This window comes from Halomonas sp. E19, from assembly GCF_052439355.1.
In the GTDB taxonomy this organism is placed as follows: domain Bacteria; phylum Pseudomonadota; class Gammaproteobacteria; order Pseudomonadales; family Halomonadaceae; genus Halomonas.
In genome coordinates this window covers 1,425,153-1,539,907 of sequence record NZ_JBNFWU010000001.1, presented here as the reverse complement: position 1 = coordinate 1,539,907, position 114,755 = coordinate 1,425,153, and the positions used below count along the sequence as shown (strand labels likewise).

Genomic DNA, 114,755 nt, shown 5'->3' with positions numbered 1-114,755 from the left:
GCTGTATGCCTACTGGATCACCGTGAACTACCGCGAGTCGTATGGCATGTACGCCTGCAACGGAATTTTGTTCAATCATGAGTCGCCGCGTCGGGGCGAGACCTTCGTCACCCGCAAGATCACTCGTGGTCTGACCAATATCGCTCAAGGCCTTGAGCAGTGCCTCTACATGGGCAACATGGATGCGCTGCGCGACTGGGGCCATGCCAAGGATTACGTCCGCATGCAGTGGATGATGCTTCAGCAGGAAGAAGCTGAGGATTACGTAATTGCGACCGGAAAACAAATATCGGTGCGTGATTTCATTCGTATGAGTGCCTTGGAACTTGGAATTACATTGCGTTTTGAAGGGCAAGGTATCGATGAGGTGGCAATTATTGAAGCGATTCAGGGGGAGCAGGCACCAGCTCTGAAAGTGGGTAATATTATCGTACGTGTCGATCCTCGCTATTTCCGGCCCGCGGAGGTAGAAACGCTGCTTGGCGACCCCAGCAAGGCCAAGAGCAAGCTAGGGTGGGAGCCTGAAATCACTGTTGAGGAGATGTGCGCTGAGATGGTAGCTGAAGATCTCAAGGTGGCCAAGCGGCATGCCTTGCTCAAGCAGCACGGCTACGAGATCCGGTTGCGGTGGAGGGCTGACCATGCCAGATAAGCTTGACCAGAGGATATTCGTCGCGGGACATCGTGGCATGGTCGGTTCGGCTATAGTGCGTCGTTTGCTGGCGTTGGGCTATTCCAGCATCCACTCTGCTACCCGCGATGAACTTGATTTAACCGATCAGGCCCAAGTGCAAGCCTTCTTTGCACGCAACCAGATCGATCAGGTTTATCTGGCAGCGGCCAAGGTGGGGGGCATCCATGCCAATAACACCTATCCCGCCGAGTTCCTCTATCAGAACCTTATGATCGAGGCCAACGTTATCCACGCTGCCCACCAGGCGGACGTCTACCGGCTGCTGTTCCTAGGTTCATCGTGCATCTATCCCAAGCATGCCGAGCAGCCGATGCGCGAGGATTCGCTGCTTAATGGTACCTTGGAACCTACCAACGAGCCCTATGCCATCGCCAAGATAGCCGGCATCAAGCTCTGCGAGAGCTATAATCGCCAGTATGGTCGTGACTATCGCAGCGTAATGCCTACAAACCTCTATGGCCCCAACGACAACTTTCACCCAGAGAACTCCCATGTGATTCCTGCGCTGCTGCGCCGCTTTCACGAGGCGAAGCTCAACGGTGACAATGAAGTCGTGGTGTGGGGTAGCGGCACTCCAATGCGCGAGTTTCTCCACGTGGATGACATGGCTGCAGCAAGTGTTCACGTGATGGAATTGGATGCGGACACCTATGCGGCCCATACAAAGCCAATGCTTTCGCACATCAATGTGGGAACTGGAGTGGATTGCACCATTCGTGAGTTGGCCGAAACCGTCAAGCGGGTCACGGGCTTTACAGGTGGGTTGCGCTTTGATGCCACTAAGCCCGATGGCACACCGCGCAAGTTGCTGGATGTTTCGAGGCTAAACGCGTTGGGCTGGCAAGCTAATATCACGCTAGAGGATGGCCTAAAAGATGCCTACCAGTGGTTTCTGGAGAATCAGGATCGTTTCCGCGGCTGAAACTGATGAATGAATTACAGACCACAGAAAAGGGATGGTTAAGTGACGACGCCTTTGGTCAGGTTGTGGCTAATACACCATTGGTGTCGTTGGACTTTGTGGTGACCAATCCCTTAGGAGAATGGCTGCTTGGGCAACGGCAGAATCGACCAGCCCAAGGCTACTGGTTCGTACCGGGCGGGCGAGTACGTAAGAATGAGACTCTGACAGCCGCGGCTTGGCGTCTCACCGCTAATGAACTCGGCCGCCCTCAGTCTCTAGCGAACATGAGTTTTCTAGGCGTATATGAACATTTTTATGCAGATAGTATGTTTGCCTCCGACCTTACGACTCACTATGTGGTACTGGCCTACCAGTTTGGTTTATCGCTAGAGCTTGATTCTCTACCTCGCCATCAACACAACCGCTATCGCTGGTGGGCGCCCCAGATTAATTGTGAGCATGCTTCCGTCCACCCCAACACGCGAGCGTATCTCCCAGCCGTTTCAGCACTAACATCCACCTCACTTGTTTAGCTAAAACACCATGATTAAGGAGATCCCCCATGTTGACGCCCGTAATCATGGCCGGGGAAGCGGTTCGCGCTTGTGGCCTCTTTCCCGCCAGCTGCACCCGAAACAGTTTCTTTCACTGATTGGTGAAGCAACTATGTTGCAGGAGACTTTGCAGCGGTTGGCGGCGCTTGAGCACTCCGCTCCGCTATTGATTGGGAATGAAGAGCATCGTTTCCTGATTGCCGAGCAGCTTCGCCAGGAAGGTATTCGAGACGCTCGTATCCTCCTCGAACCGGAAGGGCGTAATACTGCCCCAGCGATAGCCCTTGCGGCGTTACAGGCCATGGCACAAGACCCTGATGCGTTGCTACTGGTACTTTCAGCCGACCACATGATTCGGGATGTAAACGCATTTCATCGTAGTGTGTGGTGCGCCCAGGCGCTGGCGGAGCAGGGCCAACTGGTGACCTTTGGCGTGGTCCCCACTCACGCGGAAACTGGCTACGGCTATATACAGCGTGGGGAAAAGCAGGGCGATATGGGTTATAGAGTGCGCCGTTTTGTCGAGAAACCCGACAGGGCAACCGCCGAGAATTATCTCGTTAACGGAGACTATTACTGGAACAGTGGTATGTTTTTGTTTCAGGCCAAGCGCTATCTTGTAGAGCTTGAGCGTTTTCAGCCAGCTATGGTCGAAGCATGCCGCGCAGCCTTGGCGGGGGCTAGCGAAGATCTCGACTTCATTCGACTCGATGCGGAAGCCTTCATGGCATGTCCGTCAGATTCTATCGACTATGCGGTATTGGAACACACTGAACATGCCAGCGTTGTCCCATTAGACGCAGGTTGGAACGATATAGGCTCTTGGTCTGCTCTATGGGAGGTTAGTTCACGAGACGAACAGGGCAATGCTTGCCATGGTGATGTACTCTTGGAAGATAGCCATGATTTGCTTGTGCACGCTGAGCATCGCCTGGTCGCCACGCTTGGTGTCGAGAACCTCGTAGTAGTGGAAACCAAGGATGCGGTGTTGGTCGCTCATAAAAATAACGTTCAAGACGTCAAGCGGATCGTCGAGCGCCTAAAGGCTGAGGGACGGAGCGAGCATCATAATCAACGAGAAGTCTATCGCCCTTGGGGTGTCTACGACAGTGTCGACCAGGGCCATCGTTATCAAGTCAAGCGTATTACGGTAAAACCCGGTGCAAAGCTATCCGTGCAGATGCACCACCACCGCGCTGAGCATTGGGTAGTAGTGTCGGGCACGGCTAAGGTCACTAATGGTGATAAAAGCTATCTGGTCAAAGAGGACGAATCGACATACATTCCGCTTGGGCAAGTACATGCTTTGGAAAATCCTGGAAAAATTCCGCTTGAATTAATTGAGGTTCAATCGGGATCCTATTTGGGTGAAGACGATATCGTACGCTTCAATGACCGCTATGGACGCTGCTAATGGCTAAGCCTTTGACGATTTCTGTGATAACTGCTTGTTTCAACAGTCAAGCGACTATCGGAGAAGCTATCGCAACGCTAAAAGAGCAAACTTGGCCTAGTGTTGAACATGTAGTCATCGACGGTGGATCAAAGGACGCAACGGTTGCCATTGCTCGCGAGACGTTGGAGGAGGGCGATGTACTCGTCACCGAACCTGACCAAGGTATCTATGATGCCCTGAACAAGGGCATTGCCCACGCCAGCGGCGAGGTTGTCGGCTTTTTGCACTCCGACGACCTCTACGCAAACAGCGAAGTGCTGAGTCGGATAGCTGAATGCTTTACTGATCCCGCTGTAGGCGCAGTTTATGGTGACCTTCAATATGTGCAGGCAGACAATCCCGAACGGGTAATTCGGCATTGGAAGTCAGGTCAGTACAATCCCAATAAACTAAAACGTGGCTGGATGCCACCACACCCTACTTTTTTCATGCGCCGTGAGCTTTATAGAGAACTGGGTGGTTTCGACCTAGCATATAGAATATCAGGTGACTATGATGCCATGCTTCGTTATTTGAGTAGCGAGAAAGTCAGAGTCATATATTTACCTGAAGTTCTAGTGAAAATGCGTGTGGGTGGGGCCAGCAATGGCAGTCTCAAACAAATACTGAATAAATCGCGGGAAGATATAGCGGTGATGCGTAACAATGGGATTAATCCTATAGTCGCGTTGCCTTGTAAGAATTTGTCAAAGCTACCGCAGTTTATCAAGGCTCGTATGAGCTAACCCCGCATATGCCGAGACTGGTGAGCTGCTCTGCGGTGGCTGACTTATTGCTTAAAATTTTAAAGAGACATAAGAAAGATGTCCGAAGGGATAACAGGGATGACAAATCGGTTTCGGTATGAGCGCCGACACTCTCGCTGGTACGAGGCGCTGCTACTGGGGTGGCCATTTCAGCTTATTGTGGGTGCACTGGTAGTGGTGGGCTTGCCCGCTTGGGAACGGTGGGAATGGGGTTTTTGGGAATACTTTCCCCCAGTACGCAGTAACACGATTATCGCTTGTCTTCTGGCCTTCGTGGGCATTCTCTGGACACTCAGGCGGATGCACCGTTTTCCTGGCGCGCGTGTATCGGCGCTTATTGCGCCTACCATCTCGGTGGCCTATCTCCTTGTGGTGGCAGTCCTCTTCTTTAGCCGGGAGGAGTACACGCGGCAAGTACTATTCACTAGCTATTTGATGAGCTTGGGCTGGTTCTACATGGCCTTCTTCCTGGGCAGGCGTTACCGCCGTATGAAGCTGGGGGTTGTGCCGGTGGGGCGTGTGGGCGAGTTGCAACCCACACCTGATATTGAGCTGCGCGGTCTGGAAGAGCCCGACTTGGCCGGTGTCCGTTATGATGGTGTGGTTGCCGACTTGCATACTGATGAGCTCAGCCCAGAATGGGAGAGGTTTCTGGCACGCTGCACGCTTCATCACATTCCCGTCTACCATGTCAGGCAAATTCAGGAATCGATGTCTGGACGTGTGCGCATCGAGCACTTGACTGAAAACGAATATGGCAGCTTGCTGCCATCGCTCAGATATCAAAGTTTCAAGCGCTTTATCGATTTGGTAGCGGCGTTACTGCTAGTGCCGCTTCTTTTACCGGTCATGCTGGCCACGGCTCTGGCCATTCGCCTGGATAGCCCCGGGCCCGCCCTATTTATTCAGCAGCGAATGGGCTTTAGGGGCGTGCCTTTCAAAGTCTATAAGTTTCGCAGCATGTATGTTGACCATGAAGGATGTGGCTTCACCGAGGGGGAGGAAGATCCGCGTATCACCCGGGTAGGGCGTTTTATCCGCAAGTATCGCCTGGATGAGCTGCCCCAATTGCTGAACGTGATTAAAGGTGAAATGAGCTTCATTGGACCACGACCCGAGTCCATGGAGCTTTCTGAGTGGTACGAACGGGATGTAGCCTTCTTCAGCTACCGCCACGTGGTGCGACCCGGCATTTCCGGTTGGGCCCAGGTGGAGCAGGGCTATGCCGCCGAAGTTGATGGTATGACTACCAAGCTGCAGTACGACTTCTACTACATCAAGCACTTTTCGCTGTGGCTGGATATCCTGATCGTCTTCAAAACATTGAAGACGATCGCGACGGGCTTTGGCGCCCGGTAACCTTATCCCTCAAGCGAGTAAAAGTCTCCGGCGTTATCCTCGAAGGCATCGGCCAAGCGGATGTAGCTCCTGAAGGTGCGTTGATCACGATGTGCGCTGATGCGCTTGATCTGCAGGTCGTTCTTGCCTCGCAGATGCGCCTCGGTAATGAAGCCAGCGCGAAAACTGTGTGGTGAATAGCCCTGAGCGGTCAACCCGGCCTGCTCCAGGGCTTTTTCATTCTGGCATAGAGGTTTTGTGCGGTCATGCGGCTTGGTCTTCCTTCAGAAACCGGTCCACCGTAAATGTAGTTTTCCGCTACGTTTCGCCTGATAGCAGGAGATCTCGCGATGAAGTGTAACCGACATACCGAACAGCTGATCATCACCATCTTCAAGGCAACGTGCCGAGCTGGCCCGGCAGAACGGCGTGACCGACCAGATTCTCTACCGCTGGTAGGCCAAGTACAGTGGCATAAAAGTCTCTGAGGCCAAGCGCCTGCGTGAGTAGGAGGCCTAGAATACCCGGCAAGAAGCTGCTGGCGGAGCGCGCCCTCAATACTGCCGTGCTCAAGGAGATCGTCTAGGAAAAGTGGTGACGCCCCAAAGCGAAGCGGTGTGCGGTGAAGTATCTGGTGACAGGCGGCTGGCTCAGCCAGCCGCCTGTCGGTTGCTGGGACGGACCCGTTGGCCTCTGGGCGGCACTTTCGTGTGCTGAACATCTTGGACGATTTCAGCCGCGAGTGTGTCGGCCAGTTGGTGGACCCCTCTATCTCGGAATGTCGTTTGGCCCAGTTCCTCGACGAGATCGCGAACCAATTCCCACTGCTGGCCTCGATTGTCTGCGATAACAGACCGGAGCTGACCAGCAAGGCGATGTTCTTCTGGGCACGTGAGCGAACGGTGACGCTGGCCTTCATCCGATCAGGGATGTCGACGCAGAATGCGTTCATCGAAAGCTTCAACGGCAAGTACCGGGACAGCTGCCTCAACCAGCGCTGGTTCCTGCGCCTGCCGGATGCACGGCACGAGATTACTCAATGAAGAACCCACTGCAACCATGTCAGACCGCACAGCTCGCTGGGCCATTTACCACCCGTGGCTATGCCAATGTGCCTTAAGGAGTGGATCCTCACATTGAGGACGGACCTAAACCAGGGGCAAGGTTGCTAGGACGATTCAGGTACTAGCTGCCTCATTCAGGTCATTCGGATGGTATACTGCTGCGGGCGCTCATCATGAGCGCCCGCGGTGTATGAGGAGCTGCCGCTCACCTTAGCTTTGCTCCTGCTGATGCTTCAGGATGATTATGAATCGTTTGTTCACAACTCCGATAGCCGTGCGGCTCAACCTTGTTGCTCTTTTTTGATCTTAGCGGTGTTAATCGCCACACCCATCCGTAGTCAAATTTTCTCTGCTTTATTAATGATTTATGGCATCGGATACTTGATTTCCCATCGTAGTACGTTGGTCGTAACACGCATTGATTGGATAGTGCTCGGGTTGCTCAGCTTGTACGTTGTCTCGAAAGTTCCGCTATTTGTACTGAGTGGCTACAATTCACGCTACTTATCGCCAGGATTGCATATGCTGGCGATGGCGCCGATTTATCTTATGCTTCGCCATTTGGTAGTAAGGCTCGAGCTGGCCCGCTTTCGTTTCTCTCTCGAATGGGGGGTGATTGTTGGGAGTCTAGGGGCTTTTTTCTTGGCACTCTATCAGTGGTTTACTTTGCCCCGAGTGGATGGTTTCTTATTTAGTATAAATTTCAGCTATCTGACATGCGCTATGGGCTTTCTCGCGTTAGCTTTGGTACGTGGCTCCAGGCGCAAGGGTTGGCTCATCACGGCGGGAGTTGCGGTTCTGGCGGCTTGCGTAATGACGCTGTCGCGAGGCGGCATTCTTGCAATACCCTTCCTTTTACTTCTTCTGCTCGGTCTGAACATGGATCGACTCGGGTGGAAAAAGCCACTCTTGGTGCTGGGAGGATTGGCATTCCTTTCGCTAGCGGCTTACACGTTGGTGCCTGCAGTTGAACAGCGTGTGCAATACACCATCAGTGAGATAAGCAATATCGCGAGTGGAAATGTGTCAGATGCGGTGTCTACCGGTGGACGTTTGCAGCTCTGGACAGCAGCTTCTCTTGCATTTGCTGAACGCCCCTTAATTGGACTGACATATACTGAGCGTGAAGCTCAAATAGCAGAGCTGATTGAGCAAGAAATCCTTACTGAATGGGTTGCAACGGTAAGTCGAGGTCATGCCCATAGTCAGTACTTTGAAATGGCGGCCTCCGGGGGATTGATAGGTCTGTTTGCGTTAGTTGGTTTTTTGTTGGTTCCGGCTGTGTATCATTTGAAGTTGTTGTGGCGTGATCGCAACAATATTTATGCGTTGACAGCGTTTATTTTTACAAGCGGGTTTTCTTTTTATAGCTTGACGGAAGTCGCCATTAATCATGAGCTGATGGTAACCTTCTATAGTTATATGCAAGTATTATTGCTCGTGTTAGCGTTTGAACATTACACTAGGAGAGTGTCGTCATGTCCTGGGCAATAATCCACCGTATTCGTGTTTGGCGAGACAGCGCACGCCGTGGGTTGGTGTCCCGCTTGTACGACAGAAAAAAGGAGAATATTCAGAAGGTTGATAATATTCGCCGTATAGTTTTCGTACGCTGGGATGCTAAATGGGGCGACTCGGTGGTATTTTCTTTTGTCCCGCGTGAACTGCATCGAGACCCCGAGATTTCTGTGGAAGCCATCACAACTGCTGATATGGCCCCGATGTTTCGTGATATTTTTGGTGTCGATAAGGTCTATGAAGCACGTAAGCGAGCCGGTTATGGCGAAATACGCCGCTTGGCTCGCCGTATCGGGCAGGTAGATCTATTGGTATTTTTTAGCCATCAGGCCAATCATCGTGCGATTTACTTGTTAAGTCAGATACAAGCAAAGCACATAGCCAGCCTGGATGATACGATTGGGTTGGTGGACCTGAAGTTGGGTGAGCTGACTCAAGGTCAGCATTTTGCCGAAAAATATGTAACCCTTTTGAATAAGTGTGGCGTCAACGAGGTGGATGTCAGCTATATCGTACCTCGTGATGCGCAAAGTGAAGCGCGGGTAGCTGAATTTTTACCAGGGCATCGGCCTTTCGTGTGTGTCAACGCCTATAGCAAGGGTAGTGCTCGCAGCTTGAACTCTGCCACCACCGAGCGCCTGATCGAACTGCTGCTGGTCAACCTTCCTTTGCATGATGTGTGTGTACTGTCTGCACCAGGCAAACAGCAGGAGGTCGAGCGAATCTGCCACCGTGTGGGAGCAGGAAGGCTTTTCTGTCTACCTGATACATGTAGTATTTTCGATAATATTGCGCTGATTTCTCGTGCGGATGCGATGATATCGGGTATCACATCGACTGTGCATATTGCCGATGGGCTGGGTATACCTTCCTTCGTACTCTTTCCCTATGACCCAATAGACCGAGATGACTGGCATAGCCGCCATCCTGCATCAATCAATTTCTTGGCGGAGCCCAGTAATCCTCTCGATGTCAATCGTCTAAACTGGCCCCGTCTCGAAATCGAGATGCGTTCTTTTACTCGTTCACTTGAGCTTATGCGTCTCGATTTTTCGGATACTGGGCGTGAGCCGGCTTCAGGTGGTGGGTAACATCACAGCACATAGCATGACTCATGTGAATTTCTTCCCTCGAAGCGGCTGAGCTGAAGCGATTCAAGTTTGCTATAAAGGAGGTTAGAGTGAGAAATTTCGTTGTTTTGGCTTTTGCCAGGCTGGTTAAACTATTGGCCAATATTTTTAAAGTGGCCTCCTACGGCTTTCACTTCCTCTTACCTAACAAGCGCTTCACTATTCCCGAGCGGGCCGCGCCGTGGTGGCCATCGAAGCGTGCGGCTGAGGCGACGGTACCGCGCCTCTTGTGGCAGACCAACTTCACCGACAAGGCGACGCTGCCGGTCTACCTGAACTACCTGTTCAACCGCCTGATGGCGCCGAGCTTCGAGTATCGCTTCATGATCACCGAGGCCCGGGCAGCCTTTATCCAGGAAAATTTCTCGCCCGACATTTTCGAAGCTTACGCTCGTCTTCAGGTAGGCGCGGCCCAGGCCGATTTCTGGCGTGTGCTGGTGCTGCAGAAGCACGGCGGGGTTTACCTGGATATCGACGCCCATGCCGTATGGCCGCTGGCACGGATCGTCAAGCCCGAGATGGAAGAGCTGTTCGTTACCACCAAGCGGGGCGATATCAGCAACTACTTCATCGCCAGCAAACGGAACAATCCGCATCTCGCTTTGATCGTTCAGACCATACGCAACAATATCGAAGACGAGGCCGACAAGAATATCTTCGAGCTGACCGGCCCCGGGGTGTACAACAAGGTGCTGCCCCGGGCAGAGGTGCGCACCCGTTCCTACCGCTATACCTGCAACCAAGGCAACTTTACCAACGAGTATTTTCAGTACATTGACAAGCCCCAAGGTAAGTGGACCAAGGAGCAGCACCAAGTGGAAGTGGTACGTAAGCGAGAGACAGTTGAATAAAATTCAATATTTCCTGCCTTCTCGATGAGTTTTTGAGAAGGTTTGGCTTCGTATGCCGAAGTGTGACGATCCCCTGTTTTCTGCACACTGGCATTTGCGGCTTAGGAGGTGCAGAAGCTAGAGGGGCATGATGCTGCAAGGGCGACATCATTCATTGGTCGCAGCCCTGCAGTCCATCTTCGCAGTGAGTGGCCATGAACCGGCGCCGTATGACTGAGGCCCAAGTAACGGTGTCACGCTGTGGGCTGATAACTTTTTGAAAGTACTGGTTGTTTGTTGGGTTGTCTTCGCTCCTTGCCGAGCGAGTGGGGTATGCCTTCCAACCTGCTAGGTATTGGCCGCGCCGGTAAGACAGCGTTCAGACTTGCCTGTCTCGTCATGCGACTCAGGTGAAGAACATGTCACAAAACACCGGGACGGTCGGGCAGGCACCTTACGCGGAAGCTACGGCCTTCAAGCCCATATCCTTGGTCCTCGGCCTCACCATTGGCCTTGGGGTATTTTTCCTGCTGCCCGATTCACTTGCACTAAATGCGCGCATCGTGGCGGGCATTGCCATGCTGATGGCCACTTGGTGGATGACGGAGGCAATACCCATTCCCGCCACGTCGCTGCTACCACTTGTGCTGTTTCCTTTCTTCGATATCGCCTCTGTAGGGGCCACGGCTTCGCCTTACGCGCACAGTATCGTCTTTCTGGTATTGGGCGGGGTACTGCTCGGATTGGCAACGCAGCGTTGGAACCTGCATCGCCGCTTTGCACTGCTGACCGTGCTTACCGTGGGTACCAAGCCGGCACAGATCGTCTTCGGCCTTATGTTCGCCAGCTGGTTCATCACCATGTGGGTCAGCAACACTGCCACCGCCGTGATCATGATGCCGATTGGTGGCTCCATCATCGCCTTGGTAGCGTCTTTGGGTAACGGCGACGATACGCCTAAGTTCTCGGCTGCGGTACTGCTCGGCATCGCTTACGCCATTACTATCGGTTCCATGGCGACACTGATCGGTCAGCCGCCTATGGCGCTGATGCGCGCCTATATGGAAGATACCCATGGACTCACCATCGGCTTCGGCCATTGGATGCTGATGGGCGTGCCGTTCTCCTTTACCATGTTGATGTTAGCCTGGGTCGTGCTCAACAAGCTGGTGTTCCGCTCAGAAGTCGACGACATCCATGGCGGGCGACACATGATCGAGACAGAACTCAAGGCGATGGGGCGGCTCACTGTGGAAGAGCGCCGCGTGCTCATGGTGTTTGCCGGTGCGGTGTTCTGCTGGGTATTCCTGCCGCTTATTGCCAGGATCACGGCCGTTCAGGAGGCGATGCCCTGGCTGTCGAATATCAATGACACCAGCGTGGCGATTCTCGCCGCCATCCTGATGTTCGTGATTCCTGCATCGAAGGGTAGGGGCGCGCTGCTCGAGTGGACGGCCACCCGCGACGTTCCCTGGGGCGTGCTCATCCTCTTCGGTGGTGGCTTGACCCTCTCGGCCCAGTTCACCGCGACCGGTCTGAGCGCTTGGATCGGTGAGAGCGTCTCGGGATTGGCTGGGATGCCGCCTTTGCTAGTGCTGTCCGTCACGGCCATGGTCATCATTCTGCTCACCGAGCTGACCAGCAACACCGCGACGGCAGCGGCCTTCTTCCCGATCATGGGCGCCATTGCGGTCGGTCTGGGCATTGAGCCCTTTTTGATGACCATTGTGGTAACCTTCGCCGTCAGCTGTGCCTTCATGCTGCCGGTTGCCACGCCCTCCAACGCGGTGGCCTTTGCTACCGGCGATCTGCCGATCAAGCACATGATCCGTGCTGGCATCTGGCTCAATCTAATCGGTCTGCTGGTAATCATCGTGGCGCTCTACACCATTGTGCCGCTGGTGTTCGGCGTTGCGTTCTAAGCGATAACCGGCAGTCCTGGACGGCGCCCGCGTGGCGCCGTCTCCGTTTTTGTGACAGGTCAGGGCAAATCGCCGCTGCGGACCACGGCCTTGCGTTCTTCATTGAGCCGATGATCGGCTTTCGGCACCAGCAAGTTAGCCAACCTCAGACTTCTTTGCAGAACTCTGGCTTGGCAGCAGCATATCTCCAGCAGGAAAGCCCTCCAGACGGGCGCTACACTCGTCGAAATACGCGAAGCGCCCCCAGGCCACTCGATCCCCCACCATATAAAGCCGACGCTTCGCACGACTCACGGCGACATTGACCAGATTCGGTGTCTCGGAGGCCCAGGCTTTGGCGCCGTTACGCGCCGGATCACCTCCCAGTACCAGGATGACCACGTTGGCCTCCCGTCCCTGTACGGTATGGATGGTGCCCGCGCGCAGCCCGGGATACTCCTTGGCGACGGTCTGCAAGTTCGCCACCACGCTACGGAATGGGGAAATCAAGAAGATCTCCTCGGCGGCGACGTTTGCCTGCTGCAACTGCTGGATTAGCGCCCGAACCGCGTCACCCTCCGCCGGTATCCAGTGGCCGCGTGCGTCCCTGGCCGGAATGTTGATCCAGGCACTGGGAGGAAGGTCGAGCGGCTCATTGGACTTACCGTGCACCATGGCATTGGCATAAGCGACGGCATTGGAAATCTCGAACATCGGACTGTCACAGCGGCGATGCACCAGGAGGGGCATGCCGACCCAGGTATCGCCAATCCGACTACCGTGTGAGCTTGCCTGATCGGCGAGAGCCTGCACGGAAGTGAACCCGGGTAGCCAATCTGTGCTGACGTCATGGCTGGTCGCCAGCACGCCTTGGAGTCGATCCGGCACCGTGACGACCGGCTGAAGCTGGAGCGGATCGCCAACGACCAAGGCTCGCCGGGCGCGCCATAGGGCACCCGCGGCGGCCTGTGGCGTCGCTTGCCCAGCCTCATCAATCATCAGCCACCCAATGCTCTCACGGCCGAGATGCTGAAACTGCCGATGGAAGGAGGCAAACGTCGTGGAGACCACCGGCACCAGCAGGAACAGTGAAGCCCACAGGGATTGCGCCACTGGCGCCTCGAGGTCTGCCGGCGCCTCGCCTCGCAATAACTTCACCATCCCGCGCAGGTTGTGCTGCAGAGGCTTGCCCGCGCCAAAGACAAAGGCGTCATGCAGATCCAGGGCGGCGATAAAGACCCTCATGCGCGCAGCATCCCATTCGGGATCGGCCCAGGGCGACAGTACCTCCTTCACCTGCGGTGGCTCACGCATATGCTTGAGCGTGACACAGTGGGCCTCGCCGAAGGTCGCCCGGTATTGCGCGACTACCTGGGTATAGCCCTGGTAAGCGGACTCGAGATTGGCCATCGACGAGACGCACTCATCAATCGCTTTCTTCTGTCGGATGTGCCTCTTCTCGGCACTAACAAGCTGCTGCTTCGTTTCCCGGACACGAGCCAACTGATCGGGGATCGCAGCCGCCAGCGCCTCCTCACATAAGGACTCGCACGCCGCCAGGAGTTTCTCTTGTGCAGCAAACCAGGCTTGCTCACATTGTTTCAATGTCTGGTGAGCCTTGGCATATTCCGCCTCGTGCTGGTCACGCAATGCCTCCCAGGCAACGACGCGCCTCGAGGTAAAAAGGCGATGCCACAGCTGGAGAGTTCGGGACGGGCGATGGTCGTTATGGTGGTTCCTGTTCCTCTCGGCGCGCTGTGCCTGCTTCTCGGCTTCCGCCCGCTGACGCTCGCGGACCTCAATGCGCATCGTCGCCTCGACTTGCTGGCGCTCACGCGCCTGGCGGACCTCCGCAAGCGCCTGCGCTTGTGCTTGCTGGGCCAGGGCGTAGGTATGGCGGCAACGTTCCAGCTCTGCCGCGATGGCGTCGTGTTCACCCTGTAAACGGCGAATCTGCTTGCGCAGCGCGTCGATCGACTTGGCTTCACGCTCCATCAAGGTTGCACAGTTGAATACGCGCTGGCGCTCGTGACGCAATCGCGCCTCCTCGGCCAGGGCGGCCTGGAAGGCGTGAACGGCTTCATTCCAAGGCAGAATGCCGCTTGGACGCTCGCCCTTGAGCGTGATATGGGCACGCCGATGCCCAGGTTCCTTAGGTGATTCGTTCCCCCAAAAGGCATCCGCGAAGGTGCGGCGATTCGCACTGCGGCCCAGGCAAGCCGCCAACAGTGACCACGCCTCCTGTCCCTCGGGCAGCAAGGTCGAGGCAATCTCGGTAAAGGGGCTCTCTCGCTGGGCCAGCGGCGCATCCACGTCCTCGAGGCGAGGGAATTCCAGCGTGATGTTCTCCACCGCGCCATTGTTACTCGAAGCGACAACGATCCCGAAGTCACTCAGCGAGGCGTCAAGGCGGCTGTATTTTTGCTTCCAGCCTGCGGTCGCCCAGGCGTCCACCAGCGGGGCGAATGCCGCGGCCGGCGTCGAAAACCTCGCCAACACCTCGGCGCGCTGAACAATGACCCCCGCCACGATATCTTTGAGCAGGGTGGTCTTGCCGGTACCGGGGGGCCATTCACAGCCACCATCCCGCCTGCGCTCCCGCCCAGGGTGCGAAACGCATGATTGACCGCGAGCTGCTGACTGAAGACAAGGGGAAAGCGGCCTTTGCCAGGCCAGCGACCCTTGGGGTAGCGGGCAGGTTCCAACAGCTGCCAGGCCTGCCCGACGTCTTCGCGTAGATCGATCTGCTGCAGCGGACGTTGGCCCAGGTATTGCGCCAATGCCGACCCTATTTCCCCGCGTGATACCGCGGCCTGCACCTGCGCTAGATCGGTCAGGAAAAGACTGTTCAGCATTCCCAGCTCCGAACTCGCCAAAGCACTCACCGTTGCCGGTGGGGAAGGCTTGGGTTCGCGCGTGTCGGCCTCTTTGGGCGGCTCGACGATATCCTCAGGCAATGAGGAGGCAGCGCTGGGCGCCGGATTGTCTCTCGCGCTGCGTTGGCGCCGGCAATTCACACGACACCGGAGCGTGTTGAGCGCCTCAGTCGGCAAGTGGAGCCGATGAAAAAGCCAACCCAGGAAGTGATCCAGCAGCTCAGAGGTCAGCGGCTCCCCAGCAAGCTCTGCAGCGAAGCGCTCGCGGATCTCTGCATCCACTTCATTGAAGGCTTCTACCGTCAATGCCTCGCGGGGAAGGGTGGTCTTCCCGCTGGCTTGCAAGCGACGCAGCACGCCGTATGCCCAGGCAAAGGTCGGGATGACGAGGGAATCCGCAATGGCATAGCCCGCACTTGACACCTGGAATCCCAGCGAGGCCGTGCCCTGCGGTTCGCGTTCGTCACGTACCACGGTGGGTACCTCGTCGCCCAGCCAATCCTCGATTTCGGCGCGTGCCGCGTTGACCAAGAGGGGACCGGCGTAAACCGCGTAGACCCACTCTTCGGCCGGCTCGCCCCGAGTGGCGTAACGGCGCGCACGGGTACCGTCTTTCACACGCAGGTCAACTGCATCGCACCGGTAAGCGCGATGGGGATGGCCGAGCTCCCAGGGCAGGGGATCGCTCGCGCGGATGTTGTACACCGGCTCCCTCACATCGCGCCCAGGATCTGCCTTGGGCACTGATGCCGGCGTCAGCCATTCCACTACTCGCCAAAATTGAAGGATATCGTGAGGTGCGTCCATTGAGTGCCAGCCGATCAGCTTTCTGGATGATCTGACAGCGTATCAGATCGCCCTTATATCTGTTCGAGATAGCACCACTATGCCCGCAGGCACCGATTGAACCGTACCGGGATTGCCGAGGCTCCAACCTTGAGCGGATGGTTCTTTGATCAGGTCATCGCCATGACGACTCTGGACCGGCTGCTGCATCACTCGACCAGGTGGCACATCAAAGGCGAGAGCTACCGACTGAAGGACACGTCGAGCCGGATGGGTGCCTACTGAAATCTGGACAACCTTCAGTGCCGTTGTCCACCAATGGGGTTGAGCATCGCCCGCTTCTCGTTCCCTGCGCACCTTGTGGTGGCAAAAAAACGCGTGGAACCAGGGATGGTGGCATTTCTCACCCCAGGAACCCCGCCGTTGGTGAGTTCCTGACTTTTTCATCAGGAATTTGCGCTAGCTCAGGCAAACTACTCGAAGCGTGAGTGGAAGTGATGAAATGTAAAATTCTTTGCGGCATGATGAATCTCGTATGACAAACAGGAGAAACGCCATGCTTACTACGCAAGACCTTGAAATGGGCTGTGAAGTGCTGAGCCACTGGATCTCCCAGGCACTTGCCCAGCAGGCCGCAATCGACGCGCTGGCAAACTACATTTGCTGACGCTAGGCCCAAGGACCACGGAGGGTCCCGTTACCTTTCGGTTTCTGTGCTGCTGTATTGACTAGCTCTGACCCCGCCCTTCACCTTACCTGCCGTTGCTCCCGACCTCCACACGTGTTCAGATTTTGTCGAAGTGCTTGTCATTTCGTCCTCCTGCGCTGATTTCTCCTTGCCATTACCCTTTTTCTCCTTCGTGCGGCTGAGTTGTATACTGTAAGCTTGCACATTGCGGCTGCTGGGCTTCAGATGCGGGTTGACGGATGGCTGCCCATCGGCAGTGCCGGTACCCTATTGGAAGGTTGATAAAGATCAAGTCACCTGGCGATGGGTTTGGTGGCTTGTTGGCTTGCATTGCGTTACGCTTCTCACCTTCAAGCAATCTGTACAGCTTTTGTAGAAATGTGGCGTGGGCAGCGCAGCCAATGCGCACGCTGCCAGAAGGACTTACGGCATGACAAACAAAGAACGGGTGGATGAGGGCGAGTTGTCGCCGCTTTGGCAGGCCATCGCCACAGAGCGTCCCGTCAAGATCCTGAGCCAAGAGCTCAAGCATTTCTATACGGCGGTAGAGCAGAGTCCACTCGCCACGGGTATCACTGACCCCAGTGGTCGCTTGTTGTACGTGAACCAGCGCTTTGTCGAGGTGACGGGGTATTCCCGCGAGGAGCTGCTGGGCCGCACCTCGGCACTCATCAAGTCCGGCAAGACCCCCGAACAAACCTACCAGTCGATGTGGCTATCCTTGCGTGCCGGCCAGGCGTGGCGCGGCGAGCTGCTTAACCGCCGCAAGAATGGTGAAGAGTACTGGGAGTACGAATTGATCACCCCCATTTTGGACGCGCAGGGAAAGATCACCAGCTTTGTCACCGTCAAGCAGGACATCACCGAGCGCAAGCGGCAGGAAGATCAGCTTCGCCTGATGGCCACGGCCTTTGAGACGGGGCAGGCGACGCTGATCACGGACGCCCAGATGCGTATCGAGCAGGTCAATCGTGCCTTTACGCTGATCACCGGATATCGAGCGGAAGAGGTGATGGGCCAGACGCCGCGCATGTTCAAGTCGGGTCAGCATGACAAGGCGTTCTACGACAAGCTTTGGCAGTCGCTGGAAGCGCAAGGGCACTGGCAGGGTGAGATCTGGAACCGCAACAAGAAAGGCAACATCTACCCGGTATGGCAGTCGATTACTGCGGTACGGGGTGATGACGGGGCAGTGCGCCATTATGTGTCTGTCTTCCATGACATCGCCGAGCGCAAGAGCGTTGAGCAGACCCTGGCGCACGAGGCGACGCGCGATCATTTGACCGGGGCTGCCAATCGGCGTGCCTTTGATCGGGCGCTGATCACGGCGGTACGCAGCGCCAACGAAGAGGGAGGTGATTTTGCCCTGCTGTTGCTTGATATCGACCATTTCAAGGCGGTCAATGACAATTACGGGCACGATGTTGGCGATAGCATTCTGCATGCCTTGACCCTGCTGGTGCAGCAGAGCCTGCGTAAGAGCGACCTTCTGGCTCGCTGGGGGGAGAAGAGTTCACCCTTCTGCTGCCGGGAACGCCGTTGGAGGGTGCCTGTCAGCTGGCGGAGCGGCTGCGCTGCGATATTGCCCAGGCCACCATGCCGGGTCCCAAGGTGACGGTTAGCATCGGCCTGACCGCCTATCGCCAGGGTGACAGTGCGCGCGACCTGCTGGCCCGCGCCGATGCCGCCCTTTACGACGCCAAACACAAGGGCCGCAATCGTGTTGAGGTTCGCTCAGATAGCACGGGCAGTGCCAAGCACCAGGCAGCAATAATTGCCAACTTACTCAATCGACCTCGCTTCATTGACGAATATTCCGGCGTGGCCCAGCGAGTACAGCTGACCCGCCTGCTGGAAGAGGCGCTGACGCTGGCCACCCAGCGCAAGAGTTCACTGACGGTCTGTACGCTGGACATCGACCACTTCAAGAATGTCAATGAGCGCCTCGGCCAGGCACGGGCAGACCGTTTGATCCTTTCGCTGGCGCAGCGAATCAATCGCCATCTCGGTCGAGAAGATACCATCGTGCGCACGGGTGGGGACGAGTTCGTGCTGCTGCTGCACGACATTGCCGACGACTCCCTGCTGGAAGAGCTTTTGCGTGTCATTCGCGAACCTTTCGTGATTGGCGAGCGTTCGATCGCCGTGACGGCTAGCCTGGGCGTCGCCAGCTTTCCTACCGACAACGTCGAAGCGGAAGGGCTTCTGCGTCATGCGCAGCTGGCCATGTACCGGGCCAAGCAGGGAGGGCGCAACGCCATCCATCGCTTCGACCCCGGCCTTGACCAGCAGATGCAGCAGTGCCAGGCCAGGCGGCGGCGTTTCGAGCAGGCCATCGCGCGCAACGAACTCTGCCTGCACTACCAGCCGCAGGTGGATATGCAAACCGCCGAGGTGGTGGGCTTCGAAGCCCTGGTGCGCTGGCAGCATCCCGAGCAGGGCCTGCTGCCGCCGGCTGACTTCCTGCCGCTCCTGGAAGGAACCTGGCTGGAGCAGGCCTTGGGAGAGTGGGTACTGCAGGCGGTGATGAAGCAGTTGGCGATGTGGCAGGGCGAGGGAGCCAGCTGCCGGTGAGCGTCAATATCAGCCCTTCGCACCTGCTGTCGCCGCAATTTATTTCGCACCTTACCGGCCTTCTGGCCAGCATGCCTGCGGTTTCGCCAGCTCGCTTGAAGCTTGAGGTGGTGGAAACGGCAGCCATGCACGATATAGCGGCTGCGCTGGAGGTGATTTCGCAGTGCCAGGCCATGGGGGTGCAAGTGGCCATCGATGATTTCGGCACGGGCTTCTCTTCGCTGACCTACCTTCGCCAGCTGCCGGTTGACCTGATCAAGGTCGACAAGAGTTTTGTCAGGGATATGCTCAGCGATACCAGCGACCGGGCCATTGTCGAGAGCGTCATCTTCATGGCCAAACGATTCGATCGGGACCTGCTCGCGGAAGGGGTGGAAAGCCTGGAGCATGCCACGGAGCTGTTGAGCCTGGGGTGTCGCCTGGCGCAGGGCTATGGTATTGCCAAGCCCATGCCCGCCAGTGCGCTGCAGGGATGGTTGAGCGAATGGCCAACGCGGCATGAATGGCAAGGATTGGCGGTTTGCTAATCGGTAGGCCGCTTACCTTGGCTGCGCGAACACCTGTGTCCAGAAAGGGGAGTAAGGCGATTCGGGTGCTTCGTAAGCGGCCGAGCCCATCTCGGTAAAGTCTTGGTTCATGATGTTTGCGCAGTGCCCGGAGCTATCCAGCCAGCCCTCCATAACCGAATCCACATCGCGCTGCCCGGCGGCAATGTTCTCTCCCACCGCCATCCACTCATACCCGGCATCGCTCACGCGGGATGCCACACCCTGCTCGTCCATGCCGGCGTGGCCGAAAAACTCCTCCTCGGCCATCTCCCGGGAATGGCTGAGAGCCGCTTCAGCCAGCTGGCAGCTCCACTCGAGCGGCGCCGCTGCCTCATGGGTATCTTCACCACACTGACGAGCTTCGCTGCGCGCTTCGTTCACGCGGTCGAGCATCTCTTGCTGGCTGGGCGTCAACTCGCACGCTAAAGCGTGAAGTGGCAGCAGCACCGTTAATATACCCAGCAGAAGTATTGCTGGTTTACCAGTAGACAGAGCTCGTTTCATGGCCTTTTCTCCAGTGATAACTCGCGAAAATAGCTTAGTGCATAAGTTGTTTTTTTACAAAGCCATGAGATGTATGTAGTTATATTATGCCCGACTTGTTGAGTCGGGCTTGTTTTTAAATAGCTATTTGTCTACGTTTTTTTATGGTTTTTGCAAAACCAGAAATTACTACCATAAATATCCCAATCATAAATCCGGCAACAACCGCCAAAACCAGCATCAAGCTTTTCTTGGGTGAATCTGGTTTAGTAGGCTGATACGCCCAGCGGACAACCTCGGCAACCTGGATTTCATCCGCTGAAACACTATTGCTTCTTAAAAGTAGGTTCTCTTCTTTTAATCTGTTGTATGTGTCTATAAAGGGAGACTCTTCTTCTCTGGCTAAGATCGCCTCGATTTCCCTGTTATTCTGGAGGCTTGAAATTTCTTTTTCAATTTCACGGATTTCAGCCGTTTTTACTTCTTCGTAAAGATTCTGTTCAATGACCTGCCTTTCGGTTCTCAGGGCTTCGGTGCCCATGAAATACAAAGGTAATCCATTTTGAGAATTAATTTCAGCATAAATAACGTCTCGTTCGCCCTGCTGTCGGCCAAGTTCTCTAGGCGTTGTCGGTTGTAAAATTCCTAACTGTTCAGCAATCTGCTCCGCTTGGCTAAGCAAACGAATTCTTTCCTCTCGTTTTGCGATTAAAGCGTTTTTTCTGCTTCTAGCCTGTCGTAAAGTTGCAGTAGCCGTACTTGATCTGCCTCATTTTGCCGCAGCACAAATGAGCGAGTCGATTCCTGGTATGCCTCAATCATCGCCCGCATCTGACGCTCATTTTGAGTAATAGTGCTTGTGATAGCTCGCTCGGCGCGATTCTCGAGAATGATTCTATACTCTCGCTGACTCCAATGGTAGTAAGAGTTTAAAAATTCAGCACCATAGTAAGGGTTTATATGTTTGAAGCGTAAAGCACCTATTTGATCTTTTTCTGTAGGCTGAGAGAAAAATAATTTCTCCCCAAATATAGAGCGTGCTGAACTTTCAAATTCTTCTTCGTTGATATTTGTGGCTAGCAGTAAAATGTTTTTGGCATTTTCATCTTCTTGAATGTAACGCAAAAAATTTTCATAAGCGGATAGCCGCTGAGACAGTTCCGACGTAACGCTATCTTCTGAGTAATGTATTCCTGGTACGGTGTTTAGTGAGCGCAAGCCGTCTCTAGCATAAGTGTATTCCAGCTCTGTTGTAAAAGAAGGTGTTGTTATCATTAGAAAAATAAAAGCACTCGCAACAGATAATAAAGTAGAGGCTGCGATGATTTTCCAGTTATCGATAAAAGTAATGATGAGATCTCGAAGGTCGATCTCGTCATCATTGTAGCTAGGGGTATAAGTGCTCACTGATTTTTCCCTTTAATAGCTAGAATTGCTGAAATAGTCATTAAATGTAAGCAAGCTGCAATGACAATGTAGGAGTTACTAATTAAAATAACTTTTTCATTCGTTGACAAATACAATAGTAAAAAAATTGTAGCTAGAGTTAAGATCGCGGTTGTCCACATTCTGTAATACACCAGTGCGACGCCAGGTATAATTAGAAATAGTGGAAAGCAAACAGTTGCTGCAACTACGGGGCGTTGAATTAGAGTTCTCATTCCTGCGTACCTGTTACGTAATGCTTTTTTTGATGCAGGCATGTTAGCAAATTGGTTTCGACTAGGAAAGTTCTCCGCCTGGTGCGCAGGATGAAGAGCCTCACTGCATTGACGCCTATCAAGAATGAAACGTGCTGGTTTTGCAATCCATGAAATAATGACTTTGTCAATAGAAAAAATCTTACATGAGCGGGCTGTTGGCTTACAACGTGTTGTTGTTAACCCAAATAGCTGAGTGAAGTGTGTACAAACAGTCAGGAGGCTCTCAGGCAATCGAGCGACCGTTTGGTTTGATGACTTTCTCCTGACTGGTTAAAAAATCTTTACAGGGAGATAGGGGCATGCCTTTCCAGTGCCCGCTTGAGCAACACGCGTTGCCGCGGCACCAGGCCTACCTTCAAGCCCAGCGGGCGAAACACCCGATTCAAAGCGGCAAGCGAGATGTTGGCGCGGTCGCGCTCCAGGTCGGACAGGGTGCGTCGACTGATTCCCACCAGGCTAGCGTATGCCTCTTGCGAAAGCCCTAGCACGTCTCTGCGCAGCAGGCGCAGCGCCTGGCCTTCGCTGATCTCTTCTGAAATTAGTTGGCGCGCCACTTCCAGCAGCTTCTCTTCTCGCTCATCTGGGTTCAATTCACGCTTCTTCATCTCGTGCTCCTCGTCATAGTAGACGCCAGCGCTTCAGCCTTTCATCCAGGTTGCCTAGGCCAACGGCGGGCATTTCCAGAATGCGCTCGGGAACGCCGCGCACACGCAGGCGTTGCTGAAGGCCTCGCAATTTCTTAGCCATGGACTTGAGCTCTTCGAGCAGATTCGACGGGGAGACTAGGTCGCCAAGCGCCTCGGCAATGGCAGGCCAGTCGAACTCGCCGCCTTCTTCAAAGGGCGAGCCCCAGCGTATGGTGCGGGTGACTCCTTCCGGGTCGGCTTTCATGGGGGCGAAATCATACACAGGGGCGTGCCAGATGCCTTCCGGGCGTTTCAACAGTGCCGCATTCCTGCCGTGATTGTCCGAATTACCAAAGGCAACATTGAGCAGGTCGCGTTTGACCCATTCGATGACAAAGCTAGCTCGATCGAAGCGCTCACCTTGTTCAGCTACGCGATATTGGCGCTCCAGTAGGCCCACGAGACGCTTCAGCACGTCGATGTGCTGGAGATGTGCCCCGGGAGCGGCACCCAGCAGGGCATAAACTGATTCCAGCCCATACCGAGTCAGGCCTTCTTTGTTCAGCTCGACGTCGAAGCGTGGCAGCCACAGTGAAGGGGAGCGCTCGCCCTCGATCAGGCGCATGTTACCCGTGTTGATGGTGTCGATCCCCATCGCCTGTAGTTCCTGGTAATAATGGTATTCGGCACGCAGGATGTCGCAGTCGTCCTCGCTTCGCTGTCCTCGGGGAAACTTCACCAGATAATGAAGATCGGCGTTGGCAGGATCATCCTGCCAGGTGTCGATCCAGATTCGATCGTTCCGGTCGCAGCGAATCAGCAGCTTGGGTGCTTCGCCCCCGCCCCGGTGGCGCCGCCGCTGGCGGCTCCCATCTGCTGGGCATATTCAAGAAAGTCGGTATGGCGTTCGACGACCTCCTGGAGACCAAAGCGCCGTTGCGGCAGGCGAGAGCCGGGTGTTCGCTGCGGCAGCGCTTCCTTGATCCGCAGGTTTCCTACGGGGGCGATCGTGCCATGCCGGAGAAGCGCGCTGTCCTGTTGCCCGACCGGCATGTCGTGAAGGCCGAGATGATCGACCCAATAGCGTCGGCTGGCACCGGCGGGCATGATGTCTTCGAGGAAGCCGAACCATCTGGGCGACTGGTGCTTCAGCATCAGTTCCACCGGCAGCGTCAGGCTACAGGCGTGTTCATCGTCGCGAAACATCCATTCCAGCGCATATTCCTGCCTATAGGCCAGGAAGGTGGCTCCGCGCACGCCTAGCGTGGGGTCGGGAAGCTCCAATAAGGCGGCATCGTGCCAGTGTCGGTCGTGATAGATCTGGATAGTGAGCTGCATATGCGGCACCGCTGTGCAACATGATGCTCAATTATAGTCGTGAGATAGAATTTTGAGCAGTATTTAACTCATATAAAAGTTTTTTTCTGCTAAGTGAGCACTCTTTCGCTCAATTTGGAAGCAGGCCGATTGTTTATGCTTTTCCCATTTTAAGCCAGCCAAAACGAAAAACCGCCGCTCGGCATGATCCGTAAGCGGCGGTTTTTACTGTGTTTAATGGTCGGAGCGACAGGATTCGAACCTGCGACCTCTGCAACCCCATTGCAGCGCGCTACCAAGCTGCGCCACGCTCCGACTTTGTTGGCATCGCATCATGACAGGGTGCGGCTTGTCATGCTGTTGCGCTGCGATGCGTGTTCCGGTGGCTAGGAGGTGAACCCCTGGAGCCCCGCGAACGAGGCGTATACTAGCGTGTTGGCCGGCAAATGAAAAGCCCCTTTTATGCTTTTCTTTCAACTGCTTGACAACTTGGGGCCGGTTGGGGTTGCGAGTGCTGCGATGAAGTGCCCTGCTGCGTCCCGTCTCATGTGGCGGGCAGTTACAAGCTACATGAGTAAGGGAAGCGGGGGAGAAGGTCGGTATGCCGCCGTGCTAGGTCGCCAAATACAGGCTTGCGATGCGGGCCTGCATTTGGCGCTTATGTTGATAGGAAGCGGGTCGGCACTGCTACAGCTCTTCCCAGATTCGCTTGCGGATGTCATGCGACAAGGTGGCTACCTGCTTGAGTCGCTCCATCTGCTGGTCGGCGACCTCATTGGCAATCTCCTGATAACAGGCGTTCAGCTTGCTCGGATCCCTTTGTGGGTTTCATAGCACTGGCTGAGCTGACGGCTGGATTCCGCGAGGGCAGAGAGAAACTTTGCCTCCTGCTGCATTAGCTGTGCCAGGTTTTCAATCCAGGCCAGCTGCAGGCGTGACATGGGCGTGGCGCTGTGCATCCACTGTTGCGCCCACCATTCCAGCATGGGGTTGGAAACGTCAAAGGCCTGACTGAAGCCCGTTGGCGTTGTTTGGTTGGTAGCCATGGCTAAGCTCCGAGCCCTCTAGAGGGCGGTCAATGAAAAAGCTCCTGACTCCAGTGTAGCCCAGCCTGAGCGGGGCTTCGCGCGTATCTGCTGCGCTGCAGTATGAAATTGGCTGGTCCTTTCGGAGCGCCGTTGAGCTGGCTGGGTGCGGCTGTGCCATGCTGGGTGGGACAGGCTAAGGGGGTGGACAATGTGGGGAGTGATCAAGTCGGTGCTGGCAGCGTTTCTCGGCGTCCAGAGAGATGAGCAGCGACGCAGTGATTTCGAGACAGGCAATCCGCTGGCCTTCATCCTGGTGGGCATCGTGCTCGCGTTGGTGCTGGTCGGCGTGATTGCCTGGGTGGCCATCACGGTGGCCGGATAGCGCATTTTGCAGCAGTGTTGCGTTGACGGGCGCGTTAGCCAAAAGGCGGGTGGCTCGGCAGTGTATTTCCTGAACCTGCTTCTATACTTCCTGCAGTAGCGGCTAATGTTCCTGAATACGGGATCCGCCCCTGACAGACGGGATGCCGCTGACGACGACAACTACAAAAGATGGGGAGGCGTCGATGCGCACTCTGCTCGCATGGTTGGCAGGGGTGTTGGCCCTTGTCGGCTCGGGCCAGGTGGCTCTGGCTAGCGGCTGGAACATGCCGGTTGGGGTTACCGACCTCAGTAGAGAGATCTACAACCTTCACATGGCCATATTCTGGATCTGTGTCGTAATCGGCGTGATCGTCTTTGGGGTCATGTTCTATTCGCTGTTCCGCTATCGCCACTCCAAGGGGGCAAAAGCCGCCAATTTCCACGAAAACACTACCGTCGAGGTGTTCTGGACGGCCATTCCGCTGCTGATTCTGATCGGCATGGCAGTACCTGCCACCGCAACGCTGAAGAAGATTTACGACCCTTCCGATGCCGAGCTCGATGTGATGGTGACCGGCCAGCAGTGGCGCTGGCGCTATGAGTATCTCGGTGAGGATGTTGCTTTCAACTCCAACCTGGCGACACCGCGCGCTCAGATCCGTGGCGACGAGGCCCGCAGCGAGCACTATCTGCTGGAAGTCGATGAGCCTCTCGTCCTGCCGATCAATCGTAAGGTCCGCTTTCTCTTCACTTCCGATGACGTGATCCATGCCTGGTGGGTGCCGGCACTGGCGGTCAAGCAGGATACCGTGCCTGGCTTCATCACCGAAAACTGGGTAAGGATCAACGAACCCGGAATCTACCGCGGTCAGTGCGCCGAGCTGTGTGGCGTGGACCACGGCTTTATGCCGGTTGTCGTCCACGCGGTGGAGGAGGATGAGTTCGACGCCTGGCTGGCTGAGCGCAAGGAGATGGCGACCCAGGAGGCCATGGGGGTCGATCGCGAGTGGGAGCTGGCCGAACTGATGGAGCGGGGCGAAGCCGTGTACGGCAGCATCTGCGCGTCCTGTCACCAGCCCGAAGGCCAAGGGCGCCGCCGGCCTTTCCTGCCCTGGCCGGCAACGAGCGTATGGTCGCGGACATCGAATGGCACAAGGATGTCGTGATCAACGGCGTCTCGGGTACGGCGATGCCTTCCTTCCGCACTACGCTCAACCCTGTGGAGCTTGCGGCGGTCATCACCTATACGCGGAATGCCTGGGGCAACGATGCCGGGGATTCTGTACAGCCCGCTGAAATCGCCGAACGCCTGCAACGCTGAAAGAGGCCACGGCGCCATGCGTCGTGGCCACCCTGACAAGCAGCGCCATAACAAGATAATGAAAGGAGTAGTCCGATGGCCCCCAAGGTACCTCCTCAACCTACCTTTGAGCAGAGCAGCACCGCTGCGGAAGCCGGGCATGGACACGCCCACGAGGCTCCGCCCCGAGGCATCCTGCGATGGCTGCTGACCACCAACCACAAGGAAATTGGTACTCTTTATCTAATTTTCTCGCTGGTCATGTTCTTCATCGGTGGGATCTTTGCCCTGGTGGTGCGTCTGGAGCTGTTCCAGCCGGGCTTGCAGTTCGTCAACCCGGAATTCTTCAATCAGATGACCACCATGCATGGCCTGATCATGGTCTTCGCCGCGGTCATGCCGGCGTTCACGGGGCTGGCGAATTGGATGATTCCGCTGCAGATCGGGGCGCCTGACATGGCCTTGCCGCGGCTCAATAACTTCAGCTTCTGGCTACTACCCATCGCCTTCGGATTGCTTCTTTCCACGCTGTTCATGCCGGGCGGTGGGCCCAACTTCGGCTGGACGTTCTACGCGCCACTTTCCACCACCTATGCACCGCCTTCCACTACCTTCTTCATTCTTGCGCTGCACCTTGCCGGGATCAGTTCGATCCTGGGTGCCATCAATATCATCGCCACCATCCTCAACATGCGTGCTCCCGGCATGCGCATGATGGACATGCCGCTGTTCGTGTGGACCTGGCTGATCACCTCCTTCCTGCTGATCGCGGTGATGCCGGTGCTGGCCGGCGTGATCACCATGATGCTGATGGACATCAATTTCGGTACCAGCTTCTTCAATGCCGCAGGCGGCGGGGACCCGGTGCTGTTCCAGCATCTGTTCTGGTTCTTCGGCCACCCCGAGGTCTATATCATGATCCTGCCGGCCTTCGGAATCGTGTCGGCGATCATTCCGGCTTTCGCCCGCAAGCGCCTGTTCGGTTATGCCTCCATGGTCTATGCCACGGCAGCCATTGCGGTGCTGTCGTTCCTGGTCTGGGGGCACCATATGTTCGTGGTCGGCATGCCGCTGGCCGGGCAGCTGTTCTTCATGTACGCCACCATGCTGATCGCGGTGCCTACCGGGGTGAAGGTGTTCAACTGGGTCACCACGCTGTTTCGCGGATCGATCAGCTTCGAACCGCCCATGCTGTTTGCCCTGGCCTTCGTTGTGCTGTTCACCATTGGCGGCTTTTCGGGGCTGATGCTGGCCATCGCCCCGGCCGATTTTCAGTATCACGATACCTATTTCGTGGTGGCGCACTTCCACTATGTGCTAGTGCCTGGAGCCATCTTCTCCATCATGGCCGGGGTCTATTACTGGCTGCCTAAATGGACCGGTCACTATCCTAACGTCCGCCTGGCCCAATGGCATTTTTGGCTGTCGGTGATCGGGGTCAATCTAACCTTCTTCCCCATGCACTTCGCGGGGCTGGCTGGCATGCCACGGCGTATTCCCGACTACGCGCTGCAGTTCGCTGACTTCAACCTGGTCTCCTCCCTTGGCGCCTTCATGTTCGGCTTTTCCCAACTGCTCTTCGTTGCGGTGATCATCCTGTGTGTTCGGGGGAGCAGAAGGCGCCGGCCCAGGCCTGGGGGAGTTTGCCGATGACCTTGAGTGGAGCGTGCCGAGCCCGGCGCCGCTGCATACCTTCGAGACCCCACCGAACTTTCAGCGCCCGGCGCATTGAGCTGAAGCGTACAGTGCCGGCCTGAAGGAAGGAGGAAGGTGATGCGTGACAACGAGACAGCAGAGCAGCAGCAGGGAGTGCGCCGTACGGTGTGGCGCAGTGTGGCCGCCTTGGTGGGCATGTTTGCCTTCGCGTTTGCCTTGGTGCCGCTCTACGATGTGTTCTGTCGGGTGACCGGCATCAACGGCAAGGTAGACACGCGGGCCCAGGCGCTGCTGCACCAGGAGGTAGACGAATCGCGCCTGGTCACCGTGCAGTTCATCACGCGCAACGGCTCCGGCTTGCCCTGGCGGCTCGAGGTGGAAACGCGCCAGGTGAGATTGCATCCAGGGCAGACCTCCGAGGTCGCGTTTACCTTCAGCAACCAGAGCAATGGTGAGAGCTGGGGGCGTGCAGTACCCAGCGTATCGCCCTCTACCGCCACCCGCCACGTGCGCAAGTCGTCCTGCTTCTGTTTCGAAGAGCAGCGCCTGGAAGCGGGTGAGCGCCTTGAACTGCCGCTGGTGTTCCAGCTGGCTCGCGACCTCCCGCCCGAGGTCAATACCGTGACGCTGGTCTACACCCTGTATCCCATCGAGGGCGCGAAGGCGCCGCTGCAGGCCGGTGCCAAGCGCGATGAAGGAGGTGAGGCATGAGTGGTGGCAGCTATTATGTTCCTGCAACGAGCAAATGGCCGGTGCTGGGCTCGCTGGCCCTGGGGGTAATGATGATCGGCACCGGTATGGTGCTGGTCCATGATCGAGGCACTCCTGTCATGATGCTGGGCCTGGCGGGGGTCATCACCGTCATGGCGCTGTGGTTTCGCGATGTGGTTAACGAGTCGCGCGAGGGGCTTTACGATGCCCAGATGGACCGCTCCTTCCGCTGGGGCATGGGCTGGTTCATCTTTTCCGAGGTGATGTTCTTCGCCGCCTTCTTCGGGGCGCTGTTCTATGTACGAACCTTCGCCGTTCCCTGGCTGGCCGGAGAAGGCACCAAGGGTGCCACGGCGTTGCTGTGGCCAGAATTTATCGCTCACTGGCCGCTGCTCAGCCCGCCCGATGCTTCCATTGCCGGGCCAGCTCAGGTCTTCAGCCCCTGGCACTTGCCGCTGGTCAATACCCTGATCCTGGTGTCTTCCAGCATCACCCTGACGGTGGCCCATGAAGCGCTGAAGGAGGGGCATCGCCGGGTTTGCCGCAACTGGTTGGCAGGCACAGTGCTGCTGGGGCTCTGCTTTATCGTGATCCAAGGGGTTGAATACTACGAGGCGTACGCACACTACGGCATCACCTTGCAGGCGGGTATCTACGGCGCCACGTTTTTTATTCTCACCGGCTTCCACGGGGTGCATGTCATCGTTGGCACGCTGATCCTGATCGTGATGCTGGTCAGGGTGATGCGCCACCATTTCACGCCGCAGGAGCACTTCGGCTTCGAGGCGTCCTGCTGGTATTGGCATTTCGTCGATGTGGTATGGGTCGGCCTGTTCCTGTTCGTCTATGTCTTCTAGGCTGAAGCGGCGAAGCTGCGCTGGGGCCTCAGGTGGGCCCCAGTTGCCCGGAAACAAAACCGAAGAAAAGTAGCGCAAGCAGCAAGGCAGCGAGTGCCACGCGGATCTTGAGCGATACCAGCAGGCGGCGTGACTGAGGATCGTCACGCAGAAGGAAACCAGCACCGGCAGCCAGGCTGACCAGCATGGCCACGAACACGGTCGCAATCAGGATCTTCAACAGCATGCGTCACTCCATCAAGGGGCAGGGGTAGGGCACACGCCACCGGCGACACGCTTGCCGAGCTGGCGCCTGGGCCTCTGGTATCTGTTTTGGCTGCTGCTCGTCGCCTTGGGCCTGGCTCTTGGACTATGGCAGTGGGAGCGTGCCGACGACAAGCGTGACTACCTCACGCAGCTGGACGAGGCGCCCACGCTGGAAGCGCCTGCCGAGTTCCCTCCCGAAGGTGCGCGCCTGACGCTGCGAGGAGAGTATCTTCCCGAGCACACCCTCTTTCTCGATAACCGCACCCATGATGGCCGCTTGGGCGTGGCGGCCTTGACCCCGCTGCGCACCGAGGATGGGCGCGTCTGGCTGGTGCAGCGTGGCTTCATGGCAACCGGGCCGAGCCGTGCCATGCCGCGGGTCGACACCCCGGAGGGCGTGGTGACGCTCTACGGCCGCTGGCAGAGGGCAGGCAGCCTGGCACCGCTCTTCGGTCCCAACCAGGAGGAGGCGGTTGCAGCGCATCGAACTCGAGGCTTGGCCGGAGCTCGAATTTGCCCACTCGGGCTGGCTTCATCTCGAGGTGGGGCCGGGTTTTCTCGAGAGCTGGTGGGAGCCCAGCGTGGTTCCGCCTAGCCGCCATTTGGGCTATGCGGTCCAGTGGTGGGGGCTGGCGCTGGCCGCCCTTGTGGTCATGCTGCTTGGTGGTAGACGGCTGCGAGCCGATGTCGAGCATTCCGTTTTGTAATGACGAGGAGGGGCCATGCACGCCACGACACCCATGCGCCACCAGCGATTGAAGCTGCTGGCCTTGCTTGCCATTTTTGCCCTGCCCATGATCAGCGCCTGGGTCATGGTGCAGTGGCGCATCGGCATTCCCGACCAACGTACCGCCCATGGCGAGCTGGGCCCGGATGCGCCGCAGCTGGAACACTGGCCCTTGGCCGGCACGCCGGTTCGGATCGAGGAGGGCGACTGGATCCTGGCGTTCGATTGCAGCCAGGAGTGTGGTGCCATGGCCGACCGGTGGTGGCGCCTGCATCGCGCGTTGGGGCGCGAGGCGCCGAGGCTAAGCCGGCTGCGCATCGGTGGCGATGCGGCGGCATTGCCGGGTGAAGCGGTAGCCCAGTGGAGGTCGCTGCCTGCCTGGCACGCGCCGGGCCAGATCTGGGTGCTGGACCCTCAAGGCCGTGCGGTACTGACCTATGGTGCGGAGGTGGAGCCGCGAGCGGTGCTAGACGACATCAACCATTTGCTACGCAGGAATCCGGATACGCGTATCACGCCTCTGCGTGAGATCAGCCAGCGCTGAAAGCGTGCGTTCGCAACTCACGCACGGTACATCCATGATGGAGGTGCAAGTCCCGGTGACAAAGGAAGGATCCCTACCAATGAATGCGACTGAGCATGAGCCAAGGGTGCGATTGCTGCTGATGCTGAGCCTGGCAGGCGTGGTCTTCACCACGCTGGTGATACTGGTCGGCGTGTGGACGCGCCTGGTGGACGCCGGCCTTGGTTGCCCGGACTGGCCGGGCTGCTACGGCAGATTGGTGGTTCCCGATGCCGAGCGCGCCCTGGCTCACTCGCCGGATGCCCCGCTGGAAAGCTTCAAGGCGTGGGTCGAAATGATTCATCGTTATGTGGCGTCGGCGCTTGGGCTGCTGGTGATTGCGCTGCTGCTCTTGGGCATGCCGCTGAGGCGCCAGGCCGGCTATCCGTGGCGGCTGAGCCTGGCGCTGCTGGGCGTGATTCTGCTGCAGGGTGCCTTCGGTGCCTTCACGGTGACCCTCAAGCTGTGGCCTCAGGTCGTGACGCTCCACCTCCTCGGCGGCCTATCCGTGCTGCTGCTGTTTCTTTGGCTGCACCTGGCGCTGCGGCGGTTTTCGACCGGGGCGGCGAAGTCCATTCGGGGGCGTCGACGCCTGTCCCCGCTATGGGGGCTCGCCATCGGCATGCTGCTGCTGCAGGTGGCGCTGGGCGGCTGGGTGTCGAGCAACTATGCCGGTATCGCCTGTCAGGGCTTCCCTACCTGTAACGGCCAGTGGTGGCCGGAGATGGACTGGAGCGAAGGCTTCCACCTGACCCAGACGGTAGGACCCAACTACCTGCACGGCCAGCTGCACGCCGATGCACGGACCGCCATTCACCAAGGGCATCGGATCGGGGCGCTGCTGCTGGGCCTTGCATTGGTTATGTTGGCGATGCGGTATTGGCAGGAGGCGCACATGCGGCCCTGGTTAGGCGGGCTGGTTATCGCTTACGGTATCCAGCTCGGCCTGGGCATCGCCAACGTGCTGTTGTGGCTGCCGCTATGGCTGGCCCTGCTGCATACCGCCGGTGCAGTAGCGCTGGTGCTGCTGTTGGCCCTGGCCGTTTGGCACTGGCGCGAAACGCTGCCTCAGGCAATTGGTTCCAAACGATGTGACAAGGAGTGGGCACATGTCTAATGCGGTCTTGAAGCGCGCGCAGGAAAGCGCAGCGTGCTGGCACTATGGGACCGTCAGGCCGGCGACTGGACCTGGCAGGATCTGCTGACGCTATGCAAGCCTCGTGTGGTGGTTGTGATGCTGGCCTGTGCCCTGGTGGGCATGGCGCTGGCGACCCCGCACTGCCCGACCCGGCAACGGTGGTGTTCGGCCTGGCGGGCATCGGCATGGCAGCCGGGGTGCGGCGGCGTTCAATCACGTGGTCGACCGACGCCTCGATGCGCTGATGCTGCGAACCTCGCAGCGCCCGCTGGCCACGCAGCGCATGCCCACCGCGCTGGCACTTGGCTGGGCCACGCTGCTGTCGGTGCTGGGTATTGCGCTGCTGATGTGGCAGGTCAACCTGCTCACGGCCTGGCTAACCCTGGGCTCGCTGATCGGCTATGCGCTGATCTACACCGCCTTTCTCAAGCGGGCCACGCCGCAGAACATCGTGATAGGCGGAGTGGCTGGGGCGGCACCGCCGCTGCTTGGTTGGACTGCCGTCACAGGCCATCTGGGCCCAGAGCCGCTGCTACTGCTGTTGATCGTCTTTGCTTGGACGCCGCCGCACTTCTGGGCGCTGGCCATTCATAAGCGCGATGAATATGCCCGTGCCGGTGTGCCGATGCTGCCCGTAACGCATGGGGAAGCCTTCACCCGCCTGCAGATTTGGCTGTATGGCTGGCTTACCGTAGCCATCACCCTGATGCCCTTCGTCATTGGCATGAGCGGGGCGGTCTACCTGCTGGGAGTCCTGGCGCTCAACGCCCGCTTCATGTACTGGAACTGGAAAGTATGGCGTGGCGTCGATCCCCAGGCGCCGTTGGCGGCCTTCTGGTTTTCGATCCGCTATATCTTGGGTGTCTTTGGCGTGCTGCTGCTCGATCACTACGCTGCGCTGTGGGTCGTTTAGCCAGATGGGTCGTTTAGCAGGTAGGTCGTTTAGGCCGGAAGATCGTCTTGCGAGGTTAGTCGTCTTGCTGGGTAGGTGTGCGCACCCCGGGCACCTGGCCTTCGCCAGGTGCCCGAAGGCGTGCTACCAGAGCAGAAGGATCAGGTAGTAGGCCATCACGGTAACGACGGCCGTGCTGATCAGGTTAAGGGCGAAGCCTGCGCGCATCATGGCTTGGATCGTCATGTGCCCGGTGCCGAAGACGATGGCGTTGGGCGGGGTGGCGACCGGCATCATGAAGGCGCAGCTGGCGGCGATGGCGGCAGGCACCGTGATCAGCAGCGGCGACACGCCCTGCGACATGGCCAGTGCTCCCAGCAGCGGAAGGAAGGCTGCTGCCGTGGCGGTATTGGAGGTGATCTCGGTAAGGAAGATGATCACCAGCACCACGATGGCGACCATTGCCAACAGTGGGAATACGCCAAACACACCAAGCTGCTCGGCGATCCATTCGGCCAGGCCGGAGCGACTGATCGAGCCGGCCAGGGCCAGGCCGCCGCCAAACAGCAGCAGGATTCCCCACGGAAGCTTCTGGGCTTCTTGCCATACCATCAGTCGCTCGCCCTGGCCGCGCCCGCTGGGCACCAGAAACAGGGCGATGCCGGCGGCAATGGCGATGCTTGTGTCAGACAGCCAGCCTAACCCCAGGTCATTGAGCAGGGGGCGTATCACCCAGGCGATGGCCGCTGCGAGGAAGATCACCCCCACCCGCAGCTCCGGGGAGCTCATCTTGCCAAGCTTGGTCAGTTCATCCCGCACCAGGTTGCCCCCGCCGCTCTCACCGCCGCTTTGCACATTGAAGCCGCGGCGTGTCAGCCACCACCAGGCGCCCACCATCATGACGGTGCTGATGGGCAGGCCGATCAGCATCCATTGGGCAAAGCCGATATCGATGCCGCGCTCTTCGGCCAGGTAGCCTGCCAGCAGGGCATTGGGCGGCGTGCCGATCAGCGTTGCCACGCCGCCGATGCTCGCCGAGTAGGCAATGGCCAGCAGCAGGGCGGTGGCATAGCGCTTCAGCTCGCTTGGGTCGCTGTCGCCGAGCAGGTTGATCACGGACATGCCGATGGGCAACATCATGATGGCCGTGGCGGTGTTGGACACCCACATGCTGAGAAAGCCGGTGGCGATCATGAAGCCGGCGATCTGCCGGCGGGGCTGGTGGCCCACCACGCGGAGCACATGCAGTGCGATGCGTTTATGCAGGTTCCAGTACTGCATGGCGATACCGAGCAGGAACCCGCCGAGGAACAGGTAGATGATCGGGTTGGCATAGCTCGATGCGGCCTGATCCATGGTGCCGATGCCCAAGGCAGGGACCATCACCAGCGGCAGCAGGGAGGTGACCGGAATGGGCATGGCTTCGGTCGACCACCAGGTGGCCATCAGCAGCGCCATGCCGACACAGGCCCAGGCGGGGTCTGACATGCCGCTGGGTGCGGGCAGGACAAGGGTCATCACCACCCAGAGTGGACCAAGCCACAGCCCGATCTGGGCGGCTCGCGAAGGACCGGGTGTCCGTTCCGGTGTGTCGCGTTGCGTTTCCATGAGTTCTCCAGGGTCGCATAGGGGAAATGTGCCGGGAGCACGGCGCGCGATTCTACTTAAGTTGGCGTTATACTTCAGTAGTAATAAGTGTAACCCCTTGAAGGAGAGGCTGAATGCCGCTCAACCTGACGTTCATCGAAGCGTTGCGATCGCTGTGCGAGACTGCAGGCCGTGAGATTCTGGCGGTACGCCGCCGTGACTCGGGCTGGCTGGCAAAGGACGACGGCAGTCCTGTGACGCAGGCCGACCTGGCGGCGCAGCGCTGCCTCGTCGAGGGGCTGCCGGCATTGCTCGATCTGCCGTTGCTCAGCGAGGAGGCGAGACTGCCCGCCTGGGCGCTACGGCAACAGTGGCAGCGCTATTGGCTGGTGGACCCGCTCGATGGCACGCGGGAGTTCATCGAAGGGTATGAGGATTTCACTGTCAACGTGGCGCTGATCGAGGAGGGGCGCGTGGTGCTGGGTCTGGTGCATGCACCGGCCTTGGGGAGTACCTGGGGCGGTGGCGTGGGGCTGGGTGCCTGGTGCTGGCGCGACAACCGACGGCGTGAGATATGCGTCAGCCCGGGGTGGCCCCTACGTATTCTTGCCAGTCGTGCGCACCTTGATGCGCAGACCCAGGAGTGGATTGCAGGCTATCCGGACGCCCTGCTCGAGCGCTGCGGCAGTTCGGTGAAATTTTGTCGCATTGCCGAGGGCGAGGCCGATCTTTACCCCCGCTTCGGGCCGACCTGCGAATGGGACACCGCGGCGGGCCAGGGAGTGCTGGAAGGGGCCGGCGGGGTGGTGCTGGATATCGCCACCCAGCAGCCCGTGCGCTACAACCGCGGCGAGAGCCTGGTCAATGGCCCGTTCCTGGCCTGCAGCGCCGGTAGTCTGAGCGTGCCGCCAGGTTCGGCATGCCCTTGAACCACGCCACGTCACGCCACGTGGTGCCCCGCCTGGCTTGCGTTACAATGCAGGCCACAGCCAAGAGTAAGGGAGCTCCATGACGACCACCACAGCACTGATTCTGCTAGCGGTAGGCTTGGCCATCATTGCCGGCCTGAGCGCATACGCCTATACGCTCTGGCGAGAGGTGAAGCGACGCGAGGCCTTCCGCGAGGCCGAGCTGCGCCGCGCGCATGAGAACTGTTTGTCCAACCTTGAAATCGTCGCGTCGTCGCTGTTGCAGGAGCAGGTTGAGGTGACTGAGGGCTCGTGGCGCTGCAAGATGCTGCTTGAAATCCTCGACCCCAGCTTACTGGATAGGCCGGCATTCCAGCCCTTTGGTGAAGTCTATGCCCGTACTCGCCACCTGCACACCCACTCGGCGCGCAAGTCACTGACGCCGCGAGAACGCATGCGCGAAGACCGCGAACGCCTGCAGGTGGAGGACGAGTGGCGCGAGGCCGTGCTGAAGGCGGCGGAGCAGGTGATGATCTTCCGCAAGAACTGGCCGAAAAGCCTCCATTGAGGGCGGGGTTGCTTGCAGGCTTTTTGGTCGGTTTGCCATTGTACGAAATTCGTACAATGCGAGGTGATTGCAGCACAAAACGAATTCCGGCAAGCTAAACAGCGGCTTGCCGAGTCATGTTGGGCATGGCTGTATGGCTGACGGTGGCACACGGAAACTGCGGCCAGGTTTTCTCCCTGGCCAAATCCGGCCTACACTGTGAGCCGTTGGGTCAATGAGTGTCCTGACCTTCGGTGCCCACGATGGCGTCCGAAAACGAAAAAGAAGGAGTCTTTAAAATGAAAAGATCGACGACTGGCTTACTCTTGGGATCTGCGTTGGTCATCGGCCTGTCCGGCTGTGCGACCAACTTCCAGCAAGGTGGTGAACGTGCCGGTGGTGGTGCCACGGCCGGTGCCGGCGCCGGCGGCAATGCCTGGTACCAGCAGCCGGTAGTCTGCGGTATCGCCGGCGGCCTGATCGGCGGCAGCATTGGCTATGCCGTCAGCGGCAGCTCCGATGAGGATCAGGGTATCGCCGTCGGCGGTGCCACCGGTGCCTCCATTGGCGCTCTGCTGTGTGCCGACCGTACACCGGCCCCGGCCCCGGTCGTGCAGCAGGAGCCAGAGCCGATGCCCGAGCCCACTCCGCCGCCGCCCCCGCCGCAGTTCGAGCCGGTAGTGCTCAGCAGCGAAGTCACATTCGCCTTCGATTCCGCGGAGATTCGACCGGGCGCCCACCAGACGCTGAACCAGGTGGCCAATACCCTGCGCGAAAACTCCGACCTGCGTGTACGCATCGAAGGGCACACCGACTCCGTGGGCTCGCCGCAATACAACGTTGGCTTGTCCCAGCGTCGCGCTGACTCCGTCAAGTCGTATCTGGTATCTCAGGGCATCGCCGAGCAGCGCATGACCACTCGCGGCTTCGGTGAAGAGCGCCCGGTAGCGACCAACGACACTGACGAGGGCCGTGCCCAGAACCGCCGTGTCGAGATTGTCAACTGGGATTGATCTTCGCTGCAGGTAGCGAGGATAGGCTGTCCCGGTTCGTTCTAGCAACGAGCTGGTGATAAGCAGAAGGGCGCCTTCGGGCGCCCTTGTTGCGTTCATGCGCCAGGGCCGCGACGGCAGGCTGGCCGCCTCGGATCGTGAAGGTGCCAGGAATATTGGGACTCGACATTAGCCTTGGTCGTGTGCCTTCTGCTACGCTACGCGGCTGCCGTGACGCACGGCGGGGCGCGATGTGCGCACCCGTATCGCCCAGAGTAGTGGGTGGGCCGTGAGGGTCCGGTTTTCCTAGCCTTTATCATCGCTATCAATCGCGACACGTGATCCCTGGTATGGATCACCACTGCGCAAAGGACGCTTCAATGCCCATCGTGACCCTGCCTGACGGCAGTCAGAGAACCTTCGACAAACCGCTTTCCGTGATGCAGCTCGCTGAGTCCATCGGCCCCGGCCTGGCCAAGGCCTGCGTGGCGGGCAAGATCGACGGCGTGCTGGTGGATGCTGCCGATGTCATCGATCATGATGCCAGCGTAGCCATCATCACCGCTCGTGACCCGGAAGGCCTCGAGATCATTCGCCACTCCTGTGCCCATTTGATCGGGCATGCCGTCAAGCAGCTCTATCCCGATGCCAAGATGGCCATCGGGCCTGTCATCGACGACGGCTTCTATTATGACATCGACTTCGGTCGCTCCATCACGCCGGACGATCTCGCCGCCATCGAAGCACGCATGCAGGCGCTGATCGAGACGGAATACGACGTGGTGCGTGAATACGTCGAGCGCGACCGGGCGCTGCAGGCTTTCGTGGAGCGCGACGAGCCCTACAAGCAGGAAATCGTCAGCGCCATCCCGGAAGGGGAAACGATTCGCCTGTATTACCACAAGGAATACACCGACATGTGCCGCGGGCCGCATGTGCCCAATACCCGGCACCTGAAGGCCTTCAAACTGACCAAGCTGGCCGGTGCCTACTGGCGCGGCGATGCCAGCAAGCCGATGCTGACGCGGATCTACGGCACCGCCTGGGGCGACAAGAAGCAGCTCAAGGCGCACCTACAGCGCCTTGAGGAAGCCGAAAAGCGCGACCATCGCAAGCTGGCCAAGCGCATGAATCTCTTTCATCTCCAGGAAGAGGCGCCCGGCATGGTGTTCTGGCATCCCAACGGCTGGACCATGTACCAGGCATTGGAGCAGTACATGCGCCGGGTTCAGTACGCGCACGGCTACCAGGAGATCCGTACGCCGCAGGTCGTTGACCTGTCGCTGTGGAAGAAGTCGGGGCACTGGGGGCACTACAGTGACCTGATGTTCACCACCGAATCGGAGAAGCGCGAGTATGCGGTCAAGCCGATGAACTGCCCCTGCCATGTGCAGGTGTTCAACCAGGGGCTCAAAAGCTACCGTGATCTGCCGCTGCGTCTGGCCGAGTTCGGCAGCTGCCACCGCAACGAGCCGTCCGGCTCCCTGCATGGCCTCATGCGCGTACGCGGCTTCACCCAGGATGATGCGCACATCTTCTGTACCGAGAAGCAGATCCAGAGCGAAGCCGAGGCCTTCATTGCTCTGACGCTCAAGGTCTACAAGGAGCTGGGCTTCGACAATGTGGAGCTCAAGCTCTCGACTCGCCCCGAAGACTTCATGGGCGAGGCAGCGCTTTGGGATCGCGCTGAAGAGGGGCTCGAGGCCGCGCTTGATGCCACCGGCCTCGAGTGGGAGCTGCAGCCGGGTGAAGGGGCGTTCTATGGACCCAAGATCGAGTTCGCCCTGCGCGACTGCCTCAACCGCGTATGGCAGTGCGGTACCCTGCAGCTCGACTTCAACCTGCCGGGCCGGCTCGGCGCACAGTACGTCGACGAAGATGGCGAGCGCAAGACGCCGGTCATGCTGCATCGGGCCATTCTCGGCTCCTTTGAGCGTTTCCTTGGCATACTGATCGAGCACTATGCCGGCGCCATGCCGCTGTGGCTGGCGCCTGAGCAGGCGGTGATACTGAATATCACCGATGCACAGCGCGATTATGCGCTCGATCTGGAGCAGCGCCTGCAGAAAATCGGCCTTCGCGTCAAGGCGGACTTGAGGAACGAGAAGATCGGCTTTAAAATCCGCGAACATACGTTGCAGAAGATTCCCTATCTCCTGGTTGTCGGAGATAAGGAAGTCGAAGCCGACTCGGTTGCCGTGCGCACGCGCACCGGCGAAAACCTGGGTACCATGACCGTTGATGCCTTCATTGAGCGGGTGCGGTCCGAGGGTTGGTAGCCGCAGGTTGGTAAAGACAGGTTGGTAACGACATCGTCAATTACCGGAACGGAGACGGAACGATCAAGCGAAGCAGCCAGCGCGCACGTCCGCAGGACAAGCGCCCCCAATGAACGAGCGGATAACCGAGGATCAGGTTCGCCTGATCGACAGCGACGGCGAGCAGCTGGGTGTCGTACCCACCAGCGAAGCGCTCGAGCGTGCCGAAGCGGCCGGTCTAGACCTCGTCCAGATTTCCAATGCCGATCCGATCGTCTGCAAGATCATGGATTACGGCAAGTTCGTCTTCGAGCAGAAGAAGCAGAAGGCAGCTCAGAAGAAGAAGACGAAGCAGATTCAGGTCAAGGAAGTCAAATTCCGGCCTGGCACCGACGAGGGCGACTATCAGGTCAAGCTGAAGAACCTGATCCGCTTCCTCGAAGGTGGCGACAAGGGCAAGGTCACGCTGCGGTTCCGCGGACGTGAAATGGCGCACCAGGACATCGGCCGCAAGCTGATGGAGCGGATCGCTGCGGATCTCGAGGAGATCGGGACCGTGGAGGCCTTCCCCAAGATGGAAGGGCGTCAGATGATCATGATCATCGCCCCCAAGAAGAAGTGATCCGAAGGCCAGCCAAACGGGTGGTCGGTGCAAGCCGGCCATCGGCCCCGGATTTTCTGAAAAATCTCGAGCGGAGTTAGACTCATGCCGAAAATCAAGAGCAACAGCGGCGCTGCCAAGCGCTTCAAGAAGACGGCTAACGGCTTCAAGCACAAGCAGTCGTTCCGTAGCCACATCCTGACCAAGAAGTCGACCAAGCGGAAGCGTCACCTGCGTGGTACGAAGCTTATCCATGACGCCGACAAGGCCCTGATTCAGCGCATGCTGCCGAATCTGTAAGCCTTAGACCTCAGGTCGCCCATTTCAACGTCAGGAGAAAGCCATGACTCGTGTCAAGCGTGGTGTCGTCGCACGTCGTCGTCACAAGAAGATTCTTAAGCTGGCCAAGGGCTACTATGGTGCCCGTTCGCGCGTTTTCCGCGTCGCCAAGCAGGCCGTCATCAAGGCGGGTCAGTATGCCTACCGCGACCGTCGTCAGCGCAAGCGTCAGTTCCGCGCGCTGTGGATCCAGCGGATCAATGCCGCGGCTCGTCAGCACGGTCTGTCCTACAGCCGTTTTGTCGGTGGGCTGAAGAAGGCAGGCATCGAGATCGACCGCAAGGTGCTGGCCGACCTGGCCGTGCACGAAAAGGCCGCCTTTGCTGTCATCGCCGAGAAGGCCAAGGCTGCCCAGTAAGTGACATCGACCGATGGCGAGGCGCCGGCAGCTGCCGACGCGCAATGATGCCAGACCGTCGCAGGGGAAGAGCAGCCGCTCTTCCCCTGTTTTTTATGCGACTAGCCCCTACTATCTAGCGATTATTCAGCCAAGATCAACGACTTCGGAGCTCAACGGATGGACCATCTACCCACACTGGTCGCCGAGGCCCGCACTGCCATGCAAGCCGCAGACAGCATTGCGGCACTCGATGAGCTGCGCGTGCGCTACCTCGGCAAGAAGGGGGAGATTACTGCCCTGCTCAAGGGGTTGGGCAAGCTACCGGCGAGCGAACGGCCGGCGGCGGGTGAGCGGATTAACGAGGCCAAGCAGACGCTCGCCACCGAGCTCGACGAGCGGCGCCAGGCGCTGTCTAGCGCAGCCCTCGAGGCTAAGCTGGCCGCCGAGCGCATCGACGTCACGCTGCCCGGGCGGGGCAGGCCAACGGTGGGCTCCACCCGGTGATGCGCACCCTTGAGCGCATCGAAGGGCTCTTTACCCGGATCGGCTATCAGGTGGCAGTTGGCCCAGAAATCGAAGACGACTACCACAACTTCGAGGCGCTCAATATTCCCGCGCACCATCCGGCGCGGGGCATGGCTGATACCTTTTACTTCGATGCCACACGCCTGCTGCGTACTCATACCTCCCCGGTGCAGGTGCGCACGATGAAGGAGCAGGAGCCGCCCATTCGCATTGTCTGTCCCGGCCGGGTGTATCGTAGCGACTCCGACCTGACCCATACGCCGATGTTCCACCAGGTCGAGGGACTGTTGGTCGACGAAGACGTCAGCTTCGCCGACCTCAAGGGCACCATCGAAGACTTCCTGCACGCCTTCTTCGAGCGTGACGATCTCTCGGTGCGTTTCCGCCCCTCCTATTTCCCGTTTACCGAACCCTCTGCCGAGGTCGATATCCAGTGTGTGATGTGCTCGGGCGAGGGTTGCCGGGTCTGTTCTCACAGCGGCTGGCTGGAGGTCATGGGCTGCGGCATGGTGCACCCGGACGTGTTCCGCCATTCGGGCATCGACGCCGAACGCTACAAGGGCTTCGCCTTCGGCATGGGCGCTGAACGCCTGGCGATGCTGCGCTATGGGGTGAATGACCTGCGCATGTTCTTCGATAACGACCTGCGCTTCCTGCGGCAGTTCGCGTGAACGTGCGGCGCTATATCAACTTCGGCAGAACACAGGATGAGTCATGAAATTTTCCGAACAGTGGCTGCGTGAGTGGGTTTCGCCGCAGCTAGGCGCCCAGGGCCTCGCCGATCAGATCACCATGGCGGGTCTGGAGGTTGACGCCGTGCAGCCGGTGGCTGCTGCGTTCAGCGGAGTGGTGGTGGCCGAGGTGGTGAGCAAGCAGCAGCACCCCGATGCCGACAAGCTCAACGTGTGCCAGGTCAACGATGGTGGTGCCGAGTTGGTTCAGGTGGTGTGCGGTGCGCCTAACGTGGCGGTGGGGCAGAAAGTGCCTTTCGCCCGCGTCGGTGCCGTGCTGCCTGGCGACGTTAAGACTACTGATTTCAAGATCAAGAAGGCCAAGCTGCGGGGGGTCGAATCGCGAGGCATGATCTGTTCTGCCTCCGAACTGGGTCTTGCCGAAGAGACCTCGGAAGGCATTCTCGTGCTGCCGGGCGAGGCGCCCGCAGGCGAGGATTTTCGTCACTGGATGGGACTGGACGATCACACCATCGAGGTAGACTTGACGCCCAACCGCGGCGACTGCCTCAGCCTGAAGGGCCTGGCTCGTGAAGTCGGTGTGCTCAATCGCCTGCCGGTGGCAGGGCCGTCTATTTCGCCGGTGACTGCGACTCACGACGAGACCTTCCCGGTGCGTGTCGAGGACGGCGAGCGCTGCCCGCGCTATATCGGCCGGCTGATCAAAAGCGTGAATGTCGCGGCACAGACCCCGCTGTGGATGGTGGAACGACTGCGCCGCAGCGGGCTTCGCGCCATTGATCCGGTGGTCGACATCACCAACTACGTGATGCTCGAGCTGGGTCAGCCGCTGCACGCCTTCGATCGGGCGAACCTGCACGGTGCCGTGATCGTGCGCCTGGCCCGCGAAGGCGAGCGCCTGGTGCTGCTCGACGGCCAGGAAATTACCCTCAACGGCTCCACCTTGGTGATCGCCGACGAGCGTGGTCCGCTTGCCATCGCCGGTGTGATGGGCGGTGAGCACTCGGGTGTCAATGAAGCCACGCGCGATATCTTCCTCGAATCGGCGTTCTTCTCTCCGCTGGCCGTGGCGGGCCAGGCGCGCTCCTACGGCCTGCATACCGACGCCTCGCATCGCTTCGAGCGGGGCGTGGACCCGAATCTGGCACCGCAAGCGGTGGAGCGGGCCACGGCGCTGCTGCTCGAGATCACCGGCGGCGAGCCGGGCCCCTGGTCGAGGTGACAAGCGATGCGCACCTGCCGGCCGATCGCCAGGTGACACTACGCGAACGGCGCCTGGAGCAGGCGCTCAGCAAGTCGCTGCCCGGCGAGGAGGTGCAGGAGATCCTCGAGCGGCTGGGCATGACGGTAAAGGCCGATGCCAGCGGCTGGCACGTGCAGGTTCCCAGCTGGCGCTTCGATATCACTATCGAAGAGGACCTGATCGAGGAGGTGGCCCGGATACACGGCTACAACCGATTGCCGGTGCGACGTCCGGCGGCGCGCCTGGCACTGCGCCCAGATCATGAGGCGCGTACGCCGCTGGGCAGGCTGCGTCGACAGATGGCCTCGCGGGGGTATCAGGAAGCCGTCACCTACAGCTTCGTGGCACCGGAATTGCAGCAGGCGCTGCTGCCCGATGCCATATCGCCGCGGCTGGCCAATCCCATTTCCAGCGATCTTTCCGTCATGCGCGCCAGCCTGTTTCCGGGCCTGGTGAGAGCGCTTGAGTACAACCTCAACCGCCAGCAGAACCGGGTTCGCCTGTTCGAGACGGGCCTGGTGTTCCGGGGTGACCTGGATGATCTGCAGCAGATCCCGATGTTTGGTGCCCTGGCGTGTGGTTCACGACAGCCGGAAGGCTGGGCTGGCGGGCGTGACAACGTCGACTTCTTCGACCTTAAAGGCGATGTCGAGAGTCTTTTGGCCTTGGGCGGCGAGAGGGAGGCATGGCGCTTCGAAGCCGCCGAGAATCCGTCGCTACATCCTGGCCAGAGCGCGCGGCTGCTGTATCGCGGGAGCCGGTTGGCTGGATCGGTGCGCTGCATCCTCGCGTCACGGCCGAGCTAGGGATTCGGGCAGAAGCGTATGTGTTCGAGGTGCGCCAGGATGCGCTGGTGCATGGTAGCCTGCCGGAATTCGCGCCGCTGTCGCGCTACCCGGAAGTGCGCCGCGACCTGGCGTTCCTGCTGGCGGAACAGCAGCCGGTGCAGGCGCTGCTCGACTGCGTGCGCAAGCAGGCAGGGCAGTGGCTGGAAGAGCTGAGCCTATTTGATGTCTACCAGGGCAAGGGGGTGAAGGAAGGCTACAAGAGTGTCGCCCTGGGCTTGACCTGGCAGCATCCTTCGCGCACGCTAAATGACGAGGAAATCAATCAGTTGGTCGATGCCATTGTCGCTGAATCCCATCAGCACCTCGGCGCGGAACTGCGCGGTTAACCTGGCGTCCCGGAGCATGTGTGGATGACGGGGGCTGCGGTTCTCGCCGCGGCGCCCGTTTCCGGGCCGCCACCTCAAGGCTGATGGTGAAGGCGGCGGGCTGGACCGCCACTCTGAAGGAGTAGACATGGGAGCGTTGACCAAGGCGGAACTGGCCGAGCACCTTCACGCCGAGTTGGGACTGACCAAGCGGGAAGCCAAGGCGATGGTGGAGGCCTTCTTCGAGGAGATCCGCGCCTGCCTGCGTGAAAACGAGCAGGTAAAGCTGTCCGGTTTCGGCAATTTCGATTTGCGCGACAAGCGCGAGCGCCCTGGGCGAAACCCCAAGACCGGGGAGGAAATACCCATCTCGGCGCGCCGGGTGGTGACGTTCCGACCAGGGCAGAAGCTCAAGAGCCAGGTGGAGCGCTACGAGGGCCCGCTTACCCATTGAGGCGCAGCCATCGGCACGGAGGTCATCCGAGCGGATGGCCTCTTGTGAGCGCGCGAACAGGGTGCGGATACTCGACGTGCAACGGGATCGACAGCGTACGAAGGCAGGTGAGTGACGGTTTGCCGTCAGATGCCGCCGCCGCGCTCAAGCGCCCAGGTGATGATCACCTTCAGGATATAGCCGAGGACACCGGCGCCCAGCACAATGAAGAGCATCAGGGTGCCGAAGCGTCCGGCCTGGGATTTTTTGGCAAGATCCCAGATGATGAAGCCCATGAACAGGATCAGACCGCTGATCATGATTGGGGTGATCCAGGTCTCGAAGGTATGCAGCATGTCACCTCCTTGGTAAAGACCAACGATTATACTCGGGCTTTGCCTAGCCTGCACCCCGACCGCTCCTTCCGCCACGACCTGCGCAGGCTGATTTTTTCCTGCGGGCGTGGTAATATCCTACAAAATTACTCAGTTATTATTCCCCGACATGCCTATGCTCAAAATTTTCGTTGGAACCATGTATGGTGGTGCCCTGGATGTCGCCGAGCAGGTAAAACCTCTCTTCGAAACAGTGGGTTATGAAGTGGCCGTGCTGGAGCAGCCGACCCTGGCGGACCTGACCGATGTCATGCCGGACCTGGCGCTGTTCTGTGTCTCGACCACAGGCAGCGGCGACTTCCCTGGTAATTTTGTGCCCTTCGCGCGTGAGCTGGACGAGCGCTGCCCATCGCTTACGTCGCTGCGGTACGGCGTAATTGCGCTAGGCGACAGCTCCTATGGCGACACCTTCTGCGGAGCCGGGCGGCGGCTCGATGAAATGCTGCAGGGCCTGGGCGCGCAGCGGATCGGCGAGCGGCTCGAAGTCGATGCCATGGAAACTTTTATGGCCGACGACGCTGCGCTGCCCTGGGTAGAAGCCTGGATCGCTACCCACGACCTGAAGGTGGGCGCATGAACGGCACGCCAACGGCGGAGCGGCTTAGCCTGATGCTGGGTCTGATCGTACTGATGCTGGCTACGGTGCCGCGCTACCTGGCGGGCGACCACGGTAACCGCTTGTCGCTGATCCTGCTGGCGCTTGGCGTCGTGGCCGTGGTTGCCGTGCTCAATTGGCGGCTGCTGCCGGTAGCCGAGCGTAGCCGCTTGCCGGCACTGGTCGGGCGCTTCGGCCTGGCGTTGGTGGCAGGACTGGCGCTGATGAGCGGCTGGCACGCCCTGTTCACCGCCTGGATCAGCTGGCAGCTGTTGCTTGCTCACGGCGCGACGCTGGGACTGCTGCTGCATGCGGTATGGCTATGGTGGCGTCCGCTGCCCGGTGAGGCCTGACGCGGCGCTACGATGGCCCCTTGCACTAAGGACACTATGTCAACACCCGGTAGTGCCGAACCGGCCTCTGCCGGGTGTTCTTGCGGGCGCTCCGCGTTTAAGCAAGGCGCGTTAGCTCAAACCAGGCGGTAGCAGGGAACGTACTCCCGTCCCGGTAGCTTCATTCGCCCTTGGGCGACGAAAGAGCCCAGCAGTTCGTCGAGACGGCGCATCAGCTCGGTTTCGGCGTGCAGCAGGAAGGGCCCATTGGCCTCGATGGCACGCAGCCCCTGTTCCTTGACGTTGCCGGCAACAATACCCGAAAAGGCCCGACGCAGGTTGGCTGCAAGTTCGTGTACCGGCTGGTTGCGATGCAGGGCGAGATTGGCCATGGCCTCGTGCGTGGGCTCGAAGGTTTCCTGAAAATTCCGAGCAATGGTCAGGCGCCAGTTGTAGTGGAAAGCGTCCTGGTGCACCCGGCGAAACTCGGTGACGGCATCGATCCCTTTGCGCATGGTGCGGGCAACAGCTATCGGGTCATCGACAACGATGGTGTACTTGCTACGCACCGCTTCTCCCAGGGTATAGACAAGGAATTCGTCGATTCGCTGGAAATAGTCGGCGGCACTGGCCGGGCCGGTAAAGATCAGCGGCATTTCCATGTCAGCGTTGTCGGGATGCAGCAGAATACCGAGCAGATAGAGGATCTCTTCTGCCGTGCCGACCCCGCCCGGGAACACGACGATGCCATGGCCAATGCGAATGAAGGCCTCCAGACGCTTTTCGATGTCCGGCATGACCACCAGCTCATTCACCAATGGATTGGGTGCTTCGGCGGCAATGATGCCGGGTTCGGAAATGCCCAGGTAACGCCCGTCGGTGATGCGCTGCTTCGCGTGCGCCAGGTTTGCTCCCTTCATGGGGCCTTTCATGGCACCCGGGCCGCAGCCCGTGCAGATGTCCAGCTCACGCAGGCCCAGGTGGTAGCCGACGTCCTTGGTGTACTCGTACTCCTCGCGGGCGATGGAGTGGCCGCCCCAGCACACCACGATGCTCGGGTCGCGCCCCGGGTGCAGGGTGCCCGCCTTGCGCAGGATGTGGAACACGGCATTGGTGGTGCCTTCTCCCGTGCTGAGGTCGAAGCGTGCGTGGTGCTGGATCTCGTTATAGACGTAAACGATGTCGCGCAGCACCGAGGACAGGTGCTCGCGAATGCCGCGGATCATCTTGCCGTCGACAAAGGCCTGCGCCGGTGCGTTGGTCAGCTTGAGGCGGATGCCGCGATCCTGCTGGATCACCTCGATGTCGAAGTCGTGATAGGTTTCCAGTAATACCAGGCTGTCGTCGGTCATGCTGCCTGAGCTGAGCACGGCGAGGGCGCAGCGCCGCAGCAGGTCATGCAAACCTGCCTTGGAGGTGTCCCGCAGGCGGTTCACTTCGTGCTGGGAGAGTACTTCCAGGCTGCGAAGGGGAGAGATGATGCTGGATATGGTGTCAGGCATGTAACTGTCCTTGTCGTTGTCGCTAGGGTTATCAGGATGCTAACACGCTGATAGCTCTGGCGCAGCGCTGCGCCGGGGCAGTGGGGCTGGTAGAATGGGCACATCAGGTTACGGCCAGCCGAACAAGCGACGCGCCATGTTCAACGCCCAGTACTTTCGTACTTTCATCACTTTGGTCGAGACCGGCAGCTTCACACGCACGGCTGAACGTCTGGAGATGACGCAGCCCGGTGTCAGCCAGCATGTGCGCAAGCTGGAACAGTATCTCGACAAGTCGCTGCTCGAGCGCCAGGGTCGCCGCTTCACCCTGACCGAAGCCGGCCGCCGGGCCTACGATTACGGGCTGCGCCTCTTTTCCGACCACGAACAGTTCCGCCATTCGTTGGATGACGAGGCGCTCGATACCGGCGAGTGCCGTATCGCCTCGCCGGGTAGCGTAGGGCTCATGTTCTATCCTTACATCCTGGGCCAGCAGCAGATGTCCCCGGGGCTTACTGTCAGCTATAGCTTCGCCTTCAGTCATGAGATCGTTGCCGACGTGCTGACCGGGCGACATGACCTGGGCATCGTCACCGAGCCGATTCGCCATGCTGAACTCGACTGCCGCCTCTGGCACCAGGAACCCCTGTGCTTGGTGGTGCCGGCCGATTTTGCCGGGACCACGCTAAGCGAGCTGATGGGGCTCGGCTTCATCAACTATTCCGACGGCGTCAGCCATGCCGGTACGCTGCTGCGCAGTAATTTTCCGGACGAGTTTCGTTCGATGAGCCAGTTTCGCCGCCAGGGTTTCACCAACGAGGTCGCCATGGTGCTGGACGCGGTGGCCCGCGGTCTTGGGTTCACGGTGGTTTCGCGGCTGGTTCTGGAAACTTCGCCCTGGCAGCGCCAGGTCAAGGAGCTCGATCTTCCAGTCACTGAGCATGAAACCTTGCATCTGGTCAGTCGCTCGGGATCGCGGGTGCCGCGTCGCTATGAGCGCCTACTGGAGGGGTTCCGCGAGCAACGCATGCGAGAGCGGTTTGGCCATGGTGAGATGGTGTCACCGCTGGATTCCTTTCCATCCGATTGCTAGCCCCGGCCCGTGACCAGGCTAGCAGAACGGCCCGCCGATCGCTCGGCGGGCCGTTCTGCTTGGCAGCTTCAGACGGCGACGTGTCAGTCGCGATACTCATCGATGCTTGGGCAGGAGCAGATCAGCTGACGGTCGCCGAACACGTTGTCGACGCGATTGACTGCCGGCCAGTACTTGGCTGCCTTGACGGCCTCGGAGGGGAAGGCGGCAAGCTCCCGTGAATAGGGCCGTTCCCAGGTGCCGTCCAGCAGGTCGGCCTGGGTGTGCGGCGCATTCACCAGCGGGTTGTTGTCGAGCGGCCAGTCGCCACGCTCGACGCAGGCGATTTCCTCGCGAATGGCGATCATCGCGTCGCAGAAGCGATCGATTTCATAGCGCGATTCTGATTCCGTGGGCTCCACCATCAGGGTTCCAGGCACCGGGAACGACATGGTGGGAGCGTGGAAGCCGTAGTCCATCAGGCGCTTGGCGATATCTTCCTCGCTGATGCCGGACGCTGCCTTGAGCGGGCGGATGTCGATGATGCACTCGTGTGCCACGGTGCCGTTCACGCCCCGGTAGAGAACCGGGTAGTGGGCCTCGAGGCGCTTGGCCACGTAGTTGGCGTTGAGGATGGCCAGCTCGGTGGCTTGCTGCAGGCCGCGTGCCCCCATCATCTTGATATACGCCCAGGAAATGGGCAGGATCGCGGCCGACCCGAAGGCGGCGGCGGATACGGCGCCGCACTCTTCACGCACGCCGGCGATGGGTGTGACCACATGATTCGAAACGAATGGCGCGAGGTGCGCCTTCACGCCAATCGGACCCATGCCGGAGCCGCCGCCGCCGTGGGGAATGCAGAAGGTCTTGTGCAGGTTGAGGTGACTGACGTCGCCGCCGAAGTCGCCGGGACGGGAGAGGCCAACCTGGGCGTTCATGTTGGCACCGTCGATGTACACCTGGCCGCCGTGCTGATGCACGATGGAACACGCCTCGCGCACGCCTTCTTCGAACACCCCATGAGTGGAAGGGTAGGTGAGCATGATCGCCGACAGGCGCTCGCTGTGCTGGGCCGCCTTGGTCCGCAGGTCGTCAAGGTCGATGTTGCCGTGGCTGTCACACTCCACCACGACCACCTTCATCTGGACCATGGCAGCCGAAGCGGGGTTGGTGCCGTGCGCGGAACTGGGGATCAGGCAGACATCGCGATGGCCTTCGCCTTGCGCCGCCTGGTAGCGACGAATGGCCACCAGGCCAGCATATTCCCCTGGGCGCCGGAGTTGGGCTGCATCGAGATATGGTCGTAGCCGGTGACCTCGACCAGAAAGGCCGCCAGCTCGTCGATCATCTGCTTGTAGCCCACGGCCTGGTCCTGCGGCACGAAGGGGTGCAGCTGGCCGAACTCGGGCCAGGTGATTGGAATCATCTCGCTGGTGGCGTTGAGCTTCATGGTGCACGAACCCAGCGGAATCATGGCGTGGGTCAGTGACAGATCCTTGTTTTCCAGGCGCTTGAGGTAGCGCAGCATCTCGGTTTCACTGCGATAGCGCTGGAAGGTTGGGTGGCTCAGGAAGCCCGAAGTACGCTGGCAAGCCGCCGGGATGCCGCTGATGCCCCCGCAGTCACCTGCTCGTCCAGTGTCGTGACCGAAAGGCCGTGTTCCTCGCCGATCAGCACGTCGAACAGCACGTCGAGATCGTGGGCGGTAGTGGTCTCGTCGAGACTCACGCCGATATCGCCGTCGGCAAAGTAGCGCAGGTTGATCTCATGGGTCAGGGCGCGGCCATGGATCTTGCCGGCATCGACGCCGGTGAGGCGCAGGGTGTCGAACCAGCTGTCGTGCGCCAGCGCTACGCCCCTGGACTTCAGCCCTTCAGCCAGCAGCGTGGTCAGGCGGTGAATGCGGTTGGCAATGGTGCGCAGCCCCTCGGCGCCGTGATAGACGGCATAGAAACCGGCCATGTTGGCCAGCAGTGCCTGGGCAGTACAGATGTTCGAGGTGGCCTTTTCGCGGCGAATATGTTGCTCGCGGGTCTGCATCGCCATACGCAGCGCGGTGGTTGCCTCGGGCATCCTTGGACACGCCGATGATGCGACCGGGGATGGAGCGCTTGAGCGCATCGGTGGTGGCGAAGTAGGCGGCGTGCGGGCCGCCGTAGCCCATGGGAACGCCGAATCGCTGCGTGTTGCCGACTACGATGTCAGCGCCGAGGGCACCCGGCTCCTTGAGCAGCACCAGACTCATGATGTCGGCGGCCACGCAGGTCATGATGTTGCGTTCGCGCGCCCCCGTCAGCAGCGAGGCCAGGTCGTGGATGCGGCCGCTTTCACCCGGGTATTGCAGCAGTGCGCCGAACACGTCGTGGTCGGCCAGGGTCTCGGCAGGCCCGGTGACCAGCTCGAAGCCGAAGAAGTGAGCGCGCGTACGTACTACATCCAGCGTCTGGGGCAGCACGTCGTCGGCCACGAAGAAGGTGTTGCTCTTCGATTTCTTGTTGGCGCGCTGACACAGCGCCTGGCCTCGGCGGCGGCGGTGGCTTCGTCGAGCAGCGATGCATTGGCCAGCTCCATGCCGGTCAGATCCATGACCATCTGCTGGAAGTTCAGCAGCCCCTCCAGGCGGCCCTGGGCGATTTCGGGCTGATAGGGAGTGTAGGCGGTATACCAGCCTGGATTCTCCAGCACGTTGCGCTGGATGACTGCGGGTACGTGGGTGTTGTAGTAGCCCTGACCGATATAGGTCTTGAAGATCTTGTTCTGCTTGGCCAGGCGCTTTAGGTAGTCGAGCGCTTCGGCTTCGGTGCGCGGCGCGTCGAGCTGCAGCGGGCGGCCGAGGCGAATGTCGGCGGGCACCGTGCGCTCGATCAGTGTCTCGAGGCTGTCCATGTCCAGCGCCGCCAGCATGGCGGCAACATCTGCGGCTCCGGGGCCGTTGTGGCGACGGATGAAGGCGTCATGGTCGGCCAGTTCGGCCAGGCGGCGAGTGTCGATAGCCATGGAATAACCTGTCAGTAGTACCGTGAAGAAACCCCGGCCGGAAGGCCGGGGTGGGGAGAGGGTCGGTTCAAGCGTCGCTGTCGACAACGGCCTGATAGGCGTCGGCGTCGAGCAGTGTCTCGAGGCTGCCTGCATCGGCCAGGCGGACCTTCATGATCCAGCCGCCTTCATAGGGTGAGGCGTTGACCGTTTCCGGCGTCTCTTCCAGCGCTTCGTTCACTTCGACGATTTCGCCGTCGAGGGGGCGTACAGGTCCGAGGCGGCCTTGACTGATTCGATGACACCGAATTCATCGCCCTTGGCGAGCGTAGTGCCTACCGAGGGCAGTTCGACGAAGACCACGTCGCCAAGCGCTTGCTGGGCATGGTCGGTGATGCCGATGGTGACGGTGCCGTCGCCGTTGTCCAGCACCCACTCGTGGCTTTCGTTGTAGCGAAGATTGGCTGGAATCGAGCTCATGGTGTTTTCCTATACGAAAAGGTTTTCTGAACGCAGGCATGCTAACGCCAATGGACGTATTTGGCGAGTCCGTCGGCGCATTCTCATGGCGTGTTTTATGCTGTTGCCTGAGGGAGTTTGCTGCGCAATGCGGCGCTGATACCGCGTACACGCGGCAACCCCTGCCGGTCGACAGCCTGCGCCGGGGTCACTACGCTGTCAGTTTAGCGGGTCCGCCTCATTGCCGATACTGGCTTTGGCTAGGCTAGCAAAAAAGCCGTTCTTGGAGAAAATAGGGTAAACTTGTTTCCAATAAGAAACGGAGGTGGAGTGGCTCCCCTGGGACGGCATAAGAAGGATCGGCGAGAACATGGGGGCCTACTTTCCGCTGGGTGGTCTTGGCTTGGTGTTTTCCGCTATGGTACGCCGGTTTGTTCTGCCATATGTGCGAGCGTTTCGAAGTGCAGTCGACGATCGTTCTGCCGTGGTGGGCAATGGTGTGCCCTGCTGTCGAGCGGCTATCCCGGGGGCGGTACACCGTTGGCAAGCCTGACAACAACTCCGTACAACAGAGGGATACGTAAGTGGAAACGTTGACATCGATATTCAACGCCATCAATGGCGTGGTGTGGGGCCCCTTGATGCTCATCCTGCTACTTGGGGTGGGCGTCTATCTGCAGGTCGGCTTGAAACTGATGCCTATCCGTAAGCTGGGCACCGGCTTCCGGCTGATGTGGGAGGGACGCGACGCCAAGCCGGTACCCGGCGAGAAACGCAAGGCTGAGGAGGAAGGGGAAATCTCTCCCTTCAATGCGCTGATGACGGCCCTTTCGGCCACCATCGGGACCGGCAACATTGCCGGCGTGGCCACTGCCATCGCGCTGGGCGGGCCCGGGGCGGTGTTCTGGATGTGGATCACCGCCCTGGTCGGCATGGCGACCAAATTTGCCGAGGCGGTGCTGGCGGTGCGCTATCGGGAAACCGATAGCACCGGTTTTCATGTCGGCGGCCCGATGTTCTACATCAAGAATGGCCTGGGACGTAAGTGGCTGTGGCTCGGCGGGGCGTTCGCCTTCTTTGGCGCCGTGGCGGCCTTCGGTATCGGCAACACCGTACAGTCCAACTCGGTAGCCGATGCCCTCGACTCCACCTTCGGCATCCCCCACTGGCTGACTGGCGTGGTGATCATGGTGCTGGCCGGGGCGGTGATCCTTGGCGGCATCAAGCGTATCGCCAAGGTGGCTGGCAAGCTGGTGCCGATCATGGGGATCGCCTACGTGATCGCCGGCCTGCTGGTGCTGATCGTCAATGCCGGTCAGATCGGCGAGGCATTCGGGATGATCTTCTACTATGCCTTCAATCCGCATGCCGCGGTGGGTGGTTTCGCCGGTGCCGCTGTGATGGCGGCGATTCGATTCGGCGTGGCACGCGGCATCTTCTCCAACGAGGCAGGCCTTGGTAGTGCGCCAATCGCCCACGCCGCCGCCAAGACCAAGAATCCGGTGCGCCAGGGCATGATCGCCATGCTGGGCACCTTCATCGACACCATCATCATTTGCACCATCACCGCGCTGGTCATTCTGACCTCTACGGTGTGGGTAGAGGGCGAGGCGGGCGCATCGTTGACGGCGCTCTCCTTCGATGCCGCGCTGCCCGGCTGGGGCAACCAGATCGTGTCGCTGGCGCTGGCAGTGTTTGCCTTCACCACCATCCTCGGCTGGTCTTTCTACGGCGAGAAGTGCTTCCAGTTCTTGTTCGGCACCCGCTCGATCATGCTCTATCGGGTGCTGTTCGTGCTGGCCATTCCGCTGGGTGCCATCGCCCAGCTGGGCTTCATCTGGCTGATGGCCGATACCTTCAATGCCCTGATGGCGATTCCCAACCTGATCGCCCTGGCGCTGTTGTCACCGGTTGTGTTCAAGGTCACCAAGGATTACTTCGACGGCAAGGAAGTGCTGCCTGGCGAAGAACTTGACCACAACAAGAGCTGAGCGACGGCCTTGTGGCCCGCTCGGGAGGTGCCTGCAAGGCACCTCCTTTTTCCCTGAGGAGTCCGAGATGAGCCAACTCAAGCATACGCCGCTGCACGCCCTTCATCTGGAGCTGGGGGCGAAGATGGTGCCCTTCGCTAGCTACGACATGCCGGTGCAGTACCCGCTGGGCGTCAAGAAGGAGCATGAGCACACCCGCACCTCCTGCGGGCTGTTCGATGTGTCGCATATGGGCCAGATCCTGCTGAAGGGCCCGAATCCCGCGCAGGCCCTTGAGACGCTGGTGTGTGCCGATATTGTCGATTTGCCTGTGGGCATGCAGCGCTATGCGCTGTTTACCGGCAACGAAGGCGGCGTACTCGACGACCTGATGGTGGCCAATGCCGGTGACTGCCTGGTGCTGGTGGTGAACGCGGCGTGCAAGGACCAGGACGTGGCGCTGCTCGAGACCGGGCTGGACGCTGACCACGGCATCGAGGTGCTCGACCGCGGCCTGCTGGCGCTGCAAGGACCGAAGGCCGCCGACGTGATGCAGCGTTTCTGTCCGGAAGCCTGCGAGATGATCTTCATGCAGCATGGCCGCTTCGAGATGGCCGGTATACCGGTATGGATCAGCCGCAGCGGCTATACAGGGGAGGATGGCTTCGAGATCTCGGTGCCCGCAGACCAGGTCGAGGCGCTAGCGCGGCGACTGCTGGCCGAACAAGAGGTGGAAGCGATTGGCCTGGGCGCACGCGATTCCCTGCGGCTTGAAGCTGGCCTGTGCCTCTATGGGCATGACATCGATACCGAGACCACGCCGGTGGAAGCGGGCCTGATCTGGGCCATTGGCAAGGCGCGCCGACATGGAGGCGAACGTCCGGCGGGCTTCCCGGGTGCCGACGTGATCCTGCATCAGGTCGACGCCAAGGACCATCGCCGCAAGCGGGTCGGCCTGCTTGGCGAAGGGCGTGCCCCGGTACGTGAGGGAGCAGAGTTGTTCGATGAAGCCGGACGTTCGATCGGTCGTGTGACGTCAGGCGGATTCGGCCCCAGCGTCGGCCAGCCGGTGGCCATGGGGTATGTCACGATCGAGCAGGCGGAGATTGGCACCACCGTTTATGCTGAAGTGCGTGGCAAGCGCTTGCCCATGGCAGTGGCGAAGATGCCGTTCGTGGCGCCTGGCTACCATCGGGGCTAAGCCTTAAACCAAGACTCATCCTTATACCGTTACCTTTCTTCCAGTTCGAAGTAGGCAGGGACATGCGATAGGGGCAGGAGGGCCGTGGCCACCTGCCTCGGGAGTGCGCTCAGTGGATGATACCGCCGTGAACGAGCCTCAGTCGCCGCCTGCCGGAGCGGCACTTCGCTTTCGCTATTTGCAGGCTCTGTGGAGCCGTCGCCTGGCCTCAATGGCGCTTGCCGGTGCCGGCATGCTGCTGGTGTTGCCTTGGCAGTGGCTGGTCATCGTGCCGGTCCTGCTGCTGCTGGCGGCGTTGCTGGCCGATGACTCGCCTGATGCGGTTGCGCCGCTGAGGGATGACTGGCTGATGATGGCTGCCCTGGGGGCTATGGGCTGACCTGGCTGGTGATGGCGCAGTGGCACGGCGAGAGCGTGCGCGGCGTTGCCCATGCCTGGCCCGTTGCGCTGGCCATCGCCGCCTTGGTGGCCTTCGCCAAGCTACGTGCGACGGCAACCTGGCTATGGGCTGGGCTGGCGCTGGGTAGCCTTGCAGGAGGCGCCTGGGCGATCTGGCAGAAGCTGATCGAGGGCTCTCGGCGTGTCGAGGGGCATGAGCCCTTCAACGCCATCCTGTATGGCAACCTGGGGCTTCTGCTGGGGCTGCTGTGCCTGGCCGGGCTTGGGTGGGCCTGGTCCCGCCAGGCTCGCTGGCGCTGGTCGCTACTGATGGTGGCCGGCGGTCTGTCTGGCCTGCTGATCTCGGCTCTCTCCGGCACGCGGGGCGGCTGGATCGGCCTGCCCCTGGCGGCCTGGGTGCTTTACCGGGGGCACGTCAGCCGCATGTCGGTGCGCTGGCGGCTGGGCTTGCTGTCGACGCTGTTGCTCTTAATGGCGGCGGCGTACCTGGTGCCGCAGACCGGGGTTGCCGAGCGGGTCGAAAATGCCAGGGTCGGCGTCGAGCGTTACTTCACCGGTGACGATGACATGAATTCGATCAGCGCCAGGGTCGAGATGTGGAAGGGGGCGGTAGAGCTGATTGGCGAGCGGCCGATGACCGGCTGGGGCATGGCCGGTTATCGCACGCTGATGATCGAACGCAGCGAGGAGGGGCGCCAGGACCCGCTGCTGCGCCGCTTCTGGCATGCCCACAACGATGCGCTGGATGCTTGGGTCAAGCGTGGCCTGCCGGGATTGCTGGCGCTGCTGGGTCTCTATGTTACGCCGCTGTGGCTCTTTGCCCGGGGGATCGGCTCCGGCTCGGGTGAGCGTCGGTCCCTGGCGGTGGCGGGCACGCTGCTCGCCGTGGCCTTCATCGATTTCGGCCTGACCTACAGCCTGCTGGCTTACCCGGCGGGAGGCTGGATCTATGCCCTCCTGCTGGTGCTCTTTTGGGGGCTTTACCGTCAGGCTCGCTGATCGGCATGCCCCTTGTTGACCTGTTAACCTGTTGGCTCAGCGCAGCACTCGCCGCGGGTCGATCGGCTTCCCGCCCAGGCGCAGGTCGAACAGCAGATCGTGGCGTTCGGCGGCGCTGTTGAAGCTGACCTCACAGAGCGGCGTTCCGCGGGTAACCCGCGCGCCATCATCCACCAGCAGGGTGTCGCACAGGGCGTAGACGCTCTGCAGGTTGTCGGTGTGATGCACGATGACCACGCGTCCCAACTGGCGCATGCTGCCGGCGAAGCGCACATCACCATCGGCGACCGCCTTGGCCGGGCGCCGCGGCTGGTAGCCAGCAGCATGGGTTGCAGGGTGCCGCGGCTGTCGGTGCCGAAGGAGCGCACCACGCGATAGTCGTCCAGCGGCCACGGCCAGTTGCGCGCCGAGGCAGGCAGGGCGGGAGCGTTCGAAGGTGCAGACGCCGGAGCGGCCGCCGTCCCGCTGCCGGCCTGGCTGGGACGGCTCGGGCTCGACGCTGCAGGTGCTGCGGCAACGGCGCTGCCGGAGCCGCGTAGCGGCACGTGAAGCACCTGGCCCACCCGTAGCTGGGTGGGCTCAATGCCAGGATTGGCCGCCTGAATACGTGCCGGAGTGGTGTTGAAACGCCGCGCAATGGCCGAGTAGGTATCGCCGGGGCGTACCTGGTAGCGGTAGGGTCCGCCTGACGGCGCGCGCTCCTGCTGAGTGGGTACGAGCAGGCGCTGGCCCACCGCCAGCCGATTGGGGTTGACGTCGGGGTTGAAGCGCTGCAGGCGCGCCAGCGGTACATCGGCGCGAGCGGCGATGCTGCCCATGGTGTCGCCGCGCTGTACCTCGATCCAGCTGCCCGAGATGCCGGGGTCTGCGCTGCGCTGAACCACGCTTGGGCGAGTGTTGCCGCCTCCAGCGCAGGCGCTGAGTAAGAGAGCGAGTGCCAGGATCAGTGCGAGTCGAGCGCCTGGTCCTTTTCTTGCCACAGGGCATTGAGCCATGAGTGGAAGCGTTCCTTGTAAAGCGGGTCGTCGTGATAGCTGCCGGTGGTCATCCAACTGGGAACTTCCAGGCGCCGTGCCGTCAATGTCACGGGGCCTTCGCGCCCACATAGAAAGCCCCAGAAGGTTGGATGGGGGTTTTCATAGTGCAGCGTCATGTCGAGGATGCCGCTGAGCTGGTCCCCGAGCTGATTAAGCACCTGTGCGGTGCCGCCGGCCTTGGGCCGCAGCAGGTGGCGATAGGGGCTCTGCTGGGCGTCGCGCTTGGCTGGGGTGAAGCGTGTGCCTTCGACGAAATTGAATATGGCAATAGGCATCTCGCGTGCGCGTCGACACATGCGCTGCGTGGCTTCGCGGTCGATGCGCGCCAAACGCGGGCTGCGTTCGAGCTGCTCCCGGCTGTAGCGTCGCATGAAGGGGTACTCCAGGGCCCACCACGCCAGGCCGACGATGGGGATCCAGATCAGCTGCTGCTTGAGGAAGAATCGCGGCATGGGAATCCGCCGATGCAGTGCCATCAATAGCAGAAAAATATCGGTCCAACTGCGATGGTTGGAAATGACCAGCCACCTTTGTTCCCTTGAGAGTCCGTCGGGCACCTCCATCGTCAGCTGGGGCTTGAGAAAGTGCCGAATCCACCAGAGGTTGGCGCCGATCCAGTTGAGGGCCACGCCATTGAGCCCTTTCAGTACGATCAACCGCAGGGGGCGCCCCGGGGTAATCAGTTTCAGGGCCGTCAGGAAGATCAGCGGCACCCCCAGAACAGGGTATTGGCCACGATGAACAGAACGCTGGCGATCCCTTTCAGGGTCGACATGCCGGGCTCCTTGCGCTGCGTTTCCGATTAGCCGCCCATGCTAATGGATCAGGAAATCCTGCCCAGCATCAACTTGGCTCATGCGTGCCAACGCTTCATGCGGGCCGCAGTGCCGATGGACGCTGCGTACTCAGATTGGCGCAGGCGGTGTGATGCCGCCCCATGGGGTCGGCTCGCACAGGGTGGTCCGCAGCACATCATTCAGTGCGCGAGCGGCAATCGAGAGCTCCTGGCCATGGCCGACCACCACACCCACGGTACGCGAGATCTGCGGGTCGCGCAGGGGCAGGCAGCGAGCCCCGAGCTCGTGCATCTGCTCGCGACACAGCGAGGGCACGGCACTGACCCCAAGGCCGCTGGCGACCATCCTGCCTACCGTCGCCAGCTGGTGACTCTCGAAGGCCACCGGCAGCTCGATGTTGCGCTGCGCCAGCGCCTGCTCCAGCAGGATGCGGACCATCGAAGGGCGCTGCAGGGTGATGAAGTCATGGGCCAGAAGCGCTTGCCACCCCACAGCGGGAGCACTGGCCAGCAGCGACTGGCAGGGCACCACGGCAATGAAGGTGTCGTCGAACAGCGGGAGGAAGTCGATGCCCTCCTGGGTTTCCGGCTCGAAGGCGATGCCCAGCTCCACCTGCTGGCTGCGCACCATGTCGATCACCTGTTCGTTGATGACGTCGTGTACTGTGACGTTCACTCGCGGAAAGCGCTCGCGAAAGACGCGCAGCGCGCTAGGCAGGCGGTTGCAGGCAAGGGAGGGCATGGCCGCTAGCGCCACGCGGCCCAGTTGCAGCGTGAAGCGCTGGCGCAGCAGTTCCTCGGTATTGTCCCACTCGGCCAGCAGCCGCTTGGCCAGTGGGAGCAGGATCTCGCCTTCGGGTGTCAGGCGCACGCTGCGTGTGCTGCGTATCAACAGCGGACCGCCCAGCGTTTCTTCCAGCCCCTTGATAGTCAGGCTGAGTGCAGGCTGGGATAGATGCAGCCGCTCGCAGGCTTGGGTAAAGCTCAGGGTCTGGGCGACGGCCAGGAAGGCGCGTAGCTGCTTTACGGTCATGGTGGCCATCTTTTCATTTGTTTTTTGTATAAATTGATAAAAAACAAACTTAACAAATATATTGGCTGGGTCAACACTGTTCCGGTACTGTCATCCTTCCTTTTCACAACAAGACGAGGCTTCGCGATGTCCGGATTCGACAAGCGCGTTTACTCCTACGAAGACGCCATGCAAGGCATCGAGAGCGGCATGACCGTGGTAGCTGGTGGGTTTGGCCTGTGCGGCATCCCCGAGAACCTGATTGCCGAGATCAAGCGCCGCGGCGTGAAGGATCTGACCGTCATCTCCAATAACTGTGGCGTCGACGGTTTCGGCCTCGGCCTGCTGCTGGAAGACAAGCAGATCAAGCGATTCTACGCGTCCTACGTTGGCGAGAACGCCTTGTTCGAACAGCAGATGCTGAATGACGAGATCGAGGTCATCCTGACTCCGCAGGGGACTCTCGCCGAAAAGATGCGCGCCGGCGGAGCCGGAATTCCTGCGTTTTATACCGCCACCGGCTACGGCACCCCGATCGGTGAAGGCAAGGAAGTGCGCGAGTTCAATGGGCGCCACTACATCCTGGAAGAGGCCTTCCACGCTGATTTCGCCATCGTGAAGGGCTGGAAGGCCGATCGCTATGGCAACGTGGTCTATCGCGACACGGCGCAAAACTTCAATCCGCTGGCGGCCACCTGCGGCAAGATCACCGTGGTGGAGGTCGAGGAGATCGTCGAGCCGGGCGAGCTGCGTCCCGATCAGATCCACACCCCGGGCATCTACGTCGATCGCATCATCCAGGGCACCTTCGAGAAGCGTATCGAGAAGCGCACGGTGCGCGAGGGCTGATCGCCCCGCTTCGCTGCAAACCTTGCACGGCCAACCGAACGGCCAAACGCTTCTCAACCGAACACAAGAGGCAAACAAGATGGCACTGACTCGCGAACAAATGGCGCAGCGCGTGGCGAAAGAGCTCAAGGACGGTTTCTACGTCAATTTGGGCATTGGGATCCCCACCCTGGTGGCCAACTACGTGCCGGATGGCATCGACGTGATGCTGCAGTCCGAGAACGGGCTGCTCGGCATGGGACGCTTTCCCACCGAGGATGAAGTCGATCCGGACATGATCAACGCCGGCAAGCAGACCGTGACGGCGCGTCCGGGTGCTGCGATCTTCAGCTCGGCGGAATCTTTCGCCATGATTCGTGGCGGTCACGTCGATCTGACCGTGCTGGGGGCCTTCGAAGTCGACCAGGAAGGCAACATTGCCTCATGGATGGTGCCTGGCAAGCTGATCAAGGGCATGGGCGGCGCCATGGATCTGGTGGCCGGTGCCGAGAACATCATCTGCACCATGACCCATGCCTCCAAGCACGGCGAGTCCAAGCTGCTGGAAAAGTGCACCCTGCCGCTGACCGGTGCTGGCTGCATCAATCGTGTGCTGACCGATCTGGCCTACCTTGAAATCGAAAACGGCGCCTTCATCCTCAAGGAGCGTGCTCCCGGCGTCAGCGTCGAGGAGATCATCGAGAAGACCGCGGGCAAGCTGATTGTGCCGGATCATGTTCCCGAGATGACTTTCGACGCCTGACCGTAGGCTTGGCTTCGGCGATTACAAGAACCCGGGTCCGGCCCGGGTTCTTGCATGCTGGGCAGTGAATAATCCAGGTCACTCTGCTGTGGCGATTTTGTGACCGATCGTTGCGAAGCCGCATTATTGCTGGGATGGCGCGGCATGGGAGCTTCGCCTTGCACAGCATTATCCACAGTTTCTGTGGATAACCTCTCAAGGGATCAAGCCATCTCGCAGCGGGTATGCGGCGGCAAGAGAGCCTCCACTGCCCGCTCATGGTGGCCATTGAGCCGTTTTTGTACCAGCGCCAGGCCGCCCAGGCAGATGCGATGTTCATCGCCTTCGGCAAAAGCCAGCCGGCGCGAGCTGGTGGGATAAAAGCGGTACTGGAGGATCGGTGAGACGGGAAAGACACTGTGGCGATGATCGTCGCTGCCCTTCAGGCCCGTCTGCTCAAGCTTGGTGTTCAACTCCTCCAGCGCCATGCCCAGTTGCTCGCAATCGAAGCCCGCATGATGCATTCCCGGACCCATCACCGAGAGCCAGCCAGCCAGCGGGTGCGCCTGGTTGACGAGGCGGTAGGTAGGCCAGTCCGGCATATCCCACGGGCGTCCGCGACACAGCAGGTTCTTGCCGCGGGTATCCTTGGGGTGACTGGTCGTCACGAGGCGCGCCAGGGCCTCCCTGGGTTCGCGAGAGAGCGCCCCCAGCTGTAGCTCGGCCAACACCAGCCAGGCGCCTTCGTCGGGTGGTGCCAGCAGGCAGATCAGCAGGCCCCGGTCGGCCATGGCAAAGCGCTGCATGGGACGATAGCCAAGATGCCCTAGCGTCGGCAGCAGGTCTGCCACTGCAAAGGGTGTGCGATTGAGGGTGAGTAGCACCAGGTATTCCGCCGGCGTCTCGAGTGGCCACAGGCGCAGGGCTCCGATATCCGGATGGTGGTGGATATAGTCGAGCCAGAGCTGTTGGATGAATTCTTGCCGTTGCATCGCGCCGTCCTTATGTCCTGATGCGCCTACTTAGGCGTCAGTATAGGAGGTGGTGGCAAACGGCTTTCAACGGCGTCAGGACGTTCAACGCAGCATGAACGCTGCACGGGAGAGCGACACGTCATCAGTGGCGGACGCCTCAGGCGCAGGGAGGAGTCCCAGCGAAGTTGCCTGAGGAAAGTTGCATGAATCGAATGGTTTGGGGGAGGTACTAGGAATAGTGCTTGAAGAATAGTGCTTGAAGAATGATGCCTGAGCAATGGTGCTCGAGGAATGCCAAGGCGCCTACCAAGCAGGGCGAATGAGCACTGCCCGTTCGACGCCAAGCGGCCAGGATCAGGCTAGCAGGGCCTTTTCTCTCACGTACTGATCGAACTCGGTGAAGCCTCCTACGTGCGTCTGGTCGACGAAGACTTGTGGCACGGTACTCACGGGTTTGCCAATGGTCTTTTCCAGGTCGGCCTTGCTGATGCCTTCCGCCCAGATATCAACATAGCGATGTCCCTCGATGGCACCGGCGCTTTCCAGGCGCTCGGCGAGGGCCTGGGCGCGAACACAGAAGGGGCAGCCGGGGCGACCGAAGATGACGACGAACATGGCAAGTCTCCAGTGGAATTCGACACTATTGTGGCCCAGCCAGGCCTTGCTCTCCAACAGCAGGCTGCTAGCCGGTCCATTGCAGTGAGCTATCGCGGGCGGTGTCAGGCCCTCGTGATCAGGACAAGGGCAGCGCGTTGGCGTCCGCTGCGCGCAAGAGTTCCTTCATTTCATCGAAGAGTTCGGGGCTCGCTACCAGGATGTTCTCGCCGTACAAGTCTTCCGGTATGCCGTCGGGACAGGGGTAGAGGTGTCCCGTTCGGGCTCCGGCTTCACGGGCGATCAGCAGCCCGGCGGCAAAGTCCCAAGGCGAGACGCTTTCGTAGTAGGCATCGAGGCGCCCGCACGCCACATCGCACAGGTCCAGCGCCGCCGAGCCGTTACGGCGGACATCCTGACAGTGTTCCAGCACTGCCATGAGGCGCCGCATCAAGGGGGCGGCTGTCCCGGCGATAGGGGAAGCCGGTGCCCACCAGGCTGCGCGCCATGTTGCCCGTGCGGCTGGCATGGATCGACTTGCCGTTGCACCAGGCGCCCTGGCCGCATAGCGCCGTGTAGGTTTCGTTGAGAAATGGGGCGTGCACGACCCCGAGCCGAGCCTTGCCTTCGCTGACCCAGGCAATCGAAACGCACACGTGGTGCAGGCCATGGGCGAAATTGACGGTGCCGTCGATGGGATCGATGACCCACAGCGACTCGGCATCGCGCATGACTTGAGGATCCGGCGATAGCTCCTCGCTGAGGCGGGGCTCGTCGGGCAGGCTGGCGGCAAGACGTTCACTGATCAGGGTGTCGACAGCGAAGTCGACGTCGGTAACCAGCTCATGGTCCCGCTTGTAGCGGAGCCGAAGACCTGTCGGCGTCGTGCTTCAGCAATGGCGTCTCCGGCTTCCCGGGCGATCGAGACGGCCAGTTCGAGTCGCTGTAAAGGGAGCATGGGCGTTCCTCGTCACAGGGGAATTGCCAGAATAGCAGCCAACGCCTAGGCTGCCGAACCGATCGCAGCGCCCCAGTCCACGCCACGAGGTTACGACCATGCAGAGCCTGACACACGACCAATACCAACGCCTCTTCCAACTGGCCAAGGCCTGGCAGCGCGAGCGCAGCGACGCCTTCAAGGGTTCGCCGAACTACAACCCGCGCCTGACCTGCGATGCGCTGTGCTTTCAGGAACTGCTGCTTGAGGAGGCGGAAACCGCTCCTGGGCGCTACCTGGCGGGTGCCTTGGTGACCCCGGTATCGCTGTCGCTGGTGCTGCTGCCGGGTGACGCAACGGCCGCCATGCCGAACGAAGAGGGGCCGTGTGATTTCATGCTTCCTCTGGGCGCTACCCGTTCATGGCGGAGCGGCTCGATGCGACGCAATGGTGCTGGCGCTGCGAGCTGCTCGATGACCTGAGCGATATCGAGTCGCTCCAGGAGGCCAGCCGCCTTGCCCAGCGGCTGATGGACAAGGTGCTGGCGCCACCGGCATGATCCGGGGCGCTGGTGTGCGGTGCAGTAGCGGCTTATGCTGATATGGCTTTGGCCCACTCATTCAGCCTTGTAGAAGGAACGTGTCGATGACCAATCCAACTAATCCTGCGCCTCGCGTCGCTCTGGTCACCGGAACCGCCAGTGGCATTGGCGAGGCCGTGGTTCGCCAATTCCGCGAGATGGGGCACCAGGTGCTGGCGGTGGACTACAACGAACAGGCAAGGGAAAAGGCCGAGGCGGTGGGAGCGGCGTTCTTCCAGGCCGACCTGGCCGATGGTGAGGCTTGCAAGGCCGCCGTAGCGGAGGCGCTCAAGCGCTTCGGCCGGGTGGACATCCTGGTCAACAATGCCGGGATCCAGCATGTCGCTCCGTTGGAGGAGTTCCCCGAGGCCAAGTGGCGCCAGATCATCGACCTGATGCTGACGGCTCCTTTCTGCTCACGCAGGCGGTATGGCCGTCCATGCGTCAGAATGGCTGGGGCCGGGTCATCAATATCGCCTCGGTGCACGCGCAGGTAGCGTCACCGGGCAAGTCTGCCTACATCAGTGCCAAGCACGGCATGATCGGCCTGACCAAGACGGCAGCGCTGGAGGGTGGGGCGCAGGGCATCACCGTGAATGCCATTTGTCCGGCCTACGTCAAGACGCCGCTGGTGGAGAACCAGATCGCCGACCAGGCGCGGCTGCACGGCATGGACGAGCAGCAGGTGGTCGAGCAGGTCATGCTCAAGAACGCGGCGGTCAAGCGGCTCATCCAGCCGGAAGAGGTATCCGGCCTGGTTGCCTACCTGGCGTCGGATGCGGCCGGTGCGGTGACCGGCTCGAGCTGGAACATCGACCTGGGCTGGACGGCCCAGTAATCAGCGCCGCACCGGGCGTTTTTGCAGCTTGCGCTGCAGCGTGCGGCGATGCATGCCCAAGGCACGGGCAGTGGCAGAAATGTTGCCGTCGTGCTCCTGCAGTACCTTCTGGATATGCTCCCAGGCGATGCGGTTGATGGAGGGCAGGGCCTCGGCGACTTCAGCATCAGGGTCTCCGCCCTCCCGGCCCAGCGCCACCAGGATCTCCTCGGCGTCGGCCGGTTTGCACAGGTAGTTGACTGCACCCAGCTTGATGGCTTCCACGGCGGTGGCGATGCTGGAGTAGCCGGTCAGCACCACGACGCGACAGCCCGGCACGATGGCCAGCAGTTCCGGCAGCAGCTTCAGGCCGGAGCTGTGCTCGAGCTTGAGATCCAGCGTGGCCAGCCCCGGACGGTGGCGCTGCGCTAGCTCAAGGGCCTGATCGGCATCGTGGGCCACCAGCACGTCATAGCCGCGCCTTGCCATGGCGCGTGACAGCACGTGGCAGAACATTTCGTCGTCGTCGACTATTAACAGCCGGGTTTCAGCGTCTTGCATGGCATCCTCGTCGCATCGCTCATGACTTGCTTCTATAATTTTTCAAGCTTCAATGATGTGTTATGTGTCTCCGAGCGGCAGGATCACTTCGGTCAGTGTCCCTCCGTCCGGGTGGTTATATAGGCTTACCACACCTCCGAAGCGGTTGATGGTGGCGTGGGTCAAGAACAGTCCAATCCCTAGCCCCTTGCTCTTGGTCGAGACGAAAGTTTCGCCAAGGCGATCGGCAATCTCCAGCGCCACGCCGGGGCCGTGGTCACGAATGTCGATGACCACTTCCTCGGCGTTCCAGTCCAGCCGGATCTGGATGTTGTCCGGATTGGCGTCGGCGGCATTGTTGAGCAGGTTGGTGATGGCCTGGTCCAGGGTGGCGTCGACCTTGAGCCAAGGCGTGCCCTGCTGCGAGGCGATATCCACTACATGGCTGACGTCCGGACGCAGCACCAGCCAGCGCTGGATCACGCCCGTCAGCCAGTCGCGGGCATCGCACGCCTCGGGGTTGGACAGGCGCTGCCTTTCGGCGCTGCGCACCAGGTCGCGCAGCCTCGTCTTGCACACATCGACCTGCTGGCGCAGCAGGTCGATGTCCTTTACCAACTGGGCGTTGCCATGCGCATCCTCGCGCATGTCACTGAGCAGTACGGCCATGGTCGACAGCGGCGTGCCCAGCTCATGGGCGGTACCGGCGGCCTGGGTGGCTACGGCCACGATCTGCTCGTTGCGCAACGCCGCTTCGCGGGTCTGCGACAGGGCCTGCTCTCGGCTGCGCAGGGCGTTGGCCATCTTGACGATGAAATAAGCCACCAGGCCGGCGGAGAGGGCGAAGTTGAGCCACATGCCGACCACGTGCAGATTCACGTCGCCGCCGTGATGGTCAAGCTGGGGCACCGGCCGGTAGTCCAGCATCAGCAGGGTATAGGCGGCCATGGCGGCCGAGGCGATGAACCAGGCATGGCGCCAGGGCAGGGTGGCTGCAGCGATGGTGACCGGCACCAGGTAGTAGTTGATGAAGGGATTGGTGGAGCCGCCGGTGAAATAGAACAACACCGTCAGCGCCGCGATATCGGCCAGCAGATGAACGACATACTCGCTGTGACGTACGGCCCACTGTCGATCCAGGCGCCACCAGGTGAACAGGTTCAATAGCCCCATGCTGGCGATCACGCCGATCACCGGCAGCACTTCAAGCTGGAAATCCAGCCATTCGATCCCGATGATGACGGCGGCAAGAAACCCCATCCAGGTGATGCCACGAATGATCGTCAGACGGATCAGGTTGTGGCTGGGCGTGGAGAGGGGCAGCGGCAAAGGGGGCGGAAGGCATGACGACTCCAGGCAGGGCGTTGCCCATGATACCGTGACACGGGGTCGTGGCGTGCCGTTTGCCACCTTGGGCGAGACTTGCCCTACACCTCGGTCGGGCAAAGCCGTAGAATGCGGGCACTTGACACCCACGCACCGATGACCGGTGCCATGACGACGAATCTTACCCTGATGTCTGATGCCGACCTAGCCCGGGAAGTCGGGCTGCGTAGAACCTTCGCGATCATCTCGCACCCCGATGCGGGCAAAACCACCATCACCGAGAAGATGCTGCTGTTCGGAAATGCGATCCAGCTTGCCGGGTCGGTGAAGAGCAAGCGCAACGACCGCCACGCCACCTCCGACTGGATGAAGATGGAGCAGGAGCGCGGCATCTCGGTGACCACCTCGGTGATGCAGTTTCCCTATGGCGGGCGCATCGTCAACCTGCTCGACACGCCGGGCCACGAGGACTTCTCCGAGGACACCTACCGTACCCTGACGGCAGTCGACTCCGCGCTGATGGTGATCGACGGTGCCAAGGGCGTCGAGGATCGCACCATCAAGCTGATGGAGGTGTGTCGTCTGCGCACCACGCCCATTCTCACCTTCGTCAACAAGATGGACCGCGACATCCGCGACCCTATCGAGGTAATGGACGAAGTCGAAACGGTGCTCAACATCCAGTGTGCGCCGATGACCTGGCCGATCGGCATGGGGCGTCATTTCAAGGGCGTCTACCACCTCTACAACGATGTGATTCATCTCTATACCCAGGGGCAGGGCAACCGCATTCCCGATGACAAGCGCATCCAGGGGCTCGACAGCCCCGAAGTCGATGCAGTGCTCGGTGCGGAGGCGGCCGAGGAGCTGCGCATGGAGGTCGAGCTGGTGCGTGGTGCCTCGCATGAGTTCGATCTCGATGCCTACCGGCGCGGCGAGCTGACCCCGGTCTATTTCGGTACCGCCATGGGCAACTTCGGCGTGCGCGAGATGCTGGATGGCTTCGTTGAATACGCGCCGCCGCCGCAGCCCCGCGAGACCGATACCCGCTCCGTCGAGGCTGGCGACAGCCGCTTCACCGGCTTCGTGTTCAAGATACAGGCCAACATGGACCCCAAGCACCGCGATCGCATCGCCTTCCTGCGCGTCTGTTCGGGCAAGTACGAGAAAAACATGAAGATGCGTCATGTGCGCATCGGCAAGGACGTCAAGATCGCCGACGCTCTGACCTTCATGGCCGCCGACCGCGCCCACGTTGAGGAGGCCTGGCCAGGCGACATCATTGGTCTGCACAACCACGGTACCATCCAGATCGGCGATACTTTCACCATGGGTGAGGAGATGCGCTTCACCGGCATTCCCCACTTCGCCCCGGAGCTGTTCAAGCGCGTGCAGCTCAAGGATCCGCTGAAGCTCAAGGCGCTGCAGAAAGGCTTGCAGCAGCTCTCCGAGGAGGGGGCCACCCAGCTGTTCCAGCCGTTGGACAACAACGACCTGATCCTGGGCGCCGTGGGTACCCTGCAGTTTGACGTAGTCGCCCACCGGCTCAAGGAAGAGTACAAGGTCGACTGCGTCTACCAGCCGGTCAACGTGCAGACCGCCCGCTGGATCTACAGCGACGATGCCAAGAAGCTAGAGGAATTCAAGCGCAAGGCGAGCGCCAACCTGGCGCTGGATGGCGGTGGCTACCTGACCTACATTGCCCCCACGAGGGTCAATCTGCAGATGACTCAGGAACGCTGGCCCGAGATCCGCTTTGCCGCGACCCGGGAGCACTGATAGCTAGCCATGGAGGCGCCATGTTGATCGATGCCCACTGTCACCTGGACTTTCCCGACTTCGACGCCGACCGTGAGGCGATGTTCAAGAGGGCCAGGGCCGCCGGGGTGGGCCACTTCATGGTGCCCGGCACCACGCGCAAGCGCTGGCCAAACGTGCTGGCACTGGGCGAGCGGCCCGACGTCAGCATCAGCCTGGGCCTGCATCCCTGTTTCATCGGCGAACATGGCGAGGAGGACGTGGAGGCGCTCGCCCAGGCGCTCGACGCCCACCCCGAGGTGAAGGGGGTAGGCGAGTGCGGTATCGATGCCCGTTTCGAGGAGACGCTGGAGGCCCAGTGGGAGCTGTTCAATGCCCAGCTGCGGCTGGCCAAGACGCGCCAGCTGCCGGTGGTCATCCACTGCGTGCATGCCAACGACAAGGTGTCCAAGCGGCTGCGTGAGCTCGACCTGCCGGCCGGCGGCCTGATACATGCTTTTGCCGGCTCGCCGGACCAGGCCTGGAAGTTTCTCGACCTGGGGTTCGTGGTGGGACTGGGCGGGGCGGTGACCTATGAGCGGGCGCAGCGCCTGTGGCGCGCCGTGAAGAGCCTGCCAGAGGATGGCTTCGTGCTGGAAACCGACAGCCCCGACATGCCACTGTGCGGCTACCAGGGCCGACGCAACGAGCCGGTCCGCATCGACCAGGTATGCGATATGGTGGCCAAGCTGCGGAATGTCTCGACCGAGGCGATTGCCGCGCAGAGTACGGCAACCGCCAAGCGAATCTTCGGGCTCGCCTAGCCGGCCCGCTGGGCCAGGCTCTCAGGGTCGACGCGTTCGATGGAGTAGGGAAGCTTCAATAGCTTGGCTGGCTGCCCTTCGACCCTGAGCGGTTCGGCATGGTCGCGGGTGCTCAGCACCGCCAGGATCTCGGCCTGGCCGTAGGCGTCAAGCTCGGCGGCCACTACCTCGCCGGCGCTCTTGCCCTCTGCATCGAGCACGCTGGCGCCCAGGGGCGGCACTTGCTCCCCTCCAGTTGGGCGCGCGACAGGCGCTTCTTCACCTGGCCGCGGAAATGCGCTCTGGCTACCACCTCTTGCCCGGTATAGCAGCCCTTCTTGAAGCTCACCCCGCCCAGCGCCTCCCAGTTGATCATCTGCGGCAGCAGGGCATCCTGATGCGCCGGCGTCAGCCAGGCGAGTCCCGCCTGGATGTCCTGCAGGCACCACACCGCATTGCCCACCAGCGGAGCCTGTGCGGCCAGTTGGGCGACCAGCGCTGCTGCCTGCGCCTCGGGCAGGCAGATCAGCAGCCGCGGCTGGGGCCCCGGGTGGGCAAGCAGCTGCAAGGTTTCATCGCCCGCCTGGTGCCAGAGTCCGGGGGAACCAGGTCGCAGCGCACCTCCGCCAGCGCCTGGGCCTCTCGGCCGATCAGCCCCACCAGCGCGAGGTCGTCACGCACCTGCAGTTCGCACTTGTAGAACGGGGCAAACTTCGCCAGATGCTGGCGCAGCGGCTGTGCCAGGCCGCGGTGAAGGATCAGCCGGTAGCGTTCGGGGGTGATGCGCAGCAGCTGGGCATTGGCCAGCATGCGCCCCTTGGCGGTGCAGAAGCTGGTCAGCGGTGCAAAGTGGCCGTCAGCCAGTTCGACCTGTGCGCTGGTTTGCCCCTGCAGCAGCTTGGCGGCGCCCGCGCCGGCCACGTCAAGCATGGCGAGGTGGACCAGCGGGCTGGTCACGGTGCCTTCCAGGGCGGCTCTAGCCGGGTCGGGGGTGTCGAACTCCACGCGTTCGTCGCTCACTCGCCGTCCGCCCAGGGCGGTCATCCAGTCACTCATTGCCTGTGGCTCCAGGTCGTGTTCAGGGGTGGGTATTCAAGGTATGCGGCCGGTGCTGCGACATTGCAAGCGGCTGCCGCTCCCTAGTAGCCATGTTAGACTGTTCTTTCGTTATGCTTAGGAACGGGAGTCGTCCATGGCACAGGTGTCGCTGAGCTTCACAGGGGTGGAAAACGCCGAACAGATCAATCGTATCACCGAAGCCCTGATGATGGTGGATGGCGTCGAGAGTGCTGAGGTAGGTCGCCATGGAGCCGACGTCGAAGGCCGGGCCAGCCGCGAGACGCTGCGGCGTGCCATCGAATCCCTGGGCCTTCCCATCGTCGTCAAATAGCGGAATTACGCAGAATGAAACAGACCATCCAGATTGTCAGTGAGCGCAACCGGATTTTTCGCCAGCAGGTGCAGATCGAAGGGTTCGAGGATCTCTACGTCGATGTGCCCAAGGCCTACGGCGGCGAGGGCAGTGCTCGGACCCCCACGACTTTTTCGATCTCTCGCTCGGGGCTTGCAAGGCGATCACTGCGCAGATGTACGCCCAGCGCAAGAAATGGCCCCTCGAAGGCATCAGCGTTACCGTCAATCGTGACGACAGCGAGGAACAGAAGGGCATCTATCGACTCGAAGTGGTGATGACCTTCCACGGCATCGAGGATGCCGAGCAGCGTGCCCGGCTCGAGGAGATCAGCCACAAGTGTCCGATTCACCGCCTGATGACCAGTGCCACCGTGGAGGTCACCACGCGTAGTGCCGATGTGGTCGAGGCCTGAGCGGGGCGCATTGCACCGCCGGCCCCGAGCCGCCTGGAGATGATCCTTGCCGGGCGCCATGAGGCGCCCGGCGCGTTGCCGGAGCCAAGATGAGCAAACCGTTTCGCCTGAATGCCAAGTTCAAGCCCGCCGGTGACCAGCCTGCCGCCATCGAAGGCCTGGTGACGGGGCTGGAGGCGGGCCTGGCCCATCAGACCCTGCTCGGCGTGACCGGCTCGGGCAAGACCTTCACCATGGCCAACGTGGTGGAGCGGCTGCAGCGCCCCACCATCGTCATGGCGCCCAACAAGACCCTGGCCGCCCAGCTCTATGGCGAGTTCAAGTCGTTCTTCCCCGACAACGCCATCGAGTATTTCGTCTCCTATTACGACTACTACCAGCCGGAGGCGTACGTCCCCTCGTCGGACACCTTCATCGAGAAGGACGCCTCGATCAACGAGCACATCGAGCAGATGCGGCTCTCGGCGACCAAGGCACTGCTCGAGCGGCGCGATGCGCTGATCGTGGTCTCGGTATCGGCGATCTACGGCCTGGGCGATCCTGACCAGTACCTGAAGATGCGCCTGCACTTCACTCGCGGCGAGCTGATCGACCAGCGCAGCTTCCTGCGCCGCCTGGCGGAGTTGCAATACACCCGCAATGACATGGACTTCAAGCGCGCTACCTACCGGGTGCGCGGTGACGTGATCGACATCTATCCGGCCGACTCCGACGAGGAGGCGGTACGGGTGGAGCTGTTCGGCGACGAGATCGACTCGATCCGCCTGTTCGATCCGCTCACTGGCGAAACCCGCGGCGAGGTGCCGCGCATGACAATCTATCCTAAGAGCCACTACGTAACGCCGCGTGAGACGATCCTCTCCGCCGCCGAGGCGATCAAAGTCGAGCTGGTCGAGCGTCTCGAATGGCTGCGCAAGAACGACCGCCTGGTGGAGGCCCAGCGACTCGAGCAACGCACGCTCTATGATCTGGAGATGATGAACGAGCTGGGCTATTGCAACGGCATCGAGAACTACTCGCGCTATCTTTCGGGGCGTGCACCCGGCGAGCCGCCGCCCACCTTCTTCGATTACCTGCCGTCCGATGCGCTGGTGTTCATCGACGAGTCACACGTTAGCGTTCCCCAGGTCGGGGGATGTACAAAGGCGACCGCTCGCGCAAGGAGACGCTGGTCGAATACGGTTTCCGCCTGCCCTCGGCGCTGGACAACCGTCCGATGACCTTCGAGGAGTGGGAGGCCATCTGCCCGCAGACGATCTTCGTCTCGGCCACACCTGGCCCCTACGAGGCCAAGCACGCCGGCCAGGTGGTGGAGCAGGTGGTGCGCCCCACCGGCCTGGTTGACCCCGAAATCGAAGTGCGACCGGCCACTACCCAGGTCGATGACCTGCTGTCGGAGATCCGCCTACGCGCCGAAGTGGGCGAGCGTGTGCTGGTCACCACCCTGACCAAGCGTATGGCCGAAGACCTCACCGAATACCTTGACGAGCATGACGTGCGGGTGCGCTACCTGCACTCCGATATCGACACGGTGGAGCGGGTGGAGATCATACGCGACCTGCGCCTGGGCAAGTTCGACGTGCTGGTGGGCATCAACCTGCTGCGCGAAGGACTCGACATCCCAGAGGTGTCGCTGGTGGCGATCCTGGATGCGGACAAGGAGGGCTTCCTGCGCAACGAGCGCTCGTTGATCCAGACCATCGGCAGGGCGGCGCGCAACGCCCACGGCAAGGCGATCCTCTACGCCGACCGGGTGACCGACTCCATGCGTCGCGCCATCGACGAGACCGAGCGGCGTCGCGCCAAGCAGATCGCCCACAACGAGAAGCACGGCATCACGCCCACCACCGTGACCCGCTCGGTGGCCGACATCATGGAGGCGGCGCAGGCGCCGGGGCGCAAGGGCAAGGGCGGCGCAGCGAGCGCAAGGTGGCCGAGGGTGCGGCGATCTACGACCTCAACGAGCTCTCGCCGACCGATCTGGCCAAGGAGGTGGCGCGTGTCGAGGACGCCATGTTCGAGGCGGCCCAGAACCTGGAGTTCGAGGAGGCGGCCAGGCTGCGCGACCGGCTGCATGAGCTGAAGGAGCGGCAGCTGGCGCTTGGGTAGGCATCGTTGATTGACTGCTGCTCACCACGGAGCGAGGGGCGCCGTGGGCAGGCCGAAGAGGAGGTCTTTTGCCAGGGATGGCAAAGGTAGCGTACAGGGAAGTATTTACAGCGCCTCCTCGCAGGCCTGCCCGCGGATCAGCCCCGAGCGGGGCAAGATACTAAGGAAACACTCGATGCCCGAAGGCCCTGAGATTCGCCGTGCCGCCGACCGCCTGCACGAGCAGCTTGCCGGCAGGCGGCTGGAGTCCGTGTGGTTCGCCTTCCCCGAACTGGCCGCTGAGGCCGACTCGCTGGTGGGGCGAGAGGTCACGGCGGTGGACAGCTGGGGCAAGGCGTTGCTGACCCGCTTCGACGACGGTCGCGTGCTCTACAGCCACAACCAGCTCTACGGCGTATGGAAGCTCCACGACGCCGAACGCGAGCCCGATACCGAGCGCTCGCTGCGCGTACGGCTGACGGCGGAAGGGCGCTCGGCCAGCCTCTACAGCGCCTCGGACGTTTCGCTGTGGCCGGCCGAGCGGCTCGCCGAGCATCCGTTTCTCTCCCGTCTCGGCCCCGACCTGCTGACCCACGGGGTCACGCCGGAGCTGGCCGTGGCGCGTTTGAGCGAGCCGCGCTTCGTGCGCCGTCGGCTGGGCGGGCTGCTGCTCGATCAGGCACCTTTCGCCGGCATCGGCAACTACCTGCGCTCCGAAATTCTTTTCTTCGCCGGGCTGCCGCCCACGGCCCGGGTCGTTGATCTGAGCGACGAGCGGCTGGAAGGGTTGGCGCGAACCATTCTTGCCGTCACCCGGCAGGCCTACGACCAGGCCGGTACCACCAATCGAAACGATTGGGTGATCAAGGCGCGACGACAGGGCGAGAGCCCTCGGCTGTGCCGCTTTGCCGTGTTCGAGCGCGACGGCAGGCCTTGTCACGCCTGCGGCACGCCGATCGAGCGACGGATGGTCGCCTCGCGTCGGCTCTATCTTTGCCCGACGTGCCAGGGAGTTTGGCCAATTGTACGTTAATATACCGTTATCCTTTCATGCTGTGCTCACCCTGCCCAAACTACAAATCTTGAGCAGGGCAGCAAGCTGCCGCTAGTTCTTGCGCTTGAACAACGAGCGGCCCATCTGCTTGGCGGAAAGCTTGGCACTGTGTAGGCCGCTCGAATCGCCTTTCAACATAGATGCCAGGTAGCTCTTGGCCTGCGCGAACTCGACGTGCGGCGGCAGGGGCGCGATATCCCCGTCGGTATAGGCATTGATCACCACCGGGCGGTCGGAGGTGAGTGCCTCGTTCCACACCCGGTCGACGTCGTCGGGCTCGCGCATGACCAGGCCCTTGAGGCCGAGCAGCTCGGCATACTGGTCGTAGCGAAACTCAGGCAGCTCCTGCGAGGTGTCGAACTTGGGGTCGCCCTCCATCACGCGCTGCTCCCAAGTCACCTGGCTAAGATCGTGGTTGTTGAGCACCAGCACGATGCAGCGTGGGTCTTCCCACTCCTGCCAGTATTTGGCCAGGGTGATCAAGGCATTGTTGCCGAGCATCTGCATGGCGCCGTCACCCACTAGCGCGATGGCGGGCCGGTTGGGGTGGCAGAACTTGGCGGCGATCAGGTAGGGCACGCCGTTGCCCATGGAGGCCAGGCCGCCGGAAACCGACCCTAGCATGCCGCGGCGAATCTTCAGGTTACGCGCGTACCAGCTTGGTGGCGCTGCCTACGTCGCAGGCGAGCATCACATTCTCGGGTAGCCGTGACGAGAGGCTCTGGAACACCAACTGAGGGTTGATCGGTGAGGCCTCGGTGGCGGCGCGGGCCTCGGTCTTCTCCCACCAGTCGTCGATCCAGCCCTGCACCTTCTTGCGCCATTTGTCGTTGGCCTTTGGTTCCAGGCGCTCGGCCAGGGCTGCCAGTGTGGCCCCAGCGTCGCCGTGCAGGTTGATCTCGGTGGGGTAGCGTATGCCCAGCGCTTCCGGTACCACGTCGATTTGAACGGCACGTGCCTGGCCGGGCTCCGGCAGGAATTCCACATAGGGGAAGCGGGTGCCGACCATCAGCAGGGTATCGCACTCCTTCATCATCTTGTCGCTGGCCTCGGTACCAAGCAGGCCAATGGCGCCGGTCACGCCGGGCAGGTCGTCCGGCACCATGGTTTTGGCCAGGATCGCCTTGGCGATACCGGCGCCGGTCAGGTCGGCTACGTGGATCAGTTCGTCAAGCGCATGCTTGACCCCGGCACCAGCTAGGATGGCGACCTTCTTGCCTGAATTCAGGATTTCGGCTGCGGTGTCCAGGTCGGCGGTTGCCGGCACCTGACTGGGGAAGCGGTAGCCGACTCCGGAGAACACCGCGCCATGCTCCATGGGAGGATCCTCCATGGGCAAATCCTGCACATCATTGGGCAGGATCACGCAGGTCACGGTGCGACGGGCAGTGGCGATGCGCATGGCCTGGTCGATGACGTGGCGGGCCTGGGCTGGCTCGGTGACCATCTGCACGTACTCGCTGGCGACGTCCTTGAACAGCGCCATCAGGTCCAGCTCCTGCTGGTAGTCGGTCCCGAGGCTCTTGCGGGCCTGCTGGCCGACGATGGCCACGGTGGGCATGTGATCCTTGCGCGCATCATAGAGGCCGTTGAGCAGGTGCACCGCACCTGGGCCGGAAGTGGCGACACAGACGCCTACCGTGTCGCTGAACTTAGCATGGGCGCAGGCCAAGAAGGCGGCCACTTCCTCGTGGCGGGGCTGGATGAGGCGGGGATTGCCGTCGGCGCGGCGCAGGGCGGACATCACACCGTTGATGCCGTCGCCTGAGTAGCCGTACAGCCGCTCCACACCCCATTCGCGCAAGCGGGAGATGATAAAATCAGACACGGTGGGTTGCATGATCGCTCCTTTGATCGAGGCGGTGTCGAGTCCATGAACGGGCTAACTGCAAGCGTAGAGGCGGAGAACCGTGGCGACAAACCCACATAGAGTCATTATACCGTTACCTTTTATTTAAAACACGAAGAGCTACGACCTTGGCGGCACAACCCTGTCGACAACGATGCGATACGGTATAATTCGCCACCGTTCGAGCCCGCCGCTTCGCGCTTGCGAATCCAGAAGCGGGCATGCCGACACTGCCGAGGAGTTCCTTGCACATGACCGTGATCCGCCAGGACGATCTGATCCAGAGCGTCGCCGACGCCCTGCAGTACATCTCCTACTACCATCCCAAGGATTTCATCGACGCCATGGCGGCGGCGTACGAGCGGGAGGAGAACCCGGCGGCCAAGGACGCCATCGCCCAGATTCTGATCAACTCGCGCATGTGCGCCATGGGCCACCGTCCGATCTGTCAGGACACCGGCATCGTCACCGTGTTCGTGCATGTGGGCATGAACGTGCGCTGGGACGCCGAGATGAGCCTCGACGACATGATCAACGAGGGCGTACGTCGTGCCTACCAGTTGCCCGACAACGTGCTGCGCGCCTCGGTGCTGGCCGATCCGGACGGCGCCCGCAAGAACACCGGCGACAACACGCCGGCGATCATCCATCACAAGATCGTGCCCGGCGACAAAGTCGAGGTCCACGTGGCGGCCAAGGGTGGCGGCAGCGAGGCGAAGTCCAAGTTCGCCATGCTCAACCCGTCGGACAGCGTGGTCGACTGGGTGCTCGAGCAGCTGCCCAAGATGGGCGCCGGCTGGTGTCCGCCCGGCATGCTCGGCATCGGCATCGGCGGTACCGCCGAGAAGGCCATGGAGATCGCCAAGGAGGCGCTGCTCGATCCCATCGACATCCAGGAGCTGCAGGCGCGCGGCGCGTCCAACCGTGCCGAGGAGCTGCGTCTGGAGCTGTTCGACAAGGTCAACAAGAGCGGTATCGGCGCCCAGGGCCTGGGCGGCCTGACCACGGTGCTCGACATCAAGGTCAAGGACTACCCGACCCACGCCGCCAACAAGCCGGTGGCGATCATCCCCAACTGCGCGGCCACCCGTCATGCGCACTTCACCCTGGACGGCTCCGGCCCGGCGGCACTGCCGGTGCCCAAGCTGGAAGACTGGCCGGAGATCACCCGCGAGGCGGGTGACAACGTCAAGCGCGTTAACCTAGATACGGTCACCCCGGAAGAAGTGCAGACCTGGCAGCCGGGCGATACCCTGCTGCTCAACGGCAAGCTGCTCACCGGACGCGATGCCGCCCACAAGCGCATGGTCGACATGCTTGCCAAGGGCGAAGAACTGCCAGTCGACATGAAAGGTCGCTTCATCTACTACGTCGGGCCGGTGGATCCGGTGGGCGACGAGGTGGTAGGTCCGGCGGGCCCGACTACCGCCACGCGTATGGACAAGTTCACCCGCACCATGCTGGAAGAGACCGGCCTGCTGGGCATGGTGGGCAAGGCCGAGCGCGGCCCGGCCGCCATCGAGGCGATCCGCGACAACAAGGCGGTCTACCTGATGGCCGTGGGCGGCTCCGCCTACCTGGTGGCACAGGCGATCAAGAAGTCCCGCGTGGTGGGCTTCGCCGACCTGGGCATGGAAGCGATCTACGAGTTCGAGGTCGAGGACATGCCGGTCACCGTGGCGGTCGACAGCCAGGGCGCCTCGGTACACCAGACAGGCCCCGCCAAGTGGAAGGAAATCATCGCCGAGCGGGCCTGATCTCGCCTCGACGGCTCCGCGGCCCCGCCAACTGGCGGGGCCGCTGCCGTCTGGGGTATGCTGCAGTGTGCTGTTTTTCAGGGAGATGTCATGGCATCCTGGCTTTTCGGCCTCGCGATTTTCCTGATCCATCTACTGGGAATCCTGTCGGCGATCCTGGCGCTGCTCTCCAGCCGTACCTCACAGGGCGCCGTTGCCTGGATCATCTCTCTCGTGACCTTTCCCTACCTGGCCGTGCCGGCCTACTGGATCTTCGGTCGGCCGCGCTTCTACGGCTATGTCTCCGCCCGCGGCGAGCGGGATACCGTGCTACGGCGCATCCTGGCGCGCTATCGCGAACGTCTGGAGCCGTTCCTTGCGGATCCGCGCAATCCTGATATTCGCGCCGTGGAGCAGCTTGCCATGATGCCGTTGACCAGCGGCAACCAGGCCGAGCTGCTGATCGATGGGCAGGAGACCTTCGACAGTCTCTTTGCCGGTATCGATGCAGCCGAGGATTACGTCCTTGTACAATTTTTCATCGTTCGCCACGACGCCCTGGGGCACCGGCTAAAGGAGCGTCTGCTGCGTGCCGCTGACCGAGGCGTACGGGTCTACTTCCTGTTCGATGAGGTTGGCAGCCGCAAGCTCTCCGAGGGTTACCTGCGTGAGCTATCGGAAGGCGGGGTAGAGGTGAGCCCGTTTCGTTCATCGCGGGGATTCAAGCATCGTTTCCAGCTCAACTTCCGCAATCATCGCAAGATCCAGGTGGTGGATGGCCGCCAGGGTTGGCTTGGTGGCTTCAATGTCGGCATCGAGTACCTGGGGCAGCATCCGCGCCACGGGCCTTGGCGGGATACGCATCTCAAGCTTACCGGGCCCAGCGTGCTGGGCCTGCAGGAAGCCTTCTGGGAGGACTGGCACTGGGCCACCGGCGAGGTGATCAACTTGGCCTGGGAGCCACGCACCGACTGTGAAGAGTGTCAGAACGTGGTGATCGTGCCCTCTGGCCCTGCCGATCGGCAGGAGACGGCCAGCCTGCTGGTGCAGCATGCCATCCACAGCGCCCATGAGCGGCTTTGGGTCACGAGCCCCTATTTTGTTCCGGACCAGGGTGTGCAGGATGCCTTGCGCCTGGCGGCCATGCGGGGCGTAGACGTGCGCATCATGATGCCGGAGCGTCCCGATCACCTGCTGATCTACCTTTCGGCCTTCTCGTTCCTGCCCGACATGGTGCGAGCCGGGGTCAAGGTCTATCGCTACCAGCCCGGCTTCTTACATCAGAAGGTGATACTGATCGACGATTCGGCGGCGGCGGTGGGTACGGTGAATCTCGACAACCGCTCGTTTCGCCTGAATTTCGAGATCACTGCCTTCATCCCCGACCGACGCTTTGCCGCGCAGGTACGACTGATGCTGGAGCGTGATTTTGCCGACTGCCGCCGGATCGGTTTCGACGAGATGCAGAACCGCCCGCTGTGGCAGAAACTGGTGTCGCGAGCGGCCTATCTGACCGCCCCCATCCAGTGATCATGCGCTCTTGGGTTCGCCAGGGGCTGGGTTACATTAGTGGCCTGTTGGATAAAGAACCCTGTCGACACAAGTACGTATCGGCATTCTCAATCTTTTCTCTGCGGCGGGAGTCACGGTGAATCTCGAGACAAAATGGCTGGAAGATTTCGTGGCGCTGGCCAACACCCGCAGCTTTTCCGCCTCTGCACGGCAGCGCCATGTGACCCAGCCGGCGTTCAGTCGCCGTATCCGTGCCCTCGAGCAGGCCGTCGGTGTCACTCTGGTGGACCGCTCGACCACACCCATCAACCTGACCCCAGAAGGGCAGCTGTTCCTGGTGACGGCACGCAATCTGGTGGAGCAGCTTAACGAGTGCCTGGGGCATTTGCGTGGCGTCTCCATGGCTCGTGAGGCGCTGGACATCGTGGCGGCGCATTCGCTGGCACTCAGCTTCTATCCCGAGTGGATATCGCGCCTGCAGGAAGGCCTGGGCGAGCTGCCCACTCGGCTCGTGGCCATGAACGTCGGCGAGGCGATCCACGTGCTGCGTGAGGGTAACTGCGACCTGATGCTGGCCTACCACGACCCCTACGCCACGATGCAGCTCGATGGTGAGGTCTTTCCCTCGTTCTCCATCGGGCAGGTCAAGATGCTGCCGGTCAGCGTCCCTGATGCCAAGGGCAAGCCCCGCTTCAGCCTGGAAAGCAAGGACACCATTCCCTATCTGGCCTACACCCAGGGCGCCTTCCTCGGGCGCAGCGTGCGCATGCTGCTGAAGAACGAACCGCTGCGCCTGCGCCTGCGCACGGTCTACGAGACCGCCATGGCCGAGGGGCTTAAAGGCATGGTGCTGCAGGGGTCGGGCTCGCGTGGATTCCCGACTTCTGTGTCCGCGATGAGCTCAGGAGCGGCAAGCTGGTACGCGCCGGTGACGAGAAGTGGGATGTGCCGCTGGAGATCCGCCTCTACCGCTGCTCATTGGTGCATAAGCCAGGCGTTGAGAAGCTGTGGCGGCAGATGATGAAGCTGCCCCGGGATTTCCTCCAGGCCTGAAAAACACGCCACGGCTGGCTGCACCGCCCAATCGCTGCGCTAAGGCTGTTCAAATTCGTTCCCGATGAATTTGTTCGCGGTGCTTGGAGGCGGCACATATACCCCCTATGCTCCATCTCCTGCGCTCCGGGCGCCTTGCGCTTGGGGCGCTCGCCGATCCCTGGAGCACTTTTTTGTGCCGCTAGATCCCGCCGAAATCGGCCGGCAGGCCGAGAAAATTCTGAATGATGAAAAAGTGGTCCTCGAACAGGCTGTCCGGTTCGAGTTCGGCCAGCGGTACCCAGCGCGCGTGATCGCCGCCCTTGACCGGCTTAAGCTGCGGCAGCTGCTGGTCGGGGCGCAGGGCGAAGTAGAAGGCTTCGGCCAAGGTCCGTCCACGCCAACTGCGGTGCGGCTCATCGAACAGCCGCTGCCCGCGCAACGAGCCCTTTAGCACCGCCTCCGGTACCTTCAGCCGCACGCGTTCGCGCAGCTCCCGCAGGCACGCATCGAGCAACCGCTCATGGGGGCTGATGAAACCGCCGGGAAGTGCCAGCAGTCCCTTGCCGGGAGCGGCCGTACGGCGCACCAGCAGCACATGGCCTGATTGCACCACCACGGCGTTGACGGTGACGAAGATAGGAGGATAGGGCGCATTGACCCAGGCCTGGCGGTACTGTTCAAGCAGTTGCTGCTCTTCCATCAGCTGGCGGTGGGCGTCGCTGTCGGCAAACTCGCGCAGGGCCTCGACCACGCCGGGAGGCAGGTCGTGGACGGCACCGGTGCTCAGGTAGTCGGCGGTGGAAGAGGATGAGCGAAACAGGCGCTCGCGGATCTGACTGGCCGAGATGCCTTCTACCAGCGGTACGCTGACCGACTCCCACTGCGGAAACAGCGAGAGATAATAGCTCGACTGGCCGCGGCTGGCACCGATCAGCCCGATGCGCGGCAGCCTGGCATGATGATGGCCGGCAATGTCGCGAACCTTGCGCTGCACGTCGCGCACCCAGACATCGTCGTTATAGAGGGCATCGAGCAGCGGCACGATATCGAGCCTGCCGTTCTCCTCGTCGTCGAAGCAGCTCCTGAGAAGCGCCTGGCGTTCAAGAAAATGCCAGGGGTTGCGCAGCGAGCGGGCCTGCCAGGCGGAACCGACCAGAACGATGACTTGCCGGGCGTGGCGCAGAGCCTCGTTGATGACCGCCAGGTGCCCTAGGTGCGGTGGTTGAAAGCGCCCGATGAAAACAAGACAGTCGAACTGATAGTCGGAAACACGCATCGGAACTCCTTCATGGGCGGCTCGGGCCTTATTATGGTGGTCTCGTCCGTGACGCTGCAACGTGAGCCGGCCAGGCCGACAGGTCGGCATCGATCGGATATGCTGTAACGCATGACGGCAAACAAGGAGATGTCGTGGAACGGATTTCGTTCATGCTGTGGTGGCGTGCGATCAAGGAGGCGGTCAACCTGTGGCTGGAGCGCAACGCCTTCAGCTATGCCGGTTCGCTGGCCTTCTACACGCTTTTTCCCTGGCCCCGACCGTGATCATCGCCGTGGCCGTGATTGGCGTGGTCTTCGGCGAGGATGCCGCCCAAGGGCAGATCGTGGCCCAGTTGCAGGGCACCGTAGGCGAAGAGGCAGCGCGCATGGTGGAGCAGGCCGTGGCGGCCTCGCGCATCGAGGAGTCGGGACTGCTGCCGACGCTGCTCGGGGTAGGGGTCTGCTGGTCGGCGCCACCACCGTCTTTGCCCAAATGCAGTTCTCGTTGAACACCATGTGGGGTGTGACGGCCAAGCCTAGTCGCAACAGCATGCTGGTATTCCTCAAGCAGCGCATCCTGTCACTTACCGTGGTGCTCGCCATCGGCTTCATCCTGCTGGTTTCACTGGTGGTCGGCATCATGCTGCGCGCCATGCTGCAGGTGGCGAGCACGGCGGTGCCGCTGGCCGGTCCGCTCACGGCAGGGGCTGAATTCGTCGTCTCACTGGCGGTCATCACCGCCTTGTTTGCCACCATCTTCAAGGTTCTGCCTGACGTGGTGCTAGGCTGGCGTGACGTGCTGCTGGGTGCGGTAGTCACGGCGCTGCTGTTTGCGGTGGGGCGCAGTGCCATCGCTTCGTATCTGGCCTATACGGCCACCGCATCCACCTATGGCGCGGCAGGTTCGGTGGTGATGATCCTGCTGTGGGTCTATTACAGTTCGCTGATCCTGCTGTTCGGAGCGGCGTTTACGCGCAGTCACATGCTGGCGAGAGGACGTCGGGTGATACCGCGCAACAGTGCGGTTCTCGTTCGGCAAGAACTGGTGATCGAAGAACCGACCGGGAGTGAATCGAGATGAGCCGATGCTGTGTAAAGGCCCGGGTGGCCGGCAAGGTGCAGGGGGTTTGGTATCGCCGCGCCGTGCAGGAGCAGGCGCTCCAGCACGGCCTGACCGGCTACGCCAAGAATCTCCCCGACGGGCAGGTCGAGGTGCTGCTGTGCGGCAATGGCGAGGCGGTCAACCAGGTCGCCAGCTGGTTGTGGCAAGGTCCGCCGAACGCCAGGGTGACGCATGTCGAGCTCGAGGCGATCGAGCACCGCGAACCGGACAGTTTCGTCTGCTTGTAACGCCTTAACCCAACGTATCGGCGATCCATTCCACAACTGCCTCGCCGTCCACTTCGAGACAGACTTCCGCCAGGGAGTCTGCGACCAGCGGGGCTGAATGAAGCCACGGCCCTCCGGGGCGAAGATGGTCTGACCTTCGGCAGCCCCTTCGGTAACGACCGCCAAATGCCCCGGGGCGGAGGTGAACAGCTCCGGGCGCAGCAGCCACGCCAGCGCGCAGCTGTCGTGGGGGCAACAGCCGTCGATACCGAGGAATTCGCGGTAGAAGTCGCGGTAGAACGCATAGCTGCCGGCCAGCACTCTGCCCAGCTCACCCTGACCCGCCTCGATGCGCTGCATGTGGGCCGGCGTCAGCACGCAGCGATGGGTCACGTCGAGCCCCACTAGGGTCAGCGGCCAGCCGGCGGTGAGCACCCGCTGGGCGGCGTGGGGGTCGTTGAACATGTTGGCCTCGGCCACCGGCGTGACGTTCCCGCCCTCGCGAATCGAGCCCCCCATGACCACCACGCCCTTGACCTTCTCGGTGAGCTGGGGATCGAGCTGCAGGGCGGCGGCCAGGTTGCCCACTGGCCCCACGGATACCAGCATCACCTCGCCTGGCCGGCCATTGACGGTGTCGACGATGAACTGGGCGGCGCTGCGCGAATCCTTCTTTCCCTTCATTTCAGGCAATTCGATGTCACCCAGGCCGTTGGCACCGTGGATGTGTGCCGGCGCCGGGTGGCGTGGCTTGACCATGGGGCCCGCGGCACCCTGGGCCACGGGAACATCGCCGCGACCGGCCAGCTCGCACAGCAGCAGCGCATTATGCGTGGCGGTCTCGACGTCGACATTGCCGTAGGTAGTGGTCAGCCCCAGCAGCTCGATGTCGGGGTGGCGTAGGGCGATGGCGATGGCCTGGGCGTCGTCGACGCCAGGGTCGGTATCGAAGATGATCGGATGTGACACGTGGCCTCCTTGTGGGTGTCAGGCGCTCTGTGAACCGGTGAGATATCGCTCGACCTCGTCGCGCGAAGGAATGCTGTCGGCGGCACCGGGTTGCTGCACGCCGAGAGCGGCAGCATGGGCGGCCAGCATTAGGCACTCAGGGATGCGGCGCTGTTCCTGTAGCGCCGCCAGGAAATAACCGATGAAGGTATCGCCGGCGCCGGTGGTGTCGATCGCCTCGACCGGCAGGGCAGGCTGGAAATGGCGCTCATCGCCTGCCTGGTACCAGGCCCCTTCATGGCCCAGCGTCAGCACCGTGGCTGTTTCCGGCAGGCGTTGGTGCAGTCCGTAAAGCAGTGCCTGGGCGTCGCTCGACTCCGGCAGCCCGGTCAACCAGGCGGCTTCGCCTCGGTTGACGAACAGCAGGCGGCAGGTTTCCAGCGGCAGCGTCAGCACCCTATCGGTCATGGGGGCGGGATTGAAGGCGATGGCGAGGCCGTGGCGGTGCGCGCCATCGAGCAGCTCGGGCAGGGCGTTGCACTCGTTCTGCACCAGCAGCCAGTCACCGGGGCGAGCTGCCTCGACATAGTGCCACATGGTGGCGGCGGGTAAAGCCGTGGTTGGCCCCGGGGTACAGCAGGATGGCGTTCTCGCCTTGGTCGTCGACCTGAATGATGGCGTGCCCGCTGGGCTCGTCGACCAGCTCGACGTGGTTGACGTCAACCCCGGCGCGGGCCAGGCGATCGCGGGCCCAGGCGTCGTGCCGCCCCAGCCGCCCCCAGTGACAGACCTGGCCGCCGGCCAGGGCCATGGCCAGCGACTGGTTGGCCCCTTTGCCGCCGAGACCGACCCGGTAGCCATGGCTGGCCAGCGTCTCGCCGGGGTGCACCAGGTGAGGTACCCGATAGATGTGGTCGAGGTTGATCGAGCCCAGGTTGTGCAGCATGGTCAGGCTCCGTTCTGTTCGGCCTTCCATTGGCGCAGGTTCTCGCCTGTCAACATCACGATCCGCTGACGGGCTTCCGGGGTGATCCAGGCGTTGTGCGGGGTGACGATCAAATTGAGCGGTTCGCTCAGGGCATCGAGCAGCGGGTGGCCGTCACGAGGCGGTTCCACCGGCAGCACGTCCACACCGAGGCCTCCCAGGCGCCCGGCACGCAGCGCCGCCAGCGCCGCCTCTTCGTCAATGATGCCGCCCCGGGCGCAGTTGACCAGCAGGGCACCTGGCTTGAGCGAGGCGAGCAGGGCGGCATCGACCAGGTGGCGTGTGGCCTCGGTGAGGGGCAGTGCAGAGAGATGACGTCAGCTTCAGGTGCCAGTGCGGCGAGCCCCGGACGGCTGTCGTTGGCTTCGTTACCGGGCCGAGCGGCGAAGGTCACCTGCATGCCGAAGGCCTCGGCCAGGGCGGCGACGCGCCGGCCAAGCTCGCCCTGGCCGACGATGACCAGGCGCTTGCCCTCCAGCTGCAGAGTGCCGTGCTCCATCAGGCAGAAGAAAGGGCTTTCATTCCAGCGCCCGGCCGCCACGTCACGCTGATAGAGCGGCAGCCGATTGGCCAGCGCCAGGACCAGCATCAGGCTGTGCTGGGCCACGCTGGCCGTGCCGTAGGCCGTGACGTTACGCACCGCGATGCCGAGCCGATTGGCGGTGGCCATATCGATGTTGTTGGTGCCGGTGGCAAGCACGCAGATCAGCTTGAGCTCGGGCAGTGCTTCCAGCGTGGCCGCATCGAGTACTACCTTGTTGACGATGGCGACTTCGGCCCCGGCCAAGCGTTCGCGGCTTTGCTCGGTGGTGCTGGTCGCGTGCACGTCTAGCGTATCGACCTGTTCACGCAGTGCGACGAGATCGATGTCAGGGCCCAGGCTGGCGGCGTCGAGTAACACGGCTTTCATGCTGGATTCCTTGTGTTGGTTGACCTGGGCAAGGCCGGGACAGGCCCTGTCAGGCGAGTTATACTAGCCGGCTTTCACGGCAGGCTTGGAAAGCGCGCCGCTTGACCCTATATCGCCGTTGGTTGCGCGCTGTCGAATCAGGAGTGAATTGAACCATGCCCATCTATGAATACCAGTGCAAGGCCTGCGGCCATCGTCTGGAGAAGCTCCAGAAGCTCAGTGCCGCTCCCTGACCGATTGCCCCGCCTGTGAAGCCCCTGCGCTCGGCCGACTGGTGTCCGCCGCGGGCTTCCGTCTGGCCGGCGGCGGCTGGTACGAGACCGACTTCAAGTCCGGCAGCAAGAAGAACCTGGCCGGCGACTCATCGGGCGGTGGCGGCGACAGCAAGGCACCAGCGAAGGAAGGTGCGGCGGCCTGACCGTGCTCGCTCCCGACAACCCCATCGACAACGCTTAACGTAAACAGGATACGACATGCGCAGCCATTATTGCGGCCAGCTCAACGAGACCCTGGTGGACCAGACGGTCACCCTGTGCGGCTGGGTTCATCGCCGCCGTGACCACGGGGGTGTGATCTTCCTCGACATGCGCGACCGCGACGGCATCGCTCAGGTGGTGGTCGACCCCGATACCGCCGAGGCTTTCGCCACTGCCGACCGTGCTCGCAGCGAGTACGTGCTGCGTATCTCAGGCCGCGTGCGGCTGCGCCCCGAAGGCACCCAGAACCCCAAGATGCCCACCGGCATGATCGAGGTGCTGGCCAAGGACGTCGAAGTGCTGAACAGCGCGGCCACGCCGCCGTTCCAGCTCGACGAGCATGGCAAGGTCGGCGAAGAGGTGCGCCTCAAGCACCGTTACATTGACCTTCGCCGCCCCGAGATGATCGAGAAACTGCGTTTACGCTCGCGCATTTCCCACCATGTGCGGGCCTTCCTCGAGGGGCAGGGCTTCCTCGATATCGAGACGCCGATCCTGACCCGCGCCACCCCCGAGGGCGCGCGCGACTACCTGGTGCCCAGCCGCACCCATCCGGGCAGCTTCTTCGCCCTGCCGCAGTCGCCGCAGCTGTTCAAGCAGCTGTTGATGGTGGCCGGCTTCGATCGCTACTACCAGATCGCCAAGTGCTTCCGCGACGAGGACCTGCGCGCCGACCGCCAGCCGGAATTCACCCAGATCGACATCGAGGCCTCCTTTATCGAGGAGGACGACATCATGGGCATCGCCGAGACTATGATCCGTGAACTGTTCCAGGACGTGCTCGACGTCGAACTGCCTGCCTTCCCGCGCATGACCTGGGCCGAGGCCATGGACCGCTATGGCTCCGACAAGCCGGACCTGCGTATCCCGCTGATGCTGGTCGACGTCGACGACCTGATGAAGCAGGTCGACTTCCAAGTCTTCTCCGGCCCGGCCAGCGCCGAAGACGGACGCGTGGCAGCGCTCAAGGTGCCGGGTGGTGCCAGCATGTCGCGCAAGGTGATCGACGACTACACCAAGTTCGTCGGCATCTACGGTGCCAAGGGGCTGGCGTGGATCAAGGTCAACGAGCGTGCCAAGGGCATCGAGGGGCTGCAGTCACCGATCGTCAAGTTCATGGAGAACGTGATCGAGGAGCTGCTCGACCGCGTCGGCGCCGAAGATGGCGACATCGTCTTCTTCGGTGCGGACAAGGCGCGCGTGGTCAACGAGGCGCTGGGAGCGCTGCGGGTCAAGCTGGGCGAGGACCTCAACCTCTATACCCGCGCCTGGGCGCCGCTGTGGGTGGTCGACTTCCCGATGTTCGAAGCCGACGACGCCGGCCGGCTCAGCCCTCTGCACCACCCGTTTACCTCGCCCTCGTGCAGCCCCGAGGCGCTCAAGTCCAACCCGGCCGCGGCACTCTCGCGGGCCTATGACATGGTGCTGAACGGCACCGAGCTAGGCGGCGGTTCGATCCGTATCCACGACCAGCAGATGCAGAGCACCGTGTTCGAGATTCTCGGCATCGGCGAAGAGGAGGCCCGCGAAAAGTTCGGCTTCCTGCTCGACGCCCTGCACTATGGCGCGCCGCCTCATGGTGGTCTGGCCTTCGGCCTCGACCGCCTGGTCATGCTGATGGCCGGTGCTCGCACCATTCGCGAAGTGATCGCCTTCCCCAAGACCCAGAGCGCCGCCTGTCCGATGACCGACGCACCGGGTGAGGTAAGCGGCGACCAGCTGCGCGAACTCAACATTCGTCTGCGCCAGAAGGCCAAGGCGGGCGAGAGCGAGTAATGCATCGGCGCTGAACCCGCTGCCGTCTTACTGTTCCTTCACCGGCGCCTGCAAGGCGCCGGTGGTGTGTGCAGGAGCCTTCATGTTCCAAACGCTGCAGCACCTGGCAATGCCGCCACCAGCCCGCTCGAGCAGAGCCCGCACCGCTGACTGCCTGCCATGCTGATTCTGGGCATCGACCCCGGGTCCCGCATCACCGGCTATGGCGTGCTGGACGTGACCATGCCGACGCCGCGCTACGTCGCCAGTGGCTGCATTCGACTGCATGACGTCGAGCTTCCGCAGCGTTTGGCACGCATCTACGCCGGGCTGTCAGAGCTGATTACCGTGCATCGCCCGGGCGAGCTGGCCATCGAGCAGGTATTCATGTCGAAGAATCCCGATTCTGCGCTCAAGTTGGGACAGGCGCGCGGCGCGGCCATCGTCTGCGCCGCCAACCATGGCCTGCCGGTAGAGGAGTACGGGCCGCGCCAGATCAAGCAGGCGGTAACCGGCAGCGGAGCGGCGACCAAGGCCCAGGTGCAGCACATGGTCGTGTCGATCCTGGGGCTCAGCGGCGTTCCCCAAGCCGATGCGGCCGATGCCCTGGCCATTGCGCTGACCCATGCCTACGCCCGCCTGGGGCTGGTCCAGCAGGGCAGTTTCGGCGGCCATCGCAGCCGCCGGCGCGGGGCTCCTGGCGCGATTTTCAGCCTTGAAGCGTGCGTCTGGCGAGCGGCGAAAATATTTTCGAACACCGTTTACGGTGGGCTGGTAAGGCGCTTGGGCGACCAGTATAGTGGCGCCAAAGAGGCCCTGGGCCCGGGTGGCGCCATGATAGCCGGGCTGCCTCTCAACGACGAATACATAGTGGGAGCCCCATGATCGGACGCCTGCGTGGCACTCTGCTCGACAAGCAACCGCCCTGGCTGGTGGTCGATGTGGCCGGTGTCGGCTATGAGCTCGAAGCCTCGATGACGACCCTGGTGGCACTACCCGCCGTCGGTGAGCCGGTGTCGCTGTTCACCCATCTGACGGTCCGCGAGGATGCGCACCTGCTCTACGGCTTCGCCCGCGATCAGGAGCGTGCGCTATTCCGGGCACTGATTCGCGTCAACGGTGTCGGGCCCAAACTGGCGCTGGCCATTCTTTCCGGCATGGAGGAAGACGCCTTCATTCGCTGTGTCATGGAGGACGACATCAAGGCCCTGACGCGGCTGCCGGGGGTCGGCAAGAAGACCGCAGAGCGGTTGATCGTCGAGATGCGCGACCGCTTTCCCCACTGGGAGCATCCGGGCGGCTCGGGCCTGTTCGCCGATAAGGCCGGCACCGGGCTGCCGGCATCGCCAAGCCATCCGCTGGCCGACGCCGAGGCCGCCCTGGTCAGCCTTGGGTACAAGCCAGCCGAGGCGGCCCGCATGCTATCGGGGCTGGACGAGGGGCTCTCCACCGAGGCCATGATCAAGGCGGCGCTGACGCGGCGCCTGGCCGGTTGATACGGCATGCTCGGGCACGCGAAGGAACCGGGCAGTGAGGCGGGTGAGGGGAAGTGGCGAACATGACTGCAGGTGGTGGCCATGCTGGACAATGATCGACTGATAGCCGCCGAGGAGCGGGCCGGGGAAGGGCGTGTCGACCATGCCATTCGCCCCAAGCGCCTGGCCGAGTACATTGGCCAGGCACGAGTCCGTGAGCAACTGGGCATCTTCATCGATGCGGCTCGCGGGCGCGACGAAAGCCTCGATCATACCCTGGTGTTCGGCCCCCGGGGCTGGGCAAGACCACGCTGGCCAACATCATCGCGGCCGAGATGGGCGTGGGGCTGAAGTCCACCTCCGGCCCGGTGCTCGAGCGTGCCGGTGACCTGGCCGCCATGCTTACCAACCTCCAGCCCGGCGACGTGCTGTTCATCGACGAGATCCATCGGCTGTCGCCGGTGGTGGAGGAGATTCTCTATCCCGCGATGGAGGACTACCAGCTCGACATCGTCATCGGTGAGGGCCGGCGGCGCGCTCGATCAAGCTCGACCTGCCGCGCTTCACGCTGGTGGGCGCCACCACCCGTGCGGGGCTGCTCACCTCGCCACTGCGCGACCGCTTCGGCATCGTGCAGCGGTTGGAGTTCTACACCATCGACGAGCTCACCGAAATCGTCGAGCGCTCGGCGCGGTTGCTCGGCGTCGAAGCGGATCGCGAGGGGGCGCAGGAAGTGGCGAGGCGCTCGCGCGGCACGCCGCGAATTGCCAATCGACTGCTGCGCCGAGTCCGCGACTTCGCCCAGGTGCGCGCCGATGGACGCGTCGATGCCGAGGTGGCCGATCAGGCGCTCAACATGTTGCACGTCGACCATCATGGCCTCGACCACATGGACCGGCGCCTGCTGCTGGCCATGATCGAGAAGTTCGACGGCGGGCCGGTGGGCGTTGACTCGCTGGCGGCCGCCATCGGGGAGGAGCGTGACACCATCGAAGACGTCATCGAGCCCTACCTGATCCAGCAGGGACTGATGATGCGCACGGCGCGAGGCCGCGTGGTGACGCGTCAGGCCTGGCTGCACTTCGGCCTGGCCCCCACGAAACGGCCGTCGACGCCGCGGGCGAGGTGCGTCCGTGACGCCGTTCCAACTTCCGCTGCGGGTCTATATCGAGGATACCGATGCCGGTGGCATCGTCTATTACGTCAATTACCTGAAATTCATGGAGCGCGCCCGCAGCGAGTGGTTGCGCCACCAGGGTTTCACGCAACGCGACCTGCTTGAGGCAGGCATTCAACTGGTCGTGCATCGTCTGGAGTGTCGCTACGCCAAGCCGGCGCGCCTGGATGATGAACTGGTGGTCACGGCCGCCGTCGAATCGCAGGGCCGCTGCCGCTTGCGCTTTACGCAAGCGGTGCAGCGCCACGGGGAACCCCTGTGCGAAGCGAAGGTCGACATCGCCTGCCTGGATGCCAGCCGCCTCAAGCCTACCCCCTGGCCGCCGGCCCTTGCCGCGGTACTCAACGGTTAACTGCTAGTCGACGAGGATGCCCGTGAACGACACCATGTCCATTCCCTATCTGATCATGAGCGCCAGCACCGTGGTGCAGCTGGTCATGCTGCTCCTGGTGGTCGGCTCGATCCTCTCCTGGATCGTGATCTTTCAGCGCACCCTGGCGATGCGGCGCGCACGCGCGGCGCACCAGGCCTTCGAGGAACGGTTCTGGTCGGGCGTCGACCTCAACGAGCTCTATCGGGAGACCCCTCCGAGCAGGAAACCCAGGGTGCCGAGCATGTATTCCGCGCGGGCTTTCGCGAGTTCAACCGGCTGATGCCCAAGACCAAGAGCCCCGACGCCATCCTCGACGGCGTGCAGCGCAGCATGCGCGTGGCCTGGTCGCGCGAAGAGGAACGCCTGACGCTGCACCTGGTGTTCCTGGCCACGGTGGCCTCGGCCAGTCCCTATATCGGCCTGTTCGGCACCGTCTGGGGCATCATGGGCTCCTTCCAGTCGCTCTCCATGACCCAGCAGGCCACCCTGGCAACCGTCGCCCCCTGGATCGCCGAAGCCCTGATCGCTACCGCCATGGGGCTGTTTGCCGCCATCCCGGCGGTCATTTTCTACAACAAGCTGTCGTCGGAGTCGGGGCGCCTGCTTGGCAAGTACGAGGACTTCGCTGAGGAGTTCCACTCCATCCTGCATCGCAATCTGCAGGGTCGTGGCGACGCAGGATCGGCCTGAGGAGGCGTACGATGCACGGACCCTTCAATAGAGGTAGCCAGCGCAAGCCGATGGGCGAGATCAACGTCGTGCCCTTCATCGACGTCATGCTGGTTCTGCTGGTCATCTTCATGATTACTGCGCCCATGCTTACGCAGGGGGTGCAGGTGGAACTGCCTCAGGTCACCTCCGAGCCCATCGAGAGCCAGGAGGATCGCGACCCGATCATCGTTTCCGTGGACCGCGAAGGAGGCTACTACCTCTCCATCGGCGGTGACGAGATGGCCGTGGACCTCGAGGAGCTGGGTGACCGCGTGATCATCCTGCTCGATCGTCAGCCCGGCACGCCGGTCATGGTGCGCGGAGACCGCTTCGTGCCCTATGGCGAGGTCGTGACGCTGATGAGCACTCTCCAGGTGGCTGGCGTGACCAATGTCGGCCTGATCTCCGAGCCGCCGGCGCGTGACTGAGAAACGAGGAGAGGCGATGGCTCGGAAGGAGCGACGTGCGCCCTTGCAGCAGGAGACAGAGGTTGGCTACGGCCTGCCGGCGGTTTTCTCCATCGGTCTGCATCTGCTGGTGGTGATACTCAGCATCATCACGCTGCCCCAGCGTGAGCCTGACGCGCCTGAGTCGAGCTCGATCGTGCAGGCCACCCTGGTCAGCACCGAGACCACCACCAACCAGGCGCAGCGTGCGGAAGAGGCGCGTGCGCGTGCCCAGGCGCGCCAGGCCACCGAAGAGGCGCAGCAGGCGGAAGAGGCGGCCCGGCAGGCGGAGGCCGAGGCGCGTGCCGAGGCTGAACGCCAGGCGGCCGAGCAGCAAGCGGCCCGCGAAGAAGACGCGCGACGCCTTCAGGCCGAGCGCGAAGCGGCCGAGGCCGATGCCCAGCGCCGTGCCGATGAGGCCGAGCGCCAGGCGCAACTGCGCCAGGAGCAGGAGGCCGAACGGCAGCGACAGCAAGAACAGGCGGCCGAAGCCGAGCGGCAGCGTCAGGCCCAGCAGCGCGAGGAAGAAGCTCGGCGCCAGCAGGAAGCCGAGGCGCAGCGTCAGCGCGAGGCGGAAGCCCAACGCCAGCGTGAAGCTGAAGAGCAGGCGCGCCGTGAGGCGGAAGCCCAACGTCAGCGTGAGGCCGAGGAGCAGCGCCGTCGCGAGGCCGAGGCGGAAGCCCAACGCCAGCGCGAGGCCGAGGAGCAGCGCCGTCGGGAAGCCGAAGCGGAAGCCCAACGCCAGCGCGAGGCCGAGGAGCAGCGCCGTCGGGAAGCCGAAGCGGAAGCCCAACGCCAGCGCGAGGCTGAAGAGCAGCGCCGTCGCGAGGCCGAGGCGGAAGCTCAGCGTCAGCGTGAAGCCGAGGCCCAGGCACGCCGGGCCGCCGAAGCCGCCAGCCAAGGACTCGATCGCGCCATCGAGGGTGAGTCCGATGCCGTGGCCAATGCGCGCCAGGCTCAGGAGGCTGCCAACAGTTTCATCAACATTGTGCGACGTGCCGTGGAGCAGGCATGGGTAATCCCGCCGGGCGCTGGCAGCAATCTGGACGCCACGGTACAGGTTCAGCTTGGCCCGTCGGGTGAGTTGTTTGGCGCTACCATTAGTCAAAGCAGTGGTGACAGCAGTTTCGATCGTTCGGCGATACAGGCGGTCGAAGCGGCAGCACCCTTTGCAGAACTGCGGCAACTGCCGGCAACGGCACAACGAGACTTCCGTCAATTCAATCTGCGATTCAGACCGGGAGATGTACGCTGATGAAAGCCCTGATGACCGCCTGGCTAAGCGTCGTGCTGCTGATGTTCAGCACGCTAGCCCAGGCCAACCTCACCATCGAGATCACCCGCGGCAGCGACCGGGCGACGCCCATCGCGGTGGTGCCCTTTGCCGCCGACGGTGACGTCCCGGAGGACATCGCCCGGATCGTGAGCGATAACCTCCAGCGCAGCGGCTACTTCGACCCATTGTCGCGCAACGCCATGTACGACCGGCCGAGCCAGAGCGACGAGGTGCGCTATGGCCAGTGGCGGGCGCTGGATGTGCGCTATCTGGTGGTCGGGCGCGTCAGCCGTGAGGGCGATGGCTTCCGTATCCGCTATGAGCTGATGGACGTGAGCGGCGAGCGACGCATGCTCGGCGAGAGCGTCACGGCTGGGCGCAACGAGCTGCGCGGCGGTGCCCACTATGTCAGTGATCAGATCTTCGAGGCGATCACCGGCATTCGCGGTGCCTTCTCGACGCGTATCGCCTATGTCACCGCCCAGGGGTAGGTGACCAGATGCAGTTTGCGCTCTACGTGGCCGATGCCGATGGCCACAACAGCCAGCAAGTGCTCAACTCACGCGAGCCGATCCTGTCACCGGCCTGGTCTCCCGATGGCCGCAAGCTGGCCTATGTGTCGTTCGAGACCGAGCGGCCGGCCATCTACATCCAGGAACTCGCCACCGGACAGCGCATCCGTGCCACCTCGTTCGAGGGCCTCAACGGGGCGCCGTCCTGGTCGCCCGATGGGCGCCGCCTGGCGATGTCGCTGTCCAAGGACGGCCAGCCAGAGATCTATTTGATGGATGTGGCATCGCGCAATGTCGAGCGCATCACCAACAGCTCCAGCATCGATACCGAGCCGGCCTGGGCGCCCGATGGCCGCAGCCTGCTGTTCACCTCGGATCGCAGCGGTGGGCCGCAGCTGTATCGCTACCATCTGGCCAACGGCCAGACCGAACGCCTGACCTTTACCGGTAACTACAATGCCCGCGGCCGCTTTGCGCCGGATGGCCAATCGATCTATCTGGTGCACCGCAGCAGCAATGGTTACCAAGTGGCTCGGCAGGATCTCGGCTCGGGCCGACTGGTCGTACTCAGTGACTCACGTTGGGATGAATCGCCTAGTGTTGCGCCCAACGGGACCATGGTAATCTTCGCCACCCGGCAAGGTAGCAGCGGGGTGTTGGGGGCCGTGTCGGCAGATGGACGTTCGTCCTATCGGCTGCCATCGGCACAGGGTGACGTGCGTGAACCCGCATGGTCACCGTTTCTGAACTAAAGCTCGATGATCGGTGTCATTCGATTCCTCCAAGGAGTTTGACGATGCAATTCAAGTCCTATGCCAGGAGCCTGGCAGTCGCTTTGTCTCTGGCTCTCGTGGCCGGCTGTTCCAGCACCGGAGGGTCCCGTGACGGGTCCATGGATGGCACCCGTACCGGTACCGGAAGTGGTGTCGCTGGCTCTGGCGTAGCCGGCTCCGGTCAGGTCGGTGGTACGGGCATCAGCGGTGACCGTGCCGGCCAGCAGGCCGATGGCCGTATCCCTGATGTGCGCGTGATCTACTTCGATTTTGATCGTGACAACATTCGTCCCGAGTTCGAATCGGTGCTGGTATCGCATGCTCGCTACCTGCGTTCCAGCGGCGCTCGCGTCGTGCTGCAGGGCCATACCGACGAGCGTGGCACGCGTGAATACAACATGGCGCTCGGCGAGCGTCGTGCCAATTCGGTGAAGCGTTTCCTCGAAGTGCAGGGCGTGTCGCCCTCGCAGCTCGAAGTCGTCAGCTATGGCGAAGAGCGCCCGGCCGTAAGCGGCAACAACGAAGCGGCCTACTCGCAGAATCGTCGCGTGGTGTTCGCCTACTGATTGGAACGGGCGCGAAGCTGCGCCTATGGAGTGTTACATGAGACACAGTCTGAAAAGGCTGTGCGGCGCGGGAGCCCTGGTGCTCCCGCTGTCCGTAATGAGCCTAGCCGTAGCCCAGCAGCGACCGGTGATCGAGGACCGCAGCCCGCAGCCCCGCACTTTTCTGGATCAGGCAGAAGTGCGCGAGGAGGCCGGCGGCAGCCTGGTGATCTTCAACCAGGTTCAGGAGCACCAGCGCGAAATCCAGCAGCTGCGTGGGCAGATCGAAGAGTTACGCCATCAGCTCGAGCAGCTGCGCAACCAGACGCGCCAGCAATACATGGACCTCGACGAGCGGCTCATGGCCGGCAGCGCCGGTATCGAGACCCGCCCGGAGGTGGATCAGGAGGCGGCGCGCCAGGTGCGCGAAACGCCGTCGCCCAGCGGCGCCAGCGCCGGGGCGCAGGCCGAATACCAAGCGGCCTTCGCCAAGGTGCAGAGCCGCCAGTTCGGCGAGGCCATCACCGCATTCGAGCGCTTCGTGCAGCAGCATCCCGACAACAATCTCACCCCCAACGGCCACTACTGGCTCGGTGAGCTGCACTCCGCGGAAGGCAACCTGGACGAGGCGGAAACGGCATTTCGGCGGGTGATCGATGACTATCCGCAAAGCAGCAAGGTGCCGGATGCGCTCTACAAGCTTGGCTTGATCAAGGCGCGCCAGGGCAACCTGCAGGAGAGTCGAGCCCTGCTGGAGCGTGTGCGTGAGAACCATCCCGACAGCAGCGCGGCGGGGCTGGCCAACGACTTTTACGTCAGTCCCTGTAGGACTGGCTACTTAAGGAGCCGACATGAGCTGCAAGATCGACTATCAAGCGCCGAGCCATCTGCTTGAAGATCGGATCATCCTGGTGACAGGGGCAGGCGACGGCATCGGCCGCGAAGCGGCACTGAGCTTTGCGCGCCACGGTGCTACCGTGGTGCTGCTGGGACGCACCATCGCCAAGCTGGAAAAAGTCTACGACGAGATCGAGGCATTCGGCGGGCCGCAGCCCGCCATCTTCCCGCTCAACCTGGAAGGGGCCACGCTCAAGGACTACCACGACATGGCCGAAACCCTGGACAAGGAATTCGGTCGTCTCGATGGCCTGCTGCACAACGCCGGGCTGCTGGGGCGCATCACTCCCTTCGAGCAGTACAACCCGGAGCTGTGGGAGCAGGTCATGCAGGTCAACATCAACGGGCCGATCTGGATGACCCAGGCGCTGCTGCCGCTGCTCAAGTCGTCCCGCGATGCCTCGGTGGTCTTTACCAGCTCAAGCGTCGGCCGTAAGGGGCGTGCCTTCTGGGGGCCTACGCCGTTTCGAAGTTCGCCACTGAAGGCTTCGTCGAGGTGCTGGCCGACGAGCTGGAGCACCTGGGCACGATTCGCGTCAACAGCCTCAACCCTGGCGCCACGCGCACCAAGATGCGCGCCAATGCCTATCCGGGCGAAGACCCCGACACCCTGCGCAGTGCAGCGGAGATCATGCCGACCTACCTGTGGCTGATGGGGCCGGACAGCCACGGTCACAACGGCCAGCGATTCGACGCTCAACCGCCCCGTGCCTGAGCGTTCCCGCTACTCGATGGCGAGCTGCAGGGCCTCAACCAGCGCTTCGCAGGTCTCGAACCAGAGATCGGCGGGCCAGCTGAGGTAGTCGTCGCCCTCCTCAATGTAGCCGTAGCCGACTGCCACCGCCGGCATGCCGGCGGCGCGAGCCGCCTGCATGTCGCGCACATGATCGCCGATGTACCAACACTGCGAAGGCGCTACCCTCAGGGCCTGGGCCGCGGCCAGCAAGGGCTCCGGAGCCGGCTTCTTTACCGGCAGGTCGTCGGCGCAGAGCAGGGCGCCGGGCCTCAGCCCGAGCGCTTCCACCAGCGGTGCGGCGTAGGCGCGGGGTTTGTTGGTCACGATCCCCCAGGGCCGCTGCAAGGCCTCCCAGCGCTGCAGCAACATGTCGAGTGGCGCAAACACATAGCTCTCTTCCGCCACGGCCTGGCCGTAGGCATCCAGCAGGAATTGTCGCGCTTCGGCGTGGGCTTCATGCTCGGGGGCGAGGCCAAGGGCCAGCGCCACCAGGGCGCTGCCGCCATTGGATACCTGCGCCCGAATCGCCGGGAAGGGCAGGGGCGCCAGCCCATGGTGGGCCCGCAGCGCGTTGGTGGCGCGCGCCAGGTCGGGCGCGGTGTCGACCAGCGTGCCGTCGAGGTCAAACAACAGCCCTTGAGGCATCGGGGTCATGCCGGCTCCTGCGGCGTCTTTTCGCGCTGGCAGTGCACCAGGTAGTTCACCGTCACGTCATGGCTCGACAGCCGGTAGCGCTGTGTCAGCGGGTTGTAGACCAGGCCGCTCTGCTCGCGCACGACGATGCCGCTTTCCCGGCACCAGCCCGCCAGCTCGGAAGGGCGAATGAACTTACGGTAGTCGTGCGTCCCCCGTGGCAGCAGCTTCAGCACGTATTCGGCCCCAATGATCGCCAGGGCATAGGCCTTGGGGGTACGGTTGATGGTAGAGAAGAACAGCTGCCCACCCGGCTTGACCAGCGTGGCACAGGCGCGAATCACCGAGCCCGGGTTGGGTACGTGCTCGAGCATCTCGAGACAGGTCACCACATCGAACTCGCCGGGATGCTCGGCCGCCATAGCCTCGGCGCTGGCCTGGCGATAGTCGACCGACACCCCGCTTTCGAGTGCATGCAGGCGAGCCACGGCCAGCGGCGCTTCGCCCATGTCCACCCCGGTGACCTGGGCGCCGCGACGAGCCATGGCCTCGGCCAGGATGCCCCCACCGCAGCCGACGTCCAGCACCTTACGTCCCGCCAGCCCACAGCGGGCGTCGATGAAGTCGAGGCGCAGGGGTTGATGTCATGCAGCGGCTTGAACTCGCTGTGCGGGTCCCACCAGCGGCTGGCCAGAGCCTCAAACTTGGCGATCTCGCCCTGGTCGACGTTATGGTGGAGGCTTGCGCTCATGTGGTCTCTCCGTGTGAATTGGTCTCGCACCCTGGCAACATTCTTTACCTTCGGTATCATGCTCTATTCTACCCGTAGCAGCCTGGGCTTTCCCATGACGGAATCATGGCGACGCCCGGGGGGACATCCACAACCGACAAGGAAGGCACCATGATCCGCAAGGCCGTTCTGCCCGTCGCCGGTTTCGGCACTCGCTGCCTGCCCGCTTCCAAGGCAATTCCCAAGGAGATGATCACTATCGTTGACCGCCCCGTGATCCAGTACGTGGTCAACGAGGCGGTGGCAGCGGGCATCCGCGACATCGTGCTGGTCACCCATGCCAGCAAGAGCGCCATCGAGAACCACTTCGACAAGCACTTCGAGCTCGAGGCCACCCTCGAGGCCAAGGGCAAGCAGGAGCTGCTCGATGAGCTGCGGGCCATCGTGCCCAAAGGTGTCAACATCATCAGCGTGCGCCAGCCGGAGCCCCTGGGGCTCGGCCATGCCGTGCTCTGCGCGCGCCCGGTAATCGGCGACAGCGAGCCCTTTGCCGTCCTGCTGCCCGATGTCCTGGTCGACGACGAGGGGCTGGCACGCAATGATCTGGCCGGCATGATCGATGCCTTTGAAGCTACCGGCCGCACGCAGCTGATGGTGGAAGAGGTTGACTGGGCGACGGTGCACAAGTACGGCATCGTCAGCCCCGAGGGCGAGCCGCCGGCGGCCGGGCAGTCTTGCCGCCTGGCGGGCGTGGTGGAAAAGCCCGCTCGCGAGCAGGCGCCTTCCAACCTGGCGGTGATCGGCCGCTACGTGTTGCCCGGCAGCATCTTCTCACTGCTGGCCGAAACCCCCGGGGGCAGGTGACGAGATTCAGCTGACCGATGCCATCGAGACCCTGCGCCAGCGCGACGGCGTCGATGCCTGGCGCATGTGTGGCAAGACCTATGATTGCGGCCATCAGCTGGGTTACCTCGAGGCGACGCTGGTCTACGCCCGCCGCCACCCGCGCTTCGGCGAGGGGTTCCGTGAGCTGATGGCTCGCTATAGCCGGGCGGAGTGACGTCGATGCGTATCGAGCTACATGGAAGTGAACTGGCCGCGGTCACGGCGGCGGCCGCACTCTCGTGGGTGGGGCATCAGGTGCACTGGATTCCCCACGCCACGATTCCCTGGGCGGCCTTGTTGGAGGCCGACTGGGTGCGGCGCGAGCCCGACCTGCTCGGCCACCTGCAGGAGAGCCTGCAGCAAGGCACCCTCACGGTGTCCGACGACGCCTCGCTGCCTTCGGCGGAGCCGATCGACGTGCTTTGGTTCTCGCTGTCGCCCGAACAGCGTGAAGAGGCAGGACGGCTGGCCGAACAGGCCGCACAGCGGCAGAGCAAGCCGCTGGTCCTGGTCAACCACTCCACCTTCCCGGTCGGCGAGACCGAGCGCCTCGAGGCGCGCCTGGGCAACTACGAACGGCGTGCGGTCGCCTTGGTCGACATGATCGAGGAGGGGCGGGCCTGGGATAGCTTCACGCGTCCTGGCCGCTGGCTGCTGGGCTGCGATGATGAGCGCGCCGAGGCCCAGGTGCGTGAACTGCTGCGTGCCTTCAATCGCCGTCGCGACGTCATGCAGCTGATGCCGCGTCGCGCCGCGGAGCTGACCAAGCTGGCCACCATCGGCATGCTGGCCACCCGCATCAGCTACATGAACGAGATAGCCGGCCTGGCCGACAGCCTCGGTGTGGACGTGGAGTACGTGCGCCAGGGCATGGGCGCCGACTCGCGCATCGGCTACGAATACCTCTACCCTGGCTGTGGCTTTGGCGGCCCCAATTTCTCGCGTGACCTGATGCGCTTGGCCGATGTGCAGGTGGCCAGCGGCCGCCAGTCGGCGCTGCTCGAACAGGTGCTCGATATCAACGAGCAGAAGAAGGAAACCCTGTTTCGCAAGCTCTGGACGCATTTCAATGGTCAGCTGGAAGGGCGCACGGTGGCGATCTGGGGCGCGGCGTTCAAGCCCGGCTCGGCGCGCATCGATCATTCCCCAGCACTGACCCTACTGCGGGCGCTCTGGGCCCAAGGAGTGCGGGTGCGCCTTCACGACCCGGCGGCCATTCCCGCCGTGCGGGCCGAGGTGGGCGACCATCCGCTGCTCGAAACCTTCGACGCCGACCCCTACATCGCGTGCCAGGGCGCCGACGCCTTGATGTTGGTGACCGAGTGGAAGCATTATTGGAACCCGGATTGGGCTCGGCTGGCCAAGCACTTGCGTGAACATCTGTTACTCGATGGCCGTAATATCTACGACCCCAACCACGTGGCAAGCTGGGGGCTGGTCTACCGCGGCATAGGTCGGCGCGCTGACCCGAAGGTGGCTGGCTCCTCGCATTGAGGCAACAGCGAGCGCGCAGGCGTGGCCTCTGTTTATCATCGGCGGGCGCCTGCCGCACCTGTCCACAAGGAGTTAGCTCATGCCCGAATCGCGCCCCGTCGAGCGACGCCCTATCGTGCCTGACCCTGATGCCAGCCTGACGCGTTCGCGCCGCTACGCTCCCCCGGCAGCGGCTGTGGCCCGTCAAGCTGGTGACGCTACTCCTGGTGGTGGCCGTGGCGGGGCTCGGCTGGCTGGGCTGGCAGGAGCAGCAGCGGTTGCATAACCTGTGGCAGCAGCTGGCCGGCGAAATGTCCAACCTGCATGCACGCTTCGATGCCGAAGAAGGGCGCGGCGACAGGCTGGAAGGCATCGAGTCGCGGCTTTACAGCATCGAGGCACACGGCGAGTCGGTCGTGGCGCGGATGGCCGGCCTTGAGGCCGAGGTGCGCCAGGTCACCCAGCACGATGCGCCACGGGTGGAAAGCCTGGCCGAGACCCTGGCCGCCATCGAAGCGCAGCTCGACAGGCTGAACGAGGAAGCCCAGACGCGCGATGCCTTGCTCGGTGCCATTCGGCTCTCCGTCGATGCCATCGAGCGCGCTGGCGAGGAGGGTAGGCAGGCACTGGCGGCACGGCTCGACACCGTGGCCGAAGGCAGCCAGCAGCATGCCGCCCAGATCGAGGACACTGACGCGCGCCTGCAGGCACTCGTGGCAGAGCGCGATGATCAGCAGGTGAATCTGACCGAGCGGGTCGAGGCACTGGAACAGCGTTTCGACACGGCGCTCAACCAGCAGGCAATGCAGATCGACGAAAGACTCGAAGCCCGCGATGACGCCATGACGCAGCGCCTGGCGGCCCTGTCGGAGCAGCTTGAGTCGCTGAACGAACAGCTGGACGCAATCAGCGAGGTGCAGCAGGGCCTGCCGACAAGAATCACCGCCATGGAAGCGGAACTGCTCGAACTTAGGCAAGCCCAGCTATCCTTGAGCGCAGGGCTTGAAGCCTTGCAGCAGTAACGTCGCAAGCCGCCGGGCCCAAGCCCTGCGGTTTTAAGGAGTCAGTCAGGAAGCCGTTGATATGAGGAAAGGCGTGATTTCACGCATGGGTGCGACGGCCTTGTGTCTTGGCATGGCTCATGCAGCGCTCGCGCTCGAGGCACGCATCGACGGTCTCGAAGGCGACGTCGCAGACAATGTGCGCTTCTACCTGGCCAGTCTCGACGCCGAGCAGTACGATCGGCGCCGCCTGGAGGGGTGGTGGCACGCAGAACACGTGAAGCCATGCGCGTGTATGGCTATTACGAACCGCGCCTGGCCATTGCCCTGGACGAGACGGAGCCGCCCCAGCACGTGGCGCTGACCATCGACCCCGGGCCGCGCGTCAGGATCCAGGTGCTCGACGTGAACCTGGAGGGCGAGGCCGCGAGCGATAGCCCCTTCCGCGACACCGTCGACGCCCTGCCGCTCGCCGTCGGCGATCCGCTGTTGCATGCACCATGGGATCGCATGCGCAACCGCCTGGCCAACCTGTCGCTCGAGCGCGGCTACTTTGATTGGCGCTTCACCGACCGCCGCATGGAGGTCAGACCCTTCGACGAAAGTGCGCGCCTTTATCTGACCCTTGACAGCGGCCAGCGCTACGATTTCGGCCAGGTCAGCATTCGCGGCAGCCATATCGTCGAGGAGCGCCTGCGTAGCATGGCGCCCTTCACTCCGGGCGAACCCTACCTGGCCGGCGACGTTGCGCTATACGCCCAGCGCCTTGGGCAGTCGCGCTGGTTCAGCTCGGTCAGCGTCCGCCCACGCCTCGATGCACGGCGCGAGCTGGCCTTCCCGCCGCCGACGCTGGGCTGGTGGAACGAGGTGACGACGGAAGGGGAGGCGCTGCTGCCACGCGGGCCCACGCGGCTGCGCATGGCGCGACCGCCCGGCCCCCAGCTGTCGGCCCAGGCGCTCGCCGCCGCCAGTCAGCTGCACGCGCCCGAGCGCCCCAATATGCCAATCGACATAGAGGTGGCACCGGCGGACCGGCACCATTTCGAAGTCGGCGTGGGTTTCGCCACCGACGTGGGTCCGCGGCTTTCCTTCAGCTGGGATCAGCCATGGATCAACCGCTACGGGCATAGTCTGGATCATGACCTGTTCATCTCCCAGCCGGAGCAGCGCCTGACCGGTACCTATCTGCTACCGCTGGATGATCCACTGCGCGACCAGTACCGTTTCCAGTACGGCTTCCGCCACCGCGACATGGACGATACCCGTACCAACGAACTCTCGCTCGAGGCGGCACGGCGCTGGGAGTTCGACAACCGCTGGGTGCAGACGGTCTATGTGCGTGCCACCTACGAGGACTTCACCCAGGGCGGTGAGGCCGAAAGCGTCTTCATCTACTACCCCGGGGTCAGCTGGTCGCGCACGCGCACGCGGGATCCCCGCTTTCCGACCTGGGGCGATCGCCAGCGCATCGCCTTCGAATATTCCGACAGCGCCTGGGGTTCCGATGCCGACTTCCTGCGCATGACCGGCGACACCGAATGGATCCGCATGCTGGGCGAGCGGCTGCGCTTCGTGACCCGCCTGAGCGTGGGCGCCATCGAAACCGATGACTTCTCGCAAATTCCGCCTTCGCTGCGCTTCTTCACCGGCGGCGATCGCTCTGTGCGGGGCTACGCCTTCGAAAGCCTGGCGCCACGCAACGAGGAGGGGCGCCTGATCGGCGGACAGCAGCTGCTGGTCGGCAGCGCCGAGCTCCAGCGTCATGTCACGGGTGACTGGTGGGGAGCGCTGTTCCTCGACAGCGGCGACGCCTTCACCGACTGGTGGCCGGAGCAGCTCAACACTGGCGTTGGGCTGGGGGTGCGCTGGATCTCGCCGGTTGGCCCGGTGCGCTTCGACGTGGCCCACCCGTTCGACGACGAAGAGAATGCCTGGCGCATTCACTTCACCATCGGCCCGGAGTTTTGAGTGTGAGGTTACTGTTGTGGTCCCTGCTGCGCCTGTCGATTCTGTTGCCACTGTGGCTGTTGGGCCTGACGCTGCTCGCCCTGGGCCTGGCGCTCTCGCCCTGGGGGACTGGCCTGCTGCTGCAGGAAGGGGCCAAGCGAGGCTTCTACGCACTGGAAAGCGTCGAAGGGGCCCCGCTGGAGCGCCTGGTATTGCGCGGCTTCGCGCTTGACACCGCCACCTTGTCTTTCTCCGCTACACGCCTTGAGCTGGCCTGGGCCGACGACTGCCTGCTGCAGGGGCGGCTGTGCATCGATCAACTGGTCATCGAAGACGCCCGCATTGCGCTGGACGCGTCGCCAACAGAGGACGAAATCACACCCGCCGCGCAAGAGGACGCTCCCGGCGAGCCCGTGCAGCTACCGATTCCCGTCGAGCTCCGCTCGCTCGAGCTCATCAACGTCCAATTACACCTGGCCGATGGCACCCGAGTGGCTCTTGATCACGGCAGTAGCGCTGCAGAGGCGGGAGCGTCGCGGTTGGAGCTCGGCGCCACCCACCTCGAGGGGCTGCGTGTGAGCCTGCCGCCGCCGTCGCAAGCGCTGGTAAATGAAGCGACGCCGCTGACCGCAGCGAGCCTGGAAGCCGCCGAAGAGGTCCAGGCCCCCGTTACTACTGCCGAGTTTCGTTTTCCCCTGGCGATCGAGGCGCCGGAGCTCGCCCTAGACAATGCGCGCGTCGTGCTGGGGGATGGCACCCGAATCACCCTGGAGGAGCTTCGCGCCGGCGTGCATGCCGAGGACGACTTCCTGCAGCTGCTGCCCAGTCGACTCCGCGGCATGACGCTGGCCTTGCCACCGCCGCTCGCTGCGCTGGTTTTGGCCGCGGAAGACGGCGCCCCCACGGCTCGACGAGGCAGCGCTATTGGCCGCCCAGGCTGTACAGGCGCCGGCCTTATCCACCGAGCCGGTTCAGGAGCTTCCGCTGGCGGAGCAGGCGCGGCGCGAGCTGCCCAGTGTGACCTTGCCGTTCCGTCTCTCGGTGCCACGTCTGCAGGTCGAGGACATTGCCATCAGCGGCCCCCTCGACTACCACGTTCGCCAGCTAGCCGTGGGACTCGAGGCCGAGGAGCAGAGGGTCGAGCTCCATTATCTGGATATCGCCAGCCTCGACGCCGATGCCAGGCTCAGCGGACGCGTGGCGCTGCGCGACGACTACCCGCTGGAGGCCAGGCTCGAGGTAGCACTATGGCTCCCTGTCCTCATGCCGGAGCTGGCGAGTCAGCGCCTGACCCTGGCGCTAAGCGGTGACCTTTCCGATCTGCGTGCCGAGCTTGCGGCAGCCGGTCCGGTTGATGCACAGCTGACGGCCGGCGCGGATCTCCTCGACCCCACACTACCTTTCACGGCCGCCCTGGATAGCGACTTTCTGCAATGGCCGCTGCCTTCGCGGTGGATGCTGGAAGTGCCCGAGTCGCCCGAGGAGACACTGGACGAACCCTTCCTCGCTGAGGATGTGAGGGCGCGCGTCAGCGGCGATCTGGAACACTACACCGCCGCCCTGTCGCTGTGGCTGGAAGGCCCTGACGTACCGCGCACCCGCGTGGCGATGACGGGCAGCGGGGACAGCAGCCACTTTGCCTGGACGCCGCTGTCGATGTCCCTGGGCGACGCTTCGGTGGTCAGCCGCGGGCGCATCGACTGGCAGGACGGCCTTGGCCTGAATGCCACGCTGCGGCTCGATAATCTTGACCCCGGTCGCTTCACCGATGCCGTACAAGGACGGCTGAGCGGCAATGTCGATATCGCCTTCGAGCAGGCACCTGACGGCTGGGAGCTTGGCGTGCCAAGGCTCGCCATTGCCGGTGAGCTGCAAGGCCTGCCGCTATCGCTGCAGGCGCGCCTGGCGGGCGACAGCGACATGCGCTGGAGCGTCGAGGAGTTCGACTTCCGCCAGGGCGAGCGCAATCGCCTGACCGCCAGCGGCGAGATTTCCGACCGCCGCATGTCGCTGAGCGGCGATATCGCGCTCAGCGAGCTTTCGGCCTTGCATGAGTCGCTGAGCGGCAGCCTGCAGGGCCGCTTCCGAACCGCAGGCACGCTCGAGGCGCCACGGCTGGAGCTCGACCTCGACGGCAGCGAGCTGGCCTTCGATGACAACCGTCTGGCAGCGTTGAGCCTGAGCGGCACGGTGCAGGGTCTCGACGACCCCGCACTGGACCTGCGCCTGGCTGCGACGGGGATCGCTGCCGCCGGCCAGCGTTTCAGCGAGGTGACGCTGGACCTCGAAGGACGGCTGTCGGCCCATCAGGCCAGGCTGAATGCCGTGGCCGGCCCCGACATGCCGCTGTCGCAAGCCTCGCTGACGCTGCAGGGCCGGCTCACCGAGGACCGCCAGCGCTATGTGGGCGAAATCGATCCCTTGGCGGTGAATACCGAACATGGGGAGCTGCGCCTGGCGGATCCGCTGCGCTTCACCGCCGACCTGGCGGCCGGCAGCGCCCAGGTGCAGCCGTTCTGCCTACGCCGCGAGCAGGGCGGCCGCCTGTGCCTCGATGAAACGCTGCAAGCCAGTGGCGACCAAGGGCAGATGGCGCTGTCGGTGCAGCAGCTGCCGATGGCGTTGATCAACGAATGGTTGCCCGACGATTGGCGCGCCGGTGGCGAAAGCAACCTGCAGCTGCAGGTGCAGTGGCGCCAGGGAGGCGACCAGTGGCGAGTCAGAGGAGGGCTGGACAGTGACCTGTCGCTGCAGGGGGTGGATATCTATGGCCAGCCGTGGTCGCTACCTGCGACGCGTCTGAACCTCGATATCGATGCCACCCAGTCTCGCGCCGATCTCGACGTGGATCTCAACCTGGCCGGCGCCGGGCGCCTGACGCTGCAGCTCGGCCTGCAGGATCCGATGGGAGAGGGCGCCTGCAGGAGCCTTGACCCTGGCCGAGGTGGACCTCTCACGCTATCGCACCCTGGCCGCTGGGGTCGATACGCTGGAAGGTGTGCTTAGCGGCCGCGTCGAGATCAGCGGAACGCGTGACTCGCCCAGTCTCGATGGTGCGCTTGAGCTGGCGGGGCTTCAGGCCGCTGGCATGGACATTCCGCTGTTTGTCGAGGATGGCCGCATACGCGTCGAGTTCCAGGGCGATGGTGCGCGTATCCTCGGCTTCGTTGCCACTGACGACGGACGCCTGGTGATCGACGGAACGGCCACTTGGCCGACCCTCGAGACCTGGCGTATCGCCATCGGCGTGGACGGCACACGACGCCCGCTGCTGGTGGCACTACCCGAGTTCGGCCGGCTGCGTGTGGCACCGAACCTGCGCATCCGCATCGACCCGAGCGAGCTGCGCGTACGTGGCGAGGTCCAGGTGCCCTGGGCGCGACTGGAGATCGGTGAGACGCCGCCGGCCGCCGTCAGCCCGAGCCCGGACGAGATCATTATCACGCGGCGAGACGAAGCCCGGGCCCAGCGCTCGGAGGCGCTGGATGTACGAGCCGGCGACGACGAGGCGGCCGCGGTGGCGCTGCGCGAGGCCGGCATGCGCCTGGATGTTCGCATCGATCTGCTGCTCGGCCCTGACATGCTGCTGGCCGCCTCCGGGCTGGAAACCGGGCTGCGCGGTACCCTACAGGTGCGCCAGCAGGACGGCCCGGTCCAGCTGTTCGGCGAGGTCATTCTGACCGATGGCCGTTTCCGCGCCTTTGGCCAGGACCTGCTGATTCGCCAAGGCCAGCTGCTGTTCAGCGGACCGCCGGACCAGCCGCTGCTCGACTTCGAGGCCATCCGCAATCCCGATGTCACCGAAGACGGCGTGGTGGCCGGGCTGCGCGTCACCGGCTTCGCCGCGGAGCCGAGCCTCGAGATCTTCTCCGAGCCGGCGATGAATGAAGCCTCAGCGCTGTCCTACCTGCTGCGCGGCAGGGCGCCGCGGGACGGGGATACCGACGGCGCCCTGACCTCGGCACTGGTGGGCTTGACCCTGGGTCAGACAGGCGGTGCGGTAGGGGCGTTGGGGCGTGCGTTCGGCATCGATGACCTGGCCCTGGAAACGGCGGGCGTGGGCGATGAAAGCCAGGTGGTCGTCACCGGCTACCTGACCGAGGACCTGCGCATCAGCTACGGGGTCGGCATCTTCTCGCCGATCGCCGAACTGACCCTGCGCTACACGCTGTGGCGCAACCTTTATGTGCAGGCTGTCTCCGGGGCGGCCCAGGCCGTCGACCTGGTCTATATTTTCACCCGACCCGGCAGGCCGCCGGGCGGCAGCGAAACCCCGTGAAGGCCACTACCAGGAGACCAGCATGATCATCGATCCCTCTCTGGCACTGCCAGGTCGCGACACGCCGCTGCGCGTGTCGGGCGTCCATGCCGTCAGCGGTCGCTCGATGCTGCCGCCATTTCCGCAAGGGCACGAGGTCGTGGTGCTAGGCCTGGGGTGCTTCTGGGGGCCGAACGCTTGTTCTGGCAGCTGCCAGGGGTGCATGTCACCGCAGTGGGCTATGCCGGTGGGGTGACGCCGAATCCGACCTACGAAGAGACCTGCACCGGGCGTACCGGGCATACGGAGGTAGTCCAGGTGGTGTTCAATCCGCAGGAGCAGGATTTCGAGACACTGCTGAAAACCTTCTGGGAAGCGCATGACCCGACCCAGGGCATGCGCCAGGGCAACGACATGGGCAGCCAGTACCGCTCCGCGATCTATACCACTCACGACGCCCATCTCCGCGCGGCAAAGCGCAGCCGCGATATCTACCAGTCTGCCTTGGCCCAGGCGGGACGGAGCACGATTACCACCGAGATCGCGCCGCTGACCCACTTCTATCTGGCCGAGGAGTACCACCAGCAGTACCTGCACAAGAACCCGGGCGGCTATTGCGGCCTGCGGGGCACGGGCGTCAGCTGTCCGATCGGCTGAGTCGCGCGCCGGTCGCTTGCCGCCAGATGTCGTCCTGCGGACGCCAGGCCAGAAGGGCCTGTTCCACGCGCCTGGCCAGCCAGGGGCGCAGTCGACCTTGGCGCCACTCCATGAAGCCCACATGACCGCCGTGCTCGGTGATCTCCAGGCGTACGGCATCGGACGGAACCGGAAGCCGTCTAAAGAGATTCGCCGGCATGAAGGGGTCGTCATCGGCATGCAGGATCAGGGTGGGCAGCTCGATGCTGTCCAGCAGCCTGCCGGCCGAGGCACGCTGATAGTAGTCGGCGGCATCGCGAAAGCCGTGCAGCGGGGCGGTGACGGCATCATCGTAGGCGCGCAGGCTGTCGATGCGCGCCAGCCCCTTGTGGTCCAGCGCCAGGGCAGGCCGCCGCGATTCAGTTTTACCTGGACCTTGGATTTCAGCGCCTTGAGCAGGTGGCGTTCGTACACTCGTGAAAAGCCGCGATGTAGGGTATCGGCGCTGGCGGCCAGGTCGAGCGGGGCGCTGACGACGATGGCGCCGGCCAGGTCGAGACCATCGCCGCCTTGTTCGGCGACCAGCTTGAGCAGCATGTTGCCGCCCAGCGACACGCCTGCGGCCACCTTGAGCGCCCTGGGATAGCGGTGCGAGAGTTCGCCGAGCAGCCAGTAGGCGTCCGCCGTGTCACCGCTGTGGTAAGCACGCGGCAGGCGATTGGGCTGGGCACCGCAGCCGCGGAAATGCATCAGTACGGCACGCCAGCCCAGGCCCGTGGCGGCCTTGAGAAGCCAGCGAGCATAGGGCGAGTCGAAGGAGCCTTCCAGCCCATGGAACAGCACGAAGAGCGGGGCGGTCGGCTCTGCCGGCTTGGGGAGCGCCCAGTTGAGCTCGACGAAATCACCGTCTGGCAGCTCTAGCACCTCGATCTCCCGCGCCAGGCGGGGCAAGGACATCAGCCGAGGCAGCAGGGTCTGCACGTGAGGGTTGGCGGCCCCACGCGGCGGCGTGAAATCGGCACAAAAATAGCGCTCGCTCATGGTCGCCTCACCGGACCCTGGCCTCCACTTCCCGCTCGTCGGGCGTCAAGTTCAACGCAGCGTCAGCCGTGATCAGCAGGTTGTCTTCGATGCGTATGCCACCGTGCGGCGCCAAGCGTGCCACTCGCGTCCAGTCGATCGTTTTCCCCTGCGGCTGTGCCTTGAGCGGCTCGAGCAGCATCGGAATGAAATACAGCCCCGGCTCGATGGTCAGCACCATGCCGGGCTCCAGGTCGCGCGTCAGGCGCAGGGCCGGATGCGCCGGGGGCGGTGGCAGCGAGGAGCCATCGGCGGCGCGGCGCCCGGCGACATCGTGCACCTGGAGCCCCAGCAGATGGCCCAGCCCATGCGGGCAGAAGGCGTACGTCACGCCCTCATTCACCGCGGCCTCGGGACTACAGGTGATCAGCCCGCTGTCGCGCAGAAGCTTCGCCAGCCCCTCATGCATGGCCATGTGTAGCACCACATAGGAAAGCCCGGGGCGCAGCTCGGCCACCAGGCGCTGCTTGAGTTCGGTCATGCCGCGGATCAGGTCAGCGAACAGCGGGTCGGCGTCGGCGCCTGCCCAGGTGCGGGTGATATCCGCGCAATAACCGCGATGACGGGCGCCGGCATCGACCAGCAGGCTGTGCCTGCGCGCCGGAGGCCGAACCTCATAGTGCTGGTAGTGCAGCACACTGCCATGAGCATTGATGCCGACGATATTGCCGTAGGGCACCTCACTTTCACGCTGGCGTGAAGCGCCAAGGTAGGCGAGCTGGACGTCGAGTTCGGCGCCGCCGGCCAGGAAGGCGTTGCGGGCGGCCAGATGGCCGACCATGGCCTGCCGATTGGCCTCCATTAGGCAGGCTATCTCAAAGTCGCTCTTGCGTACGCGGGCCTCATCAAGTGCCTGCCACAGCGCGGCGGGGTTGAGTTCGGCGCCGAGCGCCTGGGCAGTGGCGGAGTCGAGATCTCCCAGCACGGCGAAGCGGCCGGGTGTGGTGGGCGGCGGCGTCTCGAAGCGTCCTACCACGATCTCCATGCGCTCGGTCCATGCTTCGTCCGGCAGACGGGTCGGCAGGTGCCAGAAGTCATCCGGGGCGTGCAGGAAGAGAGTCGGGCGCTTGCCGGGGATGATGCGCAACCAGCAGTGCGCCATGCCGGGCTGGCCGGTCCAATGCTGGAAATGCCCAAAGCTGCTGTAGCTGGCGTACTGGTCGTCGCCGAAATGCAGGAGCGGCCTCCCGCTGAACAGCCAGACACCGTCATACCCGAGCGCTGAGAGCCGCTCGGCGTAGTATCGTTCGAGCCCATCGAGATGCGCCTGTTGCAGTGGGGCGAAAGAATCGTTCATGCGGGTTCCCTGCGTGGTGTCGCACATGTCCGTGGCTTGGGCAGGCGCCGGCGTCCGCTGTGCCCGGTTGCACTGACGATGCCGGCTGGCTGCCACCGTCGAGTTCACTCGTGCGTTTTTCTACGGATCGAGTAGGCCGCGGTCAAGCGCCGCACTCCCACTGTCCATCCACGGGCTGGTAGTATCGGCGGAGGCAACGCTGGGTCTTGTACGCCAAGCCCGCATGACTAGGAGATTTTCGTGCCAGATTTCGACTACGACCTGTTCGTCATAGGGGCCGGCTCCGGCGGCATCAGGGCGGCGCGTACCGCCGCAGCCACCGGGGCGCGTGTGGCAGTCGCCGAGGACCGCTACCTGGGAGGCACCTGCGTCAACGTGGGCTGCGTACCCAAGAAGCTTTATTCCTATGCCGCGCATTTTCAAGAGGCCTTTGGCGATGCCGATGGTTTTGGCTGGAGCCTGCCAGAGGCGCCAACCTTCGACTGGGCCACGCTGCGCGACAACAAGACCCGCGAGATAAACCGACTCAACGAGATCTATGGCAGGCTGCTGGAGAGTGCCGGTGTCACGCTCATTGAAGGGCGCGCCAAGGTGCTCGACCCGCACCGGGTCGAAGTGGCCGGGACCGTTCACAGTGCCGCCAAGATCCTCGTCGCCGTGGGAGGCTGGCCTTGGGTGCCCGAGTTCCCCGGCCGCGAGCATACCCTGACGTCCAACGAGATCTTTGATCTTGATACCTTCCCGAAGCGCTTCCTGGTGCTGGGCGGCGGCTACATTGCCGTGGAGTTCGCCAGCATCTTCAACGGCCTGGGCAGCGAATCACACCTGGTCTATCGCGGCGAGCTGTTCCTGCGTGGATTCGACCGCGAGGTAAGGAGTTCACCCGTGAGCAGATGGAAGAGCGGGGCGTCCGGCTGCATTTTGAGACCAACATCGAAAGCATCGAGAAGGGCGAATCAGGCTTGACCGTCAGCCTGACCAACGGCGAGACCCTCGAGGTGGATGCCGTGCTTGCCGCCACCGGGCGCAAGCCGCATCTGCAAGGCTTGGGGTTGGATACACTGGGCGTTGAACTGAATTCGGATGGCACCGTGCATGCCAATGAGCGCCACGAGACCTCGATCCCTTCAATCCTGGCCTTGGGCGACGTGACCGGTGGCCCGGAATTGACCCCGGTGGCGCTGGCCGAAGCGATGCACCTCGTGCGCTGTCATTTCAGCGATGATACGCCGCCGCCTCTGGATTACTCCCATATTGCAACCGCGGTGTTCTGCCACCCTAATATTGGCACGGTGGGCCTGTCGGAGGAGCAGGCGCGTGAGCGCTACGCGGCTATCCGCGTGTATCGCACCGACTTCAAGCCGATGAAACATTCGTTGTCGAACAGCCGGGCACGCTGCTTGATGAAGCTGATCGTCGACGACGAAAGCGATGTGGTCGTTGGGGCGCACATGGTCGGCGACGAGGCAGGCGAGGTGATTCAGGGCATCGCCATCGCGGTCAAGGCGGGCCTGACCAAGGCGGATTTCGATGCCACCATCGGCATTCATCCCACCGGGGCGGAAGAGTTCGTGACGATGCGCACGCCGACGCGACGCTGATCCCCTTCGTACCATCGCAGCGGTTACCGCTGCGACAGTCCTGCATCGGGCCGCCCTAGGGCGGCCCGTTTGCTTAACCATGGCGTGCCGCTGGGGGTGGTCTAGACTGAGAGTGGTGTAAGGGTGGGTGGTCAAAGCGGAGCGTCGTCTCGGCCGAACCCGGTGCGGCTCGCTTGGTCTTGATTAGCGGGCATAATTTTGTGTTATGGATGAAGGCTTAAGTCATAACCTTAATTTTGATTTATCCGACGGCCCTGTTATCATTATCTCAACCTCGCTACAGCGAAGCCTTACCATGAACGTGACAACACAGCCTTTTACGCCTTCAGCTGAGCTGGCCCGTCCAAGTGTGGCCGATGCCGTGGTCGGCAGCGACGCCTCGCCGCTCTTCATTCGCAAGCCTAACCCCGACGACGGCTGGGCGGTGTATGAGCTCGTCAAGTCCTGCCCCCCACTGGACGTCAATTCCGCTTACGCCTATCTGCTCCTGGCAACCCAGTTCCGCAATACCTGCGCGGTAGCCACCAACGCAGAGGACGAGATCGTCGGCTTCGTGTCTGGTTATGTGAAAAGCAACGCGCCGGATACCTATTTCCTATGGCAGGTAGCCGTGGGCGAGAAAGCGCGCGGTACCGGCCTGGCACGTCGCCTGGTCGAAGCAGTCATGACCCGGCCCGAGCTTGCCGAGGTCCACCATCTGGAAACCACTATCACGCCGGACAACCAGGCGTCATGGGGGCTTTTCCGCCGGCTTGCCGACCGCTGGCAGGCCCTCTCAACAGCCGGGAATACTTCTCTACCGACCAACTTGGCGGGGAACACGACCCGGAGAATCTGGTGCGTATCGGCCCCTTCGATACCCGCCGGATCTAGCCCTGTCCATCAAGAATGAAGCGGGATGGCCGTCAGGCGGCCGTCCACTCTCTTCTCATGTCTTTTTTTACCTCACCAGGAGGTCTTCAGATGCAAACCCAGACGCTTGAACGCATGGAATCCAACGTACGGACTTATTCGCGTTCCTTTCCGGTCGTTTTCACTCAGGCCCGAAATGCCAGACTGACCGACGAGGAGGGCCGCGAGTACATCGATTTCCTGGCGGGCGCCGGCACCCTCAACTACGGCCACAACAATCCTCATTTGAAGCAGGCGCTGCTGGATTACCTGGATAGTGACGGGATCGTGCACGGCCTCGACTTCTGGACCGCCGCCAAGCGGGACTATTTCGAAGCGCTGGAGGAGCTGATCCTCAAGCCGCGCGGCCTGGACTACAAGATCCACCTGCCGGGGCCGACCGGCACCAACGCCGTCGAAGCCGCCATTCGCCTGGCGCGGGTGGCCAAAGGACGTCACAACATTGTGACCTTCACCAATGGTTTCCATGGGGTGACCATGGGGTCGTTGGCGACCACTGGCAATCGCAAGTTCCGCGAGGCCACCGGTGGCATTCCGCTGCAGGGTGCCGCTTTCATGCCGTACGATGGCTATCTAGGCGAAAACACCGATACTCTGGACTACTTCGAAAAATTGCTGGCCGACAAGTCCGGCGGCCTCGATGTTCCGGCCGCGGTGATCGTCGAGACCGTACAGGGTGAAGGTGGCATCAATGTCGCCGGTCTCGATTGGCTCAAGCGCCTCGAGCAGATCTGTCGCGACAACGATATCCTGTTGATCGTCGACGACATCCAAGCTGGCTGTGGCCGCACCGGGAAGTTCTTCAGCTTCGAGCACGCCGGCATCACGCCTGATATCGTCACCAACTCGAAATCATTGTCAGCCTATGGGCTGCCGTTCGCCCACGTGCTGATGCGCCCGGAGCTCGACCAGTGGAAGCCGGGCCAGTACAACGGCACCTTCCGCGGCTTCAACCTGGCGCTGACCACTGCCGCTGCGGCACTGCGCAAGTATTGGCAGGACGACACCTTCGAACGCGATGTGCAGCGCAAGGGCAGGGTGGTAGAGGACCGCTTCCAGAAGATTGCCACCTGGATCAGCGAGCAAGGCGTGCCGGCGAGCGAACGCGGCCGAGGCCTGATGCGTGGCATCGACGTGGGCACCGGCGAGCTGGCCGACAAGATCACCAGCAAGGCCTTCGAAAAG

Annotated in this window: 88 protein-coding genes, 1 tRNA gene and 30 pseudogenes (2 of these 119 cut by a window edge); 78 read left to right on the top strand and 41 right to left on the bottom strand. The window is 62.2% G+C overall.

Annotated features, from left to right (window positions below; translation table 11 throughout):
* The 6 genes from gmd to ACUDAL_RS08215 all read left to right on the top strand — a co-directional run.
* Positions 1-652, top strand: the 3' portion of a protein-coding gene (gene gmd / locus ACUDAL_RS08240; protein WP_444677795.1) for a GDP-mannose 4,6-dehydratase. The gene continues 485 nt to the left of window position 1, outside the view; 652 of the gene's 1,137 nt are visible here — the last part of the coding sequence; its start codon lies off the left edge, out of view; its stop codon occupies positions 650-652.
* Positions 642-1,616 carry a GDP-L-fucose synthase gene (fcl, locus tag ACUDAL_RS08235; protein WP_444677794.1) on the top strand — a complete coding sequence of 325 codons (975 nt, stop codon included), beginning with the start codon at positions 642-644 and terminating at the stop codon, positions 1,614-1,616. Before gmd ends, fcl begins: the two co-directional genes overlap by 11 nt.
* 5 nt (positions 1,617-1,621) lie before the next feature.
* The gene (locus ACUDAL_RS08230) at positions 1,622-2,131 is read left to right on the top strand and encodes a GDP-mannose mannosyl hydrolase (RefSeq protein WP_444677793.1); all 510 of its coding nucleotides are present in this window, start codon (positions 1,622-1,624) and stop codon (positions 2,129-2,131) included.
* Between the two features lie 10 nt (positions 2,132-2,141).
* Positions 2,142-3,566, top strand: a complete 1,425-nt coding sequence (locus tag ACUDAL_RS08225; protein ID WP_444677792.1) for a mannose-1-phosphate guanylyltransferase/mannose-6-phosphate isomerase — start codon at positions 2,142-2,144, stop codon at positions 3,564-3,566.
* A complete protein-coding gene (locus ACUDAL_RS08220; protein ID WP_444677791.1) occupies positions 3,566-4,333 on the top strand; it encodes a glycosyltransferase family 2 protein in 768 nt (255 codons plus the stop codon). The genes ACUDAL_RS08225 and ACUDAL_RS08220 overlap by 1 nt, the downstream gene beginning before the upstream one ends.
* Positions 4,334-4,411: 78 nt before the next feature.
* Positions 4,412-5,713 carry an exopolysaccharide biosynthesis polyprenyl glycosylphosphotransferase gene (locus ACUDAL_RS08215; RefSeq protein ID WP_444677790.1) on the top strand — a complete coding sequence of 434 codons (1,302 nt, stop codon included), beginning with the start codon at positions 4,412-4,414 and terminating at the stop codon, positions 5,711-5,713.
* A 2-nt stretch (positions 5,714-5,715) separates the two neighbouring features.
* Here the strand turns inward: ACUDAL_RS08215 and ACUDAL_RS08210 are convergent, their stop codons facing one another.
* The gene (locus ACUDAL_RS08210) at positions 5,716-5,907 is read right to left on the bottom strand and encodes a hypothetical protein (RefSeq protein ID WP_444677789.1); all 192 of its coding nucleotides are present in this window, start codon (positions 5,905-5,907) and stop codon (positions 5,716-5,718) included.
* A gap of 471 nt (positions 5,908-6,378) precedes the next feature.
* Between ACUDAL_RS08210 and ACUDAL_RS08205 the strand changes: the two genes are divergently transcribed.
* The 5 genes from ACUDAL_RS08205 (at position 6,379) to ACUDAL_RS08185 (ending at position 12,156) form a co-directional block, all read left to right on the top strand.
* The gene (locus tag ACUDAL_RS08205; protein ID WP_444677788.1) at positions 6,379-6,735 is read left to right on the top strand and encodes an integrase core domain-containing protein; all 357 of its coding nucleotides are present in this window, start codon (positions 6,379-6,381) and stop codon (positions 6,733-6,735) included.
* A gap of 207 nt (positions 6,736-6,942) precedes the next feature.
* Complete coding sequence (locus ACUDAL_RS08200; RefSeq protein ID WP_444677787.1) at positions 6,943-8,250, top strand: O-antigen ligase family protein; 1,308 nt, start codon at positions 6,943-6,945, stop codon at positions 8,248-8,250.
* Positions 8,235-9,365: a glycosyltransferase family 9 protein gene (locus ACUDAL_RS08195; RefSeq protein WP_444677786.1), complete on the top strand. Its 1,131-nt coding sequence runs from the start codon at positions 8,235-8,237 to the stop codon at positions 9,363-9,365. Before ACUDAL_RS08200 ends, ACUDAL_RS08195 begins: the two co-directional genes overlap by 16 nt.
* Before the next feature lie 89 nt (positions 9,366-9,454).
* Positions 9,455-10,255 carry a glycosyltransferase family 32 protein gene (locus tag ACUDAL_RS08190; protein ID WP_444677785.1) on the top strand — a complete coding sequence of 267 codons (801 nt, stop codon included), beginning with the start codon at positions 9,455-9,457 and terminating at the stop codon, positions 10,253-10,255.
* 398 nt (positions 10,256-10,653) lie between these two features.
* Positions 10,654-12,156: an SLC13 family permease gene (locus tag ACUDAL_RS08185; RefSeq protein ID WP_444677784.1), complete on the top strand. Its 1,503-nt coding sequence runs from the start codon at positions 10,654-10,656 to the stop codon at positions 12,154-12,156.
* Positions 12,157-12,291: 135 nt separating this feature from the next.
* Here the strand turns inward: ACUDAL_RS08185 and ACUDAL_RS08180 are convergent, their stop codons facing one another.
* Positions 12,292-14,589, bottom strand: coding sequence for a DEAD/DEAH box helicase (locus ACUDAL_RS08180; protein WP_444677783.1), 2,298 nt, complete (start codon positions 14,587-14,589; stop codon positions 12,292-12,294).
* Entirely contained in the window at positions 14,529-15,716 is a 1,188-nt protein-coding gene (locus ACUDAL_RS08175) for a hypothetical protein (protein WP_444677782.1), read from the bottom strand. The genes ACUDAL_RS08180 and ACUDAL_RS08175 overlap by 61 nt, the downstream gene beginning before the upstream one ends.
* 243 nt (positions 15,717-15,959) lie before the next feature.
* Here ACUDAL_RS08175 and ACUDAL_RS08170 point away from each other — a divergent pair.
* A pseudogene (locus tag ACUDAL_RS08170) lies at positions 15,960-16,055 on the top strand (ATP-binding protein); the annotation flags it as partial.
* Positions 16,056-16,915: 860 nt separating this feature from the next.
* A pseudogene (locus tag ACUDAL_RS08165) lies at positions 16,916-19,586 on the top strand (sensor domain-containing protein).
* 12 nt (positions 19,587-19,598) lie between these two features.
* On the opposite strand, the gene ACUDAL_RS08160 reads toward ACUDAL_RS08165, so the two are convergent.
* From ACUDAL_RS08160 to ACUDAL_RS08125, 8 genes are all read right to left on the bottom strand, one after another.
* A complete protein-coding gene (locus ACUDAL_RS08160; RefSeq protein ID WP_444677781.1) occupies positions 19,599-20,111 on the bottom strand; it encodes a CAP domain-containing protein in 513 nt (170 codons plus the stop codon).
* A gap of 115 nt (positions 20,112-20,226) precedes the next feature.
* A complete protein-coding gene (locus tag ACUDAL_RS08155; RefSeq protein ID WP_444677780.1) occupies positions 20,227-20,772 on the bottom strand; it encodes a GNVR domain-containing protein in 546 nt (181 codons plus the stop codon).
* Positions 20,773-20,798: 26 nt separating this feature from the next.
* Positions 20,799-21,497: a Wzz/FepE/Etk N-terminal domain-containing protein gene (locus ACUDAL_RS08150; protein WP_444677779.1), complete on the bottom strand. Its 699-nt coding sequence runs from the start codon at positions 21,495-21,497 to the stop codon at positions 20,799-20,801.
* A gap of 577 nt (positions 21,498-22,074) precedes the next feature.
* Positions 22,075-22,398: a helix-turn-helix transcriptional regulator gene (locus ACUDAL_RS08145; RefSeq protein ID WP_444677778.1), complete on the bottom strand. Its 324-nt coding sequence runs from the start codon at positions 22,396-22,398 to the stop codon at positions 22,075-22,077.
* Between the two features lie 13 nt (positions 22,399-22,411).
* Positions 22,412-23,206: a type II toxin-antitoxin system HipA family toxin gene (locus ACUDAL_RS08140; RefSeq protein ID WP_444679340.1), complete on the bottom strand. Its 795-nt coding sequence runs from the start codon at positions 23,204-23,206 to the stop codon at positions 22,412-22,414.
* Positions 23,207-23,235: 29 nt separating this feature from the next.
* Positions 23,236-23,766, bottom strand: coding sequence for a hypothetical protein (locus ACUDAL_RS08135; protein ID WP_444677777.1), 531 nt, complete (start codon positions 23,764-23,766; stop codon positions 23,236-23,238).
* Between the two features lie 208 nt (positions 23,767-23,974).
* A tRNA-Pro gene (locus ACUDAL_RS08130) sits at positions 23,975-24,051 on the bottom strand.
* 485 nt (positions 24,052-24,536) lie between these two features.
* Positions 24,537-24,782, bottom strand: a complete 246-nt coding sequence (locus ACUDAL_RS08125) for a hypothetical protein (protein WP_444677776.1) — start codon at positions 24,780-24,782, stop codon at positions 24,537-24,539.
* A gap of 190 nt (positions 24,783-24,972) precedes the next feature.
* Between ACUDAL_RS08125 and ACUDAL_RS08120 the strand changes: the two genes are divergently transcribed.
* The 5 genes and pseudogenes from ACUDAL_RS08120 (at position 24,973) to ACUDAL_RS08100 (ending at position 29,651) form a co-directional block, all read left to right on the top strand.
* Positions 24,973-25,146 carry a DUF2970 domain-containing protein gene (locus ACUDAL_RS08120; RefSeq protein ID WP_444677775.1) on the top strand — a complete coding sequence of 58 codons (174 nt, stop codon included), beginning with the start codon at positions 24,973-24,975 and terminating at the stop codon, positions 25,144-25,146.
* A 184-nt stretch (positions 25,147-25,330) separates the two neighbouring features.
* Positions 25,331-26,448: pseudogene (coxB, locus tag ACUDAL_RS08115) on the top strand (cytochrome c oxidase subunit II).
* Positions 26,449-26,523: 75 nt separating this feature from the next.
* Positions 26,524-28,159: pseudogene (gene ctaD / locus ACUDAL_RS08110) on the top strand (cytochrome c oxidase subunit I).
* A 41-nt stretch (positions 28,160-28,200) separates the two neighbouring features.
* Positions 28,201-28,794 (top strand): cytochrome c oxidase assembly protein, encoded by a 594-nt coding sequence (locus tag ACUDAL_RS08105; protein ID WP_444677774.1) that lies wholly within the window; start codon positions 28,201-28,203, stop codon positions 28,792-28,794.
* Positions 28,791-29,651, top strand: coding sequence for a cytochrome c oxidase subunit 3 (locus ACUDAL_RS08100; protein ID WP_444677773.1), 861 nt, complete (start codon positions 28,791-28,793; stop codon positions 29,649-29,651). The genes ACUDAL_RS08105 and ACUDAL_RS08100 overlap by 4 nt, the downstream gene beginning before the upstream one ends.
* Positions 29,652-29,679: 28 nt before the next feature.
* On the opposite strand, the gene ACUDAL_RS08095 is transcribed toward ACUDAL_RS08100, so the two are convergent.
* On the bottom strand, positions 29,680-29,877 hold the full coding sequence (locus ACUDAL_RS08095; RefSeq protein WP_444677772.1) for a DUF2909 family protein: 198 nt from the start codon (positions 29,875-29,877) through the stop codon (positions 29,680-29,682).
* Between the two features lie 51 nt (positions 29,878-29,928).
* Here ACUDAL_RS08095 and ACUDAL_RS08090 point away from each other — a divergent pair, with 51 nt between their 5' ends.
* From ACUDAL_RS08090 to cyoE, 5 genes and pseudogenes are all read left to right on the top strand, one after another.
* Positions 29,929-30,492 (top strand): SURF1 family protein, encoded by a 564-nt coding sequence (locus ACUDAL_RS08090; protein ID WP_444677771.1) that lies wholly within the window; start codon positions 29,929-29,931, stop codon positions 30,490-30,492.
* Complete coding sequence (locus ACUDAL_RS08085; RefSeq protein ID WP_444677770.1) at positions 30,440-30,604, top strand: SURF1 family cytochrome oxidase biogenesis protein; 165 nt, start codon at positions 30,440-30,442, stop codon at positions 30,602-30,604. The genes ACUDAL_RS08090 and ACUDAL_RS08085 overlap by 53 nt, the downstream gene beginning before the upstream one ends.
* Before the next feature lie 15 nt (positions 30,605-30,619).
* A complete protein-coding gene (locus ACUDAL_RS08080; protein ID WP_444677769.1) occupies positions 30,620-31,168 on the top strand; it encodes a hypothetical protein in 549 nt (182 codons plus the stop codon).
* A 79-nt stretch (positions 31,169-31,247) separates the two neighbouring features.
* Positions 31,248-32,303 (top strand): COX15/CtaA family protein, encoded by a 1,056-nt coding sequence (locus ACUDAL_RS08075; RefSeq protein ID WP_444677768.1) that lies wholly within the window; start codon positions 31,248-31,250, stop codon positions 32,301-32,303.
* A gap of 33 nt (positions 32,304-32,336) precedes the next feature.
* Positions 32,337-33,237: pseudogene (cyoE, locus tag ACUDAL_RS08070) on the top strand (heme o synthase).
* 123 nt (positions 33,238-33,360) lie between these two features.
* Here cyoE and ACUDAL_RS08065 read toward each other — a convergent pair.
* Positions 33,361-34,824 (bottom strand): SLC13 family permease, encoded by a 1,464-nt coding sequence (locus tag ACUDAL_RS08065; RefSeq protein ID WP_444677767.1) that lies wholly within the window; start codon positions 34,822-34,824, stop codon positions 33,361-33,363.
* 113 nt (positions 34,825-34,937) lie between these two features.
* Here ACUDAL_RS08065 and cysQ point away from each other — a divergent pair, with 113 nt between their 5' ends.
* From cysQ to ACUDAL_RS08015, 10 genes and pseudogenes are all read left to right on the top strand, one after another.
* Entirely contained in the window at positions 34,938-35,732 is a 795-nt protein-coding gene (cysQ, locus tag ACUDAL_RS08060) for a 3'(2'),5'-bisphosphate nucleotidase CysQ (RefSeq protein ID WP_444677766.1), read from the top strand.
* 79 nt (positions 35,733-35,811) lie between these two features.
* Positions 35,812-36,279 (top strand): DUF2489 domain-containing protein, encoded by a 468-nt coding sequence (locus tag ACUDAL_RS08055; RefSeq protein ID WP_444677765.1) that lies wholly within the window; start codon positions 35,812-35,814, stop codon positions 36,277-36,279.
* A gap of 278 nt (positions 36,280-36,557) precedes the next feature.
* Positions 36,558-37,271, top strand: a complete 714-nt coding sequence (locus ACUDAL_RS08050; protein WP_444677764.1) for an OmpA family protein — start codon at positions 36,558-36,560, stop codon at positions 37,269-37,271.
* Between the two features lie 359 nt (positions 37,272-37,630).
* Entirely contained in the window at positions 37,631-39,529 is a 1,899-nt protein-coding gene (gene thrS / locus ACUDAL_RS08045; RefSeq protein WP_444677763.1) for a threonine--tRNA ligase, read from the top strand.
* 109 nt (positions 39,530-39,638) lie between these two features.
* Positions 39,639-40,130, top strand: coding sequence for a translation initiation factor IF-3 (gene infC, locus ACUDAL_RS08040; RefSeq protein ID WP_444677762.1), 492 nt, complete (start codon positions 39,639-39,641; stop codon positions 40,128-40,130).
* Positions 40,131-40,214: 84 nt separating this feature from the next.
* On the top strand, positions 40,215-40,409 hold the full coding sequence (gene rpmI / locus ACUDAL_RS08035) for a 50S ribosomal protein L35 (protein ID WP_010628692.1): 195 nt from the start codon (positions 40,215-40,217) through the stop codon (positions 40,407-40,409).
* A gap of 43 nt (positions 40,410-40,452) precedes the next feature.
* Positions 40,453-40,806 (top strand): 50S ribosomal protein L20, encoded by a 354-nt coding sequence (rplT, locus tag ACUDAL_RS08030; protein ID WP_444677761.1) that lies wholly within the window; start codon positions 40,453-40,455, stop codon positions 40,804-40,806.
* Positions 40,807-40,965: 159 nt separating this feature from the next.
* Positions 40,966-41,984 (top strand): annotated as a pseudogene (pheS, locus tag ACUDAL_RS08025) (phenylalanine--tRNA ligase subunit alpha).
* Positions 41,985-42,027: 43 nt separating this feature from the next.
* Positions 42,028-44,422 (top strand): annotated as a pseudogene (gene pheT / locus ACUDAL_RS08020) (phenylalanine--tRNA ligase subunit beta).
* A gap of 100 nt (positions 44,423-44,522) precedes the next feature.
* A complete protein-coding gene (locus ACUDAL_RS08015; protein WP_444679339.1) occupies positions 44,523-44,855 on the top strand; it encodes an integration host factor subunit alpha in 333 nt (110 codons plus the stop codon).
* 125 nt (positions 44,856-44,980) lie between these two features.
* Here the strand turns inward: ACUDAL_RS08015 and ACUDAL_RS08010 are convergent, their stop codons facing one another.
* Positions 44,981-45,190, bottom strand: a complete 210-nt coding sequence (locus tag ACUDAL_RS08010) for a DUF2788 domain-containing protein (RefSeq protein ID WP_444677760.1) — start codon at positions 45,188-45,190, stop codon at positions 44,981-44,983.
* A 148-nt stretch (positions 45,191-45,338) separates the two neighbouring features.
* On the opposite strand from ACUDAL_RS08010, the gene ACUDAL_RS08005 reads away from it, so the two are divergent.
* Together ACUDAL_RS08005 and ACUDAL_RS08000 are read left to right on the top strand one after the other, a co-directional pair.
* Positions 45,339-45,806 carry a flavodoxin gene (locus ACUDAL_RS08005; protein ID WP_444679338.1) on the top strand — a complete coding sequence of 156 codons (468 nt, stop codon included), beginning with the start codon at positions 45,339-45,341 and terminating at the stop codon, positions 45,804-45,806.
* Positions 45,803-46,177 carry a hypothetical protein gene (locus tag ACUDAL_RS08000; RefSeq protein WP_444677759.1) on the top strand — a complete coding sequence of 125 codons (375 nt, stop codon included), beginning with the start codon at positions 45,803-45,805 and terminating at the stop codon, positions 46,175-46,177. The genes ACUDAL_RS08005 and ACUDAL_RS08000 overlap by 4 nt, the downstream gene beginning before the upstream one ends.
* A 116-nt stretch (positions 46,178-46,293) precedes the next feature.
* Here ACUDAL_RS08000 and ppnN read toward each other — a convergent pair whose 3' ends face one another.
* The gene (ppnN, locus tag ACUDAL_RS07995) at positions 46,294-47,658 is read right to left on the bottom strand and encodes a nucleotide 5'-monophosphate nucleosidase PpnN (RefSeq protein ID WP_444677758.1); all 1,365 of its coding nucleotides are present in this window, start codon (positions 47,656-47,658) and stop codon (positions 46,294-46,296) included.
* Between the two features lie 136 nt (positions 47,659-47,794).
* On the opposite strand from ppnN, the gene ACUDAL_RS07990 reads away from it, so the two are divergent.
* Positions 47,795-48,730 carry a LysR family transcriptional regulator gene (locus tag ACUDAL_RS07990; RefSeq protein ID WP_444677757.1) on the top strand — a complete coding sequence of 312 codons (936 nt, stop codon included), beginning with the start codon at positions 47,795-47,797 and terminating at the stop codon, positions 48,728-48,730.
* Positions 48,731-48,813: 83 nt separating this feature from the next.
* On the opposite strand, the pseudogene gcvP reads toward ACUDAL_RS07990, so the two are convergent.
* Positions 48,814-51,706 (bottom strand): annotated as a pseudogene (gene gcvP, locus ACUDAL_RS07985) (aminomethyl-transferring glycine dehydrogenase).
* A 67-nt stretch (positions 51,707-51,773) separates the two neighbouring features.
* A pseudogene (gene gcvH, locus ACUDAL_RS07980) lies at positions 51,774-52,165 on the bottom strand (glycine cleavage system protein GcvH).
* Positions 52,166-52,728: 563 nt separating this feature from the next.
* Between gcvH and ACUDAL_RS07975 the strand changes: the two are divergent.
* The 4 genes from ACUDAL_RS07975 to ACUDAL_RS07960 all read left to right on the top strand — a co-directional run bounded on the left by ACUDAL_RS07975 (position 52,729) and on the right by ACUDAL_RS07960 (position 56,713).
* Positions 52,729-54,135, top strand: a complete 1,407-nt coding sequence (locus tag ACUDAL_RS07975; protein ID WP_444677756.1) for an alanine/glycine:cation symporter family protein — start codon at positions 52,729-52,731, stop codon at positions 54,133-54,135.
* 67 nt (positions 54,136-54,202) lie between these two features.
* Positions 54,203-55,315, top strand: coding sequence for a glycine cleavage system aminomethyltransferase GcvT (gcvT, locus tag ACUDAL_RS07970; protein ID WP_444677755.1), 1,113 nt, complete (start codon positions 54,203-54,205; stop codon positions 55,313-55,315).
* 112 nt (positions 55,316-55,427) lie between these two features.
* Positions 55,428-55,694 (top strand): hypothetical protein, encoded by a 267-nt coding sequence (locus tag ACUDAL_RS07965; protein ID WP_444677754.1) that lies wholly within the window; start codon positions 55,428-55,430, stop codon positions 55,692-55,694.
* Positions 55,695-55,705: 11 nt separating this feature from the next.
* The gene (locus ACUDAL_RS07960; protein ID WP_444677753.1) at positions 55,706-56,713 is read left to right on the top strand and encodes an O-antigen ligase family protein; all 1,008 of its coding nucleotides are present in this window, start codon (positions 55,706-55,708) and stop codon (positions 56,711-56,713) included.
* Positions 56,714-56,749: 36 nt separating this feature from the next.
* Here ACUDAL_RS07960 and ACUDAL_RS07955 read toward each other — a convergent pair.
* The 3 genes and pseudogenes from ACUDAL_RS07955 to ACUDAL_RS07945 all read right to left on the bottom strand — a co-directional run bounded on the left by ACUDAL_RS07955 (position 56,750) and on the right by ACUDAL_RS07945 (position 59,579).
* A pseudogene (locus ACUDAL_RS07955) lies at positions 56,750-57,531 on the bottom strand (LysM peptidoglycan-binding domain-containing protein).
* A 125-nt stretch (positions 57,532-57,656) separates the two neighbouring features.
* Positions 57,657-58,525: pseudogene (locus ACUDAL_RS07950) on the bottom strand (acyltransferase).
* A gap of 130 nt (positions 58,526-58,655) precedes the next feature.
* Complete coding sequence (locus tag ACUDAL_RS07945; protein ID WP_444679337.1) at positions 58,656-59,579, bottom strand: LysR family transcriptional regulator; 924 nt, start codon at positions 59,577-59,579, stop codon at positions 58,656-58,658.
* Positions 59,580-59,705: 126 nt separating this feature from the next.
* On the opposite strand from ACUDAL_RS07945, the gene ACUDAL_RS07940 reads away from it, so the two are divergent.
* Positions 59,706-60,407 carry a CoA transferase subunit A gene (locus ACUDAL_RS07940; protein ID WP_444677752.1) on the top strand — a complete coding sequence of 234 codons (702 nt, stop codon included), beginning with the start codon at positions 59,706-59,708 and terminating at the stop codon, positions 60,405-60,407.
* Positions 60,408-60,486: 79 nt separating this feature from the next.
* On the top strand, positions 60,487-61,149 hold the full coding sequence (locus tag ACUDAL_RS07935) for a CoA transferase subunit B (RefSeq protein WP_444677751.1): 663 nt from the start codon (positions 60,487-60,489) through the stop codon (positions 61,147-61,149).
* A gap of 203 nt (positions 61,150-61,352) precedes the next feature.
* Here the strand turns inward: ACUDAL_RS07935 and ACUDAL_RS07930 are convergent, their stop codons facing one another.
* The 3 genes and pseudogenes from ACUDAL_RS07930 to ACUDAL_RS07920 all read right to left on the bottom strand — a co-directional run bounded on the left by ACUDAL_RS07930 (position 61,353) and on the right by ACUDAL_RS07920 (position 63,654).
* On the bottom strand, positions 61,353-62,120 hold the full coding sequence (locus ACUDAL_RS07930) for a DUF1338 domain-containing protein (protein WP_444677750.1): 768 nt from the start codon (positions 62,118-62,120) through the stop codon (positions 61,353-61,355).
* Between the two features lie 336 nt (positions 62,121-62,456).
* Positions 62,457-62,717, bottom strand: a complete 261-nt coding sequence (locus ACUDAL_RS07925) for a GrxA family glutaredoxin (RefSeq protein ID WP_444677749.1) — start codon at positions 62,715-62,717, stop codon at positions 62,457-62,459.
* A 118-nt stretch (positions 62,718-62,835) separates the two neighbouring features.
* Positions 62,836-63,654, bottom strand: a pseudogene (locus ACUDAL_RS07920) (inositol monophosphatase family protein).
* Positions 63,655-63,752: 98 nt separating this feature from the next.
* On the opposite strand from ACUDAL_RS07920, the gene hybE reads away from it, so the two are divergent.
* Positions 63,753-64,115, top strand: coding sequence for a [NiFe]-hydrogenase assembly chaperone HybE (hybE, locus tag ACUDAL_RS07915; protein ID WP_444677748.1), 363 nt, complete (start codon positions 63,753-63,755; stop codon positions 64,113-64,115).
* A 163-nt stretch (positions 64,116-64,278) separates the two neighbouring features.
* A pseudogene (locus ACUDAL_RS07910) lies at positions 64,279-65,051 on the top strand (3-hydroxybutyrate dehydrogenase).
* Here the strand turns inward: ACUDAL_RS07910 and ACUDAL_RS07905 are convergent.
* Both ACUDAL_RS07905 and ACUDAL_RS07900 read right to left on the bottom strand, forming a co-directional pair.
* On the bottom strand, positions 65,052-65,591 hold the full coding sequence (locus ACUDAL_RS07905) for a response regulator transcription factor (RefSeq protein ID WP_444677747.1): 540 nt from the start codon (positions 65,589-65,591) through the stop codon (positions 65,052-65,054).
* Positions 65,592-65,651: 60 nt separating this feature from the next.
* Positions 65,652-66,899, bottom strand: a complete 1,248-nt coding sequence (locus ACUDAL_RS07900; protein ID WP_444677746.1) for an ATP-binding protein — start codon at positions 66,897-66,899, stop codon at positions 65,652-65,654.
* A 186-nt stretch (positions 66,900-67,085) separates the two neighbouring features.
* Here ACUDAL_RS07900 and ACUDAL_RS07895 point away from each other — a divergent pair, with 186 nt between their 5' ends.
* Entirely contained in the window at positions 67,086-68,675 is a 1,590-nt protein-coding gene (locus tag ACUDAL_RS07895; protein WP_444679336.1) for a peptide chain release factor 3, read from the top strand.
* Positions 68,676-68,695: 20 nt separating this feature from the next.
* Entirely contained in the window at positions 68,696-69,457 is a 762-nt protein-coding gene (locus ACUDAL_RS07890) for a TatD family hydrolase (RefSeq protein WP_444677745.1), read from the top strand.
* Here ACUDAL_RS07890 and ACUDAL_RS07885 read toward each other — a convergent pair.
* The 3 genes from ACUDAL_RS07885 to ACUDAL_RS07875 are packed head-to-tail and all read right to left on the bottom strand — an operon-like array spanning position 69,454 to position 70,492.
* Positions 69,454-69,657 (bottom strand): hypothetical protein, encoded by a 204-nt coding sequence (locus ACUDAL_RS07885; protein WP_444677744.1) that lies wholly within the window; start codon positions 69,655-69,657, stop codon positions 69,454-69,456. The genes ACUDAL_RS07890 and ACUDAL_RS07885 overlap by 4 nt on opposite strands.
* Positions 69,621-70,004: a CAF17-like 4Fe-4S cluster assembly/insertion protein YgfZ gene (ygfZ, locus tag ACUDAL_RS07880; protein WP_444677743.1), complete on the bottom strand. Its 384-nt coding sequence runs from the start codon at positions 70,002-70,004 to the stop codon at positions 69,621-69,623. Before ygfZ ends, ACUDAL_RS07885 begins: the two co-directional genes overlap by 37 nt.
* Positions 69,962-70,492, bottom strand: a complete 531-nt coding sequence (locus tag ACUDAL_RS07875) for a hypothetical protein (RefSeq protein WP_444677742.1) — start codon at positions 70,490-70,492, stop codon at positions 69,962-69,964. The genes ygfZ and ACUDAL_RS07875 overlap by 43 nt, the downstream gene beginning before the upstream one ends.
* Before the next feature lie 136 nt (positions 70,493-70,628).
* Between ACUDAL_RS07875 and ACUDAL_RS07870 the strand changes: the two genes are divergently transcribed.
* The 4 genes and pseudogenes from ACUDAL_RS07870 to nei all read left to right on the top strand — a co-directional run bounded on the left by ACUDAL_RS07870 (position 70,629) and on the right by nei (position 74,383).
* A complete protein-coding gene (locus ACUDAL_RS07870; protein WP_444677741.1) occupies positions 70,629-70,826 on the top strand; it encodes a hypothetical protein in 198 nt (65 codons plus the stop codon).
* A 14-nt stretch (positions 70,827-70,840) separates the two neighbouring features.
* Positions 70,841-71,262, top strand: a pseudogene (locus ACUDAL_RS07865) (OsmC family protein).
* An 89-nt stretch (positions 71,263-71,351) separates the two neighbouring features.
* Positions 71,352-73,371 (top strand): annotated as a pseudogene (gene uvrB, locus ACUDAL_RS07860) (excinuclease ABC subunit UvrB).
* Between the two features lie 175 nt (positions 73,372-73,546).
* Positions 73,547-74,383: an endonuclease VIII gene (gene nei / locus ACUDAL_RS07855; protein WP_444677740.1), complete on the top strand. Its 837-nt coding sequence runs from the start codon at positions 73,547-73,549 to the stop codon at positions 74,381-74,383.
* Positions 74,384-74,455: 72 nt separating this feature from the next.
* Here nei and ACUDAL_RS07850 read toward each other — a convergent pair whose 3' ends face one another.
* On the bottom strand, positions 74,456-75,028 hold the full coding sequence (locus ACUDAL_RS07850; protein ID WP_444677739.1) for a thiamine pyrophosphate-dependent enzyme: 573 nt from the start codon (positions 75,026-75,028) through the stop codon (positions 74,456-74,458).
* 19 nt (positions 75,029-75,047) lie between these two features.
* A complete protein-coding gene (locus tag ACUDAL_RS07845) occupies positions 75,048-76,244 on the bottom strand; it encodes a thiamine pyrophosphate-binding protein (RefSeq protein ID WP_444677738.1) in 1,197 nt (398 codons plus the stop codon).
* 260 nt (positions 76,245-76,504) lie between these two features.
* Between ACUDAL_RS07845 and ACUDAL_RS07840 the strand changes: the two genes are divergently transcribed.
* The 3 genes and pseudogenes from ACUDAL_RS07840 to ACUDAL_RS07830 all read left to right on the top strand — a co-directional run bounded on the left by ACUDAL_RS07840 (position 76,505) and on the right by ACUDAL_RS07830 (position 80,554).
* The gene (locus tag ACUDAL_RS07840) at positions 76,505-78,010 is read left to right on the top strand and encodes a fumarate hydratase (RefSeq protein WP_444677737.1); all 1,506 of its coding nucleotides are present in this window, start codon (positions 76,505-76,507) and stop codon (positions 78,008-78,010) included.
* Positions 78,011-78,100: 90 nt separating this feature from the next.
* Entirely contained in the window at positions 78,101-79,519 is a 1,419-nt protein-coding gene (gene cls / locus ACUDAL_RS07835) for a cardiolipin synthase (RefSeq protein ID WP_444677736.1), read from the top strand.
* Between the two features lie 118 nt (positions 79,520-79,637).
* A pseudogene (locus tag ACUDAL_RS07830) lies at positions 79,638-80,554 on the top strand (LysR substrate-binding domain-containing protein).
* A gap of 181 nt (positions 80,555-80,735) precedes the next feature.
* Here ACUDAL_RS07830 and ACUDAL_RS07825 read toward each other — a convergent pair.
* Positions 80,736-81,812, bottom strand: a complete 1,077-nt coding sequence (locus ACUDAL_RS07825) for a bifunctional nicotinamide-nucleotide adenylyltransferase/Nudix hydroxylase (protein ID WP_444677735.1) — start codon at positions 81,810-81,812, stop codon at positions 80,736-80,738.
* A gap of 152 nt (positions 81,813-81,964) precedes the next feature.
* Between ACUDAL_RS07825 and ACUDAL_RS07820 the strand changes: the two are divergent.
* Together ACUDAL_RS07820 and yccX are read left to right on the top strand one after the other, a co-directional pair.
* Positions 81,965-82,874, top strand: a pseudogene (locus tag ACUDAL_RS07820) (YihY/virulence factor BrkB family protein).
* Positions 82,871-83,143: an acylphosphatase gene (gene yccX, locus ACUDAL_RS07815; RefSeq protein WP_444677734.1), complete on the top strand. Its 273-nt coding sequence runs from the start codon at positions 82,871-82,873 to the stop codon at positions 83,141-83,143. Before ACUDAL_RS07820 ends, yccX begins: the two are co-directional and overlap by 4 nt.
* A gap of 4 nt (positions 83,144-83,147) precedes the next feature.
* Here the strand turns inward: yccX and ACUDAL_RS07810 are convergent.
* From ACUDAL_RS07810 to ACUDAL_RS07795, 4 genes and pseudogenes are all read right to left on the bottom strand, one after another.
* A pseudogene (locus ACUDAL_RS07810) lies at positions 83,148-84,091 on the bottom strand (nucleoside hydrolase).
* Between the two features lie 18 nt (positions 84,092-84,109).
* Complete coding sequence (locus ACUDAL_RS07805; RefSeq protein WP_444677733.1) at positions 84,110-84,667, bottom strand: PfkB family carbohydrate kinase; 558 nt, start codon at positions 84,665-84,667, stop codon at positions 84,110-84,112.
* Positions 84,633-85,016, bottom strand: a complete 384-nt coding sequence (locus ACUDAL_RS07800) for a PfkB family carbohydrate kinase (RefSeq protein WP_444677732.1) — start codon at positions 85,014-85,016, stop codon at positions 84,633-84,635. The genes ACUDAL_RS07805 and ACUDAL_RS07800 overlap by 35 nt, the downstream gene beginning before the upstream one ends.
* A 2-nt stretch (positions 85,017-85,018) precedes the next feature.
* Positions 85,019-85,965 (bottom strand): annotated as a pseudogene (locus ACUDAL_RS07795) (NAD(P)-dependent oxidoreductase).
* Positions 85,966-86,120: 155 nt separating this feature from the next.
* Between ACUDAL_RS07795 and ACUDAL_RS07790 the strand changes: the two are divergent.
* The 13 genes and pseudogenes from ACUDAL_RS07790 (at position 86,121) to ACUDAL_RS07730 (ending at position 97,096) form a co-directional block, all read left to right on the top strand.
* A pseudogene (locus ACUDAL_RS07790) lies at positions 86,121-86,383 on the top strand (FmdB family zinc ribbon protein).
* Positions 86,384-86,438: 55 nt separating this feature from the next.
* Entirely contained in the window at positions 86,439-88,217 is a 1,779-nt protein-coding gene (aspS, locus tag ACUDAL_RS07785; RefSeq protein ID WP_444677731.1) for an aspartate--tRNA ligase, read from the top strand.
* A gap of 159 nt (positions 88,218-88,376) precedes the next feature.
* Positions 88,377-88,915, top strand: a pseudogene (gene ruvC, locus ACUDAL_RS07780) (crossover junction endodeoxyribonuclease RuvC).
* Positions 88,916-89,077: 162 nt separating this feature from the next.
* Entirely contained in the window at positions 89,078-89,692 is a 615-nt protein-coding gene (ruvA, locus tag ACUDAL_RS07775) for a Holliday junction branch migration protein RuvA (protein WP_444677730.1), read from the top strand.
* An 81-nt stretch (positions 89,693-89,773) separates the two neighbouring features.
* Positions 89,774-90,808: pseudogene (gene ruvB / locus ACUDAL_RS07770) on the top strand (Holliday junction branch migration DNA helicase RuvB).
* Positions 90,805-91,200 carry a tol-pal system-associated acyl-CoA thioesterase gene (gene ybgC / locus ACUDAL_RS07765; protein ID WP_444677729.1) on the top strand — a complete coding sequence of 132 codons (396 nt, stop codon included), beginning with the start codon at positions 90,805-90,807 and terminating at the stop codon, positions 91,198-91,200. The pseudogene ruvB and the gene ybgC overlap by 4 nt, the downstream one beginning before the upstream one ends.
* Positions 91,201-91,234: 34 nt before the next feature.
* A pseudogene (tolQ, locus tag ACUDAL_RS07760) lies at positions 91,235-91,911 on the top strand (protein TolQ).
* 11 nt (positions 91,912-91,922) lie between these two features.
* On the top strand, positions 91,923-92,360 hold the full coding sequence (tolR, locus tag ACUDAL_RS07755; protein WP_444677728.1) for a protein TolR: 438 nt from the start codon (positions 91,923-91,925) through the stop codon (positions 92,358-92,360).
* A 43-nt stretch (positions 92,361-92,403) separates the two neighbouring features.
* Complete coding sequence (gene tolA / locus ACUDAL_RS07750) at positions 92,404-93,633, top strand: cell envelope integrity protein TolA (protein ID WP_444677727.1); 1,230 nt, start codon at positions 92,404-92,406, stop codon at positions 93,631-93,633.
* Positions 93,633-94,918, top strand: a pseudogene (tolB, locus tag ACUDAL_RS07745) (Tol-Pal system beta propeller repeat protein TolB). The gene tolA and the pseudogene tolB overlap by 1 nt, the downstream one beginning before the upstream one ends.
* A gap of 44 nt (positions 94,919-94,962) precedes the next feature.
* Positions 94,963-95,505 (top strand): peptidoglycan-associated lipoprotein Pal, encoded by a 543-nt coding sequence (gene pal, locus ACUDAL_RS07740; protein ID WP_444677726.1) that lies wholly within the window; start codon positions 94,963-94,965, stop codon positions 95,503-95,505.
* 37 nt (positions 95,506-95,542) lie between these two features.
* On the top strand, positions 95,543-96,379 hold the full coding sequence (gene ybgF / locus ACUDAL_RS07735) for a tol-pal system protein YbgF (RefSeq protein ID WP_444677725.1): 837 nt from the start codon (positions 95,543-95,545) through the stop codon (positions 96,377-96,379).
* Positions 96,336-97,096, top strand: a pseudogene (locus tag ACUDAL_RS07730) (YciK family oxidoreductase). Before ybgF ends, ACUDAL_RS07730 begins: the two are co-directional and overlap by 44 nt.
* 9 nt (positions 97,097-97,105) lie before the next feature.
* Here ACUDAL_RS07730 and ACUDAL_RS07725 read toward each other — a convergent pair.
* Together ACUDAL_RS07725 and ubiG are read right to left on the bottom strand one after the other, a co-directional pair.
* Entirely contained in the window at positions 97,106-97,771 is a 666-nt protein-coding gene (locus ACUDAL_RS07725; RefSeq protein ID WP_444677724.1) for an HAD family hydrolase, read from the bottom strand.
* Positions 97,768-98,501 (bottom strand): annotated as a pseudogene (ubiG, locus tag ACUDAL_RS07720) (bifunctional 2-polyprenyl-6-hydroxyphenol methylase/3-demethylubiquinol 3-O-methyltransferase UbiG). The gene ACUDAL_RS07725 and the pseudogene ubiG overlap by 4 nt, the downstream one beginning before the upstream one ends.
* 150 nt (positions 98,502-98,651) lie before the next feature.
* Between ubiG and galU the strand changes: the two are divergent.
* The 3 genes and pseudogenes from galU (at position 98,652) to ACUDAL_RS07705 (ending at position 101,860) form a co-directional block, all read left to right on the top strand.
* A pseudogene (gene galU, locus ACUDAL_RS07715) lies at positions 98,652-99,540 on the top strand (UTP--glucose-1-phosphate uridylyltransferase GalU).
* Positions 99,541-99,545: 5 nt separating this feature from the next.
* Positions 99,546-100,859 carry a UDP binding domain-containing protein gene (locus ACUDAL_RS07710; protein ID WP_444677723.1) on the top strand — a complete coding sequence of 438 codons (1,314 nt, stop codon included), beginning with the start codon at positions 99,546-99,548 and terminating at the stop codon, positions 100,857-100,859.
* Between the two features lie 191 nt (positions 100,860-101,050).
* Positions 101,051-101,860: a hypothetical protein gene (locus ACUDAL_RS07705; protein ID WP_444677722.1), complete on the top strand. Its 810-nt coding sequence runs from the start codon at positions 101,051-101,053 to the stop codon at positions 101,858-101,860.
* 79 nt (positions 101,861-101,939) lie between these two features.
* Here the strand turns inward: ACUDAL_RS07705 and ACUDAL_RS07700 are convergent, their stop codons facing one another.
* Positions 101,940-102,107: a hypothetical protein gene (locus tag ACUDAL_RS07700; RefSeq protein ID WP_444677721.1), complete on the bottom strand. Its 168-nt coding sequence runs from the start codon at positions 102,105-102,107 to the stop codon at positions 101,940-101,942.
* On the opposite strand from ACUDAL_RS07700, the gene tamA reads away from it, so the two are divergent.
* The 4 genes and pseudogenes from tamA to msrA all read left to right on the top strand — a co-directional run bounded on the left by tamA (position 102,101) and on the right by msrA (position 108,701).
* Positions 102,101-103,807 carry an autotransporter assembly complex protein TamA gene (gene tamA, locus ACUDAL_RS07695; protein ID WP_444677720.1) on the top strand — a complete coding sequence of 569 codons (1,707 nt, stop codon included), beginning with the start codon at positions 102,101-102,103 and terminating at the stop codon, positions 103,805-103,807. The two genes, ACUDAL_RS07700 and tamA, sit on opposite strands and share 7 nt — an antisense overlap.
* A gap of 903 nt (positions 103,808-104,710) precedes the next feature.
* Positions 104,711-106,792, top strand: coding sequence for a hypothetical protein (locus ACUDAL_RS07690; RefSeq protein ID WP_444677719.1), 2,082 nt, complete (start codon positions 104,711-104,713; stop codon positions 106,790-106,792).
* The gene (locus ACUDAL_RS07685; protein ID WP_444677718.1) at positions 106,716-108,065 is read left to right on the top strand and encodes a translocation/assembly module TamB domain-containing protein; all 1,350 of its coding nucleotides are present in this window, start codon (positions 106,716-106,718) and stop codon (positions 108,063-108,065) included. The genes ACUDAL_RS07690 and ACUDAL_RS07685 overlap by 77 nt, the downstream gene beginning before the upstream one ends.
* 22 nt (positions 108,066-108,087) lie before the next feature.
* Positions 108,088-108,701 (top strand): annotated as a pseudogene (gene msrA, locus ACUDAL_RS07680) (peptide-methionine (S)-S-oxide reductase MsrA).
* On the opposite strand, the gene ACUDAL_RS07675 reads toward msrA, so the two are convergent.
* Genes ACUDAL_RS07675 through pepQ form a run of 3 tightly spaced genes read right to left on the bottom strand, consistent with a single transcriptional unit; the run spans position 108,682 to position 111,057 of the window.
* Positions 108,682-108,900 (bottom strand): hypothetical protein, encoded by a 219-nt coding sequence (locus tag ACUDAL_RS07675; RefSeq protein WP_444677717.1) that lies wholly within the window; start codon positions 108,898-108,900, stop codon positions 108,682-108,684. The pseudogene msrA and the gene ACUDAL_RS07675 sit on opposite strands and share 20 nt — an antisense overlap.
* A gap of 26 nt (positions 108,901-108,926) precedes the next feature.
* Entirely contained in the window at positions 108,927-109,721 is a 795-nt protein-coding gene (locus tag ACUDAL_RS07670; protein WP_444677716.1) for a YheT family hydrolase, read from the bottom strand.
* Positions 109,722-109,728: 7 nt separating this feature from the next.
* On the bottom strand, positions 109,729-111,057 hold the full coding sequence (pepQ, locus tag ACUDAL_RS07665) for a Xaa-Pro dipeptidase (RefSeq protein ID WP_444677715.1): 1,329 nt from the start codon (positions 111,055-111,057) through the stop codon (positions 109,729-109,731).
* A 240-nt stretch (positions 111,058-111,297) separates the two neighbouring features.
* On the opposite strand from pepQ, the pseudogene gorA reads away from it, so the two are divergent.
* The 3 genes and pseudogenes from gorA to ectB all read left to right on the top strand — a co-directional run.
* Positions 111,298-112,658 (top strand): annotated as a pseudogene (gene gorA, locus ACUDAL_RS07660) (glutathione-disulfide reductase).
* A 295-nt stretch (positions 112,659-112,953) separates the two neighbouring features.
* Positions 112,954-113,531: pseudogene (gene ectA / locus ACUDAL_RS07655) on the top strand (diaminobutyrate acetyltransferase).
* Positions 113,532-113,621: 90 nt separating this feature from the next.
* Positions 113,622-114,755, top strand: partial view of a diaminobutyrate--2-oxoglutarate transaminase gene (ectB, locus tag ACUDAL_RS07650; protein ID WP_444677714.1) — the 5' portion only. 132 nt of this gene lie beyond the right edge of the window; only the first 1,134 of its 1,266 coding nucleotides appear in the window; the start codon lies at positions 113,622-113,624; the stop codon falls past the right edge of the window.

Coding starts and splice junctions, on each gene's coding strand:
- ACUDAL_RS07850 (WP_444677739.1), bottom strand. CDS start 75,028: ATGCTAGGGTCGGTTTCCGGCGGCCTGGCCTCCATGGGCAACGGCGTG.
- ACUDAL_RS08215 (WP_444677790.1), top strand. CDS start 4,412: ATGTCCGAAGGGATAACAGGGATGACAAATCGGTTTCGGTATGAGCGC.
- rpmI (WP_010628692.1), top strand. CDS start 40,215: ATGCCGAAAATCAAGAGCAACAGCGGCGCTGCCAAGCGCTTCAAGAAG.
- ACUDAL_RS07840 (WP_444677737.1), top strand. CDS start 76,505: ATGACCGTGATCCGCCAGGACGATCTGATCCAGAGCGTCGCCGACGCC.
- ACUDAL_RS07825 (WP_444677735.1), bottom strand. CDS start 81,812: ATGCGTGTTTCCGACTATCAGTTCGACTGTCTTGTTTTCATCGGGCGC.
- ACUDAL_RS08225 (WP_444677792.1), top strand. CDS start 2,142: ATGATTAAGGAGATCCCCCATGTTGACGCCCGTAATCATGGCCGGGGA.
- nei (WP_444677740.1), top strand. CDS start 73,547: ATGCCCGAAGGCCCTGAGATTCGCCGTGCCGCCGACCGCCTGCACGAG.
- ACUDAL_RS08100 (WP_444677773.1), top strand. CDS start 28,791: ATGAGTGGTGGCAGCTATTATGTTCCTGCAACGAGCAAATGGCCGGTG.
- ACUDAL_RS07905 (WP_444677747.1), bottom strand. CDS start 65,591: ATGCAAGACGCTGAAACCCGGCTGTTAATAGTCGACGACGACGAAATG.
- ACUDAL_RS07895 (WP_444679336.1), top strand. CDS start 67,086: ATGTCTGATGCCGACCTAGCCCGGGAAGTCGGGCTGCGTAGAACCTTC.
- ACUDAL_RS07890 (WP_444677745.1), top strand. CDS start 68,696: ATGTTGATCGATGCCCACTGTCACCTGGACTTTCCCGACTTCGACGCC.
- ACUDAL_RS08230 (WP_444677793.1), top strand. CDS start 1,622: ATGAATGAATTACAGACCACAGAAAAGGGATGGTTAAGTGACGACGCC.
- ACUDAL_RS08075 (WP_444677768.1), top strand. CDS start 31,248: ATGAATGCGACTGAGCATGAGCCAAGGGTGCGATTGCTGCTGATGCTG.
- ACUDAL_RS07960 (WP_444677753.1), top strand. CDS start 55,706: ATGGCGCAGTGGCACGGCGAGAGCGTGCGCGGCGTTGCCCATGCCTGG.
- ACUDAL_RS07805 (WP_444677733.1), bottom strand. CDS start 84,667: ATGTGGCACTATGTCGAGGCAGCTCGCCCCGGTGACTGGCTGCTGGTG.
- ACUDAL_RS07710 (WP_444677723.1), top strand. CDS start 99,546: ATGCGTATCGAGCTACATGGAAGTGAACTGGCCGCGGTCACGGCGGCG.
- ACUDAL_RS07800 (WP_444677732.1), bottom strand. CDS start 85,016: ATGCTGCACAACCTGGGCTCGATCAACCTCGACCACATCTATCGGGTA.
- ACUDAL_RS08050 (WP_444677764.1), top strand. CDS start 36,558: ATGAAAAGATCGACGACTGGCTTACTCTTGGGATCTGCGTTGGTCATC.
- ppnN (WP_444677758.1), bottom strand. CDS start 47,658: ATGCCTGACACCATATCCAGCATCATCTCTCCCCTTCGCAGCCTGGAA.
- cls (WP_444677736.1), top strand. CDS start 78,101: ATGGCATCCTGGCTTTTCGGCCTCGCGATTTTCCTGATCCATCTACTG.
- ACUDAL_RS08055 (WP_444677765.1), top strand. CDS start 35,812: ATGACGACCACCACAGCACTGATTCTGCTAGCGGTAGGCTTGGCCATC.
- ACUDAL_RS07990 (WP_444677757.1), top strand. CDS start 47,795: ATGTTCAACGCCCAGTACTTTCGTACTTTCATCACTTTGGTCGAGACC.
- aspS (WP_444677731.1), top strand. CDS start 86,439: ATGCGCAGCCATTATTGCGGCCAGCTCAACGAGACCCTGGTGGACCAG.
- ACUDAL_RS08125 (WP_444677776.1), bottom strand. CDS start 24,782: ATGGCTACCAACCAAACAACGCCAACGGGCTTCAGTCAGGCCTTTGAC.
- gcvT (WP_444677755.1), top strand. CDS start 54,203: ATGAGCCAACTCAAGCATACGCCGCTGCACGCCCTTCATCTGGAGCTG.
- ACUDAL_RS07945 (WP_444679337.1), bottom strand. CDS start 59,579: ATGACCGTAAAGCAGCTACGCGCCTTCCTGGCCGTCGCCCAGACCCTG.
- pal (WP_444677726.1), top strand. CDS start 94,963: ATGCAATTCAAGTCCTATGCCAGGAGCCTGGCAGTCGCTTTGTCTCTG.
- thrS (WP_444677763.1), top strand. CDS start 37,631: ATGCCCATCGTGACCCTGCCTGACGGCAGTCAGAGAACCTTCGACAAA.
- ruvA (WP_444677730.1), top strand. CDS start 89,078: ATGATCGGACGCCTGCGTGGCACTCTGCTCGACAAGCAACCGCCCTGG.
- ACUDAL_RS07845 (WP_444677738.1), bottom strand. CDS start 76,244: ATGCAACCCACCGTGTCTGATTTTATCATCTCCCGCTTGCGCGAATGG.
- ACUDAL_RS07875 (WP_444677742.1), bottom strand. CDS start 70,492: ATGAGTGACTGGATGACCGCCCTGGGCGGACGGCGAGTGAGCGACGAA.
- cysQ (WP_444677766.1), top strand. CDS start 34,938: ATGCCGCTCAACCTGACGTTCATCGAAGCGTTGCGATCGCTGTGCGAG.
- ACUDAL_RS08010 (WP_444677760.1), bottom strand. CDS start 45,190: ATGCTGCATACCTTCGAGACCTGGATCACCCCAATCATGATCAGCGGT.
- ACUDAL_RS07675 (WP_444677717.1), bottom strand. CDS start 108,900: ATGCCGGCGAATCTCTTTAGACGGCTTCCGGTTCCGTCCGATGCCGTA.
- ACUDAL_RS08005 (WP_444679338.1), top strand. CDS start 45,339: ATGCCTATGCTCAAAATTTTCGTTGGAACCATGTATGGTGGTGCCCTG.
- infC (WP_444677762.1), top strand. CDS start 39,639: ATGAACGAGCGGATAACCGAGGATCAGGTTCGCCTGATCGACAGCGAC.
- ACUDAL_RS08185 (WP_444677784.1), top strand. CDS start 10,654: ATGTCACAAAACACCGGGACGGTCGGGCAGGCACCTTACGCGGAAGCT.
- fcl (WP_444677794.1), top strand. CDS start 642: ATGCCAGATAAGCTTGACCAGAGGATATTCGTCGCGGGACATCGTGGC.
- ACUDAL_RS07670 (WP_444677716.1), bottom strand. CDS start 109,721: ATGAGCGAGCGCTATTTTTGTGCCGATTTCACGCCGCCGCGTGGGGCC.
- hybE (WP_444677748.1), top strand. CDS start 63,753: ATGCAGAGCCTGACACACGACCAATACCAACGCCTCTTCCAACTGGCC.
- ACUDAL_RS08220 (WP_444677791.1), top strand. CDS start 3,566: ATGGCTAAGCCTTTGACGATTTCTGTGATAACTGCTTGTTTCAACAGT.
- ACUDAL_RS08160 (WP_444677781.1), bottom strand. CDS start 20,111: ATGAAACGAGCTCTGTCTACTGGTAAACCAGCAATACTTCTGCTGGGT.
- rplT (WP_444677761.1), top strand. CDS start 40,453: ATGACTCGTGTCAAGCGTGGTGTCGTCGCACGTCGTCGTCACAAGAAG.
- ACUDAL_RS08145 (WP_444677778.1), bottom strand. CDS start 22,398: ATGAAGAAGCGTGAATTGAACCCAGATGAGCGAGAAGAGAAGCTGCTG.
- ACUDAL_RS07725 (WP_444677724.1), bottom strand. CDS start 97,771: ATGACCCCGATGCCTCAAGGGCTGTTGTTTGACCTCGACGGCACGCTG.
- ACUDAL_RS08120 (WP_444677775.1), top strand. CDS start 24,973: ATGTGGGGAGTGATCAAGTCGGTGCTGGCAGCGTTTCTCGGCGTCCAG.
- yccX (WP_444677734.1), top strand. CDS start 82,871: ATGAGCCGATGCTGTGTAAAGGCCCGGGTGGCCGGCAAGGTGCAGGGG.
- ACUDAL_RS08080 (WP_444677769.1), top strand. CDS start 30,620: ATGCACGCCACGACACCCATGCGCCACCAGCGATTGAAGCTGCTGGCC.
- ACUDAL_RS08000 (WP_444677759.1), top strand. CDS start 45,803: ATGAACGGCACGCCAACGGCGGAGCGGCTTAGCCTGATGCTGGGTCTG.
- ACUDAL_RS07935 (WP_444677751.1), top strand. CDS start 60,487: ATGGCACTGACTCGCGAACAAATGGCGCAGCGCGTGGCGAAAGAGCTC.
- ACUDAL_RS08065 (WP_444677767.1), bottom strand. CDS start 34,824: ATGGAAACGCAACGCGACACACCGGAACGGACACCCGGTCCTTCGCGA.
- ACUDAL_RS07940 (WP_444677752.1), top strand. CDS start 59,706: ATGTCCGGATTCGACAAGCGCGTTTACTCCTACGAAGACGCCATGCAA.
- ybgF (WP_444677725.1), top strand. CDS start 95,543: ATGAGACACAGTCTGAAAAGGCTGTGCGGCGCGGGAGCCCTGGTGCTC.
- ACUDAL_RS07930 (WP_444677750.1), bottom strand. CDS start 62,120: ATGCAACGGCAAGAATTCATCCAACAGCTCTGGCTCGACTATATCCAC.
- ACUDAL_RS07870 (WP_444677741.1), top strand. CDS start 70,629: ATGGCACAGGTGTCGCTGAGCTTCACAGGGGTGGAAAACGCCGAACAG.
- pepQ (WP_444677715.1), bottom strand. CDS start 111,057: ATGAACGATTCTTTCGCCCCACTGCAACAGGCGCATCTCGATGGGCTC.
- ACUDAL_RS08105 (WP_444677774.1), top strand. CDS start 28,201: ATGCGTGACAACGAGACAGCAGAGCAGCAGCAGGGAGTGCGCCGTACG.
- tolR (WP_444677728.1), top strand. CDS start 91,923: ATGCACGGACCCTTCAATAGAGGTAGCCAGCGCAAGCCGATGGGCGAG.
- ACUDAL_RS07925 (WP_444677749.1), bottom strand. CDS start 62,717: ATGTTCGTCGTCATCTTCGGTCGCCCCGGCTGCCCCTTCTGTGTTCGC.
- ACUDAL_RS08095 (WP_444677772.1), bottom strand. CDS start 29,877: ATGCTGTTGAAGATCCTGATTGCGACCGTGTTCGTGGCCATGCTGGTC.
- ACUDAL_RS08195 (WP_444677786.1), top strand. CDS start 8,235: ATGTCCTGGGCAATAATCCACCGTATTCGTGTTTGGCGAGACAGCGCA.